The organism is Lysinibacillus mangiferihumi (genome assembly GCF_003049665.1).
Lineage (GTDB): Bacteria > Bacillota > Bacilli > Bacillales_A > Planococcaceae > Lysinibacillus > Lysinibacillus mangiferihumi.
The window spans coordinates 173,014-272,632 of the sequence record NZ_PYWM01000004.1; the positions used below are offsets into that span (position 1 = coordinate 173,014).

Sequence of the window (99,619 nt, forward strand, 5' to 3'; positions counted from 1 at the left end):
GATTTTACGTTATAAACAGTCACGCATCATCCAAATATTAGGAATATAAAAGTCGATTGTCATTACGTACTTGCTAGAAGAAGAAACGTTGGATATCGTTCCACGTCACAACCACCATTAATATCATCAGCAAGACGATACCTACAAAGTGCACCATACCTTCTTTTTGACGATCAATTGGTTTGCCTCTTAAAGCCTCAAAGCCAAAGAACAATAAGCGGCCTCCATCTAATGCTGGAAGAGGTAATAGGTTCATAATACCAAGGTTGATACTTAGCATGGCAGCAAAATTGATTAATGCGAAAATTCCCAATGTCGCAACTTCTTCAGTTGTTTTATAAATCCCTACAGGTCCTGATAATGCATCAATAGTAAATTGTCCTGTAATAAGCATACCTAGTAATTCAAAGATTTTAACCGTCATATTATACGTTGCTTGTGCTCCGTATACCACTGCTTTTAATGGGTTATAAACACGCGGACTATCATACTTTACACCAATTTGTCCAAGCGTCTCGCCTTCTCGCTTCACTGCCTTAACTGTTATATTTAAGTTTTCGATTTGTCCACCACGCTCAACCGTTACATTAATCTCTTGATTAGGGCGATTCTGTACAATGGCAGCTAAATCCTGCCACTTTTCAACTGCTTGTCCATCAATCGAAGTCACCTTATCTCCTGCTAGCATCCCAGCTTGTGCTGCCGGATCATTTGCTACTACTTCTGTAATAATCGGCTCATATGTTGGTACACCGTTTATTAAACCAATAAGCAAATAGATGAAAAAGGCTAATATAAAGTTAAATAATGGTCCGGCAAAAATGGTCATCGCACGTTGCCCAACTGTTTTTGCGTTAAATTGACGATCATATGGCGCAATTACTGTTTCTCTGCCATTTTCTACAACAACACAATCTCTTGCAACACTATAACGAACTAAATTTTCTTCCTCATCATAGCCTTCAATAAATAATTCTCGTTCTAAATCAGCTCGTTCCACCTCTAAAAATAATAAATCTGGTAATTGTCTATTATTTTGATTGAAGATAATTTTTTTGGCGATATTATCTTCATCGACAATAAGCCCTACACGGTAGCCAGGCTGTAATTCAATACCATCCATATCTTCGCCTGCCATGCGGACATATCCACCGATTGGCAATAAACGGACTGTATAAATTGTTTCCCCATGCGTCTTGCCATAGATTTTCGGACCCATACCGATTGCAAATTCACGCACCATAATCCCCGCACGCTTTGCAAATAGGAAGTGGCCAAGTTCATGGAAGAACACGAGCAAGCCAAATATTAAAATAAATGCAATGGCTGTTTGCATAATACCCCACCTTTAAAAGCGAATAGTTAACGAAAGCTTCCTGTCGTTATTTTACCATGTCTAACACTATTTTTCTTGTTTCTCTGTCCACATGTAAAATTGTTTGCAAATCTGGCACGAATACATTATTGTGTGCCTGCATGACACGTTCAATTGTTTCATCAATTTCAAGGAACGTTATTTTGCCTTGTAAAAATGCTGCAACTGCCGCTTCATTCGCAGCATTCATTGCCGTTAAAATGGTACCGCCTGTACGCCCTGCTTCGAATGCTAAGCGCAACGCTGGATACCGTTCAAAATCCATTTCTTTAAAATGCAGTTGACCAATTTGCGCTAAATTAAGACGTTGTCCATTTTGGAGCGGCATACGATCTGGATAGCTTAATGCATATTGGATTGGTACACGCATGTCCGGCGTACCAAGCTGAGCAATTACGCTAGTATCATGATACTCAACAAGAGAGTGAATAATACTTTCTCTGTGTAAAAGTACATCAATTTTATCATAAGGCATATCAAATAAAACATGTGCTTCGATTACTTCAAGCCCTTTATTCATCATAGTAGCTGAATCTATCGTAATTTTTGCACCCATTGACCAGTTCGGATGATTAAGTGCATCGGCAACCGTGACATGTTTTAACTCCTCACGTGTTTTGTCGCGGAAACTTCCTCCAGAAGCTGTAATGATTAAACGCTCAATATTTTTCGGATTTTCGCCATTCATTGATTGGAAAATAGCCGAATGCTCACTATCCACTGGTAAAATTGTAGCATTGTATTTCTTTGCCTCTGCCATAACTAAATGACCTGCTGTGACAAGCGTTTCTTTATTGGCAATCGCAATCGTTTTGCCCATGCGAATAGCAGCTAGTGTCGATTCAAGTCCAACGCTACCAAGAACTGCATTCACGAGCACCGTCGAATCAGGATGTGTAGCAACCTCTACAAGCCCTTTTTCACCAAATGTAAAGTGTACTTGCGGGTAGTCTTTTGCGAGAATAAGTGCATCTTCCTCAAGCTGAACCGATACCAGTTCAGGCTTTAAAGTCTCTATCATTTCACGTGTTTTTTCTATGTTTTTTCCTGAAGAAAACGCTACAAGATGAAATGCATCACGTTGTTCTTTTAAAATATCATAGGTTTGCCAACCGATAGAACCAGTTGCACCCAATAAACTAATTTTTTTCACGACAAAACGTCCCCTTTTTCTATCTAAGCGATCTATTTCATAATTCGCATTTTCATCCATCATTCATCATTGCGTCCCGATTTTATTCGAGTTTGCTCGACAAGCAGCTGGCGGTCGCTCTTTGGTGAGTAAGTCGAGCTATTTACGGCTCGCTTTTCAAAGTGAGGTCGCCCGCCTTGCGCCCATCGATATATCTTTTCCTAAAACTATAGGCAAATGACGCTTCCTAACAAGGTCTTACATACTTAGCTACCGAATAAATGTAAAAAATGCAGTAGTGGCACGACAAATAATAAACTATCAAAGCGGTCTAGAATCCCGCCATGTCCTGGTAAAATATTGCCTGAATCTTTTACGTCAAAATGGCGCTTGATAGCTGATTCCACTAAATCGCCCATCTGACCAATTATCGAAGCAAAAATCGTGATCACAATAAGTGAAACATAACCGTTAGCAAATGGATAAATCGCTTGCATAGCTATAGCAAAAATAACCGCTATAACAATCCCACCAACAAAGCCTTCAATCGTTTTCTTCGGTGATATTTCAGGCCAAAGCTTATTTTTACCTAGTTTTCTACCTACAAAATAGGCTCCTGAATCTGTTGTCCAAACAACAAGTAAACAATATACAACAAACTCAAGACCATAGTTTCGCGTTTCGATTAAATAATGGAAACCTAATCCTACATAAAACGCCCCAAGCAAAATAAAGCCAACTTCATCAAATGTAATTTTATTTTTCACTAGGACTACGTAGATAAGTAACAGCATGACCAGTCCGTAAATAATCATTAGAATCGATGAGTAGCCGATTGCATGTACTACCTCATTTGCCCAATCTTTTGGTATGACAAGCATAATAAGCGTTAGTAACCCGATAATACCAGGTACTGAAAAAATCGAAATACCTTTCATCTTCAGTATTTCATAAAAGCCTACAACAGCCATTGCTAGTACAAGTAGTGTAAATGGCACCTTTCCATAAATAACAAATGGAATAAACAGTGCCGCGGCAATGATTGCTGTGATGATTCGTTGTTTCAAGATGTTTCTTCTCCCTTCAACCCACCGTAACGGCGATTACGTTTTTGATAGTTTTCCACCGCTTCCAGAAAGTTTTCCTCGCTAAAATCTGGCCACAATGTATCTGTAAACCAAAATTCTGTGTAGGCGAGCTGCCATAACATAAAGTTACTTAATCGCACTTCACCACTTGTACGAATGAGTAAGTCTGGCTCTGGTAGATGAGCTGTCATTAAATGAGCTGTCATACATTCCTCATTTATGTCTTGTATAGTTAATTGACCGTCCTGTACTTTTTGAAGCATCGTTTTCATGGCACTTACCATTTCTGAACGACTACCATAATTTAATGCAAAGTTTAAAATTAACCCTGTATTATGCTTCGTCTCTTCCATTGCCTCATACAATGCTTTTTGTGTATGTGCTGGCAAGAGCGTCGGATCTCCAATCATTTCAACTCGCACATTGCGCTCCATCATTTCCGGTAAAAAAGATCCTAAAAATTCTACAGGTAGACGCATCAGAAAATCGACTTCAGGCTTTGGCCGTTTCCAATTTTCTGTAGAGAACGCATACACTGTTAATACTTTTATGCCAAGATCAGATGCAAATCTAGTTACCTTCCGTACCGTCTTCATACCTTCATGGTGCCCAGCAACACGTGGCATGGCACGTTTTTTAGCCCAACGTCCATTTCCGTCCATAATAATCGCTACATGGGCAGGAATCGGCTCGCTTTTCGCAAGGGCAACACGTTCCTCCAATGATAGTGTATCCATATTTACTTGTTTACCTAATAGCTTCTTAAACATGCTAACTCCCCCACTACAACTAATCGGACGTATACTAACCTATCATAACAAACAAAAGTGCTTTTTGTCTTTTTTTTCCCTCTAATTGACTATGTATGAACTAGCTTATTTTAGAACAACACACATCTTAAAGAAAATTCTTGTCTTGCTACATTCAGCAACTGCTAGTAAGCCAGAACAATGTAACGCGTATACTACGTGTAAACGAGTTAACCATTACGGCTCATAGAGAGCAGGTGAAAATTGTAACACCGATAAGAAATGAATACTTTTACAATAAAAGAGAAAAGACGTCCTGTTATGTATAGGACGCCTTCATCTCATCAAAAAGTTCCATCGTAGAAATGCAAAGCGCCTGCTTACACTTCTAGAATTTCTTTTTCTTTTTCTTTCGCTACTTGGTCTACTTTCACGATGAACTCATCTGTTAATTTTTGAATATCGTCACCGTATCCACGTAAATCGTCTTCTGTGATTTCGCCTGCTTTTTCAAGTTTTTTAAGATCATCATTCGCATCACGACGAACATTACGTACTGCGATTTTTGCATCTTCAGCTTCTTTTTTCACTTGTTTTACAAGGTCTTTACGACGTTCTTCTGTTAACGCTGGAATCATTAAACGAATAACAGAACCATCATTTGTCGGTGTAATACCGATATCTGACTTCATAATCGCTTTTTCAATTTCACCTAAAATGGATTTATCATAAGGTGTAATCACTAGTAAACGAGCTTCCGGTACTGCAACACCTGCAAGTTGATTGATTGGTGTTGGCGCACCATAGTACTCTACAGAAATACGGTCTAGTAGAGATGCGTTTGCACGGCCTGCTCGGATTGATGCTAATTCACGTGAAAAAGCAGCAATTGATTTAGTCATTTTTTCTTTCGCTTGGTCTAATACTTGTTTAGTCATTGTGCATTCCTCCTAACAACAGTTCCAATTTTCTCGCCTAGTACGGCACGTTTAATATTACCTTGCTCCGTAATTGAGAAGACAATTAACGGAATATCGTTATCCATACATAAAGTTGAAGCAGTTGAATCCATTACTTGTAACCCTTGCTGAATAACATCTAAGTATGTGAGTGTATCATATTTGATAGCAGTAGTGTCGACCTTTGGATCTGCAGAATAGACACCATCTACATTATTTTTCGCCATTAAAATCGCATCTGCGTCAATTTCTGCTGCACGTAATGCAGCTGTTGTATCTGTAGAGAAGAACGGGTTACCTGTACCTGCAGCAAAAATAACTACACGTTTTTTCTCTAAATGACGAACTGCTTTACGACGAATATATGGCTCTGCTACTTGTGTCATCACAATAGAAGATTGCACGCGTGTTTCGATACCTAATTTTTCAAGAGCATCTTGTAATGCTAATGAATTCATAACCGTTGCTAGCATACCCATATAGTCAGCGGCTGCACGATCCATACCCATTTCACTACCGATTTTCCCACGCCATATATTACCGCCACCTACAACTACAGCAACTTCTACATCAAGATCTACTACTTCCTTCACTTCTTCAGCAACAGACTTGATAATTTTTGGTGATAAACCGAAGCCAGCCTCTCCTGCTAACGCTTCACCACTTAGTTTAATAACTACTCGTTTATATTGTGGCACACTCATTGTAAACCTCCGTCAGACATTTATTTAAAACTTTTCTTTTCCTTTTCCATTATAGTATATCTAACAATAATTGCTAGTTGTGAATAATGGTAATAGAAAATTCTATCCTTTTTTAGCTCATCTCGGAAAAATAGGGAACACGTTATGTTGTGTTCCCCATTTTTGTCTAGAAAATCTAGTTATTATTTGATTAGGATCAAATGCAAGCCAATCCATCAACTGAACTAGTCTACAAATTAGTTACCTTTAACTTGGTTCATTACTTCTTCAGCAAAGTTATCTTCGCGTTTTTCGATACCTTCACCAACAGCGTAGCGTACAAAACCAGTTACATTACCGCCAGTTGAAGCAACGAAGTCGCGAACTTTTTGATCTGAATTTTTAACGAATGATTGGTCAAGTAAACATACGTCTTCGAAGTATTTACCAAGACGACCTTCAACCATTTTTGCAACGATGTTTTCTGGTTTACCTTCGTTAAGTGCTTGTTCAGTTAACACTTTACGCTCACGGTCAACTTCTTCAGCAGAAACTTCTTCACGAGAAACGTAAGTTGGGTTAATCGCTGCGATATGCATAGCAATATCTTTAGCAGCAGAAGCATCTGTAGAACCTTCTAAAGATACTAATACACCAATTCGGCCACCCATGTGTAGGTAAGAACCGAAAGCATCTGCATCAGTTTTTGATTTTACTTCAAAACGACGAAGTGTGATTTTTTCACCGATAGTTGCTACAGCTGTTGAAATTTGGTCAGAGATTTTTACGCCTTCTGCATTTTCAAGCTCTAATGCAGCTTCTACTGATGCTGGTTTAGCAGCAAGTAATTGCTCAGCTAAAGAAGAAACTAATACTTGGAATTTATCGTTTTTCGCAACGAAGTCAGTTTCAGCGTTTACTTCAAGAATAATTGCTTCGTTACCTTTTTCTAAAATATAAGTTGTACCTTCTGCAGCGATACGGTCAGCTTTTTTAGCAGCTGAAGAAAGACCTTTTTCACGTAGGAAATCGATTGCAGCTTCTAAATCACCATCAGTTTGTACTAACGCTTTTTTACAATCCATCATACCAGCGCCAGTTTTTTCGCGTAATTCTTTTACTAATTGTGCAGTAATGTTTGCCATTTAGTGTTGCCTCCTCAAATTGGTTAAACTATTTATAGTGGTAGGTTCTAAAAAAGGTGATAAGGGTTCTGAGCCACTTATCACCTTTTTGTAAACGTGAATTACTCAGCAGCAGCTTCAGTAGCTGGAGCTTCTTCTTCACCTTGTTTTGACTCGATTAAAGCGTCAGCCATTTTAGCAGTTAAAAGTTTAACAGCGCGAATAGCATCGTCATTAGCAGGGATAACATAGTCGATTTCATCTGGATCACAGTTAGTATCAACAATACCTACTAGAGGGATGTTTAATTTACGAGCTTCAGCAACAGCGATACGTTCTTTGCGTGGGTCAACCACGAACATAACGTCTGGAAGATCGTGCATATCACGGATACCGCCTAAGAATTTAACTAGACGTTCGTGTTCTTTTTTAAGTTGGATTACTTCTTTTTTAGGTAGAACTTCGAAAGTTCCTTCTTCTTCCATTTTTTCGATAGCTTTCATACGTGCAACACGTTTTTGAATTGTACCGAAGTTAGTAAGAGTACCACCTAACCAACGTTGGTTGATATAGTAGTTGCCTGAACGTTCTGCTTCGTCTTTGATCGCTTCTTGTGCTTGTTTTTTCGTACCAACGAAAAGAACTTTACCACCGTCTTGACCAACTTGACGCATGAAGTCATAAGCTTCCTCTAATTTTTTAACAGTTTTTTGTAAGTCGATGATGTAGATCCCGTTACGCTCAACGAAGATAAATTTCTTCATTTTTGGGTTCCAACGACGAGTTTGGTGACCGAAATGTACACCAGCTTCAAGTAATTGTTTCATAGAAATTACTGACATGTGAATTTCCTCCTAGAATGTTTGGTTTTTTTCCTCCGCATTTATCGCTTGCAACAAGCTACCCTAATCTTAGAGCACCACTTACTGCATCAAAATGCGTGTGTAGTAATAACACCATTTGCTACTATATCACAGCTTTATGGCATTCGCAACTGTTTTAGCTATGAAATTTCAATAAAAGCTCGATTTCTGTCTTTCCTTTTTGCAGCTTTTTCGCAATTTCTTCAGCAGTTTTTCCCTGCTCAGCCATTTGAACAATTTGTTGTTCCATCGTTAACGGCTTTGATTCTTCTTTTGGTAAACTATCAACCTTTGGCGCAGCCGTTTGCGCAGCCGTTGTTCCTCCCTGTTGTTGACGAGAATAGGCATTCGCTACGATATTTTTTGGCATTAAAATACGTGACTCACTATTAACAGTCACTGCCTTCTTCTCACTATCGGTTTGTGACAAAGGCTGTCCTTGACTTTTAGGCACAGCTATTGGTTGTGCCTGTTGTCCAGTGTCAGGTGTCATAGTAGGTTTTGGTACCACTTGCAAAGCTTGAATTAGACGATTATTTTCATCCTTCATTTCAGCTAAATAGAGGCTAATCGTATCATCCATTTCTCGCATTAAGCGTTCCTGCTTTACTTCTAAATCTTTGAATTTCGCTAATTTCGTATTTAATATAATAATGAAATAAAATGATAGTAGCTGCAAAACAAAGAGAACAGCAATTAAAATGGTTGTCATAGTAAACTCCTATCCACTAAAATCCACGAAATTACCTTTGAACGGATGCTGAGCCTGTTTTTCTGGTTTTTCGTTATGGTTCTTTTTCTTTTTACGCGTTCCTTTTATATACTCGCCACCCGCTTCTTCCTCTTCGCTAATCTCCGCCATCCCCTCTGAAGTATTTACAGCTTTTTGCTTGCGCTCTAATTCCTTTTTTAACGCTTCATTTGCATGTACTTGTTGAGCTAAAGTTTGTTGTTGTGCCTGATCTGCCATTTTACCCGCTTCAAACGTTTTTGGAATAGCTATTTGTAATTCGACACCTTTTAAACTCATTAAAATTCCTCCCTCAACAATCCGTTAGATACTAGACATTAATCATTTCATTCGACAATAGCTTTCGCAACTTAAATAATGCTTTTGAGTGAATTTGAGAAATACGTGATGTTGATAATTCGAGCATTTCACCTATTTCAGTTAGTGTCAACTCTTCTGTATAAAATAAACTCAGTACGAGCTGCTCTTTATCATTAAGCTTTTGTATATTTACCGCTAAATCATCAAGTAACTCCGATTTTATTACGACTTGCTCTGGAGTCTTTGTCGTATCATCACGGATTACAAATGACTTCCCCTCTGCTTCTTCCTGATCTTGTTGCTCATTGATGGAGAGTACATTTGAGAAGAAATGCTCCTGCACCGTTTGGTAAACCTCTTCCACAGGTAACTCCATATGCTCTGCAAGCTCCTCAGGCGTCACATGGCGCATTAACTGTTGTTCTAATTGTTCAATCTTGGCATCCATCTTTTTGGCCTTTTCTCGTGCAGAACGAGGTAGCCAATCCTCTTTACGTAAGCCATCAATTATAGCGCCTCTCACCCTAAAAGAAGCATATGTATCAAACTTTAAGTCTCGATTTATATCAAATTTATTTAAAGCATCAAATAGACCTAGCATGCCTAAGCTTGTTAAATCGTCACGCGATACACTCTTAGGTAAACCTGCACCAATTCGCTGCACATGGTAAGTCACAAGAGAAGTATATTTTTTTATTAATAAATCACCCGCATCAGGATCACGTTCATTCACCCATCGATTCCACAGCTTTTGTTCATCGTTTAGAATTGGTTGTGTCATAAAATCCACCTCTCTACTTTGCGCCTGTTTGCACGGACTTTTTGCGCTTTCCTCTCAAATGCTCCAAGGCGCCAATAGTTCTGTCGCTTTGTTAACTCTGTACGCTTGAAAATTAAAAAACATACACATGTCTATCAAAAAGAGACTCACTTATCACATTTTGAGTATTTTGCTTACAATGACTGACAGATTTAGATACAAACCTATGCCATTCTTTCCTTTTATTATAACAACATTCCACTATAATTTCATATGATTCTCTAACACTATTCTATTATTAATAGCTGTTCTATTTTAGGCAGAAGAAAACTGCCTCCAATAATTAGTCGACAGCTAACATTAGAGGCAGTTTAAAGTGTTCTGGCTTATGCATTTACTTGTTGTTCATCTTCACGATGCATCATCGTTCGAACGGCTTGTGCAATATCTTCTGTGCTTTCATCTTGAAACTCAACCGTTGAATTTGTCGTAGAAGTTTCTTTCCCTTTCTCATCGACGACAGAAGCACTATTTTCTTCTAGTCCACTGTCATCTAGCGACGGGTCGGCAGTTGGTGTAAATAACACATACGCAATTAAAAACCTTACAATGTACATGACAAAAAATACGATAATTGCTGCTACAAATGAACCGATGATAATACGTAATGGTGTATAGGGCTGTTGCAGTGTCATAAAGAAATAAAGGGAAAAGGCAATCAATGCCCCCCACAGGTTATAAAAAATAGAACCAAACATTATATTTCACTCACTCCTTGGTTAACCGTTCGAATATGTAACATCGACGTAGCAGGGTTAAATTCAATTGTTCGACCGCTATTACCGCCCGTATTTTCGGCTACTAAAGGAATTCCATGACGTTTTAATTCAAACTTTACAGCCTCTACATTACGAGGGCCGATGCGCATTGAATCTTTGTCTGACGTAAATTGAAACATTTGCGCACCCCCCGCAATTTTTGCCTTCAGTTTAAATTTTTGAACACCCTCTAGCTTTAATAAATCAATCATAGCTGAAATGCCCGTATCTGCAAATTTCGCTACATTTATTGACTCTGCTCTACCTAAACTTGAATCTGGTAGCATGACATGTATTAAACCAGCTATTTTCTTTGACTCATCGTATAAAATAACGCCTACACAAGAACCAAGTCCTGAAGTTCTAATCGTATTCGGAAATTTCGCTACATCCATTTGAGCAATTCCAACTTTTATAACTTGTCCATTATTATTGTTGTTAAGCATAGGCTATGAAACTCCCAATGATTTAAAAATAGCATCAAAAGAATCTGGATCAGGCAGTAAGAAGAAATGTCCCCTCACTGTTTCATGATCCTCCACACCGTCTTCAAAAATGGATGTATTAATTACGATGACATTATCACTCACGTGCGATAATTCAATTAAGCCAATACTAATAATAGCACCAAACATATCTACACTTAGACCAGGCACAGTTGGATAAATTTTTAAATTTGTAAAATCTGATAACGCGGATAAATATGAACCAGATAAAATATTCCCCATTTCCTGCATGGCAGATAAACCTAACTCCGAAACAGGTGGGTTTTTAAAGTCGAATGATTCATCCTGTATTAGACGTCGGATAAAGCGATTAGCTTGTTCAATCGGAAGTATGAAAAACATGCTTCCTTCAGCATCTCCCTCGATGCGTAAAAAAATCCCAACTACAACGTTTTCGGAGCCACCAGCAAGCTCCATCATGTCATTAAACGACACCATTTCAACCTTTGGGACACGCATATCGATTTTTTTACCAAGTAAATTGGAAAGAGCTGTTGCAGCATGAGCAGCTCCAATATTTCCAATTTCCTTTAATACGTCTAAATGTAGTGATGTAATCTTTTGATTAAGTGTCATAATCGAATCCCTACTTTAGTGGATTTAATACTTTCTCTAAATGTAATAATATTAATAATCGTTTACCTATTTTGGCTACGCCAGAAATAAACTCTTCTTCAAGAGATCCTACTACCTCTGGTTGAGGCTCGATTGAGCTTGCTGGAATATCCAACACATCGTTCGCTGAATCTACAACAAAGCCTACTTCCATGTCTTCTAAAGAGATAATGATAATACGAGTCGTTTCTTCGTGCTCAGAGATTGGTAATTCAAAACGTTCACGTAAATCAATAATTGGTGTTACGACACCTCGTAAATTGATGACACCTTTTACATATTTCTCCGTTTTAGGTACACGTGTAATATGCATAAGTTTCTCGATACCTTGGACGTGTGATACTGGAATCGCATATTCCTTATCTGCTAATTGGAAGACAATTACTTTAATATTTTCTTGTTCAACTGCATTTGTCATAGTAAACACCTCTCTTATTCATTCACCTTATTTTATAAGTGCATTGCAATCCACAATTAGGGCTACTTTACCATTTCCTAAAATTGTTGCACCTGAAATTGCAAAGATATTCGTTAAGTAGTTTCCTAATGATTTCAGTACAATTTCTTGTTGGCCAATGAATGAATCTACAACTAAACCAGCAAGTTTCTCGCCTTTACGAACAATTACTACTGAATGGAATTCATCATCTTGTAGCTCTTTACGAGGTACTTCGAAGATTTCTTCTAGGAATACAAGTGGAACCACTTTACCACGGAAGTCAATCACCTTTTGGTTATGCGCATTCATAATATCTGATGAACGGATAATCGAAGTTTCAATAATTGATGATAGTGGTATCGCATAAATTTCTTTTTCTATTTCCACAAGCATTACCGAAATAATAGATAATGTTAATGGCAATTGGATGGAGAAAATAGAGCCTACATCTTGTGTAGATTCAATCGAAATGTTTCCACCTAACGATTCAATCGTTGTTTTGACAACGTCTAGCCCTACACCACGACCTGATACATCTGAAATAACATCTGCCGTTGAGAAACCAGAAGCTAAAATGAGCTCATTAATTTGATTGTCTGACATGGCAAGAGATTGTTCACGCGTAACAACTCCTTTTGAAATCGCTTTTGCCAACACTTTTTCACGATTAATACCCGCTCCATCATCTTCAATTTCGATAAAGACGTAGTTACCACTGTGATAAGCACGTAACACTACTGTGCCCTCTTCTGGCTTTCCTTTTGCACGGCGTGTAGTAGGGTTTTCAATACCGTGATCGACAGAGTTACGGATTAAGTGAACGAGTGGATCTCCAATTTCATCGATTACTGTTCGATCAAGCTCTGTTTCTGCGCCAATAATCTCAAGGTTTATTTTCTTATTAAGATCACGAGATAACTGACGAATCATTTTAGGGAAGCGGTTGAATACTGTTTCCACTGGGACCATTCGCATTGTTAAAATAATCGTTTGTAGGTCACCCATAACACGGCTCATTCGTTCAACAGTTTCGTTTAACTCCCCATGATTGACTTCAGTTGCAATGGATTGTAAACGTCCACGATCAATCACAAGCTCCTCAAAGAGATTCATTAAAATATCCAGACGTTCGATATTTACACGAATTGTTTTGTTTCCTACAGGTGCATGACTTTTATCTGCTTTAGCAGGTGTTGATTTTGCTGGTGCAGGCTTAGCTGGAGCTTCAACTGGTGTATCTACTATCTCTACTGGTGTTGTTGCTGTAGCCGTTGCTGTAGCCGCTACCTCTTCATTTGCTTCATATTGTTTTTCACTGAATTGCTCTTGATTAATCTTTGCAACACTTACTTCATCAACTTCAGAAACCTTCATTAACTTCTTCTGCATATCTTCTGCAGATTCTTTTGTTACGAACGCTACATAAAATTGTTGATCGAATTGTTCATCTTCAAGCTTCTCAACAGATGGCGTTGATTTAATAACGTCCCCATCTTTTTCAAGAATCTCGAATACCATAAATACACGTGCTGCTTTTAATAGACAATCTTCACGCAGTCTTACTGAAATTTCAAAAGCATTAAATCCTTGTTCCGCAGATTGCGTTATAACTGTTTGCTCGAAGCCGTCATATTCTAATACGCTTGGTACTTCAGGTGTAGCTACAGTTGCTACTACTTCTGGAAGAGCTTCCTCACCAGATTCAATGCGCTTTAACTGTGCGACAGTGGAAGAAACATCTCTTTTACCGTCTCCGCCATTAGCAATATCCATGACCATTTCTTCTAAATGATCCACAGATTCAAATACAATATCTAAAATTTCTGGTGACACATGAATTTTTTCATTTCGAATTGCATCAAGGACATTTTCCATTTTATGCGTTAAATCTGCTAAGTCTTCGAAGCCCATAGTCGCTGACATACCTTTTAATGTATGAGCAGAACGGAAAATTTCTCCAACGATAGCCAAATCATCTGGGTTTTTTTCTAGCTCTAATAAATGCTCACTACAAGCTTGTAAATGCTCTTTACTTTCTTCGATAAACATCTCTAAATATTGATTGACTTCCATTAAGAGGACACCCCTTTTAAGGCAAATATTTCATAATTGTTTGTGCAATATCATCTACATCAGCGACTTCATCGACAAGCTGCGTTTCCACCGCAGCTTTCGGCATACCATACACTATGCAAGTTTCAGCTGACTCTGCAATAGCGACCACATTTCCGGTATTTTTTAATGCTTTCAGTCCCTTCGAACCATCATAGCCCATACCCGTCATAATGACTGCTACCTTATCAAAATCTTTAAATTGACTTACATCTTCAAACATCACATCTACAGATGGGCGATGACCAGAACGTGGTGGTTCGTGATTATCTAGCACGATGCCAAATGAGGTACCAACTTTTCTTAACCTTAAATGGTATCCTCCAGGCGCGATATAGGCCACGCCATTTTGTAAAATATCGCCTTGCTCTGCTTCTTTTACCGTAATCTCGCTCAATTGGTCTAAGCGGGAAGCCAGCGATTTTGTAAAGCCCGCTGGCATATGTTGAACAATAAGAATTGGCGCTTGAATTGTTTTTGGAATTTTAGTAATTACTTCTTGTAGTGCACGCGGCCCACCAGTAGATGTACCAATCAACACAATTTTTTTACTCGCTTTACTCCATTCAATATTTCCCTTAGTGACATTCGTGCCTGTTGCGTTCACATTGACTGGAGGCATGACTTTACGTTCTTTCGACAATTCTTTTCTTATTGAAGTAGGCGATACAATTGGTTCTTGTTGTCTTTTGCTAATTGATGGTTTTTTCAATTTAGAAATAGGTACCAACGAAGCTTGTTCTACTTTATAGACAAGTTCAGATTGGATTTTATGTAAATCAAGAGAAATTGTTCCGCTAGGTTTCGCAACAAAATCAACTGCTCCATACTCGATCGCAGTTAGTGCATTTTCAGCCCCTCGCTGGGTTGTACTCGAAAGCATGACGACAGGCACTGGACAAATTGTCATAATTTCATTTAATGCATCGAGTCCATTCATTTCAGGCATTTCAATATCCATTGTCACGACTGTTGGTTTTAATGTTTGGATTTTCTTAATCGCATCTTTTCCATTTCGTGCTGTTCCAACTACTTCAACCCTCGAGTTTCCAACAAAAAAGTCACTAATTAGCTTTCTCATAAAAGCAGAATCATCAACGACTAAAAGCTTGCTTTTATGTACAAAGTCCAATTAATCACGCCCTTTCGAAAAAATACTTCTAAGTTTAGATAAGAATTTACTTGCTGACTGTTCATGTGCATGCACTTCCTCCATACGTTGTTCCATAAACCGAGCCACTATCAGTTGAAGTGTTTTAGAAATAAGTGCTTCTGGATATGCGATTGAAAATGGCACTTGCTCGCGCACAGCATTACGCACAACAGGGTCCTCAGGTAAGGAGCCTAATACTATAACCTCTTTGTCTAGAAAACGTTTCATCGTAAGCTTTAAACGTTCAATCGTTTCGATACCTTCTTCTTTAGAAAAAGCACGATTACAAAGTAAATAAAATTGCTTATCCATATCGCGAACGTGAATATATTTCATCATTGAATAGGCATCTGTAATAGAGGTTGGTTCAGCTGTTGTAATAACTATAATTTCATCAATAGATGTTAATAACTCTAGTGACCATTTTGTCGCGCCTGCTCCCATATCAAATAGGATATAGTCGAAGTTTTTTTGGAGTTGTTCAAAAGCATGAATCAGTCTTTCAAACATTGCCTCCGACCATTCCAGCACACTCGACATGCCAGAGCCACCAGCTATACATTGTAAACCATGTGGCCCTTCAAATATTACCTCATCTAGTGATTTATTTCCTTCTAAGTAATCTTTTAAACTATAAGAAACATTTTTTCCAATTAATATATTGATATTCCCCATCCCAATATCCATATCTACAATTGCTACTTTTTTGTCCTTACTCGCTAAATTAATTGCAAAGTTCATTGAAAAGTTACTCTTACCAACTCCACCCTTACCGCTTACAACGGCAATTGTTTTACCTAATTCACCTTGCCGCTTCAGCATTTTCAAGCGTAATGTTTCTGCTTGATCTCTCATTTTTCTTCACCTTGGAAAAACATATTAAGCACTGCTTCTAAATCAGCTTCTTCAATATCTTCTGGTACTTCTTGACCATTGGTATAGTAAGCAAGTCCTTTATTATATTTAATCATTAAATTAATCATTGTGCCAATAGAATTTGTTTCATCGATCTTTGTAAAAATAAATTTTTCAATTGGCACACTTTTAAATTGCTCAATAATATTGGTCATATCCCTTTCTTTTGCCGTCATAGCAAGTACTAGAAAGGATTCAGCTTGATCATCAAACTGAATAAGGCGTTGTAAATCGTCTACATATTTTGCTTCCTTATAATTGCGGCCAGCAGTATCGATAAAGACTAAATCTAAATGGGACAATCGTTGCACAGCTTGCTCGTAATCTGTTGAATTATAAGCAATTTCAACAGGTGCTTGTAATAGGCCAGCATACGTTTTTAACTGCTCAATGGCAGCAATTCGGTATGTATCTGTAGTAATAAAGCCTATTTTTTTCTTTTTCTCTAGAACTGCTCGCGCTGCCATCTTGGCAATTGTCGTTGTCTTGCCGACACCCGTTGGTCCTAGCACATTAATATATTTCCGTTCATAGGATAGGCCTGCAATCGGCAAGCCTTCTAGTTTTTTACGCAACAAGTTTTTTGTAATTAGCTTGCATTGTGAAAAATTGATTTCTGAAGCTTCGTTGAAATGCGCAAAAAGCTCATCACCAATCGTTGTGATGAGCTCCTCATTTAGCTCTTGCTGTCTTAAGTATTCAATGAAGGATAAGAGTTCATCGGGATATTGAGCTTGGGTAGCCTTCTTGTGCATTGATTGCATTAACGATTTTAAATCAGCAATTTCCTTCCTCAGTTCTTCAGACATACCTGATTCATCCTGCAAAGTTATTTCTTGCTTAGGCTGAGCATGTTGAATTTTAGCTTGCACAGCATTTGTAATCTCTAGTAAACTAGCATTTTCTTTTTTAGCAGGAATCATAGGCATACTTGCAGGTGTTGGAGCCGTACTGCTTGGCTCCATCGTGTCAATCCCTGCAACTACCTCAAAACTCTTCTTTTTTACAAGCCCAAAAAGTTTCTTTGTTACGACTACTTTTGAATTCAAAATGACAGCGTCATCGCCTAAATCAGCACGTACAAGCTTCATTGCTTCTGGTATGGAAGATGCATTATATTTTTTCATTTTCATTCAACATTCACCACCCCAACACTTTGAATTTCAATAGAAGCATCAAGTTCATTATAAGATAATACCGGAATCTGTGGGAAATAGCGTTCTGTCAGCTGACGTAAATACATACGAACTGCTGGAGAGCACAAAATAATAGCAGATTGTTCCATAAAGGACACACGCTCTACCTCTGATGCAATGGTCTCTAGCACCGTTTGAGAATCTTGAGGATCCATTGCTAAATAATTGCCGTGATCCGTTTGCTGAATGCTATCTGCAATCATTTTCTCTACTTTACCCGATACAGTAATGACTTTCAATGATGAGCTGTCTCCTACATATTGAGAGGTAATTTGACGAGCTAATGACTGACGAACATACTCTGTTAATATATCGGTATCACTTGTTAATTTTGCATAGTCTGCTAATGTTTCGAAAATAATTGGCAAGTTACGTACAGAAACATTTTCTCGAAGAAGCTTGCCCAGTACTTTTTGGATTTCTCCTGTAGATAATGGTGCAGGTGTTAATTCTTCAACTAAAATTGGATGTGTTTCACGTAAATGATCAATTAATTGTTTCGTTTCCTGACGTCCTAATAATTCATGCGCATTTGCTCGAATCATTTCTGTTAGGTGTGTTGACACAACACTCGGTGGATCAACAACTGTATAACCAGACATCTCAGCGTCCTCTTTCACTTGCTCTGTAATCCATTTTGCAGGAAGACCAAATGACGGTTCAACAGTATCAATACCCTCGATTGAATCATCATCTCCAGGGCTCATCGCTAAATAATGATCGAGTAGAAGCTCCCCACGAGCCATTTCATTACCTTTAATTTTTATGCGGTATTCATTTGGCTGAAGTTGAATATTATCACGAATACGAACAACTGGAATGACAATCCCTAGTTCCAATGCTAGTTGGCGTCGAATCATGATAACGCGATCCAATAAGTCCCCACCTTGGGCTGCATCTACTAGCGGAATTAAGCCATAGCCAAATTCAAATTCAATTGGGTCCACATTTAATAAATTCACAACATTTTCAGGGCTCTTCATGCCGTCTGTTGCCACTTCTTCCTCAATTTCAAGTAATTCTTCCTCATCCTCTGGTTTCTTACGTTCCATCATGTAAGCACCTGCAACAAGTGAAATACCAATTGGTAACGTTACCCAGTTAGGAATTGGCGTGAACAAACCAAGTAAAATAATAGTACCCCCAGCAACATAAAGAAGCTTTGCTTGAGCGAATAGTTGTCCTGTAATATCTTCTCCTAGACTTCCTTTAGAGGATGCGCGTGTTACTACAATCCCTGTTGCTGTTGAAATAAGAAGCGCAGGGATTTGTGATACAATACCATCACCAACCGTTAGCTTTGAGAAATGGGTTGCTGCTTCCGCAAATGGTAAGCCCATTTGCACAACACCGATGATAATACCAAATAATAAGTTGATAATTACCATTACCATTGAGGCGATTGCATCCCCTTTTACGAATTTCGTAGCACCATCCATCGCTCCATAGAAATCCGCTTCACCCGAAACTTTATCACGTCGTTCACGTGCTTCTCGCTCAGATATTACACCTGCGTTTAAATCAGCATCAATACTCATTTGTTTACCGGGCATCGCATCGAGTGTGAAACGAGCAGCTACTTCTGCAACACGTTCCGCCCCTTTTGTAATAACGATAAACTGAATCAATACAAGAATTAAAAACACTACTAAACCTACGAGAACATTTCCGCCAACTACGAAATCCCCAAAGGTTTCAACAACCGATCCAGCATCTCCATTTGCTAAAATTGCACGCGTTGTGGAAACACTTAATCCAAGCCGAAACAGGGTTAACAGAAGAATAACGGAAGGGAAAATAGAGAAATCTAACGCTTCCTTCATACTCATTGCTGTTAAAAGTACTATTAATCCTAACGTAATATTAATGACGATTAAGAAACTTAGCATCCACGGAGGAAGAGGGATGATGAGCATCGCAACGATTAAAATAACCGCACCTAAAACCCCTATATCGCGAACCTTCATTTGTGTCCCTCCTACATAAAAGCTTTAAATTTTCCGCTTAATACGATAAACATAAGCGAGTACTTCTGCTATTGCTTTGAAAAATTGTTCTGGTACTTGATCGCCTATTTCTACCTGATCATACATGGCTCTGGCTAATGGTCTGTTTTCTACCATTATGACATCATGTTCTTTCGCAATCAGTTTAATTTTTTGAGCGACAAAGTCTGTCCCCTTCGCCACTACACGAGGGGCATCCATACTGTCCTCATCATACTTTAGAGCGATCGCATAGTGAGTTGGGTTAGTGATTACGACATCAGCATTTGGCACTTCTGACATCATTCGACGCATTGCCATTTCACGCTGACGTTGCTTGATTTTTGATTTAATCAGCGGGTCACCCTCACTATTTTTATATTCATCTTTAATATCTTGCTTAGACATTTTTAGATTTTTTTCATACTCATGTTTTTGATACATCCAGTCCAATAAGGATACACACAGTAACACAAGAGAAGCCGCGATACCCATAATGCCAACAAGTTTACCAACTGTAACAAGGGTCACCCACGGACTTTTAAATGATAGTGCTAAAACTTCATGTAAATTTGACCATATGATAATTGTTGTTACTCCACCAATAAAGGAAATCTTTAAGATTGACTTTATAAGCTCAACAATGGCTTTTACAGAAAAGATTTTTTTTAAGCCTTTAATTGGATCCATCTTTTTTAAATCAAATTTCATCGGCTCTAATGTGAATAAGAAACCAAATTGTAGAAAATTACCTGCTAAGGCTCCTACAAACGCAATTGCCATTATTGGAACAATGACATAAGCCATTTGTACTAATGTTTCGGTAAATAGATGCATTACACTGTCAATCGTAAGTGTTTCTACACGTACGTTATGGATAAATGTTTGCCTAAAAAAAGCTAACAGATCGTCTCGCAATGATCCTGCAAAGAATAATAGAAAGATAAACACCATGAGCATCACAATCGCACTGGATATGTCCTGACTCTTAACGACCTGCCCTTTTTTTCTAGCATCTTGTCGTTTTTTAGGTGTCGCCTTTTCCGTTTTTTCACCTGCAAAAAACTGTAAATCTAAATCCAGTAGTAGCAACATCTTATCCACCACCTAATATCGCCATTAAATCGCGCATTCCGTAAATCATAATCGTAATCAACTTTTGAATGACTTGTATCATAACCGCCATCATTGTGAAGAGCACTAAAAAACTGACACCAATTTTAATTGGAAAACCAACCACAAAGATATTTAATTGTGGCACCGTTTTTGCCGTTATACCAAGTGCTAAATCCACTAAAAACAACGTTGCTACAACAGGTGCTGCCATTTGAAACGCAATGGCAAAGACGGCAGTAAATGTTGTCATGACAAACTGGATATAATCATCTTGCGCGAAATTAGGAAATCCCTGATCTATAGGTAAAAACTGATAGCTATAGAAAATTCCATCTAGAATCATATGATGGCCATCAATTGCCAATAAAAACAGCAACGCCAATGTATTGAAAAATTGACCGATTAATGGACTTTGCGCCCCTGTTTGTGGGTCGATAATATTGGCAATGGCAAATCCCATTTGGAAATCGATAAAGCTTCCGGCAATTTGAATTGCCGACATGATGATATAGCCTATTAGACCTAACAACAATCCAATAACAGCTTCTTTCATCACTAAAAGTATGTAATCACCATTAAAAAGAAATGGCTCTACGTCTATTGTATAATACATCATCCAAGCTAAAACGAGTGCGAGGGAAATTCGTACTTTCTGCGGAATCGTCCTATATGAAAAGAAAGGTACCGTAACAAAAAAAGCTGTTACGCGCACTAGTACTAATAAGAATACCGTTATTTGAGGGACTAGTTCATTCATGTACTCACCCTATATAACGCGTTAAATTCTCAAAAATGTCTCTCGCATAGCTCGTAACTTGTGATAACATCCACGGACCAAAGAAAACGATGGCCACTAATACTGCGACGATTTTTGGAACGAATGCTAACGTTTGCTCTTGAATCGAAGTTGTTGCTTGAAATATACTTACCGCTAAACCAGAGATTAAAGCAACTAATAATAGCGGTCCGCTTGTTAGAAGGATAATCATAATGGCACGCTCTGCTATTGAAATAACCATTTCACCTGTCATACTGTATCATCCCCTAAAAACTTTGTAGTAATGATTTCATTACGAGGTACCAGCCATCGACGAGTACAAATAATAAAATCTTAAACGGCAATGAAATCATAACCGGTGGTAACATCATCATCCCCATCGACATTAATGTACTTGCGACAATCATATCGATTACAAGGAATGGAATAAATATCATAAAACCAATTTGGAAAGCGGTTTTAATCTCACTGAGTGCGAAAGCAGGTACTAGCATAGTAAGTGGAATTTCCTCTACAGATGCTGGCTTTTCTGCCTTATTATATTGTAAAAACAAATCTAAATCTTTTTGCCTTGTATGCTTACTCATAAACTCTTTAAACGGCACACTTGCCTTCTCATATGCTTCTTCTAGCCCAATTTCTTCAGCAAATAGTGGCTGTAATGCCTCTTTATTGACCTCTTGAAATGTAGGTGCCATGATAAAGAAGGTTAAAAATAAGGCAAGTCCAACAATAACCTGATTAGGAGGCATTTGTTGTGTCGCCAACGCTGTACGTACAAATGAGAGCACAATGACAATCCGCGCAAATGATGTCATTAAAATTAAAATGCTCGGGGCAAGTGACAATACAGTTAATAATAAAAGGAGCTTAATAGAAGTTGAGACATTGGTTGGGTCGCTGTTGGAAAAATAATTGACTATATCATTCATTTATCATCATTCTCCTTTTGCTTCCATCTCTCTAATTCTTCACTACGCTCCTGTTTAATTTCAGAGATTTTTTTTTCAAAAAGTTCACCAAACGAATCTTGTTGTGTGCTTGTTGATGAATTTTGTTTATTTTTTCTCTTAAACTTAGAAATTACTTCTGCTATATAAGGTGATGTTGCCGCAAATTCCTGTTTTTCGTTATAGAGCGCTAACAGCTCTTCAACTTCTTGCGGATCGGTAATTTCTCGAATCAGTTGGACATCTTCACCGACACCAACCAAATAAATCGTTTTACCTATTTGCAACAGTTGAACAGACTTTTGTGCCCCTAACGATAAACCGCCTAAATTTTGTACCATTTGATTTCGTTGAAAAGTTAAATTTCTTTTATTTAAAAACTTCATCAACCCATAAAATAAAGCTACAACAAAAATAAGCGCCAAAACCATTTTTATGTATTCCCATGCAGAAACATCTCCAGCTGCTGAAACAACTGTATCTTCTTTCGCAGCTGGGTCTGAATTATCCTTACATTCCTCTGGTTTTTTCATACAATACTCAATACTATTTGTATCGGTATCTGCATGAACAGAAACTGTTGGTGGGTACACAAATAGGAAGGTTACAAGAAATGCGAAAATCATCGTTACACGAAATGATTTTAACATTTGCATGAAATCATCCTAGTGCTTTTTGAATCGCTTCAATTACACGATCAGCTTGGAAAGGCTTAACAATGAAGTCTTTCGCGCCCGCTTGAATTGCATCGATTACCATCGCTTGTTGTCCCATTGCTGAACACATGATTACTGTTGCGCTTGGATCAGTACCTTTAATCGCTTTAAGAGCCGCAATACCATCCATTTCAGGCATTGTAATATCCATTGTTACTAAATCTGGCTTTAACTCGTTGTATTTTTCAACAGCCTGTAGACCATCGGCAGCTTCCCCTACAACTTCAAATCCGTTTTTGGATAAAATATCCTTGATCATCATGCGCATAAATGCAGCATCGTCTACAATCAAAATTCTTTTAGACATGGTTAACTCCTCCAATTGAAACTATCTTAAATTATTTAAACGCTCTGCCTGACTTAAAACATCTGTAATGCGGACACCGAAGTTTTCGTCAATAACAACAACTTCGCCTTTGGCAATTAGACGACTATTTACTAGAATATCAACTGGTTCCCCTGCTAATTTATCTAATTCTATAATCGATCCACTAGCTAGTTCTAAAATCTCTTTAACAGAACGTTTCGTACGTCCTAACTCTACAGTAACTTGCAATGGAATATCAAGTAGCATATTTAAATTTCTAGCCTCAGATTGAGAGATTACATTTGGATCAAAGCTAGCAAACTGTGCTTGCTGAACATTTACAGGTTGAACTGGTCTTTGTTGCATATGAATTTGTTGTTGTTCTTGATACATTGGTGGTTGCTCTTGATACATCGGCTGTTGCACTGGTGCAGCTGGCTGTTGATATGCCGGTTGCTGTGCTGGTGGCGGTGTATGTTGAACTGGTGGTGGCGCAATAGGCGCTTCCGGTGCAATTGTAGCTGCAACTGGCTCTGCAATCGCCTCTGTTTCACCTAATAATGATTTGACAATATTTTGACTAAACTTAAGCGGCAATAATTGCATTAAGTTCGAATCAATTAAATTACCAATACGAAGTCGGAATGAAACTTTTACTAGTAAATCGTCTTCAGGAATATTGTCTCGACCTTCATTTTTAGAAATATTCATTAGATCGATTGTCGGTGGCGAAATATCCACCTTTTTGTTGAATACTGTCGACATGGATGTTGCCGCAGAACCCATCATTTGATTCATCGCTTCTTGTACTGCACTTAGCTGAATCTCACCTAGGTCAGGCTTAGGGTTTAAACCGTCCCCACCTAACATTAAATCGGCTATAATGGCAGCATCTGATTGTTTAATAACAAGTAAATTCATACCTGTTAAACCAATCGTATATTCTACCTGTACTGCTACATACGGATGAGGAAATTCCTCTTCTAACTTATTACGGTTAATCATTGAAATACTAGGGGTAGTAATGTCTACTTTTTGTCCTAATAACGCAGAAAGAGCAGTAGCCGAACTACCAAAAGATATATTGCCAACTTCACCGAGTGCATCTTGAGCAAACGAATCAAGGTAATCCTCTACTCTTACCTCATTTTGTTCTTCTTTTGTAGAAGCTTCGCTGTCGTTCATTCTATCGTCCAACGTTTCGCCCCTTAATAACGCTTCAATTTCTTCTTGGGAGAGCATTTCATCACTCATCTTCGTCTCCTCCTTTCAAAGGGTCGATAATCTGGATTGCTAATTTTTTACCCTGTTTTCCGGGTTGTACTGTGAATTTAGGCAATGTACCTACTTTCAGCAGCAGTGGATCATCAATTTTTTGTTCTAATTGAATAACATCACCGACTTGCATCATTAAGAAGTCTTCAATGGTGATGTCGCTAATGCCTAACTCAACAGATAGAGGCAATTTAGCTTGTTTAACACGTGTTTCAAGCATTTTTGTTTGCTCTGGTGACATCTCTTTTGTATTAGTTTGCATCCAATAGCGAACAGATAGATTTGGTACAATTGGCTCTAAAACAACATGCGGAATACAAATATTAATCATACCGCTTGTCTCACCAATAATCGTATTTAATGAAATTACGACTACCGTTTCATTTGGTGAAATCATTTGTAAAAACTGAGGATTTACCTCAAGCTCTACTAAAATCGGATCGATTTCAGCAACATTTTCCCATGCTTCGCGTAAATTGTCGAATGAGCGTTCAAAGAGATTTGTCATAATTTTTGTTTCAATTTCTGTTAAGTTATCAACATTACTATGACTTGCTCCACTACCACCCATTAAACGATCTAACATCGAATAAGCAATATTCGGGTTTATTTCCATCAATATATTACCATCAAGTGGTGGCACTTCAAACACATTAATGAGCGTCATATTCGGAATTGATCGAACAAACTCTTCAAAGGGTATTTGGTCTACTGATGCTACTGTAATTTGTACATAGCTTCTTAACTGTGCAGAAAAGAAGGTAGTCAGTAGTCGTGCAAAATTCTCATGTATTCGGGTCAAACTTCGGATTTGATCTTTTGAGAAGCGCAACGCTCGCTTAAAGTCATAAACTTTAACCTTCCGCCCCTCGTCCTCTTTTTTAATGTCATCCGCTGACATTTCTCCGGTCGAGATTGCGGAAAGTAACGCATCTATCTCAGATTGGGATAACACATCTCCTGCCATTTGCCCACCTCCATTTCAAGCAGTTTCTAATTTTTATTGAAAGATGTAGGAGGTAATATATACTTGTTGAATTTCTCCCTCTTGCATCAATTCATTTAACTGTGTTTTTATTGCCTTTTCAAACATTATTTTACCTTGCTTGCCATCTAAATCTTTTTGTTCCATTTCTGAAAGCTCTTGAATAATTAAATTATTCGTTTGGAAATCACGCTTCTTTAACTCTTCTGCAGCGTCCTTGCTAGAAGTTTGGATTTTTAGCGTCATGCGCACAACCCTTTTATCAGCAAGATTGGTCATAATTTCAGGAACATCAACAGAGGCTTCTACAATATCGTCTATTGATGGTTCAAGTGATGCTGCCGGCTTATTGAATTGAGTAAATAATACAAACGCAATAACGCCAATAAGTATAATCGCCACTAGTACGATGATAATCATCGTTAACACTTTATTATTCTTCATCTTCTTCACCTCGTAGATGCGGGTTTGATAGTACTTGTATATTGTTATAAAAAGCTGTTGCCTTTTGTCGCACCTCATCTTCACTCTGTAACACAATAATTTTTGTTCCTGTTGTTAAAGTAATCGTCGTATCTGGGAAAGATTCGACTGTTTCTATGTATAAAGCATTCAGTGTAAATGCTTTGCCATTTAGTCGTGTTAGTTCAATCATTGAAATAGGGCCGGTCTAGCGCAAGAGCCGGCCCGACCCTCCCTCATATTGAAAATTATGTTTTATAGCTCGAACGCCATCTACGCATAACCTCTTGTTACATCATCCAAAGGTCTGCTAAATTACTAGCATCTATTTGGCTATTGCATACTCGAAGGCTTAAAAACTATTAGATAGCAGCTTTCGAAACTAGAAGTAACTAATTTCTAAACTATCGTTTTAAGTTAACTAATTCTTGAAGAATCTCATCCGATGTAGTGATAATACGCGTATTCGCTTGGAAACCACGCTGTGCTACAATCATTTCAGTAAATTCTTCAGATAAGTCTACGTTGGACATTTCAAGTGCTCCCGCCGTAATTGACCCCATACCTGCTACTGTAGCAATTTGTCCATAAGGTGCTCCAGAGTTAGCGGTTGCTTGGAAGTAGTTACTACCTACTTTTTCAAGACCACCGGCATTAGGGAATTTAACCATAACAATTTGACCTGCATATTGTCTATGCCCATTGGCATCCACATATTCAACCGTTCCATCCGAACCGATACTTACATCTTTTGCAGTTGTTGGGATTTTAATTGGGTTATTACCGTCAAAAGTAAATGTATTGTTTTCTCCAAGTAAATCCTCCGTTATGCCATTCAGCGGGCTTGCATTTTTATCTGCTTCTGCATTACTTTCAGTTGAGTCAGTTCCATACAATTTATCATTGGCATGACCAACTAAATATTTCCCCTCTGCATTCACTAAATAACCTGCATTATCCATGTAGAAGTTACCTGCACGCGTATAAACAACGTTTGTATAGTTTTCTGCAACACCATCCGTATTTGTCACAGAGTCAGCTACCATAAAGAAGCCTTCACCTTGAATGGCAAGATCCAATGGGCGGTTTGTCGTTTGACGTGAGCCAGAACCGTGAACTGTATCAATTGCTGCAAGTGTTGAACCAAGACCTACTTGTAAAGGGTTTGTACCTCCGCGAGTAGGGGTTGCAGCTGAAGCACCTCCGCTCGTTTGAGATAAGATGTCTTTGAAAATCACGCGACCTTTTTTAAATCCATACGTGTTTACATTGGCAATATTATTGCCGATAACATCTAGCTTTGTTTGGAAGTTTTTAAGACCTGAAATACCTGAATACATAGAACGTAACATAAGTTGTCGTTCTCCCTTCATTTTTGAATTGTGTGCCTCTGTCAGTCAGCAACACATAGGCTTCCTTACTAAAGAAGGTCCAGCCTTAAAGCACGATTGTGCCATCAATATTAGTAAACAGTTGTTGCTTTGCTTCCGTGCGATCCATTGCTGTAATAACAGTAGCATTTTTAGCACTGACAATTAAAGCTGCTTGATCCATCAAGACTAATGGTTGTTTGACACCTTTTGAATGTGCCTCAAATACCTTGTCAGATACAACCTGCCATTCCTGTTCAGTAATCGAGATATTACGCTCTTTAATACGTTCATGGGCATGCTTACTAACTTTTAGCTCCTGTTGGTTCGTCGCCTCATGTAAATGCGCACTAAACGATTGCTGTGTATTGGTAGGTGTAGGTTGCTTTTGGCGAATAGTTGGATACAATGGGACACGATGAATTGAAAATTTATCCATCTTTCTCCACCACCTTTATTCGCTTATTACTGTAAATTCTTTCCCTGCTAGTTTTTTGCCATTTGCTAATTCGTAATAAATAATGCCATCTTTATTAGAGACAGAAGTAATTCTACCTTGTGCATCTTGTTCCCCGTCTTTGTACGTAACATTTTTGCCGATTAGCATACTCGCTTGTACAAGCGGTGATTCAGTTGATGTATTGTTTTCACCTGTGCTCGTTTCTTTATTACCAAGAATAGCAGAGATGTTTCCAGGGAATATTTCCTTGCCATCTGCCAATACAAACACTGCTTCCCCATCAACAAATTTTAAAGATTGGATAACGCCTGAGCCTTCTATTACAATCGGCTTATTATCTTTATCCACTTCTTTTGTGATTTCATGCCATTTTACTTCTTTCCCAACAAATGATGTATAATTCATAAGCTGTGATTGTTGTTGAGACATCAGTAATGATTCCATCGCCTTTGTCATATTTTGCATTTGTTCTAAAGACGAGAACTGCGCCATTTGAGAAATAAATTCTCGGTCATCCATAGGATTTGTTGGATCTTGATGTTGTAATTGTGTTATTAATAACTTTAAAAATGCATCTTTACCGAGCTCACTACTACCTGTTTGTTTAGTTGGTGCACTATAGTTTGAATAGTAAAGATCATTTGTAATTTTCGTTTCAGCCACTGTTTACACCTCCTCAATTTCTAAATAATCATGGAAGGACATACTCTCTTCGTTATCCTCATTTTGTTGCTCTTGTTCTTCTTGCTGTTGTCGCTTAAAGAAGTTATTAAAGAAGTGTTGATCTCGCTGTTGTCTATCAGCATCCTGCAACGACTGTGCAATATCTAGTCGTTCCACTTGGATATTTTGCTGAACAAATGCTTGCTTTAATTGGTGTACTTGACTGTCAAGCAGTTCACGCCCGTGAGCAGTAGATGCTAGTAGACGCGCAGTTAAAACACCGTCATTTTGGACAAGTTCAATTCGAATTGTACCTAGATTTTCAGGATATAATTTTAATGTTAAACGTGTAATCCCTTGCGCATTAGAAATTTGAGCTTTATTGATGATTGCCTGCATTTCTTTCAGTAATGCCTCCGATTGAGCTGCCTTAGTTGTTGGCAATGTTACTTGAAATGTATCTGGTTTTGTTTGTACTGTATTTGCTGTCACCATTTCATTAGCATTTGTATCGCTTTGCTTCGTCACTTGTACTTGCTGAATGACTTGTTGGAAACCTTGCAACGGCAATGTAACGGTTGTTTTTGTGGTAACTTGTGGCGCAGTTTGAATCGTTTCAATTTGCGTTTGCAACGTTGTTAAAAATTGTTGAACGTTTGACAAACTATTTTCTTGAGACATTGTTAGATCTGCTTTTTGTCCAACTAATTGTGTTAGTTTTAATACTTGAAGTAGCGTTGTAGCCTCCTCGGGCGTTACTTGTCCTTCACCTTGTAAAGCAGCTACTAACTGCGTCTGTAACACAGGTGCTTGAGCGTCTACTAAAGTTAGTAGCTCCCATACATCACTCGCTTGCTGTTCTTCCCCTAGAAGTTGTTGAACCAATTTCTGAATTTGCTCTTTATCTACATTCAATGCAGCCATTAAATTGTCTAAATTCAACATTTCATCCATAGCTACTGCTTTGCCCTCTTCCCCTATTTGAAGCATTAACAAGCCTTCGTCATGCGGGATTTCTAACAAATCTAGCAATTCCTCCATAGATTGAGTATTTAATAATTCCTCTAGTTCAGCTAACTTATCGTTACCTTGTGTTTCACTGCTTTGTGATATGTTATTTTGCTGGTTCGTTGAAGCTACTACTTGTCCAAATACAGACCCAAATCTTGATACTTTATCTTGAGCTGTTTCTGCATTCGTTTTTACTTCAGCATTACTAGCTGACACAGCTTTCGGTGAAGCAGTATTTACTTTAGAAGCCGTCATGTTCATCATTGCAATATTCATGTTTTCACCTCCTTTTCAATTGTTTCTTTATTGTTTAGCCATCAGTTCAGTATATTTCGCAGCATCTTGTGGTTCCATTTTTTCTAGAATAGCTGCTAACTTATCAGGTTTTAAGCTTGATAAAATGCGTAATGCCTGTGCATCGCTCATTTTTATAAGCACTGGTGCTGCTGCTTTAGGTGACATCTTATCAAAAGTAGACAAAATATCATTGAAATCACGTTTCACATCATCTTGTTCTCGATTTAATTTTTCTATTTCAAACAGTAATTTCTCTTGTTCCGTCAACAATTTTTCTTTCTCTGTTGTCGTATCATCTAATTTTTTTTGCAATTGTGCTATTTCGGCTTCTTTTTCTTGTATTTCTGCCTGTAAACTTACAACTTTGGAATCATCAATTACAACAGCATCTTTCGCTTGCTGTGCCTCTGATTCAACAAATGGTAAGCTACTTACTGCCTTTTTTCCTAAATCAAAGACGTTCGTATTCATTAACGTTGCTACAACAAGTAACACCGCTACTACGAACATAACAGGTATTAATATCCATATAAAAAACTTTTGGAAACCTCCTGATTTACGTGGTGGCTGTTGTACTTCTAATTCAGTTTTAATACGGTTTTCTTTTTTCGCCATGAAATCACCTGATTTCTTTCTTGAAATACGTAAGTGAAGAAATTTCATCTAAAAATATGCTCTCAATGCGATCTTGTTCTTGTTGAAATGACTTATAATCTTTTTCACGCATTTTTTCAAATTTACGTACTTCCAAGTTTTTTTCTAATAGTTTTTCTTCGTGCCAATTCATTTTAGAACGTGCCTGCACAACCTTTTGTTGTACGTCGGCAATAGTCTTTTCAAGGCTATCAATAAAACGAGCATAGTGATGAATTTCCTCTATTGATGACCCTACAACTAAACGTTCTTGCTGAAATTCTATTAAATTCTCTTTCTTTTTCATCAAGTCATACAACTTTGTTGCAACCTCTTCAAAAGAACGAACAGATTCTTTATAGGCAATTTCAGTTTCATTTTTTTCTTGTTCTCGAATGGTTAACACTTTTTCAAAACGATACATATAACTAACCAACCTACTTGCCACCACCGTTCGATAATGTAATCAACTCATTCATACTTTCCTCAAGCGTCACCTTATCTAAATACCCTTGCTTTAAATAAGCCGTAATGAGCGGTTCATAATAAATGGCCTCATCTATCTCTTTAGATGTCCCACGTTTATAGGCACCGATATTAATTAAGTCCTCTGATTTGTCATATGTATAATAGAGCTCACGTAAACGCTCGGCCGCTTTTTTATGCGCTGGCTCTGCCACATGATTCATCAAACGACTGACGCTTTTCAGCACATTAATAGCAGGATATTGGCCCTTATTGGCAAGGTTTCGGTCAAGTACAATATGTCCGTCTAAAATACCTCGCACAGTATCAGCAATAGGCTCGTTCATATCATCACCGTCAACTAGTACCGTATAAAAGGCAGTAATCGAACCTTTTTCATTTGTCCCAGTGCGCTCTAATAACTTTGGTAAAATTGCAAATACAGATGGCGTATAGCCTTTTTGAGCAGGTGGCTCACCTGTTGCAAGCCCTATTTCCCGCTGTGCCATTGCAACACGGGTTACTGAGTCCATCATCAACATGACATTTAAGCCACGATTTCTAAAGTACTCTGCAATGGCTGTTGCAGTAAATGCTCCTTTAATACGCATTAGTGCTGGTTGGTCTGACGTAGCTGCCACAACGATTGAACGGCTTAACCCCTCAGATCCTAAATCTCTTTCAATAAATTCGCGCACCTCACGGCCACGCTCTCCAACTAACGCAATGACATTTAAATCCGCTTGTGTATTGCGCGCAATCATACCTAGTAATGTACTTTTACCTACCCCAGAGCCGGCGAAGATACCTACACGTTGTCCGTTACCGACAGTTAACATACCATCAATTGCTTTTACTCCAACCTCAAGTCTTTCGTTAATTGGCGGACGAGTAAGGGGATTGGGTGGATCTTGTTCTGTAGGAACAGACATTAATCCTTTCGGTAACAAAGTACCATCAATGGGATTCCCCATTGAATCTAGAACCTTCCCAATTAACTCTGGTCCCACTTTAATTTCAAGCGGCGCCCCTGTTCCTTCTACTAAGCAACCAATCGATATTTCTCGAAGCGAAGTATAAGGCATCAAAACAACAATTTCATCTTTGAAGCCAACAACTTCTGCCAAAATGATTTGATGGCCGTTTTTCGACGTTTCAACATGAATTTTACACACATCACCGATGGAACTATCGGGACCTTGCGACTCAATCATTAAGCCGACAACTCTCGTTACTCTACCAAACTTTTTGAAAGTCGGTATATTTGGAATTTGTTCGATTAATTGAGCCGTTTTCATGTCGATCATTCCTTACTTTCTAATATTTCATGTAGCTTGATTCTTAATTCATTTAATTGCTCGTCAATACTAACAACTATCCGACCATAATTTGTTTCGATATAGCAATCTGTTTCATTTGCAAAATCTTCGTTAACAAAAATCATAAATGGTACGTCTGTTGGGAACATTTCGGCCAACTCATCACGATTAGATGTAATTAAGCCATAATATGTAGGAGAAACGTAGATTTTAATTTCCTTCATTTCTCTCGCTTCTTTAAGACCTCTACGAACAATGGATAGATATAGTTCGTTGTTTTGCTCTAATGAAGTCCCTATAATACGTTCTGCAGCAGTTAAGCCTAGTTCCAAAATAATCGCTTCTTGATCTTCGATATATTTTTTCGCATTTGCCCCAGCTTGTACAATGATTTCATTCGCTGTTTGAAGGGATTGCGCCATTGCTTCAGTGGCTCTGTTTGTACCATCCTCATAGCCTTGACCATACCCTTCATCATACGCTTCTTGTACACGATTTGGGCGTTCTTCTTCCCAGCTTTGTTTCATATGCTCAATTTCTTGGAAGTGCATTTGCTTCTCTTGTTCAAAGGCTTGTCGTGCGGCTTGAATTTCAGCTCGAGCCTCTCCAAGTAAACGATCACGTTCGGCAAATACATCTTCCATTGTCATTTGATGATGGGATGTTTCATCTGTTTCCATTTCGGGTATATCAAACATATCACGTATTTGTATCTTCTTTACATTATCGCCATTGGACTGTGTGTATACAGAACGGATGATTCTAGACAATGACGTCATCTCCTCCACCACGTGCAATAATAATCTCACCAGCATCCTCTAAGCGACGAATAACAGCAACAATTCGCGATTGAGCTTCTTCTACGTCACGCAAACGAACTGGTCCCATAATTTCCATTTCTTCTTTGAAAGTATCTGCCATTCGTTGTGACATATTTCGGAAGATAATATCTTTTACTTCTTCGCTTGACACTTTCATTGAAAGGAGTAAATCTTCGTTTTCACAATCACGGATAACACGCTGAATCGAACGGTTATCAAGCGTAACAATATCTTCGAATACAAACATGCGTTTTTTGATTTCTTCTGCAAGCTCTGGGTCTTGAATTTCCAGTGCATCGAGAATCGTTTTTTCTGTTTGTCGGTCTACACCATTTAATACTTCAACGACTGCATCGATACCACCTGTTTCTGTGTAGTCTTGCGTCACAGTTGAAGATAGTTTGCGTTCTAAGACAGACTCAATTTCACTAATTACTTCTGGTGAAGTTGACTCCATCATTGCAATACGTTTAGCTATATCAGCTTGTACTTCTTGTGGTAATGAAGATAAAATAACACCCGCTTGTCCTGCTTCTAAATAAGAGAGAATAAGGGCAATTGTTTGTGGATGTTCATTTTGAATAAAGTTAAAAATTTGTGCAGGATCTGCTCTACGTGCAAAGTCGAATGGGCGCACTTGTAAGGAAGAAGTCAAACGATTAATGATTGTTTGTGCTTGTTCAATACCTAGTGCTTTCTCTAATACCGTCTTCGCGTAGCCAATACCGCCTTGTGTAATATAATCTTGCGCAAGTGCAATATTGTGGAATTCTTCAATAATTTCTTCTTTTACATTTGCTTCTACTTTTTTAACACTTGAAATTTCTAACGTTAAACGTTCGATTTCTTCCTCAGTTAAATGTTTATAGACAGAAGCTGAAACCTCAGGCCCTAATGAAATTAACAAGAGTGCGGCCTTTTGTTTTCCGGTTAATTCCTTATCTTTCTTGGACACAGCAGAACCTCCTAGTTAGTCTTCCGCAATCCAACTACGCAGTAACTTTGCAAAATCATCAGGCTTTTCTTTCGCCATTTTTTCAAGTTGCTTACGACGCATTGTAGCTTCCGTTTCAATTTCTTCATTAATATCATCAATCATCAATTCTTCTTGTTCTTCTAGGATACTTAACTCTTCTTCTTCCTTCGCACGTTTACGTGAACGGATAATAAAGAATGCAAGTAATAGAATAACAGCTAGTAAAATACCTCCAACTACCCAAACCCACCATGGGATAACAGGTGTTTCATCAGCAGTATCAGCTACCTTACCATTTAACGCTTGGACAGAAACAGCCACTTTTTCATCAATTTGCTCTTGAGTAAGTTCCGCTGCTACATCCTTTGAAATTGTCGTACGAACAATAGTACTTAAAATTTTCTCAATGTCTTGTTGTACACCATCAGGTAGTGATGCTGCGTCTGTAGCTGTTGGTGGTTCCACAATTACTTGGATGCCAATGTCTTGAATTTTATATGGTGCTTCTTGAATATCTTTACGAATACGGTTGACGTCATTATTGATCGTTTCTTCCGTACGTTCATAATCACCATTTCCTGTTGCACCCTCATTGTATGTTGTGAAATTATCTGTTGTTGTTTCAGCTTCAGGTGTACCCATTGCTGCATTACCAGTACCAGAATACTGCTCTGAAATACGTTGGGCACTAATCGCAATCCCTGCCATATTCTCTTCATCAACTGGTGTTACTAAGTTTTCTTCACGATTTTCCTTTTTAAAGTCAATGTCTGTTGTAACAGAAACAATTACTTTATCTTGTCCCATCAGTGTTCCTAGCATATTTTGCACTTGACGTTGCAGGTCACGTTCAACCAATTTCTTCATTTGTAATTGACCTTCAGCTGTTGTTGTCGATGTACCATCTGTTGTTGCAGCATTTAAATCAAAGTACTCTGAGAATTGATTCGAGATCACAATGTTATCAGTTTTTAAATTCGGAATACTTTTTGAAACTAAGTTGTACATTGTTGCAATTTGTTGTTCTGTAAACTTATAGCCAGGATCTGTATTCAATACAATGGATGCAGTCGCATCTTCTTTTACATCCTGTAAGAAAACTCCTTCTTCTGGAAGAGTAATCATCACTTTTGCATCTTTTACGCCCTCTAGATTTTTGATTAGTTTAGCGATTTCTGTTTCGGTTGCGGCTTTTTTCAATAAATTAAATTCATTGTCCGTCATACCGAAGCCAGAACTATTAGCAAAAGAGTAATCGATTGTTCCAGTCTGAGGATATCCTTCTGATGCTAGTTGCACCAATAAAGAGTCCACCTGTTCTTGAGGCACTAATATAGATGTGCCTCCTGGGGCAATTTCATATTTTACACCTTGAGAATCCAATGCTTCTTTCACTTGCCCAATTTCTCTTGTGGATAAATCTTTATAGAGCGGAACATATGTAGTTTTTGTTGCAAAAAACGTAATGATAGCTGCAAGTGCTATCACACCTACTACAGAACTAAGCATTACTATTTTTTGTGTTTTACTTCGACTTTTCCAAAATTGGCTGGTGTCGGTTTTTATTTTCGTCAATCGTTCATTCATTATGAATCCTCCGGTTATAGTGAATAACCTAGCAATCAATAATTCGCGATAACAGTGGAATCTCATGGAAGTATTGAATATGAAATGTTTAGTTCCATGAGAAGCCTAATTAATCGGATTGGTGTCTTTCTTCACCAATGCAATTTAATTAGACACTCATTCGCATTATTTCTTGGTAAGCTTCAATCACCTTATTGCGAACTTCAAGTGTTGCGTTTAATGTAATGCTCGCCTTTTGAGATGCAATCATTACTTCGTGCAACTCCACATCTCCACCAGTTATTAGCTTTTGTGTAAAATTATCAGAAGTGATTTGCTGATCATTCACTTTCGCTATTGCCTCTTTTAACGAATTCGCAAAGCTTTGTTGCGCTTCGTAAGGTGTCGTTTTTAGTTTATTTGTTTCATTTACAACCTGAGTAGGTGTCATTAGTGAAACGGACGAAATTGCCATTATGTATCCATCCTTTCTTTATGTTATTTACCAATCTCCAACGCCTTTGTCAGCATTGACTTATTTGCATTTAAAACCGTTATGTTCGCCTCGTATGATCGAGTAGCAGACATTAAATCTACCATTTCTTTTAACGGGTCAACGTTTGGCATGTTGACATAGCCTTCTGCATTTGCGTCCGGATGTGTCGGATCATACACTAATTTGAAAGGTGTTTCTGTATCTTCCTTAATTTGCGATACTTTTACGCCATTCCCCACGCCACCTTTAGCATTTTTACCGAGTGCAACATTAAGAAACTTTGAAAATTGCCCTTCTTGTGCGGAAAAAGTGACAGACTTCCGGCGGTATGGCTCCCATTCCCCATTTACTTGTTTAGCACGAGTTGTATCCATGTTTGCCATATTGGAAGAAATAACATCCATGCGCAACCTTTGTGCTGTTAAAGCAGAGGCAGTGGTATTCATTCCATGAAATATAGACATTTATTACTTACCTCCTTTAATAACTGTATTGAGTGTATTTAACTTACCATTTACACGGTCGATTAAAGCATTGTAGTAGATTTGATTTTCTGCTAATTTTGTTTGTTCAGCATCCATATCTACAGCATTTCCGTTATTTCGATATCGTAAGCCGTCAACATTATGGACACCTGGTGTCGATTGTTTAATTTCGAAATCATAATGTCTACTATCTGTGCGATATGCCGAAATAGAAATTTGTTTCTCATTCTCCAACATATCCTTAAAACTTACACTTTTCGCCTTATAATTTGGTGTATCGACATTCGCAATATTATTTGCGATTGTTTTATGATTCAAAGTTGCATAGGAAAGTCCGTTTTCCAGGCTACTAATAGTTCCTCCAAATAAGTTCAAAACCATTCACCTCATTTTAATTCAATCTATGTACTTCTTATTTTATCCAATAATACAATTGTAATTAAGATGATACGTAGTGTCTATTGTCTTTTGTCATTTTTTAATAGTAGATACGCCCTATTTTTTTAGAAGATTAACCGGGACAAATATGCCCCATCCCTTGGGGCACTAAGTGTCGATGCATTTCGTCTTATTTCTAGTTATTTTACACTATTTCGACAGTGTTTACTGTATTAGTATCAATTATCTACCTGTTTATTACTAGACAGGATTGGATATAAATGACAATTTGTGATTTTTCGGTAAAAAAAAGTCCCTTTTTACTATATTTAATATGATTATATAAGTAACCTTCTAGAAATGTAATTATGAAAATTTTCTCACATCGACAAAAATGGCTATTGAAATGAATATCCTATTTACTGCTGTACTGTCATCGAACTGATTACGTTTCAGTCGCACCCCTGAAAAATTCTCTATATGTAAAGTTTGAATTACATCGAAATCAGCATTTTATTCTCGTATAAGCATCAATTCCTTGCTTAACGAATTTTAATTGTCCCTTCGTTCCGCTAAAGCTAAGTCCCCTTTTCCACAATAAACAGACCATAGGATGCAGTTACAATACTTACAGAAGATGGATTTTAAATTTCTCTACTAAAAAAGCCCTACCATATTTTTCCCTATTGAAAATACAAGATTGGTACCATTCACAAAAATGACACATATGCACTTTGGTGAGCTACCACTTGTACGTAAGAAAAACTATGTAAGGCTTAACATATTAACAATCTATGGTTGAAATAACTAAAACAGCAATTAGTTACAGTGAAAAAGCTCCCTCAAAATCATTTGAGAGAGCTTTTTTAATTATTTCATTTTTATTTCAGCAAGTGCATTTAAGAACTTATCGTTTAACACTTTAATGTAAGTTCCTTTCATACCTAGAGAGCGTGATTCAATGACCCCTGCAGATTCTAGTTTACGTAATGCATTGACGATTACTGAACGTGTAATACCTACGCGGTCAGCAATTTTTGAAGCAACTAATAAACCTTCGTTACCATCTAGCTCTTCAAAAATATGTTCAATCGCTTCTAATTCACTATATGAAAGTGAGTTAATCGCCATTTGTACAACAGCTTTGCTACGTGCTTCTTCTTCAATCTCTTCTGATTTCTCACGTAAAATTTCCATACCCACTACTGTTGCACCATACTCAGCTAAAATTAAATCATCATCTTCAAATTGAGCTGATAAACGAGCTAAAATTAAAGTACCTAAACGTTCACCGCCACCCACGATTGGAACGACTGTTGTTAAAGCGCTTTGGAATAAATCTTTATTTTCTACAGGGAACGCAGTATGTTCATTGTTTATATCTAGGTTTGAAGATGTTTCAGAAATTGTAAATAAGCTATGTGTATATTCTTCTGGGAATTGACGCTCTTCAAACATTTTTTTCATACGCTCATTTTCAATTTGTTGGTGAATTGAAATACCTAGAAGCTTCCCTTTTCGGCTCACAATATAAACGTTGCTGTCAATAATGTCGCCTAGTGTGTCAGCCATTTCTTTAAAGTTTACCGGCTTACCTGCAGATGCTTGGAGCATCGAGTTAATTTTACGTGTTTTTTCTAATAAGTTCATTATGTGTTCCTCCTATAAATAATCCATACCGTATTTATTTAATATTCTAAAGTTTTTTACAATTGAATGAAACTAACAAGCCTTGCCTACAGTATAAACTGTGACAAATCTTTGTTTTTTACAATACCCGCTAGCTTTTGGTCAACATAAGCAGCTGTTATTTCAATTTGCGCTGGTGCTATTTCAGAAGCTTCAAACGATAATTCTTCTAACAAGCGTTCTAAAATTGTATGCAAACGACGTGCACCAATATTATCGGTTTCTTGGTTAACCTCTGTAGCAATTTCTGCAATTCGTTCAATTGCATTTTCTGCAAAATCGATTGCTACACCTTCTGTTTCTAATAATGCTTTATATTGCAAAATAAGTGATTGATCTGGCTCCTTTAAAATACGAACAAAATCTTGCTTCGTTAATTTTTCTAATTCAACACGGATAGGGAATCGCCCCTGTAATTCTGGAATCAAATCGGATGGCTTTGACATATGGAAAGCACCTGCTGCAATGAAAAGCATGTAGTCTGTTTTGACCGCCCCATACTTTGTCGTCACAGTAGAACCTTCCACAATCGGCAAGATGTCGCGCTGAACACCCTCGCGTGAAACACTGGCAGAAGAGTTCGTATCTTTACTTGCGATTTTATCAATTTCATCAATAAATATAATCCCAGATTGTTCTGCTCTAGCAATCGCTTCTTGTGACACCTCATCTGCGTCAATCAGCTTATTTGCTTCCTCTATAGTTAAAATACGACGTGCATCTTTTACTTGCACTCTGCGTTTTTTCTGTTTTTTAGGCATTAAGCTAGACAACATATCTTGCATACCACTATTTGCAGACATATCCATTCCTGTTCCTTGCAATGCATCAAAAATCGACGGACTTTGCTCCGTTACTTCAACTGTAACCCACTCATTTTCTAATTTGCCATTGCGTAAATCAATTGCGATTTGCGCACGTTTTGAGCGCACTTCCGTTTCGTCAGAAGATGTATCATCATGCGTTTGTTGTTCTTTGCCACCAAATAACATTTCAAACGGATTTTGCATAGCCTGTTTTTTACGTAAAGAAGGGACAAGTAATTTTACAATGGCTTCATTTGCCAACTCTTCCGCTTGCTCCTTCACAGACTCCATCATTTCTTCCTTCACTAAACGATGAGAAGCCTCTACAACATCGCGTACCATCGACTCCACATCGCGCCCAACATAGCCCACTTCTGTAAATTTCGTTGCTTCAACTTTCACGAACGGTGCATTCGTTAGCTTTGCAATTCTTCTTGCAATTTCAGTTTTCCCAACTCCAGTTGGTCCAATCATTAAAATATTTTTTGGAATAACCTCAGCCTTCATATCATCCGCTAGAAGAGAACGACGATAACGATTTCGTAATGCAATAGCTACCGCTCTTTTCGCCTCATTTTGCCCTACTATAAAACGATCCAAATGCTCAGTAATTTGTCTTGGCGTTAAGTTTTGTGGTGTCATTAGTTAAGTGCCTCCACGATAATATTATGGTTTGTAAATACACAAATTTCAGCGGCAGTTTCTAACGCTGCCTCCGCAATCTCTCGGGCAGTCATTGTTTCACCTGCATATTTTTTTAGAGCACGACCTGCTGATAATGCATAATTGCCACCAGAACCAATGGCTAAAATACCATCATCTGGTTCGATCACTTCTCCCGTACCAGATACAAGGAGTAGTGTACTTTTATCCATTACAAGTAACATCGCCTCTAATTGGCGTAGCATTTTATCACCGCGCCATTGTTTTGCTACTTCTACAGCAGCCCGCTGTAAATTCCCATTATATTCGTTTAATTTCGCTTCAAACATTTCAAAAAGTGTAAATGCATCAGCTACCGACCCTGCAAAGCCTGCCAGCACCTGACCATTAAACAGACGTCTGACCTTCCGTGCAGTTCCTTTCATGACAACCGCATTGCCAAGTGTCACTTGACCATCGCCAGCCATAGCGCACCCGCCGTTATGATGTACCGCAAATATCGTAGTCGCATGGATTTGTCCCATTTGCCTTCCTCCTTAGCCTCTATTATGCCCTTGGATGGGCATTCATATATGTTTGACGAAGATGCTCATTTGTTACATGCGTATAAACCTGTGTTGAAGTTAAATGCGCGTGGCCCAGTAACTCCTGCACCGTCCGTAAATCCGCGCCATGATTCAGTAAATGTGTAGCAAAAGTATGGCGAAGCATATGTGGGTATATTTTCGTATGGAGTGAGGTCTTGTTAATCATTTCATTTAAAATATGACGTACCCCTCGTGGTGTAAGTTCCCCACCGCGCATGTTGACAAATAATTGCTCATGATTTGTTTGTTTCATCAAACGTGGACGAGCCTGCTCTATGTAGTGCTGTATAGCCACACTCGCAAATTGACCAAATGGTATAATACGTTCTTTTCTTCCTTTACCCATTACCCGAACAATAGAATAACGGAAATCTATATCCCCTACCATAATGGATGTGAGCTCACTCACACGAATGCCCGTTGCATATAATAACTCTAAAATCGCCATATTGCGCAACGATTTCAAATCATCGCCTACATTCGCATCAAAAAGCTGCATTAATTCTTGTTCGTAAAAAAAACTTGGTAAACGTGATTCTTTTTTCGGATGATAGAGCGATCGAAAAGCGCCATCATCCAAGCCGTGCTGTTTATTTAGAAAGCGAAAAAAGGAGCGGATTGATGAAATCTTCCTTGATACAGAAGTTCTTGCTTTCTTTTCATCGTACAACTTCGTTACATATAGACGTGCATGTATATACTCAACACTAGCTAAATCATTAACGCCTTCTGCCTGTAAAAACGCTAAAAAATCTAGTAGGTCTGATTCATATTCTCGCACAGTATGAACAGAGAAGTTTTTTTCTACCTGGATGTAAAGCATAAACTGTTCAAGTGCTTCTTGGGACGAAACTAACATGAAAGATTCACCACCAATGAATTATTCGTAACCTTCTCTCATTACTATTACCAACAAATTCAAATGGTAAAACAATTGTGGCCATCTAAATCAATTTGTCGCTTTAGTAATCTTTAAAAAACATACATATTGACACTATACCTATCTTCGTAATATAGCAAGTGAAAATGGTTATATTTTGAGAAAATCTCTATACAAAATAATAAAATACGTGTAAATAAGCATTTTGTCTACATAAAAGAAAAAGCCTCTAAGAGTATATCAACTTTTAGAGGCTTTTGGCAATTAAATTGTTTGTGAATTCACAAAATTTTGAATTGTGCTCATTGCACGTGCAGCATGCATTTCTGCACGTTCTGGTTTTGAACGACGTCCAGGTGGTAATTCAGGGAATATGCCGAAGTTGACATTCATCGGTTGGAAGTTTTTAGATTGTGCTTCTGTTATATAACGCGCCATACTTCCTAATGCCGTTTCGAATGGGAAAATAATTGGTTCTTGTCCCAATGCTAAACGTGCCGCATTAATGCCAGCAATTAAACCGCTTCCTGCTGATTCTACATAACCTTCTACACCCGTCATTTGACCAGCAAAGAAAATATTTTTTTGTTCACGTAACTGATATGTTTTCTCTAAAACTTTCGGTGAGTTAATGAAAGTATTTCTGTGCATTACACCATATCGTACGATTTCAACATTTTCTAGTCCAGGAATTAGTTGTAGTACTTCCTTTTGCGGCCCCCACTTTAAGTGGGTTTGGAAACCTACGATATTGTAAAGGGTACCTGCAGCGTCATCTTGGCGCAATTGTACAACCGCATATGGTCGTTTACCTGTTTTGGGATCTTCAAGCCCTACTGGCTTCATCGGTCCGAATAACATTGTTTTTTCACCACGAGCTGCCATTACTTCGATTGGCATGCAGCCTTCAAAATAAATTTCTTTTTCAAATTCTTTTAATGGCACAACTTCTGCTTCAATCAATGCTTGGCGGAAACGATCGAATTCTTCTTTTGTCATAGGACAGTTTAAATAAGCCGCTTCACCTTTATCATAACGAGATTTTAAATATACTTTATCCATATTAATGCTATCTTTTTCAATAATTGGTGCTGCTGCATCATAGAAATATAAATAGTCGAGACCTGTTAATCCTTGAATTTTTTCAGCTAGTGCTTTTGAAGTGAGTGGGCCTGTTGCAATAACCGTAATGCCCTCTGGAATTTCTGTAACTTCTTCATGTATTACTTCCACTAGTGGGTGATTTTTTACCGCTTCCGTTACGTAGCCTGCAAACTCATGACGGTCAACTGCAAGTGCACCACCTGCTGGTACTGAGCATGCATCAGCTGCTTTTAAAATAACAGAGTCTAATAAACGCATTTCTTCTTTAATAACACCTACTGCATTTGTTAGTGTATTAGCACGTAGCGAGTTTGAACAAACAAGCTCTGCAAATTTATCAGTATGGTGGGCAGGTGTTTGTTTAACAGGACGCATTTCATAAAGTTTAACTTTTACCCCACGTTTAGCAATTTGCCAAGCCGCTTCACTTCCTGCAAGGCCAGCACCTATTACATTTACAACTAGTTCAGTCATGTTCTTACCATCTTCCTATCATTGTGTTGGTGTCTCTTCATAGTCACATTTCGTACACTGAATTTGTACACCTTTTTTTAATTTTTTCTCTACTAATAATGCACTACATTTCGGGCATGGTCTACTAATCGGTTTATCCCATGATACAAATTCGCATTCTGGATATTGATTACATCCATAAAATAAACGCTTTGTTTTACTTTTACGCTCAACAATTTCACCTGTTTCACAAGAAGGGCATTTAACCCCGATTGGCTTCATAATTGCTTTTGTATTTCGGCAATCTGGGAAGTTCGAGCATGCCATAAATTTTCCATAGCGACCGAGTTTGAATACCATTGGTGAACCACATTTTTCGCAATCCTCACCAGCCGGTTCATCTTTAATTACTACTTTCTCCATTTCAGCATCCGCATGCTTTACATGAACTTCAAAGTCTTGATAAAAATCATCGATTACTTCAACCCATTTACGACTACCTTCTTCAACATCATCGAGATCTTGTTCCATTTTTGCTGTAAATTCGATATTGATGATATCAGGGAAAAATTCCAGCATTTGTTGGTGGACAATTTCACCTAGCTCTGTCGGCATAAATCTTTTTGCATCGAGCACAACATAGCCACGGCGTTGAATTGTATCGAGGGTCGGTGCATATGTCGACGGTCGTCCTATTCCTAACTCTTCCATTGTTTTCACAAGACGTGCTTCTGAATAACGAGGTGGAGGCTGTGTAAAGTGTTGCTTCGGTTCGATTTCAAGTGATGTCACCTGATCACCGATTTCCATTTCCGGTAGTAGTTTCGTCGTTTCTTCTGTTTGATCATCTGTACCTTCAATATAGAGTTTCATAAATCCGGCAAATTTGACCTGTGAGCCGTTTGCACGGAATAAAGCATCATTATTCTGAAGATCTACAGCCACTGTATCTAAAACAGCAGGTGCCATTTGACTCGCAATAAAGCGCTCCCAAATCAAACGGTATAAGCGTAGCTGATCGCGACTAAGCACTGTTTTTAACTCATCCGGTGTTCGCATCGTACTTGTTGGACGAATAGCTTCATGGGCATCTTGCGCATTCGATGCTTTTTTGGCCTGCTTCGTTTCTGTCGAGATATATTCTTTCCCATACTTTGTCTCAATATAAGAAACCGCTTCCGCTTTTGCAGTTTCAGATATACGTGTTGAATCTGTACGCATGTACGTGATTAAACCGACTGTACCTTCTTTTTTACCAATATCAATACCTTCATACAATTGCTGTGCAAGCATCATCGTTTTCTTCGCACGGAAATTTAACTTTCGCGCTGCTTCTTGTTGTAAAGAAGATGTCGTAAAAGCAGGCGCGGCATTTCGTTTACGTTCTTTTTTCGTCACATTGACAACTTCAAATGCTGTACCTTTGACATTTTTTAAAATCGACTTTACTTGCTCTTCATTCGATAATTTGATTTTATCTTTGCCGTTACCATAATACAGTGCATCGAATGTCTTTTTTCCCTTTTCAAAAGAGCCTTCAATCGTCCAATACTCTTCTGGTTGGAAGTTTTTAATTTCATTTTCACGATCAATGATCATACGCAGTGCAACCGATTGTACGCGACCTGCTGATAAGCCCTTCTTTACTTTTTTCCAAAGAATTGGGCTTATATTATAGCCTACTAGACGATCTAACATCCGACGTGTTTGTTGAGCATCCACTAAGTCCATATTAATGGCACGTGGGTTTTTAAAAGAATCTAAAATCGCATCTTTTGTAATTTCATTAAAAACCACTCGACAGTCTGAATTAATATCAATATTTAATGCAGTCGCAAGGTGCCAAGCAATCGCTTCTCCCTCGCGGTCTGGATCGGCCGCTAGATAGACTTTCTTCACTTTTTTAGCCGCAGACTTAAGTTCCTGTAAAACAGGTCCTTTTCCGCGAATTGTAATATATTTAGGTTCGTAATTATTTTCAGTATCTACACCCATTTGACTTCGTGGTAAGTCACGCACATGCCCAACAGATGCTTTTACTTTATATTTTTTTCCTAAATAACGTTCAATTGTTTTTGCTTTTGCTGGTGATTCTACAATCACTAAATAATCCGCCATCTATGTCTCCCCCTTAGCGAGGTCTATTGCTAAATTTTTTAAGTTACCTGTTGCAAAATGTATAACAGATTTTAAGATAATGCAACTTTTTTTCAATTTTTGCTAGAAAAGAGCGAAAGTGTTTCAACGATTTGGTGACCATCGCACACAGGTATAGCTCCTTCTATAAGTAATTTATTTGTCCCTTTCGACTGCTCTTTATTAATCGGTCCTGGAACGACAAATACATCTTTACCTTGCTCTAATGCACATTCTGTCGTAATTAATGTCCCACTTTTTAGTGCAGCCTCCGTGACAACGATTGCTTGAGTCAGACCACTTATTAACCGGTTACGCATAGGAAATTGCCATTTTGCCGGTCGCATATAAGGTGGATACTCTGTAATAAGTAAATGGTTTTCTGCCATTTGCTGAGCAAGTGCTTTGTTTTCCTTAGGATAGACATAATGAAAACCATGACCTAACACGGCAATTGTTTGTCCACCAAATTTCATCGTCGCTTCATGAGCCATTGTATCAGCACCTCGTGCAAGCCCACTGACAACCGTATAATCGTGCGCAACAAGCGGAGGGACGATTAAGTCCATTGCCGTTCTTGTATAGGCTGTAGCCTTTCTAGAGCCTATTATAGCTATCCGTTTATCTCTTGCTAGCAGAGCAGACTGACCTTTCACATACAATACAGTAGGTGGACTAGGTATTTCAAATAATTGCGCCGGGAAATATGGGTGATTAAATGGTATGGGGAAAATATTTGCTTGTGCGTAAGCCTCTTCAAATGGCAAGTTTCGAACTCGTTGAAAATTCCGAATCATTAGCAGCGCTTTTTGCCTCGTTATTTGCAATGCACCCGCAATCTCTTCAGGGTGCGCTTCTTCAAAATAACTCAATACATCCACCGGGGACAATAATTGTTGAAGTTTTTGGAGTGGTAATGGATATACATAATGCATAGCTAGTAATCTCTGTGTATCTACTGAGAAAATCATTTAAAAAACCTCCTTTATAATAGAAGAAATTAAATGACCGCAATTGTTATTTCAGCACAAAAATAGAATATGACCCGTCCTGTAGCTTCGCCTTTTCGACTTTTGTTGTGTGCGTTTAGCATGTAACTGTATAAACACCGCCGTTTGTAAAGCCACGAACAGGTGTACCATCTACCGAGACAGAGAAAAAGATGTAGCCACAATGTGCTACATCTTCCATTTTAATGGGTTTTACATTTTTCGTATAGCCCTTTTTCTTTAATTACCTTAATAAGTGTTTCGCCGATAACAGAAGGTGTTTCAGCAACTTCAATACCAGCTTCGTTCATTGCTTTAATTTTTTCAGCAGCCGTTCCTTTACCGCCAGAAATAATGGCACCTGCATGTCCCATACGTTTCCCTGGAGGTGCTGTTTGTCCACCAATAAAGCCAACAACCGGCTTTGTCATATTTGCTTTAATCCACTCAGCTGCTTCTTCTTCAGCAGTACCACCAATTTCCCCGATCATAACAACTGCATATGTTTCAGGGTCATTGTTGAATGCTTCAAGGGCATCGATAAAGTTAGTCCCATTTACAGGGTCTCCTCCGATACCTACAGCCGTTGTTTGACCAATACCAGCTTGCGTCAATTGGTGTACCGCTTCATACGTTAATGTGCCAGAACGTGAAACTACACCAACATGCCCTTTTGTATGAATATAACCAGGCATAATACCAATCTTACACTCATCAGCCGTAATAACACCTGGACAGTTTGGACCAACTAGGCGTGTTTTTTTGCCTTCCATAAAGCGTTTAACCTTCACCATGTCAAGGACAGGAATATGTTCTGTAATACAAATTGTTAATTCTAGCTCAGCATCAACAGCTTCTAAAATGGCATCTGCTGCAAAAGGTGCTGGTACATAAATAACCGATGTTGTTGCACCTGTTGCTGCTACAGCCTCAGCTACAGTATTGAACACAGGTACGCCTTCAATTTCAAGACCTCCCTTACCAGGTGTTACGCCTGCTACGATTTTTGTACCATAATCAAGCATCTGCTTCGTATGGAATAGCGCTGTTTCGCCTGTAATCCCTTGTACAATTACCTTTGTATCTTTATTAATAAATACAGCCATTGTTCTCCCTGCCTTCCTTAGCCTACTAGTCCCACAATTTTTTGTGCACCGTCAGCCATTGAGTCTGCTGCCACGATGTTTAAACCTGATGCATTTAAGATTTCTTTACCAAGCTCTACGTTTGTACCTTCTAAACGTACTACTAACGGTACAGATAAACCGATTTCTTTGGCTGCTGTTACTACACCATCAGCGATAATGTTACACTTCATAATGCCGCCGAAAATATTAACGAAAATACCTTTTACATTTGAGTCAGAAAGGATAATTTTGAAAGCTTCTGTTACTTTCTCGGCTGTTGCGCCGCCCCCTACATCAAGGAAGTTAGCGGGGCTACCGCCATAGTAACTAATTGTATCCATCGTTGCCATAGCTAGACCCGCACCATTTACCATACAGCCAATGTTGCCATCTAGTGAAATATAGCTAAGATCATATTTCGATGCTTCGATTTCTTTTGGATCTTCTTCATCAAAATCGCGTAATTCGACAATATCTTTATGACGATACAACGCATTGGCATCAAAATTAAATTTAGCATCTAGTGCTACAACATCTCCTTGTCCAGTGACAACCAGTGGATTAATTTCTACTATTGAAGCATCTTTGTCGATAAATGCTTGATATAAACCTAACATTAATTTAACAGCTTTCCCTACTAGGTTTGCTGGAATATTCATATTAAACGCCATACGACGTGCTTGGAAGCTTGTTAGTCCAATTACAGGATCAACCACTTCTTTGAAGATTTTTTCTGGATTTGTTTCAGCTACTTCTTCAATATCCATACCGCCTTCTTCTGAACCCATAAATGTTACACGAGAAGTAGCGCGGTCTAATACTAAACTTAAATAATACTCTTTTTGAATATCAGAGCCCTCTTCAATATACAAGCGTTTTACTTCTTTTCCTTCTGGACCTGTTTGATGAGTTACTAAAATTTTACCTAATAACTCTTTTGCGTATGTACGCACCTCATCAAGGTTTTTTGCGATTTTGACACCACCAGCTTTACCGCGTCCACCTGCATGAATTTGCGCCTTGACCACGGTTACATTTGAGCCAAGTTCCTTCGCTACCTTCACTGCCTCATCAGGGGAAAAAGCAACTTTTCCATTGGGTACTGCAACACCATATTTTCTCAGAATCTCTTTCCCTTGATATTCATGGATATTCATAATACATCCTCCCATCAAACATTTGCATAAAATTGTTTTACTAACATAATCTATTCTAACGAAAGATTCTGATAAAGTCTACACTTTGTCTTTTGTTCGAATTTTATCTAAAATTATGACGTTTTCTTCTACTTCGTGTACTAAAACAGAGAATTCTTAAAATCAGAATTCTTTATTTTTTCTATATTTTTGCTATGTTGTTGGTCTAGATGATAGATAAAAGCAAACACTTCAGCCACCGCTTGATATAATTCTTCAGGTATTGACTCATTTAAATCTAATTGTCCAAGTAATTGCACAAGATTCGGATCCTCATATATCGGCACATCATGTTCACTTGCACGTGCCAATATATTTTCAGCCACTTTCCCTTTTCCTTTTGCTACGACAGATGGGCTATCAAATTGTCCTTGTTTATAAGTGAGGGCAATCGCTTCTTTACGCGTCTTTTTTTCTTCACTCATATGCGGAAATCCACCCCACTAATTTCCTCCTGCTGTTGTACTACAGGGGTTGTTTTTTCAAGTTGGGCTTTTTCAAATTGTTTAATAAAGACTCCCGATAGCTGATAATTTTTTTTTGCAAGCCCTAATTTCAATGCTGTTTTTAGAGGTTCTGCAAGAAAAGCAATATCTGAATTTTCATTAAATACTGTGACAGTGACGACACGATTTTGAACTTGCATATCAATTACGGTTTCTTTCATTGACTCCATTTGTAAATAAAACAATATTCGTGCGTAGTTGGCATCAATCTTCCCGTCTTCTTTCATACGCCCATTCCATTGTAACGTGGCATCCATTTTCTTCCCAAAAAATTCAAGGGGTACTTGCATCACGAGCTGGTGTTGATGACCATTTTCTCCTGACACAAGTTGCATACCATTCATGCGTGTCATTAACAGCTCAGCTGCTTCCCTTAGTTGTGGCGTTATTTGAGCTTCTTGAAGCAATGTATGAAGCTGTGGTTTTAATTGGTGCGCAATTGCTTGCAAATCCGCTGATTTACTACTAAGCGATGCCTCGTAACTAATGCCTAAACTTTTCAATACCGTTTTCAGGGCATGCTCCATCGCTTTGCTATCCATTGAATTTCGTACATGTGCATCAGCTTCTGTAAGCATTCGTTGAATAGTTGGTTGTGGCACCTCCGTACTTTGTTTTACAAGATTTCGCATCAGCGCTTCATTTTGTACTGGATTTGTCGACTCTTGTTTAAACAGTGATAATAAATGTTCTTTTACAGAAAGCCCATTACCATCTTGCGTAAATAACCGTTCAGGTGCATTGTGAGCGAACGCTTTGATTAGCTGCTCTTGCATTTGCTTCGCAAAAATTTCCAATGTTTGTTTATTAGTTGGTAATTGGTTAAATCTATCAATCATTTGGTTCAGCTGTTGCTTTTGCTCATTGCTCAATAAACTTTGGCTCGCTGTCCAAGATTTTAGCTGTTCAATAAGCTGTTGTTTATTTTCTGGTTTTGTTGCTAAAATTGTTTGGATTACTTGGCCAGCCTGCTGAAGTTGACCTTGTTGCACAGGTTTTGCTTCATTTAGAGACGACCAATTTTGTAAAGTTGCTTGTTGCGGTAAAATACCCGCTTCTTTTAATATAGTTAAAGCTTGTAATCGTTCACTTGTTGATGCTGCGTTATTAGTTAAAAGTTGAATCGATTTTGCGAGCAGTAACGTACCTGTTTCTGCCTCGAAGGGTTTTGCAATTGCTAACACTTGTTGCATCAAATTTTGTTTCACATTAGCTTGTAATGCTGTATCCTTCGCTAATAACTGTGTAAAATTATCCATTATTGCCGACATACCGGATGTTTTTTGCCCACTAACAAGTGCTTGAAATACATCTTGCGTCATTGGCATTTTTAGCTCAACCATTTTTTGAAGCGCTTGTAAGGCATCCATCTTTGTCACACCTTCAGGCAATGCCTTCATCCACATTTCAGCTTGCATAAGTTGCTCTTTAGAAATCGGTATTTGAGCCTTAATAAAGTGCGCTAATACCTGTTGCATTTCTGACGATTTTGGCAAATTCATCGAATCTAGTAGCTGATTTATTTGTTGGTTTGTAGAAGCCTCTTGCCCCATCGGTCCTGTAACAACTTTTAACTCTGTTTGAGGGCTTGTCCCTGTTACTTGAAAGAAATGGGCATCCCCTGCTTTTAGCGGAACTTCCAGTTTAGCAATCAGTTTTTGATTGCCTACTTGGACCTCTGCCGTTTGATCTGGGTATAATTGTTTAATCGTGCCATGAAATACTTGTCCTTGCTTTAATGCCAGCGGTTGATTTGCTGAGATTAAAGTAGTTTGTTGCATTTGTATTGGATTAAACGATGTTGCTGTCATCTAATTACTCCTTTCTTACATCGATTTTATAGGTTCAAAAGACTTGCGATGATGTATCGTTGGTCCGAATGTTTCAAGTGCCTCTAAATGTTGTTTTGTACCGTAGCCCGCATGCTGTGCAAAGCCATACATAGGAAATTCTTTGTCCAATTGTTCCATATACTCATCCCTAGCTGTTTTCGCTAAAATAGAAGCCGCTGCAATGGCTAAACTTTTTGCATCGCCTTTAATAATCGAATCCTGTGGAATCGTGATTGGTAGTGTCATAGCATCGACTAGCACATAATCCGGTTTAATGGACAAGGATTCCACACTTGTTTTCATCGATTGCTTTGTTGCTTCATAGATGTTCAGTTCATCAATCGTTTGCGCTGATTGAAAATGAATGAAATAGCTAACGGCATGTTCTTTCACCAATGTTGCAAAAACATTGCGTTTTTCCTTTGTTAACTGCTTCGAATCATTTAATCCTACAAGAGCTTCACAGTTTTTTGGCAAAATAACAGCTGCGGTTACAACAGGTCCTGCTAAAGGCCCGCGCCCTGCTTCATCTACACCTGCGATGAAGGCATTTTCACCACCATAGCACTGATCGAAGTCAATCTTCGCTTGATGCTCTTCCAATAGCTGTCGTTTCTTTTCTTGGCGTTTATTCCAACTATGCCATGCTTTCTGCACACCTGCACGCTCGTCGGTTGCAATTGCCGCCATCCATTCTTGCCAATCCTCAGCTATTTTTAGTGCTGCTGTAATCTCTTTAATCGTTTTCATCATTTTACTCCCTTTATCTTACTCTATATCATTTATCGGCAATATCTACTATTCCTAAAAGAAAAACTGCCATGCTCACGTTTTATTGTGTGAGCATGGCAGTTTTTCGCAAATTATTACTGTGTCGCTTCTTTTTCAAGCTATTCGTCAACAAAATCAAATGTTAGCTTTCCTAATAGTAACCCAAGAATATCTCGTACGACCAGCCGCTCCTATTATGGAATAAGTAAAAATCTTTCATAGCAACACAGGGGCTTTAAACAATCTTTATATTAAATGATTAATTCTTATTTTATAAAACTACAGTTCGCACAGCTGGCTCAAACGCTCCACAATACTCTTTTAAGCTTTATTGTCGAAAATATACTATTTAGCATTTTACTTTTAATACTATATATATGGAAGTATTGCTGTATGTTTTGTAGTCCAACTCCATTTAGATTTAATATGTTAGACTTACATCCTTACCTTTTGAATTTAATAAATAAGCTTCTAATTTACTTTTAATCTGCCGCTCATCTATTATAAAGGGGCTAGTGATGGATAATCTAAGTATTTCATCAGTATATAAAACATCAAACATGATTCCATTACTTATTAGAGATTTCTTTATATTTGAATGACCCAATCCCTTTTTCATATTAAATCTATTAAATAATTGAACTTTCTCTTGTTTTCCCTTACCATGATAATTTAACAGAAATGTCGTTCTCTCATAAGGGTTAATGGTATTGAATACTTCTTTGTAACTATCTCTTATTTTCTGATCATATACGATAGATGCAAAGTTAATATTGTTATCAGAGACCATTTTCAATTGATTCCTTACAAAGGAAGAAGTATCTGAGATATCCTTATCTATTAATACAGGTACAATATCAAGAAAATTACCAATTGTGCTGAAAAAGGCTTTGTCTTGATATTTTCTACCATAGTTTAGAAGAAGGATAGGAAGATTTGTTGTGTTAAAATACACATTACTAAACTCTTTTATCGCATATATAGTGGCCTCCCATGCCAGGTCGGTCAGATTCATTAATATCTCAGTTGGTATAGGAATTTGAATAATCTGATGATAACTAACACTTTCAAATTTATCCTTGTTATTTTCATAGATGAATTTTGAAAAATAATCAAACTCATTTAAATTTAAATTTCTAATAATTTCCCTTGCTGTCAATACTGGTCCTTTTTCAATTTGTAGTTGATAATTTTCATAATGCTCGATTATTTCTCTTTGATTATTTAATCCTTTTAAATTAATTTCAAGTTCTTTCTCAATTACCTCTGAACTCATACCATCAAAAATGACATGGTGACAAGGTATTATAAGCTTATATTCATTTAGATTTAATTTTATTAATAGTATCCGATACAGAAATGAGCCTTCATGATAGGGTTCATATAGCAATTCCGGGATTAGTATGTCCAAAATTGTCTTTTGTTCCTTAGGAGAATATGAGGTTAAATTATAAAAAGGTATATCTATATCCTTTTCACAAGCATATTCTTGCCAATATTGCAGGTTATTCTCAGTTATTAGAACACTTCTTAATAAACCTTGCTGGTTTATCAATTCAATAATTGCTTGTTTAACCTTTTCTTGCTCCAAATTACTAGCTATATCAATAGAAGTACCAGAATATACCTGTTTTTCCTCTAGAAATCCTTTTTGTATAGGTGTCAAAGGAAACTGATTAATGATGTCATTTTCAAATAGTACTGAATGTAATTTACTATTCTCTTCAGAAACCTTAATTAGTATTTCTTCCTTTAATTTATTTATTTGCTCTATATCTCTGTCTTCCACTTCAAAAATGTGTGACATTGGTAAAATATAGTGAGGCAACGTCATCAAATCTCTTAACTCATGTAACTTTCCTAATAACGTGTTAACTTTTTCATCCTCTACATGCAATACAAAATATTCTCTTTCCTCAAATTTATATGTTGATCCACTTGTATAAATCTTATAATTCGTATATATATATTGTTCCATGGTTGTAAAGTCTACTCCATCTACCTTTTCTTCTACACTTTCCTCAATAGATGAAGCAAGGCTCTTTACAGTTTGGTACTTAAATATATCATGTAGCTTTACTTTTAAACCAACTTTTTCTAACTCTAAAACAATACGCAGCGCTTTTAATGAATCGCCTCCTAATTCAAAGAAATTATTATAAATTCCAATTTTATCAAATCCTAAGACTTTTCTCCAGATCGAGACTAAGCTTATTTCAAGCATAGTAGTTGGTTGCACATATTTCACTTTCTCTCTCAAAGTCTCTGAAGGAGTTGGAAGTTGGTTTCGATTTACTTTTCCGTTTCCTGTCAATGGTAATTGGTCTAGCTTCATAAAAAATCTTGGAATCATGTATTTAGGTAAAATGGCTGAGAGAAAACTTTTAAACTCTTCTAGTTCTAAATTTTTATTTGATACATAATATACGACTAATTCATCCTGATTCTTTATTTTCTTACAAACCACTGCAACATTAACAACATTAGGATGTGTTAATAGTACTTTTTCTATTTCCCCTAACTCAATTCTGTAACCTTTTAATTTTACTTGATTATCTTTTCTTCCTAAACATTCAATATTACCATCAGACAACCATCTCCCTAAATCTCCTGTTCTATATAATATACTTTCATGTTCAAATGGATTTTTTACAAATTTCTCACTTGTTAACTCACTTAACTTCATATAACCACTTGAAACTCCGTCCCCTGATATACATATTTCTCCAACTGCACCTTCAGGACATAGTAATGAAGATTGATTTAATATATAAACATTGGTATTTTTCAAAGGTCGTCCAATTGAAATATGTTCATTTAATTGAGTTAAATTATCCGGTATAATTTCATACGCTGTTGAATCCACACAACATTCAGTGGGGCCATATACATTTGTAATTCTTATTGTATTTAATCCACTTTTTTGCAAGAATTGCTTAACTGTTTTCTTGGAGAGAATCTCTCCACCAATAATAAAATGTTGCAAAGCTAACCCATTAAATTTAGAGTAAGGTAAGCTCAGAAGCAACTGTAAGTGCATTGGTGTTCCATCAGAAATGTTTATATGGTTTTTCCGATAATATTCTATTAATGACAAACCATCTATACGAGTATGTTCAGGTACAATATATAATGTATGACCCAAAAGCAGGGAGGAAAATATTTGTTGAACTGAAGCATCGAAATAAAATGGTGCAACTACCGCAACTCTGCAGTTTGTATAATCAGAAAAAATCTTTTGCTCTAAGCCATTAATTAAATTAGCAACACTATTATGTTCAATCATTACCCCTTTTGGGTTACCTGTTGATCCAGAAGTATAAATTACATATGCTAAATCACTACCATAAAATTTAATATTAGGCTTTTTCTTTACATTCGAGTAATCTCCTATTTCTAATAGGTTAATTTTATCAATATTCGACAACCAATTATCATTTCCACAGGTTAGTATGATCTTAGTCTCACTTTCGTTTAACATGTATTCAATTCTATTATTAGGTAAAGATGGATCTAATGGTAAATAGGCAGCTCCCGCCTTTAGTATACCTAGCATTCCTAAAATTGCTTCTATCCCCCTTCCCATATAGAGACCAATAATATTCCCTTTACTTACACCTTTATCTATTAATCGATTTGCTATATAATCGGTCTTTTCATCCAAATCGCTATATGTAACACTTTGACCTTCATACCATATAGCAGTTTCATTACTATTCTTCCTTACCGCTTTTTCAAAAAGATTTATAATATTTTCGTTTTTTTCTTCCTTCTCACTCCATTGAGCAAATGCTAATACTTTGCTTTTATCTACTTGAGAAATAAAATCTATATCTTTTAAAGAAATATTAATATCATTCGTTATTACAGTTATAATATTTAGAAAACTTCGAATAAAACTATGAATGACAAAACTTTCATACTTACTAGACGAGTAATTTATTACACCTACTATTTCATTGTTGATCCTTTTAAAGTAAACATGCATTCCTGCACTAAGCGTATGTGGAAATGGTTCATGAATCGTAGAAAGAGAACACGCAATGTCAACATATACTTCTTTGATTTCATCTTCACGACCAAATATAGATTTTATTGGGTATTCTTGATTATTATAAGCATCTAAGACGGTTTCTTTACATAATGTTAGAAGGTCAAGTGCTCTTCCTGCATCATTAATATTGCTTCTTAAAAGTACTAAATCATTCAACCCATTGATAGATATTTCTCCTTTATAGATGGGAGAAGCAATAACAATATCCTCTTCATTAAAAAATTTATTAATAGTTATCTTTAGAAAAAAAACTAGTAAAATATATAACGATAAATCTGATTCTTTGCTCATCTTAAATAATTTTTCTTGTAATATTCTATCCAGTTTAAAGGGTATAGAATAATTAGTTTGTTGGTCCGTGATATCATGAGTACATAAAGTATAATCTATTAATTGTTTATCCCAGTATTTTCTTTTTTCCTTAAAAAGGGCTGTTTCAAGTAATAACTTTTTATTTACATTAGTCATCATACAAACTCACCTCTTCTTATTAATTTTATAGGCCGAGAATTTAAGTTCTCGACCTATATAGTAATTACCCAATTTATTTAATTAATTGAAGTCAAACTCTACCTCTAATGAATTAACTCCATTATTATCTTGCACTAATAATTGATTTATTTCATTAGATGTTAACAATTCGATATCTTGTAGTATTATTTTTGGATCTAAGGTAACGATTTCTAATATCCGCTGCAAATGTTCCAACATTTTACTTACTGACTCCTTTTTATATATCCCAATCGCATATTCCATGTCTAAATAAATATTCTCTTCCTTAAGAATAGCCGTTAATACTAAATCGAACTTTACAGTTGTATCATTACTTTCTAAAGGCGTAATATGGAAGTCGTCTTGGTTCAAGTCGTTTTTTTGTAAGTTTTGTATAGCTAGCATTGTATCAAAGAGAACATTTCTACTAGCATCTCTAGATATATTCAATTTGCGAACTAATTCTTCTAGTGGATAGTCCTGGTGTTCAAAAGCATGTATTGCATTCTCCTTGACCCGACTTAAGTAATCAATAAAATGGAGATTTCTAGAAGGTTTATTCCTCATAGGGAGCGTATTAACAAACATACCAACAACCTGTTCAAAATCAAGCTTGCTCCTACCTGCAACAGGTGTACCAATTACAATATCTTCTTGACCCGAATACTTAGATAGCAAAATAGAATAGCTCGCCAGAAGTACCATATACAAAGTTGACCCAGTATCAATTGTTAATTGATTAATTTGTTTGGATAGTGCTTTGCTCAACTTTAACTGAACAATATCTCCTTCAAATCTTTGAATCTCTGGTCTTTCATAATCAGTAGGTAATTGTAGTACTGGTGGAAGTTCATTAAACTGTTTCAGCCAAAACTTTTCTTGTTCATAACCAACCTCACCAGACAACATCTTGACTTGCCATTGTGCATAATCTTTATATTGATATTTTAATTTTGGTAAAGATTCACCTTCATATAAACGGATGAAATCCCCTAGAAGAATATCAACAGAAATACCATCTGAAATAATATGATGCATATCAATAATTAAGATATTTTGTTTTTCTGATAATTTCAGGACACCAAATCTAAATAATGGATAATCATCTAAATCAAATGGTCTAACAAATTGTTGTATTAACGCATCTACATTTTCATTAAAGACCTCTTTATATTCTATCTTTATATCTATTGAAGGAATTATTTTTTGTAAAATTTCCCCATCTTGCATTTTAAAATATGTTCTAAGAGATTCATGACGATCTACTAATCTTTGTAAAGTATCTTTTAAACGCTTTCTATCCAGTTCACCTTCCCACAGGTAGGCTTGCGTTAAGTTATAACTTGTACTAATCCCTTCATAACGATTAAGAATATATAGTGATTTTTGAGAAGAAGAAGCATTATAATATCCTTTACTCAAGTTTATCTCCCTATCATATCCTTCATCTAATAAGGCCACATTTTCTTTAGCAATTTGTTCGATTGATTCAAAAATGTAAGCAGCTTGTTCTTTAATGGTAGTGTATTTAAACATTGTTTTTAAAGAAATATCAATTTGATATTTTTGGCGAATTCTAACACAGAGAGAAATTGCACTTAGTGAGTTTCCACCTATTGCAAAAAAGTTTTCTATTGTACTAATCTCATTTGTTGCTAAAAGATTACCCCATAAATCTAACAACTCTTCTTCTATTTTATTTTCAGGTTTAACAATGTTTCTTATCATTTTCCTTTCTGGCTCAGGTAAGCTTTTTCTATCTACCTTACCCATAGCAGTTAAAGGTAACTTTTCCATAAAAACAAACCACTGAGGAATCATAAATTGGGGTAGTTTCTGAGATAGCAAATATCTTATTTCATTTTCTTCTAGATTCTTATCATTAGATACAATGTATGCACACAAATAAGATTGCCCTTGAATAATCTTCTCTACAACTACTGCTTCATGTATCTGATTTAAACTTACTAATTGGAACTCAATTTCTCCAAGCTCTATTCGTAAACCACGAATTTTCACTTGATAATCTGTTCGTCCAATAAATTCAATATTCCCTGAATTTGAGTACCTCGCTAAATCCCCTGTTTTGTACACTTTAGACCAACCGGTTTCTGGAAAAGGATGCTCTTTGAAAACTTCTTTAGTTTTCTCTGGATCATTTAAGTATCCCTTTGAAAGACACAAACCAGAGATGTAAATCTCTCCTATCGATCCGTATGGTACTAATTTCATTTGTTTATCAAGAATTAGTATTTGAACGTTAGAAATAGGTTTTCCAATTGGTATTTTTTTCACTTCATTACCCTTAACTTCATAGTAAATACATCCAATACTAGCTTCTGTCGGCCCGTATAAATTTGATATTTTTACATTTGGAAACAACTTTTGAAATTCATTAATTGTTTTCAGCTTGACTTCTTCACCGCCAACTATGATACTTCCTAAGGAATCCAATTTTTGATGAAGTGTTTCATCTAAGCCTAGCTGTTCAACAATAATGTTAAATACTGATGGAACAAAATCAGTTAGTGTAACTTTATATTTTTCTATCGTAGAAGAAATATATTCAGCTGAAAACTCCATTTTTGGATCTGGTATAACTGTCTTTCCACCAACAGTTAACGGCCAAAATAGTTGCCATACTGCACTATCGTATACTTGATGTGTAGTTTGTAATACTGATTTCCCTACATATTCCCCAAAGTAATCATTCATCCAAAGAAAACGATTTGCAATCCCCAAATGTGGAACGATTACTCCTTTAGGTTTTCCAGTTGAACCTGAAGTAAATATTACATAAATGGTATCATCTAAATTAACTTTAATCCCCAAATCCTTCTTCTCTTGATTTAATACGCTATTATCGACCATTAGGAATTCGCTAGAAACATTATTCAAAGGAATATCTTCAACATTATTTACAAGAACTATTTTAGCTGTTACTTCATGTAATATAGAAAGTATTCGATCTTCTGGCCAATTTACATCTAATGGAACAAATGCAGCACCTGTTTTCATAATCGCTAAAATAGAAATAATCATTTCTAAGCTTCGATCCATTAACACGGGTGCATATGATCCAACTCCTATCCCTTTGCCTTTTAACTGAATAGCTAAATTATTCGCTTTCCCGTTTAGTTCACTATATGTGAGTGCCTGATCTAAAAATTCTACAGCAATACTATTTGGTGATAGTATAGATTGTTCTTCAATCATTTGGTAAATTGGTTTCATATTCATGAAATGCTTCTTCGTACTATTTAATTCTACGAATTGTTTGAGACTGTCTTCCCTTGAAAGTATATTTAGGTCTCCAATTGTACACGAAGAATCATTTATGATTTCATTTAATAAATTTATATAATGTCTACCTAAGTCTTTAATTTTTTGTTTTTTAAATAACTTCGTACAGTATGTCCATTCAAATGTTATTTGTTTATCATCAATTGCAGCTTCTATTGAGAAATCAAACTTGGATATCTTTAAATTGAACGGTATTGCTTTTATAAACATATCTTCAATTTCGTGTATTTTATTTTTTTGTTCTTGCCTATACGAGAACATTGTTGAAAAAATTGGATTCTTTGATGGGTCACGCTGATAATTCTTTAATCCAATAATCCTTTCTAAGGGCATATCCTGATTTTGAAAAGCCATTGTAACGTTTTTTTTCATTTCATCTAAAAATGAGATAAACGTTTTTTCCTCGTTAGGGAATCCACGTAATACAATAGTATTGACAAACATACCTATCATATTTTTTAATTCAGGATGAGAGCGACCAGTAATTGGAGTACCTATGATAATATCTTCCTGATTTGAATATTTAGATAGCAAAATATAGTAAGCTGAAAGTAAAACAATGTAAGGGGTCATACCATGCTTTTCTGCAAAATCTTTTACCTTTTGGGTTTCCCACTCGGTTAATTCAAAATTCAAACAATCGCCTTCGAAACTTTGATTTGCTGGCCGTGGGTAGTCAAAAGGCATATCAAGAACAGGTAACTCTCCATTTAAATAATCAAGCCAAAAATTTTCCTGTCTGCCAAATTCTTCAGTCAATACTAAAGCATTATTCCACTCTGCATAGTCTCTATATTGTTTTAAAGTATGAGGCAATATTTTTCCACAATATAAAGTAAGTAATTCTTCAAGTAAGATATCTACTGAGATACCATCTGAAATAATGTGATGCATATCAAAGAATAGAATTGACTTATTTTTTTGCACATTAAAAAGTTTTACACGTAAAAGTGGTCCTTGACTTAACTCAAATGGTTCAGACAAACTTGTAATATCCTCAACAATAGATTGATCTGTTATACCGTGATCCACTTCTAAGTTAAATGGAATATACTCTCGAATAACTGCATATGGTTTTCCATTATCCATGTGGAATGTCGTTCTTAAAATTTCATGCCTCTTAATGAGCTCCCTTAAGGATGTTTCTAATTTGGAGATATTTAGATTTCCCTCTACATAGAAAGCTGCAGGCATATTGTAAGCAGTAGATACTCCCTCTAATTGATCTATTATAAACAACCTTAGTTGGGTAGCCGAAAGCTCATATGAATCTTTAATTTCACTCTTTGGAATAGTCTCATACATTTTTTCCTTATTACTTAGAACGTCAGATAATTCAACAAGCACAGAATTTTGGAATACATCACCTACACTAAGTGGGTAATGATACTCTTCATGTAATCGGTGAGTTAATTCAAGTACTTTTAATGAATGCCCTCCTAAATCAAAGAAATCATCATTAATTTTTATATTTTTAATTCCAAGTATCTCTTCCCATAAATTAACTAGTATTCTATCTAGAGCATTTCTAGGACTAGTACCATCTTTGTTTGATAAGCTAAGAATTTGCTTTGGATTAGGCAAAGCTTTTTGATCCAATTTTCCATGAGTTGTTACCGGGAAGCTCTCTACCTCTACAAAATAGGCCGGAATCATATAGGCAGGTATATAATTGGCTAAATACTTACGTATATCCGATATAGTCCACTCTTTTTCACTTATGATATAGGCACATAAATACTTGTCGCCTTCGTCGTTCGTACGTGCAACTACTACTACATCATCTATTGCTTCATAGTTTAATAGATGGGACTCGATTTCATTTAACTCAATTCTATACCCTCGTATATTGACTTGATTGTCAATTCTTCCTAAATATTCGATTTGACCATCAAGAAGCCATCGTGCTTGATCCCCTGTTTTATATACTTTTTCCTCTTCATTAAACCTATCTGTTATAAATTTTTGTTTTGTTAACGCTTCATTTTTCCAATAGCCTCTTGTTACACCTACTCCAGCAACACATAATTCTCCCGGCACTCCTATTGGCACGAGATTTCCATGCTTATCTAGAATATTAATCCTGTACCCTGCAATTGGTTTACCGATAGGAATACGTTGCACTTTCCTTTCACAACGGTAATACGTTGCACAGACAGTTGATTCAGTTGGACCGTAGGTATTATATACTTTCGCCTTTTTCACAAGTTGATCGATGTGTTCCCACTTTAAGACATCGCCTCCACTTATGATTGTATGAACACTTGAGGGTATGGAATGTTTGTTGATTTCATTCAACAGTAGTGGCGAACAACTCATGACCGTAATGTTTTCTTCCCAAAGCTTCTTAACTAATAATTCTATATCTTGTAATTCCTCTTTTTTCAATATCACTACAGTTGCTCCATTGCTTAATGCTGGATATACTTCTTCAACAAAGGCATCAAAAGAGTACGAGGCTTGTTGGAGCACGACATCTTCAGATGTAATACCAAATTCCTCTTGAAATGCATTTACATAGGCAGTTACATTTTGAGATTCAACCATTACACCCTTCGGTTTTCCTGTTGTTCCAGATGTGTATAACAAATAAGCTAGATTCTTTGGTTCATGGAATGTTAAGTCAATCTTATCCCCTTCGAATCTAACCCTTTCATTAATTTCCATGGATTTATCCGGTTTTATAAGGGAGGTTGGTAGTGCTTTATCTGTTAAGACAACCAATGGTTGGCTGTCTTCTAAAATATAGCGAATGCGTTCTTCAGGGTACTCTGGATCAATTGGAACATAGGCACCTCCTGCTTTCCATACTGAAAGAATAGCGACAATCCTACTTACACCCCTATCAGCTATAATTCCTACGATATTTTCCTTTCCGACGCCTCTTTCTTTTAAGGACATGGCCAAATCTGTAGTCCATTCATCAAGTTCCTTATATGAAATTTTTACTTCATCGCATATCAGGGCCGTTTGATGTGGTCTAAGCCTCACTTGATTAATAAACTCTTCGATAACAGTTCGTTCTATCTTTGGCACTGGTAAAGTCGAATTGAATTGCTGTAGAAGCTGATCTCTTTCCTGATTGGTTAATAGTTGAATATCAGATATTAATGTATTTGGACTATCTACAATGCAATTTAAAATTTCTACGTAATGGGAGGCCATCCTCTCGATAGTGTCTCTATTAAATAATTCCGTACAATATTCTAATCCTATCGTTAGGCAATCATTTTTTTCCATCACTTCCATTGTAATATCAAACATTGACACCGCATTATAAATTGGGACCCATTCTCCCAATAAATCTCCAAGTATTAATTCTGGAACTTCTCCATTTTGCATAACAAACATCGTATCAAATAGCGCATTTCTATTAACACTTCTTTCAATACGAAGTTCCTGAACAAGCTTATCATAAGGAAAATCTTGATTATCAAAGGCTTGAATGGAAATATCCTTTACCTCTTGAAGGAAATCATATACTTTTTTCTCTGCGCTAGGTTTCGCCCTTAAAGCCAAAGTATTGACAAACATTCCAACGATATTCTCTAATTCTATATGCGTTCTTCCTACAGAAGGTGTACCAATGACAATATCTTCTTTGCCAGTATATTTGTATAGCATTAAGTAATAAGCTGTTAACATGATCATAAATAATGTTGCACCAGATTCAGTAGATAATTTTTTTAATTGATTTGCTGTATTCTGTTCTATCTGTAACTCAACTAAATCTCCACCATAACTTTGAATAAGAGGGCGTTGAAAGTCTGTAGGCAACTCCAAAATTGGTAGCTTCCCATCTAGCGCATTCAACCAATACTCATTTTGTTTACTAAAAGTTTGACTGCTTAGTAAATTATTATGCCAAGCTGAAAAATCCCTATATTGCAAACTAGGCGATGGTAATTCTATATCATTGTATAGTGCAACAAACTCTTTTATTAATATAGCTAACGAAACGGCATCGGCTATTATATGGTGAATATCAAAAATAATAATATGATGTTCTTTTCCTATGTTTTTTACAATTCCTAATCTTATTAATCCTGGTTGTTCAAGATTAAAAGGTTGAATAAATTTTTCAGTTATTTTTTGAAGATCTTCTTCATCTGTTTCAAACCACGTAATATTAGGTTCAACATCATTATGAATCACTTGAACAATTTCATTATCTTGAAACTTGAATGATGTTCTAAGAGACTCATGTCTTTCTATTAAAATGGTAAAAATTGTATTTATCTTTTCATAAGAAATAGCGCCATTAAATGAGACAGCTTTAGTAATGTTATAATGAGTTGCTAAACTATTTAGCTTATTCATCGTAAACATTCTGCTTTGTGCTGCAGATGCTGGATAAACTGATTTATTACGATCTACTAATGTAATAGAGTAATACTCATCTTTCCTTGATTTATTTATAACGCTTGCTAAACCTTGTATCGTTGGCTGATTAAATATCGTATTAATTGAAATGTTTACATTAAACACCTTTTTTAATCTTGTTACTAGAATGGTTGCCTTTAGTGAATGTCCTCCAAGTTCAAAAAAATTATCATTTGTACTTACTTGTTTAAGGTGTAATAATTCCATCCATATTTCAGCTATTTTTGTTTCAGTCTCTGACATAGGTAATATAATCTTTTTACCTGAATTAATTGTTAACACCGGATTAGGCAAAGCTTTTTGATCCAATTTTCCATGAGTTGTTACCGGGAAGCTCTCTACCTCTACAAAATAGGCCGGAATCATATAATCAGGTATATAATTGGCTAAATACTTACGTATATCCGATATAGTCCACTCTTTTTCACTTATGATATAGGCACATAAATACTTGTCGCCTTCGTCGTTCGTACGTGCAACTACTACTACATCATCTATTGCTTCATAGTTTAATAGATGGGACTCGATTTCATTTAACTCAATTCTATACCCTCGTATATTGACTTGATTGTCAATTCTTCCTAAATATTCGATTTGACCATCAAGAAGCCATCGTGCTTGATCCCCTGTTTTATATACTTTTTCCTCTTCATTAAACCTATCTGTTATAAATTTTTGTTTTGTTAACGCTTCATTTTTCCAATAGCCTCTTGTTACACCTACTCCAGCAACACATAATTCTCCCGGCACTCCTATTGGCACGAGATTTCCATGCTTATCTAGAATATTAATCCTGTACCCTGCAATTGGTTTACCGATAGGAATACGTTGCACTTTCCTTTCACAACGGTAATACGTTGCACAGACAGTTGATTCAGTTGGACCGTAGGTATTATATACTTTCGCCTTTTTCACAAGTTGATCGATGTGTTCCCACTTTAAGACATCGCCTCCACTTATGATTGTATGAACACTTGAGGGTATGGAATGTTTGTTGATTTCATTCAACAGTAGTGGCGAACAACTCATGACCGTAATGTTTTCTTCCCAAAGCTTCTTAACTAATAATTCTATATCTTGTAATTCCTCTTTTTTCAATATCACTACAGTTGCTCCATTGCTTAATGCTGGATATACTTCTTCAACAAAGGCATCAAAAGAGTACGAGGCTTGTTGGAGCACGACATCTTCAGATGTAATACCAAATTCCTCTTGAAATGCATTTACATAGGCAGTTACATTTTGAGATTCAACCATTACACCCTTCGGTTTTCCTGTTGTTCCAGATGTGTATAACAAATAAGCTAGATTCTTTGGTTCATGGAATGTTAAGTCAATCTTATCCCCTTCGAATCTAACCCTTTCATTAATTTCCATGGATTTATCCGGTTTTATAAGGGAGGTTGGTAGTGCTTTATCTGTTAAGACAACCAATGGTTGGCTGTCTTCTAAAATATAGCGAATGCGTTCTTCAGGGTACTCTGGATCAATTGGAACATAGGCACCTCCTGCTTTCCATACTGAAAGAATAGCGACAATCCTACTTACACCCCTATCAGCTATAATTCCTACGATATTTTCCTTTCCGACGCCTCTTTCTTTTAAGGACATGGCCAAATCTGTAGTCCATTCATCAAGTTCCTTATATGAAATTTTTACTTCATCGCATATCAGGGCCGTTTGATGTGGTCTAAGCCTCACTTGATTAATAAACTCTTCGATAACAGTTCGTTCTATCTTTGGCACTGGTAAAGTCGAATTGAATTGCTGTAGAAGCTGATCTCTTTCCTGATTGGTTAATAGTTGAATATCAGATATTAATGTATTTGGACTATCTACAATGCAATTTAAAATTTCTACGTAATGGGAGGCCATCCTCTCGATAGTGTCCCTATTGAATAATTCCGTACAATATTCTAATCCTATCGTTAGGTAATCATTTTTTTCCATCACTTCTATAGTTAAATCTACCTTTGAAGTGTTTCCAACCAAATCAAATGGTTCTATTTTAATTTGATTATTATTTATTTTAGGGACGTTCATATTTTGCATAATAAATACAGTACTAAATAAAGGATTTCTACGAAGATCACTCTGAATTCTTAATGATTCTATTAAATCTTCTACAAAAAAGTCTTGATTAGAAAATGCAGAGATTGTTAGATCTTTAATCCCCTCCAACAAAACTGAATATTCCGAATTTTTTTCAACCCGAAATCTTATTGGAAGTGTATTAATCATCATTCCGATTGTATTTAATAGTTTCGGATTTGTCCTACCTGCGTATGTAGACCCAATTACAATATCTTCCTGGTCAGAATACTTAGATAATAAAACGTAATAAGCAGAAAGTAAAATCATATAGAGCGTTGCTGATTTTTCCTTTGCCAAAGTTTTCAACTTCTTTGTTAGTTTATTATTTATATTTTTTCTTAAATAGTCTCCTGTAAAGCTTTGAACAAGAGGACGTGGAAAATCAGTTGGTAGTTCAAGGACTGGTATTTCGTCTTTAAAGATATTACACCAGTAGTCTTTTTGTGATTGGAATTTTCCTTCATTTTCTTTTTTTTCACGCCATATACAATAGTCTTTAAATTGAACATCTGGATCATTGATTGTACCAGTTTCAATATATTGGAATACTTCCTCCATTACTTTTATTAGGGAACTACCATCCATAATTAAATGATGGAAAATAAGCACCAATATATGTTTTTTAGGGTTAATTTTTATTAAACCTACCCTCCATAATGGTAATTCTGATAGTGTAAATGGCGTATTAAATTCATTAATATAAGTTTGTACATCCTCTTCTTTACAATTCATTACTTTAACATTAATAAATGAAGGCGTATGAATAATTTGTTTTAATGAATCCTCATAAAGTTCAAAAGTTGTTCTTAATACCTCATGATTTAGCATTAATTTATTGAAAGCTTCTTCTAACAATCCCGTTTCAACTTCTCCATTTAGTGTAAATGCATATGCTATATTGTTACTATTACCTACTCCCTCCATTTGTTCCATAACAAATAATCTTTGTTGTGAAGGTAAAACTGGAGCTAAATTTGTTTGTTCCTTACAAGCAGCAAATGCATTTTGATTCTTTAAATCATATCCTTCTATGAAATGTGCAAGATTTTCTATGTTAATATTTTCAAACAGTAATGTTAACGGAACCTCAATTCCAAAATCATCATAAATTTTTGAATTAATGATAATTATTTTTAAAGAATTAGCACCCAAATTAAATAATTTATCATGTATTCCTAGCTGACTTATATTTAAAACTTCACTGAAAATGTTAACTAACTTCTTTTCTACTTCAGTACTCGGAGGCACGAAATTGATTTCGTAATCATTAATGTCGAGTTCAAGATTTTTAACCTCATTACTAATATCTTTAAAACGTTCATTTTGATAATCCTCTACCAATAAAAACCTCTGTACTTTACCACTTGTTGTTTTGGGAATTGACTTGATTGGTAATACTTCTTTTACCTCTAATCCTATTTGGTTTAATATATTTTTTTTGACTGATTGAGCAATAGGTAAAAACAATTTCAAATTTTTTCTATATCGCAGAAAAACAATCAATTCATCTTCTTGCTTTTCAAAATTAAAAATTCCACAAGCAACAACCTGCTCAACTTCCACTCCTTCAATAGATTCAACTATCCGCTCAATATCATGAGGATAATAATTTTGTCCATTTATAAATAAAATATCTTTTAATCTCCCCGTTACAATTAACCTATTATTTCTAAAAAATCCGACATCACCTGTACGCAACCATCCATCTTTAGTAAACACTTTTTCGGTAGCTTCATCATCATTGTAATATCCTGAGGTAACATTTTTACCACGGATTTGAATTTCTCCAATTACCCCATCATTTAATAGAGTATCTTTCTCATTACAAATTCTCACTTCACAATCTTGAACAGGAGAACCTTCATCTACAAATGAAACACTATCTTTTTGATCTATCGGTATTTCTTGAATTTCACTTCCAATACTCAACTTATTTCTATTTACGGAAATTATTTTTAATCCTTCACCTAATTTAGGGAAAGTAACAGCTAAACTAGCTTCAGCCATTCCATACACCGGAAACATTACATTAGGCTTAAGACCATATGGTGCAAGCTTATTTAAAAACTCATTACACAATTTATCCGATATTGGTTCAGCACCATTAAATATTAGTTTAATATACGATAAATCCCAGTTTTGTGCTTCATTCTCTTTAAAATATTCTAGAAAAAACTTAAATCCGAAATTTGGAGATGCTAAATGATTTATCTTATACTCATTTGCTTTTTTTATCCATAAAGAAGGTCTTCTGATAAACCTTGAAGTAGGTAACTGATATTGATTCATTCCTGCTATTAGTGGGACAAGATGGCCACCTATTAAACCCATATCATGAGTTAAAGGCATCCAATTCAATGTAGATTGGTTTGGGGAAGCGCTGCTTGCATTAATTATTGCCTGAATATTTGAAAGTAAATTTTTGTGTGTGATTGTTACACCTTTGGGATTACCAGTAGAACCTGATGAAAATTGAATAAATGCAATGGTATTTTCATCACTTAAGAAAATATCTCCTTCATTATGGTCTGTAACTTCTTCAATAAAAATGACCCTATTTTTAAAAATATACTCATTACAAAGTTTGTCTTTCTCTATAAACTCTTGTAAACTGTTATTCGTTTTTAGATTTGTAATTAAATACGGGCTTTTCAAGGTATTCCATATTCTGATAAGCTTTCTTTTATGCTCGTCATTATTACCAATAGTTACAGGTACTGGTATGAACCCCCCTAGCAAACATGCCCAAAATACAGAAATGAACTCCTCAACATCTTCTAGTTGAAATACAAGTTCATCTTTTGGATTTAACCCTTGTTTTTGTAAATAATATAAGATCCCTAGTGAGCGTTGATATAAATCTCTATATGAAACAAAGATATCTTCACTTTTATTTATAAATACTATGCCTTTATCATTTTTTGAGCTTTGTATAATGAAATTAATTAGGTTATATTGTTTCATTTTCTCCCCCACTTTTCATTTAATTAACCGATATAGGATAATCTTTTTTTCTTGATGTTAACTAGTAAGGTTTATATTTTAAAAGTACCTTAAATTAATCAATTTCCCATTTTCTATTTCATAATATTTAGCATCCATTAATGCATATTGTGATTTATGATTAACATTAATTAGTTCCATTTGATATAATACTTCTGCATTATTTATATCAATCACTACAAGATAATCTATATTCAGCCCATCTATTGACATAGTTCCATACAATTTGTCATCATTAACTTGCCATAAATTTTTTCTTACATACATACTTCCTTGTTCTGATTTAATATCAATTTTTTTAGATTCTATTAAATTAAACGCTTGATCATAGGACTTTAAATATGTGTTATTGTTTTCATCGCTACTCAGTACAATAAATTCATCATTATATGGGAAAACCTTGTATATTCCATGATCTATAAAAATCGTTTCTGCTTTTTTAGTATTGAAATCATATACTAAAAATACACCATTATTATTTTTTCCATTACTATCTGTAAAATCAGATGTTGACAGTATGAATGTGTTATCTTGTATAAAAAACTGTCCAACGTTCATAATCAAATCACTTACATTAAATAACGAAAAAGGAATTGTGTATTTGTCCATTTCAAAAGTAGCTACATCAATTTTATAAACAATAATATCTTCTTTATTACTTGAATATATATAGACTTCATTTTCGGTTACCTGATGCCCTGCCAATTCCATGTATATGGACTCTTTTTCTATTGTAATTTGCTTTAATTCATCATTTAGAAAAAATACCTGCCATTCTTTATCGTTATTCTCTTTATTATTCCAACTATCAAAAATGAAAACCTCATAATTTTCCGTGTTATCGTAGAAAAACCATTGGCCATATTCTTCTTCTATTGAGTTATGAATATCTAATTGGGCCTCTAATCGTTTTAATGGTTCAGTGGGAAATGCTTCAAAAAAAGGATAAACGAAATCTTCTGTACTACTATTAACTATTTTTTTATCTTTCCACAGCCAAACTTTACTAGCACCGTTGATAGTTTGATAATACAATGGTGAAACAATATTAATGTCTTCTTCTAACTTGTCTACCAATACTTTATAATTAATATCCTTTGACTTAGTATCTTCATTAGTACAACCGCAAATTAATAATACAATGGTAAGAAACATAAAAAAGTGGGGAATTCTTTTAAAGAAAATCATGTTCGTCCTCCTTAAACTAAAAGCATTGTAAATTACATTAAATCATGAAAGTAAAAAGTGCTACTTCATCAGTAAAAATGTTTCTTTATTCATTTTCACTTAATACTTTGTAGCACTCATCACTTTCAACGTAAGTTTAGTTAACTCACAACACTAATGATTTACCACTTATTTCCGTCCCCTGACCAGTTTACTTGTGACCATAACGTTGTTTTCGAGTCAGTCACCAAATCTTTTGGCCAAACAGTTTCTACAGTATAATATTGATTTATTGGTATATATCTAGTATCATGTTTTACACCCTTATTTTTTAAAGCTTTCCATACTAAAGTTGCACAATTTACATATGTTGAACTATTAATATCTGCTAACGCATCATATGAATAACCTGTGAGATTATTTGCAGCATAATCTGCTGCCGAGCGTCTGTCTTTACCTGTTATAGTATTAGTGTAATACAGTCTGAGAGAGTATAATGCTGAATAATCATCAAAGTTACTTTTTTTACTTTTGCCACTTCCTGTGTGTTGAACAATATATTTAGTGGCAGAATCAGTTTCAACTGCTATTGCAGCGTGACCATGATTAACGAAGGTGAACCATTGATCTTTCGATACTAAAATATCTCCTTTATCAAGCTTGGCCTTGATGCTTCTAAATTGCTCAGATGTCATTTTTTCTGAAGGTGTACCATCCGAGTAAATAGAAACGTCATCACCATTCATCTGCTCTAACTTGCTATAATCCACTTGCACACCAAAATGCTGACTTAATTCACCATAAGTATTATGAATTTCTTTTAATTGCTCAATTGATAATCCTGTAAATTCAGCAAATCCTTCATAGTAACCAGGGAGATTACTAGGATCTTCTATCGTTAATTCTGTTGGATTCGTAAATGTTGTTGCATTAAAATATTCTTCATTTGCTACCATAACATCGCTTGGCAACTCAATATTAAAATATTCCTCTAAGTCCCCATATTCCTTTTCCAACACTTTAAGCTCATAATCTGTTTTTCCAGTTTCTCCTGATAGATATTCGTAATAGATTGAAGAATTCTTTCCAATAACCGACATTTCCTCAGCTGAAACTCCCGTTAACGCAATGGAAAAGACCATACTCAAAGCCAATATTGATGAGAAAATACTTTTTCTTCCCTTAATCATCTTATCATCCCTTCTTAAATAGATTTATATATTGTAAGCTGGCCAGCTAACAAACGAAGTAAATAGACAACTTTAATAACCTTAATTTTGATATACAGACAGCATTAAGTTACTTAAAGACTCTTCAGTTAAGAATTTTACTTCTTCACAGAAATTATTATTTTTGGTACAAACAGCCATCCTATAACTTATATCAATGTCATATTGTCTAAAATAGTAGATTTCATTATTTTCTGTAATTGGTCTCCATCCAGCCGAGTCTAATTTCATAGAAAATGAATCGAATGGAAAAGAAAGACCTTTCCCTATGGCTTTAACAAAACTCTCTTTTAATGTCCACAATTCATAAAAACATTCAGGTCTTCTCAAAGCTTTAGTATTCATTAAATCCTGAAATTCACGCTTAGAGAAAACAAACTTTGCAATTTCTAAATCTATTAGCTTAACCTCTTCAATATCAATTCCGATCTCGTTATCATGCGTTACACATACAACCCATGCACCAGAATGAGATATATTGAAGTGTAGGTTTTTATCTGTTTTTATAAATGGTTTGCCCTATTTATTTTTTTGTAATCCATTTTTAGCGTAATTTGCACCTAGGTTTTTATATAAAATATATTGCAATAACAATTCAGTGATATATGAACGATTTGAATCATATCGAAATCTATAATTTAATATTTTTTCCTTTCTATCACGAGGTAAATATTCAATTAATCGTTGGTAATGTAAAGGAGTGATTTCATTTTCAATTCTTACAGCAAAAATCTCCCATTTCCCCCTACCCCTTTTCTAATAGCAGTCTATTAAAATATAATTAACTGTACCTTTAGCAAGCATATGCTCATTACATTACACTCTAATAAATGGCAGACTGAATTATTTCTATAAACAGTACTAGTGTCCCTTACTTTTGTATTTAAGAGAATTCAGACCTCTAGCCTTCATTATAATTAACAATTCCATCCTTAAATACCAATTATCTCAAGTTTAAGTTTACTGTATTATTAGATTGGGATATACTGTAAATAAAGGTAAATATATTTTTAATACGTAACAAATACGATGGCAGGTGATTTTGGTGTCTCTTGGAAAAATCATTAAAAAAATTAGATTAGGAAAAGGGTTGTCTCAAAAGCAATTGGCAGGACAAGAAATGACAAGGGAATATATTAGTTTAATTGAAAATGGTCATGCAATACCATCAGAAGAGATATTAAGAATAATATCTAAAAGACTAGATAAACCGATTGAATTCTTCTTAGGAGAAAACAGCATTGAAGATGACAATATTGATATATACGATGCTATATTGGATAAGTCTAAGGAACACTTGTTCACTGGTAATTATCAAAAAGCAATCAATATGGCAACGCATGTACTAAAGATGACTCATCATAATACAATTATTGCTGATGCTTACTTATTGATTATTTCTTGCTACAACCAGCTAACTAACTATGAACTTGCTCTTGAACATTCTCAAATATCTAAAGAAATAGTAATTCAATCTAAAAATAATCAGCGCATTGTAAAGTATTTTCTAGAATGCGGAATGGCCGCCTTTAATTTAGAATTATTTAATCTTGCACTCAACAGTTATGAGAAAGCGGTCAACTATAGTGGCCAATTAAAAATACTGCAAAATGATAGAATACGAGCTTTAATGTTTTTAGGGACCACATACATAAGATTAGGCAATATTCCTTCCGCATTAGAATATTATTTGAAAGCTGAAAAAGAAGCTCGAGTATCAGGTGATGATAAATTATACGGAGAAGTTGCAATGGGACTCGGAAAAGTGTATTTTCAATCCAATTGCGAATTAAATAAAAGTATTCAATGGACAGAAAAATCCGTTGAGTTATTAAAAAGAAATGATAACAAGCAATACGTAATGGCTCTTCATAATTTAGCAGTTATTATATTAAAAGCAGGAAGAAAAGAAGAGGCATTGCGCATACTCCATGAGTGTGCAAGATTTTATGAAGTGCATGACCTTCCACATAAAAAGGCTTCTGTATATGAAGAATTTATTAAAATCAATTTGTATAATCAGAAGTTAGAAAACGCGGAAAAAGATTGTAAAGTAGCAATTGATCTATTAGAAAAGAAAGATGATGGTTTGCTACGAGCAAAGCTTTATAGATTAATCGGTGTGATTAAAAATCAAAAAGAGGATTGGGACGATTCATACTATTTCTTGAGAATGAGCTATGATTTATTAAAACGATTAGGTTCTTCCAATGAGGCCAATTTAAGTAAAGGGCTCATTAAAGAATCACAGAATAAGATTAAAATCGACGTTAACAGTCTGCTTAATAAAAAAAATTAAAAACCCCCATTATGAAGTGACCCTAAAAGTTAGACACGGTTATTTCATTAGGCAGCTTGGGTATAACGAGTTCGGTACTGTACCGGACTCGTTTTTAATTTTGCCTTGATCCGTTTCGTATTATAGTAATTAATAAATTTTTCTAATTCTATTTTAAAATGCTCTCTACTTTCAAATTCTCTCTTGTAAAGGAATTCAGATTTCAGTATGCCAAAGAAATTCTCCATGACAGCGTTATCGTAACAGTTTCTTTTACGAGACATACTTTGAACAATCCCTCTTGATTCTAAGGCGCGACGATATTTCTTCATTTGATTGAGCCAACCTTGATTGGAATGTATAAGTAGCTGGTGGTGCTCAGGTAAACGTGCGAACGCTTTGTCCAACATGTGTGAAACAAGTGAATAGGTTGGTCTAGAGCCGATTGTATATTTTTACTTTGTCTTGTTTGGTGATTTTTCCTTGTGTTGAACTAAGGCATTCAACTTTTTTAAATACTCGTTTTCCATTTCTAGTTGCTTCATACGTGCTTCAAGTGCTTCGGTTGAGCCTTTAACTGGTGCTTATTTCGATTGTTTATTAATTTCTTTTTCATGGATGGACGCCCCTTTTTCTTTGATTGAAGGGCATCTAGTCCTTGCGTTTCATATTGCTTTCTCCAAGCACTAATGGTTGAAGGGCAGGTATCTTTAAAATCGCTGCCGTTTCGTTTAAGGACGTACCCTTTTCAATCATAAAATTTAGTACATCCATTTTAATCGCTAGTGTGTAATTTGTATATGGCTGAATAAAAGCTTCCACACCTTTATATTCATATTGCTTGACACATTTAAAAATTGCTTTATTATCAGTCCCCAAAGATTTAGCTATTTCATTAGCATTTTCATTTAAGTAGCGCTCAACTGCTTGTAATTTATCTTCTACAGTATATTTAGCCATAGAAAAACTGCACCTCCAATTGTTAGATTTTGTCTAATAATTGGGGCGCAGTTCATTACGGGTGCTTTTTTTAATTTACTTTATTTACTTAGGATCTGGTGTAGGGTCATTTAAGTCCAAAGGTTTAATTTCAGAAGTAGGATTTTTAGTATCTACGTATGTAGTTGACAGTTCTAAGTTCGTCTGACCTCCAATCCACGTAAGACTTAGTAGTAATAAAAGCGCCGCTTGTTTCTTCATTAGTTTCTTCTCTCCTTATTGTTTAATTGCTTTCATTATAATTTAGGGCATTTACATTAGCAAGAACGTAAATAAACATTTACCATACTTTACATAATTTTACTTAAAAATAAGTGCCATCCACATTCGATTTGGTAGTACTAGAAGTAAAAATATAGAAATCAAATTTCCGATAATTCAATCTGCATTTTTTTGATTGACACTTAATACAGTTCTTCTAAATGTTAATTTATAAAATAATAAGAAACTTATCATACCCATTAGACTAATAAAGGCCGTTAAAATAATAGGAGGAAACCAACTACTAATCATTAAAAATATTCCTGCAGCACTCATACCGCATATGATGGCAATAGAATATAAAGCCATATAAGTACTTCGGGCGTGACTAGGGACGATATTTGCCAATATCGTCTGCTGTATAGGGATGTACATAATTTCTCCGATTGATGCAATAAACATAGCTATTATTAAAATAAACGGTGTAGTAGTAAAGCTTATTACAATATAACCACCAAAAAAAAGGAACAGTCCCATAAGTAGAATGAATCTATCATTCCATTTTTTTACTATATTCATAACCATTAAAGTAAAACATATAACAAGAATTGTATTTTCAGCTTTAAGTATTCCAAGGAGATTAATTCCATCTACTTCAAATGAAAAAAATGAAGCTAACGGGATGGTTTCAGGTAGTTCAGTTGCAAGGCGTACTCCTATATAATTTGTTAATTGCTCTTCAACAGAAACAATAAAAAGACTCGCAATTAAGAAAACTGCAAAAAATTTGTTTTTAAGTATCTTTATATATTCCCTCCACATTTGAAGATGACTACCATCCTTTGATTCTTTTATATTTAACGTAGGATGATAAGTTTCTTCGATGTAAAAAATGGTAATTAATAATGATATGATTGTTGTAAAAGCTACACCTAATAATAAGAGGAAAAGGTTTGTAAAAAAGAAAAATGCTCCAATCATACTACCAATCGCAACTCCTAGATTCCGTAACCAATATGAATATGTATAAATAGTCTTTCTCTGATCTGGCTTGCTAACATCAATGACCAAAGCTTGATAAACCGGTTCAACGACGCCATTACTAAACTGTATACAAATAAAGAAAAGAAAAGTTAAATAAGGAAACATCCCCCAATTATAGTTAGCTAATGCTGCACCAATATATCCAAAAAAAATAAAAAATTCCGCGAAAATTATAATCCTCTTTCTACCAATTTTATCTGATAAATATCCACCACATATAGATCCTAAAACAGTAGATGACATGACACATAAAAATAGCACACCAGTAATCGTACTTCCTAGTTTTCCAGCAAAATATATAATTATATAGGGTAATACGGTCATCGTTGAGATTGAAGAAATAAATTGAAGGAATAAACGGATACATATAGTTGGATGTAATTTCTGCATGAACACACTCCTTTTCATAATGATTTTATACGTACAATATTCTTAAACAAATATATTGTCAGTATAATAACTTCTACAAAAAGAGTTTTAATCCTTTTTATTGTATTTATGGAAACGATTTACTATACAAAACAACTGTAAACGTCAAATAGCGCCCACCTTTTAATCAGGGGGCGCTATTGCTATGGTATTATGTAGTTCTTTTAGGTACTTAACCTGAAATATATCATTTTATATGCTTATATATTTATGGATGTTATCTTTTTTAGAACATTGGTAACTCTTATCTAATCAAACATATCTATAAAACAATAACTTTGCTCCCCGAACCTCAAACTTCAATCCACTAAAACAAAAACTACTATCTCGTAAAAGAAAAACTGCCATGCTCACATTTTATTGTGTGAGCATGGCAGTTTTTCGCAAATTATTACTGTGTCGCTTCTTTTTCAAGCTGTTCGTCAACAAAATCAAATGTTAGCTTTCCTAATAGTAACCCACGAATATCTCGTACGATTAGCTGCGCTACTTGATCGTAATCGATTTCTCCGCCCGCTCCAAAAACACGACGAAGCTTGCCAATATGGTCAAACGTTTCCACTAGGTCGTCATGCATAAACTGAAAACCATAACGTTCTTCCATACGTGTTGGATAATGTGTCGATAAAAATCGTAACCCATAAACAGCCAAATCTTCCATGTTAGTAATGGTATCTTTAATAGCACCTGTTAAAGCCAGCTTATAGCCTACTTCTTGATCTTCAAACTTAGGCCATAAAATTCCTGGTGTATCTAGTAATTCCAGCTCCTTGCCGACTTTTATCCATTGTTGCGCCTTTGTCACACCAGGCATATTGCCTGTTTTCGCAATATTTTTCTTTGCTAAGCGATTAATAAGTGTGGATTTTCCCACGTTTGGAATTCCAACAATCATTGCTCTAATGGCTCTCGGCTTCATCCCTCTTGACTTCATGCGGTCAAATTTTTCTTTTAAAATTTCTTGTGCCGCCTTGGTCACAAGTTGCAGTCCTTTTCCTTCAAGCGAATTGATTGCCACTGCTTTATGGCCATGCTGTGCAAAATATTCTACCCATTTGCGTGTTTCTTGCTCATCCGCCATATCTGATTTATTTAAAATAAGTAGACGCGGCTTTTGGTTAATGACCTCATCAATCATTGGATTTCTCGAAGATAATGGTAAACGTGCATCGATTAATTCAAATATAATATCTACGAGCTTTAATTTTTCTGTTACTTCACGGCGTGCCTTCGCCATATGCCCTGGAAACCATTGTATAGTCATTTCTATACCTCCTAAATAAGAAAAGCGCATTCGCCCAATTCAGTGCGAATGCCTTAAAATCGAATAAGAAAACGTATGCTCTTAGACGTCAAGAAAGGGAGTATTAGCCCCCTTTCAAACATTACTTCACAATTTTAATATCACTATACGGCCAGAAAATAAGGCTTGTATTACCTATAATTTCTTTTTGATCGACAATACCTATGTGACGGCTATCTTTACTATATCGACGATTATCGCCCATCACAAACACATAGCCTTCTGGAATTACATCATGCAGTGATGCATCAATGTCATTTAACGTAAAATCTTCCGTTAATGTACCTTCAGTAATTTCAGCTTTGTATGCATCTAAATAAGGCTCATCTATCGGTTCTCCGTTAATGTATAACTGATCGTCTTTATATTCCAATGTTTCACCAGGTAAGCCAATTACACGTTTAATGTAGTTTTTTTGCTCTGGTGCATGGAACACCACGATATCAAAGCGCTTTGGCTCTCCAATTTTATAACCAATTTTGTTGACAATCATTCGGTCGCCATCTTCAAGGGTTGGCATCATGGACTCACCGTCAACTGCAATTGGTGTAAATAAAAAATAACGAATAACTGCTGCAATCGCAAATGCAATTAAAAGAGCCTTTGTCCATTCCCATAATTCATTCTTTTCTTTCACTTGTTTTTCCATTATGAATTGCCCCCTTGTCTATCTTCATTTTAGATGATTATTATTTAAGATGACAAGCAAAAAGAAAAGGAGCTTGCAATACAAGCCCCTCACTTTTAAGTCATAATTATCGAATTTCTTTAATACGAGCAGCTTTACCACGTAGGTTACGTAGGTAGTAAAGTTTAGCACGACGTACTTTACCACGACGTACAACTTCTAAGTTAGCGATTTTTGGTGTGTGTACAGGGAATGTACGTTCAACACCTACACCGTAAGAAATTTTACGAACTGTGAAAGTTTCGCTAATACCGCCACCACGACGTTTGATAACTACACCTTCGTATACTTGGATACGTTCACGAGTACCCTCTACTACTTTCACGTGTACCTTAACAGTATCACCAGGACGGAAAGCTGGTAGATCAGTGCGAAGCTGAGCTTTAGTAATTTCTGTAATAATGTTTGACATTGTTTTCTCTCCTTAGACAGATGCTCTTGCACGCAATCTATGCCACAGCGGAACACCGTAATTCAGCACTTCACATAGAAGCACAGATTAGATGTTATCACATATACGGCATGTAAGCAAGCATCTTTATTGTTGTTTTTTAATTTTTTCCAAATACAATTTTTGCTTGTCTGTTAATGGATAATGCTCGAGTAAATCAGGTCGACGCTCGAATGTTCTTTTTAACGATTGTTCTTCGCGCCATTGTTCGATTTTCGCATGATTCCCTGATAATAATACTTCGGGTACTTGCATGCCACGGAATTCCGCAGGTCGCGTATAATGTGGATGTTCTAGCAGACCCGTTGAAAAAGAATCTTGAATATGGGAATCCGCTTGTCCTAACACACCAGGTAAAAGGCGTACGACACTATCGATAACCGTCATGGCGCCTAACTCACCACCTGTTAACACAAAATCACCAATCGATATTTCATCGGTAACGAGGTGCTGGCGAATGCGTTCATCATAGCCTTCATAGTGACCACATAAGAACACTAATTCACTTTCTTGCGCTAGCTCTTCCGCTTTTTTTTGGGTGAAACGTTCACCCTGCGGACACATTAAGATAATACGTGGCTTTTTACCAGCTGTAATGGCCTCTACAGCACTAAACATCGGCTCTGGCTTTAACACCATCCCTGCACCGCCACCGTACGGATAATCGTCTACCTGATTATGCTTGTTGCCTGAAAACGCACGAATATCTGATACTTCTAGCTTTACAGCCCCTTTTTCTTGGGCTTTTTTTAGTATCGATGCACCAAATACACCCGAAAACATATCAGGAAACAGGCTTAATACGTGAATATGCATCATAGTAAGCCTTCCATCACATGAATAACAATTTTCTTTTCTTCCACATCGATATTTTTGACGATGTCTTCAATGTATGGAATGTAATGCTCTTTTTTAGCACCCTTCACTACCCATACATCATTGGCACCTGTTTGCAGAATATCTTTGACTTCGCCGATTATTGCACCTTCTTCAGATACAACCGTACAGCCTATAATTTCATGGAAGAAAAATTCATTTTCTTGTAATAAATCATCGGTCATTTGATCTTTCGTGATTTTGAGCATTCCTTCTTTGAACGGCTCGACAAAGTTGATATTATCCATACCTTCAAATGTTAACAAAATAAAGTTTTTATGACGGCGTACTGATTGAATTGTTACCCACGTTGGCTTTTTATCGTCTTTTTTAAACGCTGCAAGCTTATTCCCGACCGCAAAGCGTTCTTCTTCAAAATCTGTCGTCGATAAGATACGCACTTCACCACGAATTCCGTGCGTGTTCACAATACGACCTACATTAAACCATTCCATTCATTTCACCTCTATACCGTTATATATCCGTACTATATAAAAAAAGGAAGGAACCAGCAAGCTCCCCCCTCTTCTATCCAGATTTTACGCTACACATTTACAGCTCCTACGAATTTTAGTAACAACATAGTCGTTAAAATTGTTCAGTGCAAAATGGCGACAGGTTGCATAATTGCTACATTGTTACCTTATTGCGCGTAAACGAGCGTGAAAATCTTTTTATCAATCCAATATATCGACGTAAGTCTTTTTTTGATGGTGACTACCTGCCGCTGAATAAACAATTGTACGAATCGCTTTCGCCACTCGCCCTTGTTTGCCTATGACTTTCCCTCGATCCTCTGGATGAACAAAAAGTTTATAAACAATTCGATTTGCATTTTCGTCCGTCTCAATACGGACTTCTTCTGGATAATCGACTAACGGTAAAACGATTGCTTCAATCAGCTGCTTCAAAGACGTCTCCCCCGATTATTTACTGAATTTTTGGTTATGGAATTTTTCCATGATACCTTGTTCTGAGAACAAGTTACGTACTGTATCTGATGGTTTTGCACCGTCAGCTAACCATTTAAGAGCTTTCTCTTCATCAATGTTTACAGTAGCTGGTTGAGTTAGTGGGTTGTAAGTACCAACTGTTTCGATTGAACGACCGTCACGTGGTGAACGAGCGTCTGCAACTACGATACGATAGAAAGGAGATTTTTTAGCTCCCATACGTTTTAAGCGAATTTTTACTGCCATTTTAATAGCACCTCCGAATAAGTTTCACACAAGATAGTATATTATCAATGTTTATGTTGTTTGTAAAGTGTTTTTTCTTAACACCTATAAAATATTATTTAAATAATGAATCAAAGCCAGGTAATTTCATCTTTTTCTTGCCTTTACCTGTCGCCATACCTGTCATTTGCTTCATCATTTTTTTCATTTCGTCAAATTGTTTTAACAAACGGTTGACCTCTTGAATAGACGTACCTGAACCTTTGGCAATGCGCTTTTTACGGCTACCATTAATAATTTCAGGATTTGTCTTTTCAGCAGTTGTCATAGAGTAAATAATGGCTTCTACACGGCCCATTTGCTTATCATCTACTTTGACATTGTCTAAGCCTTTAATTTTGCCTGCACCTGGTAGCATTTTTAATATTTCGTCGAGCGGGCCCATTTTTTTCACTTGTTGTAATTGCTCAACAAAATCATCGAGTGTAAAGCTTTGCGTTTTGAACTTTTCTTCCAGTTCTTTCGCTTTTGCTTCATCGACGTTTGCCTGCGCCTTTTCAATTAGTGATAACACGTCACCCATGCCTAAAATACGAGATGCCATACGCTCCGGATGGAACGGTTCAAGCGCATCCATTTTTTCACCCATACCGACAAATTTAATTGGTTTCTGAGTCACCGAACGAATGGATAATGCTGCACCACCGCGTGTATCGCCATCCAGTTTTGTTAAAACAACCCCTGTAATGCCGACAGCCTCATTAAAACTTTCCGCAACGTTTACAGCATCTTGACCCGTCATGGCATCTACCACAAGGAAAACTTCATCAGGCTCTTTTAACGCACGGATATCCTTTAATTCTTGCATTAAATCTTCATCGATATGCAAGCGACCTGCTGTATCGATAATGACAACATCATGATGTTCTTCTTTCGCCAGTTCAATTGCCTGACGAGCGATTTCAACTGGTGATACATCTGTGCCTAAAGCAAAAACAGGTAAAGATAATTGCTTTCCTAATGTTTGTAATTGCTGAACCGCAGCAGGGCGATAAACGTCCGCAGCAACTAGTAATGGTTTACGGTTATATTTTTTGCGTAAAATATTTGCTAATTTCCCAGTTGTTGTTGTTTTACCCGCACCTTGCAAACCGACCATCATAATGACAGTTGGTGGCTTTGTATTAAATTTAATCGGGCTTTGTTCGCCGCCCATCAGCTCCGTTAACTCGTCTTGAACGATTTTAATAACTTGTTGACCCGGTGTTAAGCTTTGCATAACATCTACACCAACAGCGCGTTCACTTACTTTTTTAACGAATTCCTTGACTACTTTTAAGTTAACATCCGCCTCGATTAAAGCAAATCGGACTTCACGCATCATTTCTTTAACGTCTTGTTCCGATACTTTACCCTTACCTTTAATCTTTTGGATCGTTCCTTGGAGTCGTTCCGCTAATCCTTCAAAAGCCACTGCTTTCGCCTCCTAATCCCATTCTTTCAACTGTTCAATAAGCGCCAACTGCTCCTCAACCGGCATACTTTTTTCTGTAATTCCAGCTGTAAGGCGCGCAAGCATTTGCGTACGTTGTTGAAATTTTTCCAGTAAACATAGTTTTTCTTCATATTCTTCAAGCATCGCTTCAGTTCGACGAATATTATCATAAACAGCTTGACGTGAAACTCCATATGATTCAGCGATTTCTCCAAGTGAGTGATCATCTAAATAATACAGTTCCATATAACTTCTTTGCTTATCTGTTAGTAATGCTTGATAAAAGTCGAAGAGAAAGTTCATGCGTGTTGTTTTTTCAAGTAGCATCGAGTTTCTCCCCCCGTTGTTAGTCATTTGTATCATAACGAAAAGCGCCCGTCTGTGTCAAGGTAATCTCCTTGTCTAAAAGCATTCTATTAGCTGAATAACGTTATTTCACCATTAGCTAGTATTTCTCTTTTAAACAATGTGTTTCACCTTTTAACAGTCGAGCGACCATGCTTTCAACTACAATCTTTTACTCTTCGCTATTTTGTAGTTCCTTATCTAAGCCTTCAGCAAATAAGCCGTATACATAGCGTTCTGCATCAAATGGTTGTAAATCATCCATTTTCTCGCCAAGACCTACAAATTTCACAGGAATGTGTAATTTATTTCGAATGGCAAGCACAATACCACCTTTTGCGGTACCATCGAGCTTCGTTAAAACAATTCCCGTTACATTTGTTACTTCTTTAAATGTTTGTGCCTGCACAAGTGCATTTTGACCAGTCGTTGCATCTAGTGCTAATAACACCTCGTGCGGAGCATTTGGTATTTCCCGTGAAATAACTCGATGTACTTTTTCAAGTTCATTCATTAAGTTCACTTTGTTTTGTAAACGGCCCGCAGTATCACAAATTAAGACATCTGCTTTACGATTTTTTGCAGCACGTATTGCATCATACATAACCGCTGCTGGATCCGAACCTTCTGATTGCTTAATAACCTCACAACCAACACGGTCTCCCCAAACTTGTAATTGGTCAATTGCCCCTGCACGGAACGTATCTCCTGCAGCTAAGACAACTGTTTTCCCTTCTGATTTTAGACGATGTGCTAACTTACCAATTGTTGTTGTTTTCCCAACACCGTTTACACCTACGAATAAAATAACCGTTAACTCACCATTAGGCTGCATATTTAGTTCGATTAAATCTTCTTCCCCTTGCTCGTAAATTTCCACAAGTTTTTCAGAAATAATCGCTTGGATACCATTTGTATCTTTAATATTTTTGCGCTGTACTTCAAAACGTAATTTATCCATTAGCTCCATAACTGTTTCAAAGCCAACGTCTGCTTGTAATAAAAGATCTTCTAGTTCTTCAAAGAAGTCCTCATCTACTTTACGGTAGCGTGCCACTAAATCATTGACCTTAGAAGTAAAGGAATTACGGGTTTTTTCAAGACCTGCTTTAAATTTTTGCGTAATAGACCAGGCTGAAGGTTTTTTTTCTTTTACAGGTTCCTCTACAATCGCAATTTCCTGCACTTCTTCCTGTTTTTCTTCCTCCACAACATTCGAAGCTTGTGAATCAATGAAGACCTCACTTGCTGATGATTCTTCTACTTTTTCTTGCTCTTCTTTATGACTTGATTCCTGTTGAACTGGCTCTACCGTATCTTCAAGCTTTAATTCGGTAGATGGCTCTTCGACTAAATTTTCTACTTTTTCTTCTATTGGATTTCCAATTAGCTTATCTTTTAAACGTTTAAAAAAACTCATGCTTGTTCGCTCCTTTGCTCCGCAAGTACGGGTTCATCTTCTAATTTTACTGATACAAGTTTTGATACACCTGATTCCTGCATCGTAATACCATACAGTACGTCAGCTCCCTCCATTGTACCTTTACGGTGAGTAATAACAATGAATTGGGTATTGCGACTAAACTTTTTCAAGTATTCGCTGTATCGAACAACATTTGCCTCATCCAATGCCGCTTCTACTTCGTCGAGTATACAGAACGGCACAGGTCTAATATTTAAAATGGAGAATAGTAAAGCAATCGCGGTAAGTGCACGTTCACCACCAGAAAGTAAACTTAAATTTTGCAACTTTTTCCCTGGCGGTTGTGCAACAATTTCAATGCCCGTATCAAGCATATTGTCTGGATCTATTAATACTAAATCTGCCTGACCGCCCCCAAACAATTCACGGAATACTCGTTTGAATTGCTCTCGAATGGCAAAAAATGTTTCACTAAAACGAATTGTCATTTCTTCATCCATTTCTTTAATAGCTTCGTGTAAAGTATCCTGCGCTTCGAGTAAGTCCTCACGCTGCTCTGTTAAAAAAGAATGTCGTTCTTGGACACGCTCAAATTCCTCAATCGCACTTAAGTTTACAGGACCTAATTCCTCAATAGATTTTTTCAATAACTTGACGCGACGTCGCATATGCTCTTCGTCTTCAATGGTTAAAGCGACTTCCAGTGCCTCTTCGAACGTTAGTTGATAGTTTTCTTCGAGCTGATTTTTAAAATTACTCATCTCAAATTCTACGCGATTGCGCTTTAATTCATTCGCACGTATTGCTTCAATGAAGCCTTTATGTATACGTTGCAATTCCTTTAGCTGCTCTTCTAACGTTGTTAATTCCTGTTGTTGCGCCGCTTTTTCTTCCTTTTTTTGGGTAATTGTAACTTGTAACGTTTCTCTTCTAGCTTTCCAAGTTGCAACTTGCTCCTCCACTTCTTCATCACTCAATAATTTTGTCGATTCATCAGATTGAAGCCAGATTATTTCCTGAGAAATATTGTCGACTTTTTGGCGAGCTTTGTTTAATTGTAGGGCAAGTTCTGCAGTTGCAATTTGTACTTGTGACATTTGCTCCTGCATAACCGCTAACTCTGAACGTTTTTCTGCCGTTTGTTCGCGCAGAACATCTTTTTCTGTTTCACTTTGTAGTTTAACTTTACCTAATTGCTCTACCGTCTCGTTTATCGCTACTAATTCTTCAGCAAGCGCTGCTAAACGTGCAGTAGCTACTTCCTTTTGAGCAAGCAGCGCTTCCTCACGTGTCTTCACATCTTGCGTTTCATTTGAAGCAAAGGACACTCTGGCCGATAGACTTTTTTCTACAACTTCTAATTCTCGAAGGCGACTTGCCTGTTGCATTTCTTCTTTACGCAGTTGTTCGCCTTCCAGTTTTAATTGTTCTACTTTGTCACGTAATGTAGCCAATGTCTCTTTTTCAGTTGCTACAGCCTGCTCTGCACTATAAATCGACGTTTCTAGTGCTTCAAGTTTGGCAATAAGACCATCAAGCTCTGCTTTTCTTGTAAATAGGGAAGATTGTTGTTTCGCTGCACCACCCGTTAAAGAACCCCCAGCATTGACAATATCCCCTTCGAGCGTTACGACACGATAACGGAAATTACATAATCGTGCAATTTGACTTGCCCCTTCTAAATTCGCTGCGACGATGACATTGCCAAGCAAATTTTCAACAATGGAACGATTGTCCTCATCGAACGTAACAAGTGCATCAGCCATTTGTACGAACGCTGGATGCTCCGTAGCAAGCTGAATCGCTGAAGGATTGATTTTGCGTGATTTCATAACCGTTTTCGGTAAGAATGTCGCACGCCCCGCTCTTTTTTGCTTTAACCAACGGATAGCTTGTTGGGCGTTCTGTTCGTTCGTCGTCACAATATGTTGTGAAGCCGCACCCAAAGCCGTTTCGATCGCTTGTGAATATTTGCCATTGACCTGAATCAATTCCGCCACTGCGCCTTCAATACCAAATAATTCACCTTTATCACGCGCCAGTAATACTTCCTTAACACCATGGAAGAAGCCAGAGAAATCAGCTTCTAGCTCTGCTAATGTATCTTTTCTAGCTTTTAATTGTTGCTGGTGCTGATAAGCCTTATACAGCATTTCTTGCTTATCATTAAAAGAAAGATTCACTTTTTTAAACTGCATTTGCAATGCTTCATATTGTTCGAGCTTCTGTTGCAATTCGGTCGTTGTTGCTGCATGTATGCCAACAAGTGTTTCTTTCTCCGCCACAACTTCAATCAACTCTTGACCAATCTCATCCGTTTGGTCTGTCATACGTGCTGCCATTGCTTTTTGTTGCGATAATTGTTGGTCGATATTTTTCAATTCATTTTTGACTGTTGCTTCTTCGTTTAATGAATCAATATAGCGGTTTTTATGCTCTTCCATTTCCTGTTCAATTTCTGTAACTGAACGGTTTAAGGATTGCTCTAATTGCTTAATGATTTGCTTTAGCGTTAAAACTTCTTGTTGTTTTTCTACAAACAATTGTTTTTTCTCAAGTTCTTGCGCAACTAATACCTCTACTTCATTTTGCGCTTCTAGTAATGATGCATTCAACTGCTGTAATTGATGCGTTGCATTTTGGCGTTTTTCAGCCATTAAAGCTTTACGACCATCCCAACGTTCCATTTCCATCGTTGCATCTACAAGCTCAGATTGAGCAGCATCCAATAATACATCCAACTCTTTTAAATATTTGCGAATATCCGTCGTTTGTGTTTCTAGCGCTTGAATATCCTTTGCTTGTTTTTGCTCTGTTTCAGATAGCTGCGCATACTCTTCTTTCAATGCATGCAAAGATTGTGCACAATTTTTTAAATCGTGCACAAGAATCGCAATATCAAAATCCTTTAGTTCCGTGGACATTTGTACATAGTCTCTTGCGCTAGAAGCTTGTATTTGCAATGGCTCCAAGCGGCTATCCAACTCATGTAAAATATCTAAAACACGGTAAAGATTTTCATCTGTTTCTACAAGTTTATGCTCTGCTTTTTTCTTTCGTAGCTTATATTTTAAAACACCAGCAGCCTCTTCAAATATTGAGCGGCGATCGTCCGGGCGGCTATTTAAAATTTCATCGACACGGCCTTGTGAAATAATTGAAAAAGCCTCTTTCCCAAGTCCCGAATCCATAAACAAGTCCGTAATATCCTTCAGGCGACACTGCTGGTTATTTAATAAATATTCACTATCACCTGAACGGTATACGCGTCTTGTTACGCTGACCTCTGTATACGAAAAAGCAAGTTGCTCATCAGTATTATCTAAAATTAATGTTACCTCTGCAAAGTTTAGTGGCTTTCGAGAGTCACTCCCAGCAAAAATAACATCTTCCATCTTTGCCCCACGTAACGACTTTGCCGATTGCTCCCCGAGTACCCAACGAATAGCATCAGTTACATTACTTTTCCCACTGCCATTAGGTCCAACAACAGCTGTAACACCTGGTACAAAGTCAATACCAATGCGCTCCGCAAAAGATTTAAAGCCAATCACTTCGAGTCGTTTTAGGAACATCTATTAAGCCTCCTCTTTAGCAGTATGCTCACGCATTGCGCGCATCGCACATTGTGCTGCTTGTTGCTCGGCTTCTTTTTTTGATTTTCCTCGACCAATACCAAGCTCTTGTCCATTTAATAACACGCTTGATACAAAGGTACGGTTATGCGCTGGGCCCTTTTCATCAATAATTTCATAATGAAGTAAACCGTTGTTTGTTTGCTGTACCATTTCTTGTAGCTGGCTTTTAAAATCCATCACATGCGAAAAAGCACCGACTTCTACCTTTGGGAACACGATTCGTTCTAAAAATGTCACGACCGTTTGCAAATCCTGATCTAAATAAAGAGCACCTACAAATGATTCAAAAACATCTGCAAGTAGCGCTGGGCGTTCCCGTCCACCTGTTAATTCTTCACCTTTTCCAAGCAATACAAAGCGACCAAATCCTAATTCATTTGCAAAAATAACAAGGGATGGTTCACAAACGATTGAAGCTCGCAATTTTGTTAATTCGCCCTCACTCATATGCGGGTATTTCTCAAAAAGGTATTTAGAAACAGACAGTTCAAGTACAGCGTCGCCTAAAAATTCGAGACGCTCATTATCCGTAAACAATTTACGGCGATGCTCATTCACATAAGATGAATGCGTGAATGCTTGATACAATAAATTTTTATTAATAAATGTGATGTTTAATTCATGCTGTAATAGCTCGAATTGATTGCGTACTTTTTCAGGAAGTACGCCTGATTTCTGCATAGTTCCTTTTCTTCTCATAGCCATTGAACAATCTGCCTTCCTAATAGTTTCTACCGTCTTAGTGTACCTTTTTCAAGGCATTTATGCAAAAGTATTTCGGCATAAATACAATGTTTTGGAAGTTTTTTCGTATTTTTTTAACAAAAATAAAAAAAGGTACGTCCATCGTTCGAAAAACGAACCATTTCGTACCTTTAAAATACATCAAAGCATAGTTGCTTTTGCCATTATGCTTTGATGTAAGTCTACAATGGTATCAGATTTTGCATTATCAAAATCTGTGTCATCTAGCAGAAAATTAGTTAATTTTACCTTCGATGTATGAAATAGCAGAACCAACTGTTGAAATTTTTTCAGCATCTTCATCAGAAATTTCCATATCGAATTCGTCTTCAAGCTCCATTACAAGCTCAACAACGTCTAATGAGTCTGCACCTAAATCATCACGGAAAGAAGCTTCTAGTGTAACTTCACTTTCCTCAACACCTAAACGGTCTACGATTACTTTTGTTACGCGCTCTAATACTGTAGTCAAAACGTTCACCTCCCCTCAAATGATTATACAAAAAATTAAAAATTATGCTATAGCATATTATTACATCACCATGCCGCCGTCAATATGTAGCGTTTGGCCTGTCATATAGTTTGCATCTTCAGAAGCTAAAAACGCAACTGCTTTCGCAATATCCTCAGGTTGCCCAAGTTTAGCGAGAGGAATTTGTGTCAGCATGCCTTGTTTTAAATCTTCTGGTAGCTGTTCAGTCATTTCAGTTTCAATAAAACCTGGAGCAATGGCATTCACTAAAATATTACGTGACGCAAGTTCTTTTGCCGTCGTTTTTGTTAAGCCAATGACGCCCGCTTTTGCCGCTACATAATTAGCTTGCCCTGCATTACCAGCAACACCAACGATAGAAGAAATATTAATGATGCGCCCTGCACGCTGCTTCATCATTTGACGAGTAACTGCTTTTGTACAAAGGAATACACCTTTTAAGTTTGTATCGAGTACATCGTCCCATTCTTCTTCTTTCATGCGCATCAATAAATTATCGCGAGTAATTCCTGCATTATTTACTAAAATATCAAGCGCGCCAAATGTTTTGACTGCCGCATCCATTAATGCAGTAACTTCCTCTGTTTTTGAGACACTTGCTTGAACCGCAATCGCCTCTCCACCATTTGCTTGAATTGTCGCAACTACTTCCTCTGCTTTTGCCTGTGAGCCGCTATAGTTAACAACAACCTTCGCACCTTCATCCGCAAGCTTCAATGCAATCGCACGGCCAATTCCTCGTGAAGCACCTGTTACAACCGCTACTTTACCTTCTAGTTTACGCATTGATTGTCCACTCCTTCGACGCTTCTATTACCGCTTCTAATGACGCTTCATCATATACACAATATGTTGCCACTGAACGATCTATTTTCTTAACTAAGCCACTTAACACTTTACCAGGACCACACTCGATAAATACATCCACGCCTTGCGCAATCATTTCGCGAACGGATGCTTCCCATAGTACAGCGCTATACACTTGTTCAACTAACTCTTGTTGAATAGCTGGTACATCTTGTAATTCTTTCGCCTTCACGTTGCTAATTACCGGAATTTGTGGTTCCGATAAAGTAATTTCGGCTAGCGTAGCTTGTAATTGTTCTGAGGATGGTCGCATTAATTCTGAATGGAAAGGTCCACTTACTACTAACGGAATTGCACGTTTTGCACCCGCTTCTTTTGCAGCTACAGAGGCCTTATCAACGCCTTCCTTAGTACCAGAAATGACAATTTGTCCTGGACAGTTGACGTTTGCAACTTGAACTACATCACCTTCAGCTGTAACTTTAGCAGTAACTGCATGTAACGCCTCAAGCTCCATTCCAAGAATAGCTGCCATTGCACCTTGCCCTGCTGGTACAGCTTCGTTCATGTATAAACCACGTTTATGAACAACAGCTACAGCATCCTCAAACGATAGCACACCTGCGATGACTAATGCACCGTATTCTCCAAGAGAGTGACCAGCAGCATAATGTGGCGTAATGCCTGCAGCACGCAATTTTTCAGCAACCATAACACCTGTCGTTAATAATGCTGGTTGCGCATGGTATGTTAGCGTTAACTCTTCAGCAGGTCCCTCTAACATTAATTTAGATAAGTCAAAACCAAGTGTCTTGTTAGCACTTTCGTAGAAGGCCTTACTTTCTTGAGAATTGCTTATAAATTCTTGACCCATGCCAACCGTCTGTGAGCCTTGGCCTGGAAAAATAAATGCAATTTTCGTCATTTCTTACTAATCCCCTTTGTTAATCAATTTCTAAGTGACGTACTGTATCGGTAATAGTTGATATCACTGTATGCTCTACCATTGTATTGGCTTGACGGATTGCACTATAGATTGCTTTCGCATTGGATGATCCATGCGCTTTAATTACAGGTGCTTGTAAACCAAACAAACCTGCACCGCCATACTCTGTATAGTCCATTTTATTTTTTAAGTCACGTAAATTATTTTTCATTAACATTGCTGAAATTTTCGTTTTGGTAGAAGACATAAATGCCTCTTTTAGCATTGTAAACAACGCACCCGCTGTTCCTTCTATTGACTTCAGCACCATATTGCCTGTAAATCCATCTGTCACAACGACGTCTGCTACCCCATCAAGTAAATCACGCGCCTCAACGTTGCCGATAAAATTCAAGTCCGCTTCTTTTAATAATGCAAAAGCCCCTTTCGTTAAATCATTGCCTTTTTTATCTTCAGTTCCGATATTTAAAAGACCAATACGTGGCTTTTGTAAACCGCCTACCTTTTTGGCGTATATATCACCCATAATCGCATATTGCAGTAAATGCTCTGGCCGTGCATCTGCATTCGCTCCTAAATCGAGCATTAAAAACCCTTTGCCATCAAGCGTCGGTAATGTCGTAGCTAGAGCAGGTCGTGCAATACCTTCAATACGCCCTACCTTAAACAAACCACCTGCCATTAATGCACCTGTATTACCAGCCGAAAGACAGGCATCTGCCTTCCCTTCTTCCACTGCATCCATCATGCGTGCCATCGATGAATCTTTTTTACGTCGTACAGCACGTGCAGGGTCATCTGTGCCCTCGACCACTTCTTCACAATGAACAACCGTTAAGCGGTCATGCATTTTCAAAAAAGGGTCAAGCTTTTCTTGTTGTCCATATAACTGAATTTCCAAATTTGGAATTTGTTCTAATGCTAATAATGCACCTTCCACTACTGACTTTGGTGCATTGTCGCCACCCATTCCATCAAGTGCTAATTTCATTCTTGTTCACCTTTACCTTTCGTGCGGTACATATCGAATTCACCAACCAAAACTGTTTCACCATTTACAGTAGATACTATTTCTACTTTTGTACGATGGCGTTCATCATCTCTTCCAACAACGACCGCCTTAGTAATAACACGATTTCCGGCTTTTACAGGTTTCACAAATGTAATATTGGAGTGTACTGTTAATGCAAGTTCATCATCAATAACCGCTACAGCTAATGAGTTTGCCTGTGCAAATAAATGATGTCCACGGGCGATGCCATTGCGCTGAAAAACGTGCTCATCTTTTACGTCAAAAATTGATAATGCACGATTGTCTAATTCTATATCAATAATTTCACCGATTACTTCGTCAATCGGTAAAGATTTCACTTCATTTTCATAAGTTTTCGAAGCCACATCTTTAATTCGTTCACGCAATTCGGGAATTGCTAATTCCATACGATCCAATCGAATTGTTTGAACACTTACCTGAAACTCCGACGCGAGTTGTTCATCTGTGACGAATGGATTTTCCGCAATCGTTTCAGATAATAATCGCTGTCGCTCTTTTTTCGTTCGTCTCAACGTCATTCGCCACCTTTTGAGTTGTTATTAGCACTTGGTACTAATATCAGTATATAGAGTATAAAAAAAGAATGCAAGACTTGTTTTCAAAAACAAGCTCTCACATTCCTTCTTACACAACACTACATTAATCAAATCGTTCGCCTTGGAGGACGCCAGACTGTTGTAGCATTTCACGCAAATATCGATACGTCTCATCATGCCAAAATGCATCTGTTTCAATCATTTCTGTTGCATCTTTTCGTGCCGTCTCCAGGGTTCTATAATCATGTACTAAATCAGCTACTTTAAAATCAGGCAAACCGCTTTGCTTACGGCCGAAAAAATCTCCTGGCCCACGAAGCTCTAAATCTTTTTCAGCTAGTCGGAAACCATCATTTGTTTCGGTCATAGACTGCATTCGCTCTTTACCCTCATCCGATTTTGGATCAGCAATTAATAGACAGTAGGATTGATGCTCACCACGTCCTACACGACCGCGGAGCTGATGTAGCTGCGCTAAGCCAAAACGTTCCGCATCGTAGACTACCATAAACGTTGCATTGGGCACATTTACGCCGACTTCAACAACAGTCGTAGATACTAAGACGTGAATATCGCCCTCGCTAAAGCCTCGCATGATCGCATCTTTTTCATCTGCTGGTAAGCGACCATGCATTAACCCAACTTTAAAGCGTCCAGTAAAATACGATGCGAGTTGCTCATAAATCTCTACGGCATTTTGTACATCCAGTTTATCCGACTCTTCAATCAAAGGACAAATGGCATATGCTTGTCTACCTGCTGTCAGCTCTAACTCTAGTTTAGATAATACAGAACCTAGTTGTTCTTTTTTCATCCAATGCGTTTCAATTTCTTTACGCCCTGCTGGCATTTCATCAATTAACGAGACGTCCATTTCACCAAACGCTGTAATCGCCAGTGTTCGTGGGATAGGCGTTGCCGTCATAAAGAGCACATCAGGGTTTTCTCCTTTATCACGCAAAATCCTACGTTGCTCCACACCAAAGCGATGCTGTTCGTCCGTTATAACAAAGCCCAGTCTCTTAAAGAGGACATCCGGTTGGATAAGAGCGTGCGTGCCTATAACAATATCAATTTCTCCATCAGCAAGTGCAGCTAATAGTAGACGGCGCTCCTTCGTTTTCGTTGAGCCTGATAATAACGCGACACGTACACCAAATGGCTCAAACCAAGCGATTAAGTTTTCAGCATGTTGCTCAGCTAATATTTCCGTCGGTGCCATTAACGCACCTTGAAATCCAGCTGTTACAGCAGCATATAAACAAATAGCTGCCACAACTGTTTTTCCCGACCCAACATCGCCTTGTAGCAAACGATTCATGCGATGCGGCGCTTTTAAATCCTTACATATTTCATTGACAACACGCTTTTGAGCACCTGTTAACTCGTATGGCAATGAAGCAATAAATGCCCGTACTTTTTGCAAGTCGAACTGTATAATCGTACCGTGTTCAGTATCCTTACGTAGTTTACGTAATGCTTGAATACGGAGCTGAAAGTTTAATAATTCTTCATAAGCAAAGCGTCTTCTTGCTTGTTTCGCATGCTCAGCATTTTGTGGAAAATGAATACCTTCCAACCCATCGCGTATTGAGACTAATTTATAGGCATCCTGCAAATGCTGTGGAATCGCATCTGGTAACACCGCACCAAAGTCATCTAACACCTGTCGCATATATTTACGAAACCGTTTTTGTGGAATTAAACCTTTCAAGCTATAGACAGGTTCAAAGTCTACTTGGTCGATTTTCGGTCCAAATGTGACAGTGGTGCCATTAATAACTTGTCTGCCTCTATCCCATTTGCCCGTCACTGTCACAATAGTACCCGGTATAAGCTTTTGCTTTAAATAGTTTTGATTGAAAAATACTACTTTCACTAAATGGCGTCCCGCAAGCACTGTTACTTGCAAGCGAGATTTGTTGCGTCCTAAAAACAACACAGTCGGCTCACGTTCTACTTTACATTCAACGGTAACTCGCTCATTATGTGGTGTTTGCGCTAAATCCTTTAAACGGAAATCCTCATGCCGATGTGGAAAGGTCCATAAAATATCGTTTACCGTCTCGATACCCAATGTTTCTAAGTGTGCTGCGGTTTCTTTCCCGACTCCTTTTAATTCGGAGACAGGACTGCTTAATTCAGTCACCTTTTACAACGGCTCCTTTCATTAACACAGATGCAAGCAACATCAATTTTAAACTTTCGTTAATCAAAAGAGCCTACCTCCCTTCTATCCAAGTCCCTGTTTGTGCTCATGGAATCTCTAGATTATTACCATTTTATTTTTACGTATTCAACTGTATCATAAACCTTTTCTTTCGTGTCATCGTAGTAACTACTTAAAGCATATAGATACATTTATCTAAACATAAATTGGAAAAATATTCATAAACAGTTTATAATTAGAATAGTAGTTGATTCATTATTCCCGAACTAAAGGAGGTTCACATGACTAAAAATAAACATATTAACAACGGTTTGTGGTTATTGGCTATTCTTTTACTTGGCATCTCTTTTTTAATACATTCAACTAGTTATTTTAATACGAAAGAAATCAATTCAGCAAGTTCCCAATGCTATGAAGTTGGCGGACAAGTAATTTTAAAAATTTATAATAATGTTACAAACACATATTATTTTGAGTGCAAACCCAACTAGCTAATATGACCGATAGGAATTAATGAATTAAGCATTCGTCTTAGCAAATCACAGCAAAAAAGCGTTAGATTGATTGCAATCAATCTAACACTTTTGTCTCTGCATTCTTCTACTCTATTGTGATTCTTGCTTTTAGTATGCTTTGTAAATCGCCATTATTAAGAATTGCATTGCTAATTGCTTTGCCTGTTGGCGTCGCCGCAAGTCCACCACGTGCTGTTTCTTTCAAGTTCGGGCTCATTGACTGACCGATGCGATACATCGCTCCAATGACTTCATCACATGGAATACGGCTCTTAACACCTGCTAAAGCCATATCTGCTGCTACAAGCGAATTCGCTGCCCCCATAGCATTACGTTTAACACAAGGCACTTCGACTAAGCCCGCTACGGGATCACAAACGAGACCTAGCATATTTTTCAGCGTAATAGCAAATGCTTCTGCACATTGTTGAGGTGTCCCTCCTGCCATTTCCACTATTGCCGCCGCCGCCATACCCGCTGCCGAACCAACTTCAGCCTGACAGCCACCTGCAGCACCCGAGATAGAAGCATTATTTGCTACCACAAAACCAAAGGCGCCTGAAGTAAATAAATAGCGAATCATTTGCTCACGCGTTGGGTTTAGCTTATTTTTCACTGCAAATAAAGTGCCTGGCACTACTCCGGCAGAACCTGCTGTAGGTGTTGCACAAATTGTGCCCATGGCAGCATTTACTTCATTCGTAGCAACTGCTTTACTTACCGCATCCAATAATAAATCTCCAGAAAGCGATTTGCCTTGTGCAATATAATTCTGAAGCAGGACAGCGTCACCACCAGTTAAACCTGTAACAGACTTTACTCCTTGTAAGCCTCGTTCAACTGCTTCCTCCATCACTGTTAAGTTTTGATCCATTTGTTGCATAATTTCTTGGCGTGTTCGTCCACTTATTAATATTTCTTGTTCAATCATCAGCTCAGAAATTTGCTTTTCTTCACGCTCCGCTCGTTCTACAAGCTCACGGACATTATGAAATAATACATCCATTTTGAGACACCCCCTTAGTTATTAATTTTCGACACTTTTGTAATATATGGTATTAATGAAATTTGTTGAAGTACTTTGTCCTCAATATTTTGATCTATCTCAATCACCATTAAAGCCGTTAAGCCACGTTCAATACGTGAAACTTCCATATGGCCAATATTGACATTATGCATTGCTAAGCAATTTGCCACATTGGCAATACAGCCCGCACGGTCATCATGTACAACAAGAATGGCAGGCATGCCACCCGTTAATCGAAGCTTGAAGCCATTGACCTCGCTTACTTCAATTTTTCCCCCGCCAATTGAAATACCGACAATTGACATTTCACCATCATCGTCACCAAATACTAGTCTCGCTGTATTTGGATGCTCTGTATTAGCTGTTTCCGGAATAAATTCATATTGCATTCCAGCTTTTTCTGCATGCTCAAAAGCTGTTTTAATTCGCTCATCAAATGTATCAAAATCTAATAAACCACCAATTATTGCTACATCTGTCCCATGTCCTCTGTACGTTTCAGCAAACGAACCATATAGATGGATTTTCACCCATTTCGGCTGTCTGCCAAATAAATCTCTTGCAACACGGCCAATACGTGCTGCACCTGCTGTATGAGAAGAAGATGGACCAATCATAACAGGTCCAATAATATCAAAAACCGATGTAAACTTCATACAAGCACCCCTCTATTCTATTCATATAATAATTTTACGTTTACTTATATCATGCTTGATAGTTACTATAAAAGTAAAGCACTACTTTATCAACTTTCAGAAAATTAAAACGACTATAATTTCTTAATAATTTATATTATTCCTTTATTGTACTCCCTAGAAATACAAGCACTCTAAAGAGCTGACATTCCAGCATTTACAAGTTAACTGTCCTTTGAAGAAATACACAAAACGATCTATTTTGCTTATTTCTCCTTATTTTTAACGCTGGCATTCCTTTTACCATAAACAAAAGCAGTACACAACTTGTGCACTGCTTCGTCTACTCGTTCACTCTGCTACCTAATATTATTCTACCGAAATAATATACGGATATAATCCTTGTTTACCATTAAATAACTCCACTTCGACATCTGGATAGTTTTCTTCGATAAATTGGATTAATTCAGAGGCTTTTTCTTCAGACGTATCTTCGCCATAAATAATTGTTACGATTTCCGTATTTGCATCTACTAAATCTGTAATAACTTTCTCAGCAGCGTCTTTTAACGCTGGTGTAGAGAGCACAATTTTCCCTTCAGCAAGCGCCATAAAATCGTCTTTATGAATTTCTACGCCATCAATCGACGTATCACGCACTGCATAAGTGACTTGCCCTGTTTTTACATGAGCAAATGCTTCTGTCATCGCTTTTTGGTTTGTTTCAACTGTCGCTTCTGGATTAAATGATAGAATGGCTGCCATCCCTTGAGGAATTGTTTTTGTTGCCACAACTGCAGCTTCAATATCCAATAACTCTACAGCTTGCTCTGCTGCCATTACTATATTTTTGTTATTTGGTAAAATAAGTACTTTATCAGCACCAATTTCCTGTACAGCTTTCACAATATCTTCAGTTGAAGGGTTCATCGTTTGTCCGCCCTCAATCACATAAGAAGCACCAATTGAGCGTAGTAATTCAGCCACACCTTCTCCCATTGCAATCGTAACAATCGCATAAGGATGCTTTTCAGCTTTTTTCGCTGGAGCTGGTGCAGAAGCTTTGTGATCCTCGCCAACGATAGCGGAATGTTGCTCACGCATATTATCAACTTTAATTTTTATAAGACTACCATATTTTTGCCCCATCGCTAAAACAGCGCCCGGTTGCTCAGAATGAATATGCACTTTCGCAATTTCTTCATCTGAAATAACAAGCAACGAGTCACCTAATGGGTTTAATTCATTACGGAATTGTTCCTCACTGAATGGCTCTTTATCCTCTTCAAAACGAACCATAATTTCCGTACAATAGCCAAATTCAATATCTGCAGTATTCATAAAGTCTTGGGCTCTATGATGTTCGGCATTAATTAAATCATCTAATGTTGCATCATTTTTCTTTGGTAGTGGCTCGCCTTTTAAAGAGGCTAAAAAACCTTCGTAGACAAATAGTAATCCTTGACCACCACTATCCACGACGCCTACTTCTTTTAACACCGGTAAAAGTTCAGGTGTGCGCTCTAGTGAAGCCTTTGCTTCCGCCGTAAATGCTTCCATAACAGCAATGATATCGTTTTCACTTTCAGCAACTTCTACACCTTTTTTAGCCGCTTCTCGTGCAACAGTTAAGATTGTTCCCTCAACCGGTTTCATTACTGCTTTATATGCTGTATCTACACCAGCTTGGAAGGCACCAGCAAATGCTTTTGCATTAATTGTTGCTTCTTTTTCTACAAATTTACCGAAACCTCGGAATAGTTGCGATAAGATTACACCTGAATTCCCACGTGCACCCATAAGCAATCCTTTTGATAACGCTTGTGCCGTTTTCCCAATATGTTCTGACGCTTGAAGTTCGGTTTCCTTAGCACCAGATGTCATCGATAAGTTCATGTTTGTCCCTGTATCCCCATCTGGTACTGGGAATACATTTAAAGAATCTACATAATTTGCATTTTGGAATAGGTGATGAGCACCCATTTGCACCATTTCAGCAAATTTTAATCCGTCTAAAGACTGCATTCGAATTTGTTCCTCCTCTTACTCATTCGCTACACGAACGCCCTGCACAAAGATATTGACAGATTTTACGCTCATACCTAATGTTTTATCCACTGTATATTTCACTTTCGACTGTACTTGATAAGCAACTTCCGAAATTTTAGTCCCGTAACTAACAATAATATACATATCAATATGTAAATCTTCTTCTTGTTGTCGAATTACAACACCTTTTGCAAAGTTCTCTTTACGTAAAATATCAGTTAGACCATCACGAATTTGATGTTTAGATGCCATGCCAACAATACCGTAGCATTCTATAGCAGCGCCACCAGCAATTTGTGCAAGTACATCTGTTGAAATATCAATTTGGCCGAATTCATTATTTAATTCAATTGACATAGAAATGCCCCCTTGGCTCTTTTTGACTAAATTATATTGTACCACTTCGGGTATACATTAAGCAACCTAAGTTGCCTTGAAAGCGCTTTGTGTCAACGTTTTTAGCGTTCCATTCCTACCCAATTAGCTTACAGTATTTATGGTTATCTGTTCTGAACGACCTATTAAACAGCATTTCCTTAAATGTCACGGTAAAAACATTTTCATTAAATATCTATGTATTGGTAGACAAAAAAGCTGATGTGTAAATACATCAGCTTTTTTGCAGGATTCTGCTAACACCTAAGATGATCTCTTTACTACTGGTGTTTCAGTTGTTTCGCGGGTATTTTACTTTGCTTCCCGGGTATCTCACTCTACTCCGCGGGTATTCGCTTTCTTTTCGCGGGTATTTCACTCTACTCCCCGGGTATTCGCTACTT

86 protein-coding genes and 1 pseudogene are annotated in these 99,619 nt (G+C 36.9%); 2 read left to right on the forward strand and 85 right to left on the reverse strand.

The genetic code is table 11. From position 1 onward, the window contains the following. Positions 1-73 precede the first annotated feature (73 nt). The 60 genes from rseP to C9J37_RS06375 form a co-directional block, all read right to left on the reverse strand. Positions 74-1,336 (reverse strand): RIP metalloprotease RseP, encoded by a 1,263-nt coding sequence (rseP, locus tag C9J37_RS06080; RefSeq protein WP_107894664.1) that lies wholly within the window; start codon positions 1,334-1,336, stop codon positions 74-76. A 46-nt stretch (positions 1,337-1,382) separates the two neighbouring features. Next, positions 1,383-2,528 (reverse strand): 1-deoxy-D-xylulose-5-phosphate reductoisomerase, encoded by a 1,146-nt coding sequence (gene dxr, locus C9J37_RS06085; protein ID WP_107894727.1) that lies wholly within the window; start codon positions 2,526-2,528, stop codon positions 1,383-1,385. A 245-nt stretch (positions 2,529-2,773) separates the two neighbouring features. After that, positions 2,774-3,574 carry a phosphatidate cytidylyltransferase gene (locus C9J37_RS06090; RefSeq protein ID WP_107894665.1) on the reverse strand — a complete coding sequence of 267 codons (801 nt, stop codon included), beginning with the start codon at positions 3,572-3,574 and terminating at the stop codon, positions 2,774-2,776. Continuing rightward, positions 3,571-4,365, reverse strand: a complete 795-nt coding sequence (locus C9J37_RS06095; RefSeq protein ID WP_069510100.1) for an undecaprenyl pyrophosphate synthase — start codon at positions 4,363-4,365, stop codon at positions 3,571-3,573. Before C9J37_RS06095 ends, C9J37_RS06090 begins: the two co-directional genes overlap by 4 nt. A 359-nt stretch (positions 4,366-4,724) precedes the next feature. After that, positions 4,725-5,282: a ribosome recycling factor gene (gene frr / locus C9J37_RS06100; RefSeq protein WP_107894666.1), complete on the reverse strand. Its 558-nt coding sequence runs from the start codon at positions 5,280-5,282 to the stop codon at positions 4,725-4,727. Next, complete coding sequence (gene pyrH / locus C9J37_RS06105; RefSeq protein ID WP_024362004.1) at positions 5,279-6,007, reverse strand: UMP kinase; 729 nt, start codon at positions 6,005-6,007, stop codon at positions 5,279-5,281. The genes frr and pyrH overlap by 4 nt, the downstream gene beginning before the upstream one ends. Positions 6,008-6,243: 236 nt before the next feature. Further along, positions 6,244-7,131: a translation elongation factor Ts gene (gene tsf, locus C9J37_RS06110; RefSeq protein ID WP_107894667.1), complete on the reverse strand. Its 888-nt coding sequence runs from the start codon at positions 7,129-7,131 to the stop codon at positions 6,244-6,246. A 101-nt stretch (positions 7,132-7,232) separates the two neighbouring features. Then, complete coding sequence (gene rpsB / locus C9J37_RS06115; protein WP_024362006.1) at positions 7,233-7,952, reverse strand: 30S ribosomal protein S2; 720 nt, start codon at positions 7,950-7,952, stop codon at positions 7,233-7,235. A 157-nt stretch (positions 7,953-8,109) separates the two neighbouring features. Then, a complete protein-coding gene (locus C9J37_RS06120) occupies positions 8,110-8,685 on the reverse strand; it encodes a hypothetical protein (RefSeq protein ID WP_107894668.1) in 576 nt (191 codons plus the stop codon). 9 nt (positions 8,686-8,694) lie between these two features. Then, positions 8,695-9,003 (reverse strand): RNA polymerase subunit sigma, encoded by a 309-nt coding sequence (locus C9J37_RS06125; RefSeq protein ID WP_107894669.1) that lies wholly within the window; start codon positions 9,001-9,003, stop codon positions 8,695-8,697. Positions 9,004-9,034: 31 nt separating this feature from the next. Beyond that, positions 9,035-9,805: a FliA/WhiG family RNA polymerase sigma factor gene (locus C9J37_RS06130; RefSeq protein WP_107894670.1), complete on the reverse strand. Its 771-nt coding sequence runs from the start codon at positions 9,803-9,805 to the stop codon at positions 9,035-9,037. Between the two features lie 365 nt (positions 9,806-10,170). Next, entirely contained in the window at positions 10,171-10,542 is a 372-nt protein-coding gene (locus tag C9J37_RS06135; protein WP_107894671.1) for a hypothetical protein, read from the reverse strand. Then, entirely contained in the window at positions 10,542-11,048 is a 507-nt protein-coding gene (locus C9J37_RS06140; protein ID WP_024362011.1) for a chemotaxis protein CheD, read from the reverse strand. The genes C9J37_RS06135 and C9J37_RS06140 overlap by 1 nt, the downstream gene beginning before the upstream one ends. A 3-nt stretch (positions 11,049-11,051) precedes the next feature. Further along, positions 11,052-11,684, reverse strand: coding sequence for a chemotaxis protein CheC (locus C9J37_RS06145; protein ID WP_107894672.1), 633 nt, complete (start codon positions 11,682-11,684; stop codon positions 11,052-11,054). A gap of 10 nt (positions 11,685-11,694) precedes the next feature. After that, the gene (locus tag C9J37_RS06150; protein ID WP_024362013.1) at positions 11,695-12,141 is read right to left on the reverse strand and encodes a chemotaxis protein CheW; all 447 of its coding nucleotides are present in this window, start codon (positions 12,139-12,141) and stop codon (positions 11,695-11,697) included. A 27-nt stretch (positions 12,142-12,168) separates the two neighbouring features. Beyond that, a complete protein-coding gene (locus C9J37_RS06155; RefSeq protein WP_107894673.1) occupies positions 12,169-14,235 on the reverse strand; it encodes a chemotaxis protein CheA in 2,067 nt (688 codons plus the stop codon). A 16-nt stretch (positions 14,236-14,251) separates the two neighbouring features. Beyond that, the gene (locus tag C9J37_RS06160) at positions 14,252-15,406 is read right to left on the reverse strand and encodes a protein-glutamate methylesterase/protein-glutamine glutaminase (RefSeq protein WP_107894674.1); all 1,155 of its coding nucleotides are present in this window, start codon (positions 15,404-15,406) and stop codon (positions 14,252-14,254) included. Then, positions 15,407-16,282, reverse strand: a complete 876-nt coding sequence (locus C9J37_RS06165; RefSeq protein ID WP_024362016.1) for a MinD/ParA family protein — start codon at positions 16,280-16,282, stop codon at positions 15,407-15,409. Next, positions 16,279-17,475: a flagellar biosynthesis GTPase FlhF gene (flhF, locus tag C9J37_RS06170; protein WP_107894675.1), complete on the reverse strand. Its 1,197-nt coding sequence runs from the start codon at positions 17,473-17,475 to the stop codon at positions 16,279-16,281. The genes C9J37_RS06165 and flhF overlap by 4 nt, the downstream gene beginning before the upstream one ends. Further along, positions 17,472-19,505 carry a flagellar biosynthesis protein FlhA gene (flhA, locus tag C9J37_RS06175; protein ID WP_107894676.1) on the reverse strand — a complete coding sequence of 678 codons (2,034 nt, stop codon included), beginning with the start codon at positions 19,503-19,505 and terminating at the stop codon, positions 17,472-17,474. The genes flhF and flhA overlap by 4 nt, the downstream gene beginning before the upstream one ends. Before the next feature lie 24 nt (positions 19,506-19,529). After that, complete coding sequence (gene flhB, locus C9J37_RS06180) at positions 19,530-20,618, reverse strand: flagellar biosynthesis protein FlhB (protein ID WP_107894677.1); 1,089 nt, start codon at positions 20,616-20,618, stop codon at positions 19,530-19,532. 1 nt (position 20,619) lies between these two features. Continuing rightward, positions 20,620-21,396: a flagellar biosynthetic protein FliR gene (fliR, locus tag C9J37_RS06185; RefSeq protein WP_107894678.1), complete on the reverse strand. Its 777-nt coding sequence runs from the start codon at positions 21,394-21,396 to the stop codon at positions 20,620-20,622. A 4-nt stretch (positions 21,397-21,400) separates the two neighbouring features. Then, positions 21,401-21,670, reverse strand: a complete 270-nt coding sequence (gene fliQ / locus C9J37_RS06190) for a flagellar biosynthesis protein FliQ (RefSeq protein ID WP_024362021.1) — start codon at positions 21,668-21,670, stop codon at positions 21,401-21,403. Between the two features lie 13 nt (positions 21,671-21,683). Further along, complete coding sequence (fliP, locus tag C9J37_RS06195; RefSeq protein ID WP_024362022.1) at positions 21,684-22,349, reverse strand: flagellar type III secretion system pore protein FliP; 666 nt, start codon at positions 22,347-22,349, stop codon at positions 21,684-21,686. Then, on the reverse strand, positions 22,346-23,017 hold the full coding sequence (locus tag C9J37_RS06200; RefSeq protein ID WP_235617039.1) for a flagellar biosynthetic protein FliO: 672 nt from the start codon (positions 23,015-23,017) through the stop codon (positions 22,346-22,348). Before C9J37_RS06200 ends, fliP begins: the two co-directional genes overlap by 4 nt. A gap of 10 nt (positions 23,018-23,027) precedes the next feature. Continuing rightward, positions 23,028-23,390 carry a response regulator gene (locus C9J37_RS06205; RefSeq protein ID WP_004269288.1) on the reverse strand — a complete coding sequence of 121 codons (363 nt, stop codon included), beginning with the start codon at positions 23,388-23,390 and terminating at the stop codon, positions 23,028-23,030. A gap of 21 nt (positions 23,391-23,411) precedes the next feature. Next, positions 23,412-24,644 (reverse strand): flagellar motor switch phosphatase FliY, encoded by a 1,233-nt coding sequence (gene fliY, locus C9J37_RS06210; protein ID WP_107894680.1) that lies wholly within the window; start codon positions 24,642-24,644, stop codon positions 23,412-23,414. Beyond that, positions 24,637-25,632: a flagellar motor switch protein FliM gene (gene fliM / locus C9J37_RS06215; protein ID WP_069510125.1), complete on the reverse strand. Its 996-nt coding sequence runs from the start codon at positions 25,630-25,632 to the stop codon at positions 24,637-24,639. The genes fliY and fliM overlap by 8 nt, the downstream gene beginning before the upstream one ends. Before the next feature lie 33 nt (positions 25,633-25,665). Next, positions 25,666-26,094 carry a flagellar basal body-associated protein FliL gene (gene fliL / locus C9J37_RS06220; RefSeq protein WP_069510127.1) on the reverse strand — a complete coding sequence of 143 codons (429 nt, stop codon included), beginning with the start codon at positions 26,092-26,094 and terminating at the stop codon, positions 25,666-25,668. Then, a complete protein-coding gene (locus tag C9J37_RS06225; protein WP_024362027.1) occupies positions 26,084-26,305 on the reverse strand; it encodes a flagellar FlbD family protein in 222 nt (73 codons plus the stop codon). The genes fliL and C9J37_RS06225 overlap by 11 nt, the downstream gene beginning before the upstream one ends. 211 nt (positions 26,306-26,516) lie before the next feature. Continuing rightward, complete coding sequence (gene flgG / locus C9J37_RS06230; RefSeq protein ID WP_107894681.1) at positions 26,517-27,464, reverse strand: flagellar basal body rod protein FlgG; 948 nt, start codon at positions 27,462-27,464, stop codon at positions 26,517-26,519. Between the two features lie 85 nt (positions 27,465-27,549). Further along, positions 27,550-27,921, reverse strand: a complete 372-nt coding sequence (locus C9J37_RS06235) for a TIGR02530 family flagellar biosynthesis protein (protein WP_107894682.1) — start codon at positions 27,919-27,921, stop codon at positions 27,550-27,552. A gap of 15 nt (positions 27,922-27,936) precedes the next feature. Continuing rightward, on the reverse strand, positions 27,937-28,605 hold the full coding sequence (gene flgD, locus C9J37_RS06240) for a flagellar hook assembly protein FlgD (RefSeq protein WP_107894683.1): 669 nt from the start codon (positions 28,603-28,605) through the stop codon (positions 27,937-27,939). Positions 28,606-28,608: 3 nt separating this feature from the next. Further along, positions 28,609-29,892 carry a flagellar hook-length control protein FliK gene (locus C9J37_RS06245; protein ID WP_107894684.1) on the reverse strand — a complete coding sequence of 428 codons (1,284 nt, stop codon included), beginning with the start codon at positions 29,890-29,892 and terminating at the stop codon, positions 28,609-28,611. 27 nt (positions 29,893-29,919) lie between these two features. Then, entirely contained in the window at positions 29,920-30,528 is a 609-nt protein-coding gene (locus tag C9J37_RS06250) for a MotE family protein (protein WP_024362032.1), read from the reverse strand. 4 nt (positions 30,529-30,532) lie between these two features. Next, positions 30,533-30,982, reverse strand: coding sequence for a flagellar export protein FliJ (gene fliJ, locus C9J37_RS06255; protein ID WP_107894685.1), 450 nt, complete (start codon positions 30,980-30,982; stop codon positions 30,533-30,535). Position 30,983: 1 nt separating this feature from the next. Further along, a complete protein-coding gene (gene fliI / locus C9J37_RS06260; RefSeq protein WP_024362034.1) occupies positions 30,984-32,309 on the reverse strand; it encodes a flagellar protein export ATPase FliI in 1,326 nt (441 codons plus the stop codon). Between the two features lie 5 nt (positions 32,310-32,314). Then, the gene (gene fliH, locus C9J37_RS06265; RefSeq protein ID WP_107894686.1) at positions 32,315-33,100 is read right to left on the reverse strand and encodes a flagellar assembly protein FliH; all 786 of its coding nucleotides are present in this window, start codon (positions 33,098-33,100) and stop codon (positions 32,315-32,317) included. Beyond that, positions 33,093-34,106, reverse strand: a complete 1,014-nt coding sequence (fliG, locus tag C9J37_RS06270; RefSeq protein ID WP_024362036.1) for a flagellar motor switch protein FliG — start codon at positions 34,104-34,106, stop codon at positions 33,093-33,095. The genes fliH and fliG overlap by 8 nt, the downstream gene beginning before the upstream one ends. A 15-nt stretch (positions 34,107-34,121) precedes the next feature. Next, positions 34,122-35,714, reverse strand: a complete 1,593-nt coding sequence (gene fliF, locus C9J37_RS06275) for a flagellar basal-body MS-ring/collar protein FliF (protein ID WP_107894687.1) — start codon at positions 35,712-35,714, stop codon at positions 34,122-34,124. A gap of 148 nt (positions 35,715-35,862) precedes the next feature. Further along, positions 35,863-36,168 carry a flagellar hook-basal body complex protein FliE gene (gene fliE / locus C9J37_RS06280; RefSeq protein WP_107894688.1) on the reverse strand — a complete coding sequence of 102 codons (306 nt, stop codon included), beginning with the start codon at positions 36,166-36,168 and terminating at the stop codon, positions 35,863-35,865. A gap of 23 nt (positions 36,169-36,191) precedes the next feature. After that, positions 36,192-36,653 (reverse strand): flagellar basal body rod protein FlgC, encoded by a 462-nt coding sequence (flgC, locus tag C9J37_RS06285; RefSeq protein ID WP_024362038.1) that lies wholly within the window; start codon positions 36,651-36,653, stop codon positions 36,192-36,194. A gap of 3 nt (positions 36,654-36,656) precedes the next feature. Next, positions 36,657-37,049, reverse strand: a complete 393-nt coding sequence (gene flgB, locus C9J37_RS06290) for a flagellar basal body rod protein FlgB (RefSeq protein ID WP_107894689.1) — start codon at positions 37,047-37,049, stop codon at positions 36,657-36,659. An 873-nt stretch (positions 37,050-37,922) separates the two neighbouring features. Beyond that, entirely contained in the window at positions 37,923-38,702 is a 780-nt protein-coding gene (gene codY, locus C9J37_RS06295; RefSeq protein ID WP_107894690.1) for a GTP-sensing pleiotropic transcriptional regulator CodY, read from the reverse strand. Positions 38,703-38,788: 86 nt separating this feature from the next. Next, the gene (gene hslU, locus C9J37_RS06300; protein WP_107894691.1) at positions 38,789-40,189 is read right to left on the reverse strand and encodes an ATP-dependent protease ATPase subunit HslU; all 1,401 of its coding nucleotides are present in this window, start codon (positions 40,187-40,189) and stop codon (positions 38,789-38,791) included. Next, the gene (hslV, locus tag C9J37_RS06305; protein WP_024362042.1) at positions 40,189-40,734 is read right to left on the reverse strand and encodes an ATP-dependent protease subunit HslV; all 546 of its coding nucleotides are present in this window, start codon (positions 40,732-40,734) and stop codon (positions 40,189-40,191) included. The genes hslU and hslV overlap by 1 nt, the downstream gene beginning before the upstream one ends. Positions 40,735-40,756: 22 nt before the next feature. Then, positions 40,757-41,656, reverse strand: coding sequence for a tyrosine recombinase XerC (xerC, locus tag C9J37_RS06310; RefSeq protein WP_107894692.1), 900 nt, complete (start codon positions 41,654-41,656; stop codon positions 40,757-40,759). A 285-nt stretch (positions 41,657-41,941) separates the two neighbouring features. Continuing rightward, entirely contained in the window at positions 41,942-43,255 is a 1,314-nt protein-coding gene (gene trmFO, locus C9J37_RS06315; protein ID WP_107894693.1) for an FADH(2)-oxidizing methylenetetrahydrofolate--tRNA-(uracil(54)-C(5))-methyltransferase TrmFO, read from the reverse strand. A gap of 18 nt (positions 43,256-43,273) precedes the next feature. Further along, positions 43,274-45,352 carry a type I DNA topoisomerase gene (gene topA / locus C9J37_RS06320; RefSeq protein WP_107894694.1) on the reverse strand — a complete coding sequence of 693 codons (2,079 nt, stop codon included), beginning with the start codon at positions 45,350-45,352 and terminating at the stop codon, positions 43,274-43,276. A 92-nt stretch (positions 45,353-45,444) separates the two neighbouring features. Next, positions 45,445-46,341, reverse strand: coding sequence for a DNA-processing protein DprA (gene dprA, locus C9J37_RS06325; RefSeq protein ID WP_107894695.1), 897 nt, complete (start codon positions 46,339-46,341; stop codon positions 45,445-45,447). Between the two features lie 221 nt (positions 46,342-46,562). Next, positions 46,563-47,465: a succinate--CoA ligase subunit alpha gene (gene sucD, locus C9J37_RS06330; protein ID WP_024362047.1), complete on the reverse strand. Its 903-nt coding sequence runs from the start codon at positions 47,463-47,465 to the stop codon at positions 46,563-46,565. 17 nt (positions 47,466-47,482) lie between these two features. Then, positions 47,483-48,643 carry an ADP-forming succinate--CoA ligase subunit beta gene (sucC, locus tag C9J37_RS06335; protein WP_107894696.1) on the reverse strand — a complete coding sequence of 387 codons (1,161 nt, stop codon included), beginning with the start codon at positions 48,641-48,643 and terminating at the stop codon, positions 47,483-47,485. A 140-nt stretch (positions 48,644-48,783) separates the two neighbouring features. Next, complete coding sequence (locus C9J37_RS06340) at positions 48,784-49,107, reverse strand: EscU/YscU/HrcU family type III secretion system export apparatus switch protein (RefSeq protein ID WP_024362049.1); 324 nt, start codon at positions 49,105-49,107, stop codon at positions 48,784-48,786. Continuing rightward, entirely contained in the window at positions 49,104-50,999 is a 1,896-nt protein-coding gene (locus C9J37_RS06345; protein WP_107894697.1) for a TP0910 N-terminal domain-containing protein, read from the reverse strand. The genes C9J37_RS06340 and C9J37_RS06345 overlap by 4 nt, the downstream gene beginning before the upstream one ends. 15 nt (positions 51,000-51,014) lie before the next feature. Further along, a complete protein-coding gene (locus C9J37_RS06350) occupies positions 51,015-51,770 on the reverse strand; it encodes a ribonuclease HII (RefSeq protein WP_107894698.1) in 756 nt (251 codons plus the stop codon). Positions 51,771-52,212: 442 nt separating this feature from the next. Continuing rightward, positions 52,213-56,316 carry a non-ribosomal peptide synthetase gene (locus C9J37_RS06355; protein ID WP_107894699.1) on the reverse strand — a complete coding sequence of 1,368 codons (4,104 nt, stop codon included), beginning with the start codon at positions 56,314-56,316 and terminating at the stop codon, positions 52,213-52,215. 81 nt (positions 56,317-56,397) lie between these two features. Then, entirely contained in the window at positions 56,398-69,081 is a 12,684-nt protein-coding gene (locus tag C9J37_RS06360; protein WP_107894700.1) for a non-ribosomal peptide synthetase, read from the reverse strand. Between the two features lie 78 nt (positions 69,082-69,159). Further along, positions 69,160-70,308, reverse strand: coding sequence for a hypothetical protein (locus tag C9J37_RS06365; RefSeq protein ID WP_107894701.1), 1,149 nt, complete (start codon positions 70,306-70,308; stop codon positions 69,160-69,162). A gap of 161 nt (positions 70,309-70,469) precedes the next feature. After that, positions 70,470-71,477 (reverse strand): hypothetical protein, encoded by a 1,008-nt coding sequence (locus C9J37_RS06370; protein WP_107894702.1) that lies wholly within the window; start codon positions 71,475-71,477, stop codon positions 70,470-70,472. Positions 71,478-71,558: 81 nt separating this feature from the next. After that, positions 71,559-72,023: a 4'-phosphopantetheinyl transferase family protein gene (locus tag C9J37_RS06375; RefSeq protein ID WP_107894703.1), complete on the reverse strand. Its 465-nt coding sequence runs from the start codon at positions 72,021-72,023 to the stop codon at positions 71,559-71,561. A 538-nt stretch (positions 72,024-72,561) separates the two neighbouring features. Between C9J37_RS06375 and C9J37_RS06380 the strand changes: the two genes are divergently transcribed. After that, positions 72,562-73,815, forward strand: a complete 1,254-nt coding sequence (locus C9J37_RS06380; protein WP_137067866.1) for a helix-turn-helix domain-containing protein — start codon at positions 72,562-72,564, stop codon at positions 73,813-73,815. 47 nt (positions 73,816-73,862) lie between these two features. On the opposite strand, the pseudogene C9J37_RS06385 reads toward C9J37_RS06380, so the two are convergent. The 21 genes and pseudogenes from C9J37_RS06385 to recG form a co-directional block, all read right to left on the reverse strand. Next, a pseudogene (locus tag C9J37_RS06385) lies at positions 73,863-74,754 on the reverse strand (IS3 family transposase). Between the two features lie 84 nt (positions 74,755-74,838). Continuing rightward, positions 74,839-74,994, reverse strand: a complete 156-nt coding sequence (locus tag C9J37_RS28175; protein ID WP_167397264.1) for a hypothetical protein — start codon at positions 74,992-74,994, stop codon at positions 74,839-74,841. Positions 74,995-75,171: 177 nt separating this feature from the next. Further along, entirely contained in the window at positions 75,172-76,428 is a 1,257-nt protein-coding gene (locus C9J37_RS06390; RefSeq protein ID WP_170219860.1) for an MFS transporter, read from the reverse strand. Positions 76,429-76,858: 430 nt separating this feature from the next. Then, positions 76,859-77,731 carry a ribosome biogenesis GTPase YlqF gene (gene ylqF, locus C9J37_RS06395; RefSeq protein ID WP_107894706.1) on the reverse strand — a complete coding sequence of 291 codons (873 nt, stop codon included), beginning with the start codon at positions 77,729-77,731 and terminating at the stop codon, positions 76,859-76,861. 121 nt (positions 77,732-77,852) lie between these two features. Beyond that, a complete protein-coding gene (gene lepB / locus C9J37_RS06400; protein WP_024362053.1) occupies positions 77,853-78,419 on the reverse strand; it encodes a signal peptidase I in 567 nt (188 codons plus the stop codon). A 106-nt stretch (positions 78,420-78,525) separates the two neighbouring features. Then, positions 78,526-78,870 (reverse strand): 50S ribosomal protein L19, encoded by a 345-nt coding sequence (gene rplS / locus C9J37_RS06405; protein WP_024362054.1) that lies wholly within the window; start codon positions 78,868-78,870, stop codon positions 78,526-78,528. Between the two features lie 126 nt (positions 78,871-78,996). Next, entirely contained in the window at positions 78,997-79,725 is a 729-nt protein-coding gene (gene trmD, locus C9J37_RS06410) for a tRNA (guanosine(37)-N1)-methyltransferase TrmD (RefSeq protein ID WP_107894728.1), read from the reverse strand. Beyond that, positions 79,725-80,240 carry a ribosome maturation factor RimM gene (rimM, locus tag C9J37_RS06415; protein WP_107894707.1) on the reverse strand — a complete coding sequence of 172 codons (516 nt, stop codon included), beginning with the start codon at positions 80,238-80,240 and terminating at the stop codon, positions 79,725-79,727. Before rimM ends, trmD begins: the two co-directional genes overlap by 1 nt. Positions 80,241-80,462: 222 nt before the next feature. Further along, entirely contained in the window at positions 80,463-80,696 is a 234-nt protein-coding gene (locus C9J37_RS06420; protein WP_004269410.1) for a KH domain-containing protein, read from the reverse strand. A 15-nt stretch (positions 80,697-80,711) separates the two neighbouring features. Next, on the reverse strand, positions 80,712-80,984 hold the full coding sequence (gene rpsP / locus C9J37_RS06425; protein ID WP_024362057.1) for a 30S ribosomal protein S16: 273 nt from the start codon (positions 80,982-80,984) through the stop codon (positions 80,712-80,714). Positions 80,985-81,078: 94 nt separating this feature from the next. Continuing rightward, positions 81,079-82,437 carry a signal recognition particle protein gene (gene ffh, locus C9J37_RS06430; protein WP_107894708.1) on the reverse strand — a complete coding sequence of 453 codons (1,359 nt, stop codon included), beginning with the start codon at positions 82,435-82,437 and terminating at the stop codon, positions 81,079-81,081. A gap of 12 nt (positions 82,438-82,449) precedes the next feature. After that, positions 82,450-82,785: a putative DNA-binding protein gene (locus tag C9J37_RS06435; RefSeq protein WP_024362059.1), complete on the reverse strand. Its 336-nt coding sequence runs from the start codon at positions 82,783-82,785 to the stop codon at positions 82,450-82,452. Between the two features lie 190 nt (positions 82,786-82,975). Continuing rightward, a complete protein-coding gene (gene ftsY / locus C9J37_RS06440) occupies positions 82,976-84,223 on the reverse strand; it encodes a signal recognition particle-docking protein FtsY (RefSeq protein WP_107894709.1) in 1,248 nt (415 codons plus the stop codon). Next, positions 84,220-87,801 (reverse strand): chromosome segregation protein SMC, encoded by a 3,582-nt coding sequence (smc, locus tag C9J37_RS06445; protein WP_107894710.1) that lies wholly within the window; start codon positions 87,799-87,801, stop codon positions 84,220-84,222. The genes ftsY and smc overlap by 4 nt, the downstream gene beginning before the upstream one ends. A 3-nt stretch (positions 87,802-87,804) precedes the next feature. Next, positions 87,805-88,569 carry a ribonuclease III gene (gene rnc, locus C9J37_RS06450; protein WP_024362062.1) on the reverse strand — a complete coding sequence of 255 codons (765 nt, stop codon included), beginning with the start codon at positions 88,567-88,569 and terminating at the stop codon, positions 87,805-87,807. 274 nt (positions 88,570-88,843) lie between these two features. After that, positions 88,844-89,080 carry an acyl carrier protein gene (gene acpP, locus C9J37_RS06455; protein WP_024362063.1) on the reverse strand — a complete coding sequence of 79 codons (237 nt, stop codon included), beginning with the start codon at positions 89,078-89,080 and terminating at the stop codon, positions 88,844-88,846. Positions 89,081-89,140: 60 nt separating this feature from the next. Continuing rightward, complete coding sequence (gene fabG, locus C9J37_RS06460) at positions 89,141-89,887, reverse strand: 3-oxoacyl-[acyl-carrier-protein] reductase (protein WP_024362064.1); 747 nt, start codon at positions 89,885-89,887, stop codon at positions 89,141-89,143. Next, entirely contained in the window at positions 89,880-90,833 is a 954-nt protein-coding gene (gene fabD, locus C9J37_RS06465) for an ACP S-malonyltransferase (RefSeq protein WP_107894711.1), read from the reverse strand. Before fabD ends, fabG begins: the two co-directional genes overlap by 8 nt. Positions 90,834-90,852: 19 nt before the next feature. After that, the gene (gene plsX / locus C9J37_RS06470) at positions 90,853-91,845 is read right to left on the reverse strand and encodes a phosphate acyltransferase PlsX (RefSeq protein WP_107894712.1); all 993 of its coding nucleotides are present in this window, start codon (positions 91,843-91,845) and stop codon (positions 90,853-90,855) included. After that, positions 91,842-92,420 carry a transcription factor FapR gene (gene fapR / locus C9J37_RS06475; RefSeq protein WP_024362067.1) on the reverse strand — a complete coding sequence of 193 codons (579 nt, stop codon included), beginning with the start codon at positions 92,418-92,420 and terminating at the stop codon, positions 91,842-91,844. Before fapR ends, plsX begins: the two co-directional genes overlap by 4 nt. A 127-nt stretch (positions 92,421-92,547) precedes the next feature. Further along, on the reverse strand, positions 92,548-94,593 hold the full coding sequence (gene recG / locus C9J37_RS06480; RefSeq protein ID WP_107894713.1) for an ATP-dependent DNA helicase RecG: 2,046 nt from the start codon (positions 94,591-94,593) through the stop codon (positions 92,548-92,550). Between the two features lie 302 nt (positions 94,594-94,895). Between recG and C9J37_RS06485 the strand changes: the two genes are divergently transcribed. Continuing rightward, positions 94,896-95,105: a hypothetical protein gene (locus tag C9J37_RS06485; RefSeq protein WP_107894714.1), complete on the forward strand. Its 210-nt coding sequence runs from the start codon at positions 94,896-94,898 to the stop codon at positions 95,103-95,105. A 109-nt stretch (positions 95,106-95,214) separates the two neighbouring features. Here C9J37_RS06485 and sdaAA read toward each other — a convergent pair whose 3' ends face one another. From sdaAA to C9J37_RS06505, 4 genes are all read right to left on the reverse strand, one after another. Next, a complete protein-coding gene (sdaAA, locus tag C9J37_RS06490; protein WP_107894715.1) occupies positions 95,215-96,135 on the reverse strand; it encodes an L-serine ammonia-lyase, iron-sulfur-dependent, subunit alpha in 921 nt (306 codons plus the stop codon). Between the two features lie 14 nt (positions 96,136-96,149). After that, a complete protein-coding gene (gene sdaAB / locus C9J37_RS06495) occupies positions 96,150-96,812 on the reverse strand; it encodes an L-serine ammonia-lyase, iron-sulfur-dependent subunit beta (RefSeq protein ID WP_107894716.1) in 663 nt (220 codons plus the stop codon). A 348-nt stretch (positions 96,813-97,160) separates the two neighbouring features. Then, entirely contained in the window at positions 97,161-98,816 is a 1,656-nt protein-coding gene (locus tag C9J37_RS06500; RefSeq protein ID WP_107894717.1) for a fatty acid kinase ATP-binding subunit FakA, read from the reverse strand. Between the two features lie 18 nt (positions 98,817-98,834). Beyond that, a complete protein-coding gene (locus C9J37_RS06505; RefSeq protein WP_024362072.1) occupies positions 98,835-99,197 on the reverse strand; it encodes an Asp23/Gls24 family envelope stress response protein in 363 nt (120 codons plus the stop codon). Positions 99,198-99,619: the final 422 nt, after the last annotated feature.

What these genes read in the sequence shown, in the direction of transcription:
- rseP (WP_107894664.1), bottom strand. Translation starts at nt 1,336, where the DNA reads ATGCAAACAGCCATTGCATTTATTTTAATATTTGGCTTGCTCGTGTTC.
- C9J37_RS06095 (WP_069510100.1), bottom strand. Translation starts at nt 4,365, where the DNA reads ATGTTTAAGAAGCTATTAGGTAAACAAGTAAATATGGATACACTATCA.
- frr (WP_107894666.1), bottom strand. Translation starts at nt 5,282, where the DNA reads ATGACTAAACAAGTATTAGACCAAGCGAAAGAAAAAATGACTAAATCA.
- pyrH (WP_024362004.1), bottom strand. Translation starts at nt 6,007, where the DNA reads ATGAGTGTGCCACAATATAAACGAGTAGTTATTAAACTAAGTGGTGAA.
- tsf (WP_107894667.1), bottom strand. Translation starts at nt 7,131, where the DNA reads ATGGCAAACATTACTGCACAATTAGTAAAAGAATTACGCGAAAAAACT.
- rpsB (WP_024362006.1), bottom strand. Translation starts at nt 7,952, where the DNA reads ATGTCAGTAATTTCTATGAAACAATTACTTGAAGCTGGTGTACATTTC.
- C9J37_RS06120 (WP_107894668.1), bottom strand. Translation starts at nt 8,685, where the DNA reads ATGACAACCATTTTAATTGCTGTTCTCTTTGTTTTGCAGCTACTATCA.
- C9J37_RS06125 (WP_107894669.1), bottom strand. Translation starts at nt 9,003, where the DNA reads ATGAGTTTAAAAGGTGTCGAATTACAAATAGCTATTCCAAAAACGTTT.
- C9J37_RS06130 (WP_107894670.1), bottom strand. Translation starts at nt 9,805, where the DNA reads ATGACACAACCAATTCTAAACGATGAACAAAAGCTGTGGAATCGATGG.
- C9J37_RS06135 (WP_107894671.1), bottom strand. Translation starts at nt 10,542, where the DNA reads ATGTTTGGTTCTATTTTTTATAACCTGTGGGGGGCATTGATTGCCTTT.
- C9J37_RS06140 (WP_024362011.1), bottom strand. Translation starts at nt 11,048, where the DNA reads ATGCTTAACAACAATAATAATGGACAAGTTATAAAAGTTGGAATTGCT.
- C9J37_RS06145 (WP_107894672.1), bottom strand. Translation starts at nt 11,684, where the DNA reads ATGACACTTAATCAAAAGATTACATCACTACATTTAGACGTATTAAAG.
- C9J37_RS06150 (WP_024362013.1), bottom strand. Translation starts at nt 12,141, where the DNA reads ATGACAAATGCAGTTGAACAAGAAAATATTAAAGTAATTGTCTTCCAA.
- C9J37_RS06155 (WP_107894673.1), bottom strand. Translation starts at nt 14,235, where the DNA reads ATGGAAGTCAATCAATATTTAGAGATGTTTATCGAAGAAAGTAAAGAG.
- C9J37_RS06165 (WP_024362016.1), bottom strand. Translation starts at nt 16,282, where the DNA reads ATGAGAGATCAAGCAGAAACATTACGCTTGAAAATGCTGAAGCGGCAA.
- flhF (WP_107894675.1), bottom strand. Translation starts at nt 17,475, where the DNA reads ATGAAAATGAAAAAATATAATGCATCTTCCATACCAGAAGCAATGAAG.
- flhA (WP_107894676.1), bottom strand. Translation starts at nt 19,505, where the DNA reads ATGAAGGTTCGCGATATAGGGGTTTTAGGTGCGGTTATTTTAATCGTT.
- flhB (WP_107894677.1), bottom strand. Translation starts at nt 20,618, where the DNA reads ATGTTGCTACTACTGGATTTAGATTTACAGTTTTTTGCAGGTGAAAAA.
- fliR (WP_107894678.1), bottom strand. Translation starts at nt 21,396, where the DNA reads ATGAATGAACTAGTCCCTCAAATAACGGTATTCTTATTAGTACTAGTG.
- fliQ (WP_024362021.1), bottom strand. Translation starts at nt 21,670, where the DNA reads ATGACAGGTGAAATGGTTATTTCAATAGCAGAGCGTGCCATTATGATT.
- fliP (WP_024362022.1), bottom strand. Translation starts at nt 22,349, where the DNA reads ATGAATGATATAGTCAATTATTTTTCCAACAGCGACCCAACCAATGTC.
- C9J37_RS06200 (WP_235617039.1), bottom strand. Translation starts at nt 23,017, where the DNA reads ATGTTAAAATCATTTCGTGTAACGATGATTTTCGCATTTCTTGTAACC.
- C9J37_RS06205 (WP_004269288.1), bottom strand. Translation starts at nt 23,390, where the DNA reads ATGTCTAAAAGAATTTTGATTGTAGACGATGCTGCATTTATGCGCATG.
- fliY (WP_107894680.1), bottom strand. Translation starts at nt 24,644, where the DNA reads ATGAGTGATGAAATGCTCTCCCAAGAAGAAATTGAAGCGTTATTAAGG.
- fliM (WP_069510125.1), bottom strand. Translation starts at nt 25,632, where the DNA reads ATGGCAGGAGATGTGTTATCCCAATCTGAGATAGATGCGTTACTTTCC.
- fliL (WP_069510127.1), bottom strand. Translation starts at nt 26,094, where the DNA reads ATGAAGAATAATAAAGTGTTAACGATGATTATCATCGTACTAGTGGCG.
- C9J37_RS06225 (WP_024362027.1), bottom strand. Translation starts at nt 26,305, where the DNA reads ATGATTGAACTAACACGACTAAATGGCAAAGCATTTACACTGAATGCT.
- flgG (WP_107894681.1), bottom strand. Translation starts at nt 27,464, where the DNA reads ATGTTACGTTCTATGTATTCAGGTATTTCAGGTCTTAAAAACTTCCAA.
- C9J37_RS06235 (WP_107894682.1), bottom strand. Translation starts at nt 27,921, where the DNA reads ATGGATAAATTTTCAATTCATCGTGTCCCATTGTATCCAACTATTCGC.
- C9J37_RS06245 (WP_107894684.1), bottom strand. Translation starts at nt 29,892, where the DNA reads ATGAATATTGCAATGATGAACATGACGGCTTCTAAAGTAAATACTGCT.
- C9J37_RS06250 (WP_024362032.1), bottom strand. Translation starts at nt 30,528, where the DNA reads ATGGCGAAAAAAGAAAACCGTATTAAAACTGAATTAGAAGTACAACAG.
- fliI (WP_024362034.1), bottom strand. Translation starts at nt 32,309, where the DNA reads ATGAAAACGGCTCAATTAATCGAACAAATTCCAAATATACCGACTTTC.
- fliF (WP_107894687.1), bottom strand. Translation starts at nt 35,714, where the DNA reads ATGAATGAACGATTGACGAAAATAAAAACCGACACCAGCCAATTTTGG.
- fliE (WP_107894688.1), bottom strand. Translation starts at nt 36,168, where the DNA reads ATGGCAATTTCGTCCGTTTCACTAATGACACCTACTCAGGTTGTAAAT.
- flgC (WP_024362038.1), bottom strand. Translation starts at nt 36,653, where the DNA reads ATGTCTATATTTCATGGAATGAATACCACTGCCTCTGCTTTAACAGCA.
- codY (WP_107894690.1), bottom strand. Translation starts at nt 38,702, where the DNA reads ATGAACTTATTAGAAAAAACACGTAAAATTAACTCGATGCTCCAAGCA.
- hslU (WP_107894691.1), bottom strand. Translation starts at nt 40,189, where the DNA reads ATGACACCACAAAACTTAACGCCAAGACAAATTACTGAGCATTTGGAT.
- hslV (WP_024362042.1), bottom strand. Translation starts at nt 40,734, where the DNA reads ATGGGACAAATCCATGCGACTACGATATTTGCGGTACATCATAACGGC.
- xerC (WP_107894692.1), bottom strand. Translation starts at nt 41,656, where the DNA reads ATGTTAGTTTCGTCCCAAGAAGCACTTGAACAGTTTATGCTTTACATC.
- trmFO (WP_107894693.1), bottom strand. Translation starts at nt 43,255, where the DNA reads ATGACTGAACTAGTTGTAAATGTAATAGGTGCTGGCCTTGCAGGAAGT.
- topA (WP_107894694.1), bottom strand. Translation starts at nt 45,352, where the DNA reads ATGGCGGATTATTTAGTGATTGTAGAATCACCAGCAAAAGCAAAAACA.
- dprA (WP_107894695.1), bottom strand. Translation starts at nt 46,341, where the DNA reads ATGATTTTCTCAGTAGATACACAGAGATTACTAGCTATGCATTATGTA.
- sucD (WP_024362047.1), bottom strand. Translation starts at nt 47,465, where the DNA reads ATGGCTGTATTTATTAATAAAGATACAAAGGTAATTGTACAAGGGATT.
- sucC (WP_107894696.1), bottom strand. Translation starts at nt 48,643, where the DNA reads ATGAATATCCATGAATATCAAGGGAAAGAGATTCTGAGAAAATATGGT.
- C9J37_RS06340 (WP_024362049.1), bottom strand. Translation starts at nt 49,107, where the DNA reads ATGAGTGAAGAAAAAAAGACGCGTAAAGAAGCGATTGCCCTCACTTAT.
- C9J37_RS06345 (WP_107894697.1), bottom strand. Translation starts at nt 50,999, where the DNA reads ATGACAGCAACATCGTTTAATCCAATACAAATGCAACAAACTACTTTA.
- C9J37_RS06350 (WP_107894698.1), bottom strand. Translation starts at nt 51,770, where the DNA reads ATGAAAACGATTAAAGAGATTACAGCAGCACTAAAAATAGCTGAGGAT.
- C9J37_RS06355 (WP_107894699.1), bottom strand. Translation starts at nt 56,316, where the DNA reads ATGATGACTAATGTAAATAAAAAGTTATTACTTGAAACAGCCCTTTTT.
- C9J37_RS06360 (WP_107894700.1), bottom strand. Translation starts at nt 69,081, where the DNA reads ATGAAACAATATAACCTAATTAATTTCATTATACAAAGCTCAAAAAAT.
- C9J37_RS06365 (WP_107894701.1), bottom strand. Translation starts at nt 70,308, where the DNA reads ATGATTTTCTTTAAAAGAATTCCCCACTTTTTTATGTTTCTTACCATT.
- C9J37_RS06370 (WP_107894702.1), bottom strand. Translation starts at nt 71,477, where the DNA reads ATGATTAAGGGAAGAAAAAGTATTTTCTCATCAATATTGGCTTTGAGT.
- C9J37_RS28175 (WP_167397264.1), bottom strand. Translation starts at nt 74,994, where the DNA reads ATGAAGAAACAAGCGGCGCTTTTATTACTACTAAGTCTTACGTGGATT.
- C9J37_RS06390 (WP_170219860.1), bottom strand. Translation starts at nt 76,428, where the DNA reads ATGCAGAAATTACATCCAACTATATGTATCCGTTTATTCCTTCAATTT.
- ylqF (WP_107894706.1), bottom strand. Translation starts at nt 77,731, where the DNA reads ATGACTATACAATGGTTTCCAGGGCATATGGCGAAGGCACGCCGTGAA.
- lepB (WP_024362053.1), bottom strand. Translation starts at nt 78,419, where the DNA reads ATGGAAAAACAAGTGAAAGAAAAGAATGAATTATGGGAATGGACAAAG.
- rplS (WP_024362054.1), bottom strand. Translation starts at nt 78,870, where the DNA reads ATGTCAAACATTATTACAGAAATTACTAAAGCTCAGCTTCGCACTGAT.
- trmD (WP_107894728.1), bottom strand. Translation starts at nt 79,725, where the DNA reads ATGCATATTCACGTATTAAGCCTGTTTCCTGATATGTTTTCGGGTGTA.
- rimM (WP_107894707.1), bottom strand. Translation starts at nt 80,240, where the DNA reads ATGGAATGGTTTAATGTAGGTCGTATTGTGAACACGCACGGAATTCGT.
- rpsP (WP_024362057.1), bottom strand. Translation starts at nt 80,984, where the DNA reads ATGGCAGTAAAAATTCGCTTAAAACGTATGGGAGCTAAAAAATCTCCT.
- C9J37_RS06435 (WP_024362059.1), bottom strand. Translation starts at nt 82,785, where the DNA reads ATGCTACTTGAAAAAACAACACGCATGAACTTTCTCTTCGACTTTTAT.
- ftsY (WP_107894709.1), bottom strand. Translation starts at nt 84,223, where the DNA reads ATGAGTTTTTTTAAACGTTTAAAAGATAAGCTAATTGGAAATCCAATA.
- smc (WP_107894710.1), bottom strand. Translation starts at nt 87,801, where the DNA reads ATGTTCCTAAAACGACTCGAAGTGATTGGCTTTAAATCTTTTGCGGAG.
- rnc (WP_024362062.1), bottom strand. Translation starts at nt 88,569, where the DNA reads ATGGCTATGAGAAGAAAAGGAACTATGCAGAAATCAGGCGTACTTCCT.
- fabG (WP_024362064.1), bottom strand. Translation starts at nt 89,887, where the DNA reads ATGCGTAAACTAGAAGGTAAAGTAGCGGTTGTAACAGGTGCTTCACGA.
- fabD (WP_107894711.1), bottom strand. Translation starts at nt 90,833, where the DNA reads ATGACGAAAATTGCATTTATTTTTCCAGGCCAAGGCTCACAGACGGTT.
- plsX (WP_107894712.1), bottom strand. Translation starts at nt 91,845, where the DNA reads ATGAAATTAGCACTTGATGGAATGGGTGGCGACAATGCACCAAAGTCA.
- C9J37_RS06485 (WP_107894714.1), top strand. Translation starts at nt 94,896, where the DNA reads ATGACTAAAAATAAACATATTAACAACGGTTTGTGGTTATTGGCTATT.
- sdaAA (WP_107894715.1), bottom strand. Translation starts at nt 96,135, where the DNA reads ATGGATGTATTATTTCATAATGTCCGTGAGCTTGTAGAACGAGCGGAG.
- sdaAB (WP_107894716.1), bottom strand. Translation starts at nt 96,812, where the DNA reads ATGAAGTTTACATCGGTTTTTGATATTATTGGACCTGTTATGATTGGT.
- C9J37_RS06500 (WP_107894717.1), bottom strand. Translation starts at nt 98,816, where the DNA reads ATGCAGTCTTTAGACGGATTAAAATTTGCTGAAATGGTGCAAATGGGT.
- C9J37_RS06505 (WP_024362072.1), bottom strand. Translation starts at nt 99,197, where the DNA reads ATGTCAATTGAATTAAATAATGAATTCGGCCAAATTGATATTTCAACA.